This is a genomic window from Vibrio sp. Isolate34, assembly GCF_022397915.1.
In the GTDB taxonomy this organism is placed as follows: Bacteria; Pseudomonadota; Gammaproteobacteria; order Enterobacterales; family Vibrionaceae; genus Vibrio.
Map to the genome: position 1 here is coordinate 1 of NZ_JAKEUO010000020.1, position 82,418 is coordinate 82,418.

77 protein-coding genes and 1 pseudogene are annotated in these 82,418 nt (G+C 45.9%); 29 read left to right on the forward strand and 49 right to left on the reverse strand.

The genetic code is table 11. From position 1 onward, the window contains the following. Nucleotides 1–44: 44 nt before the first annotated feature. The 9 genes and pseudogenes from tuf to fkpA all read right to left on the reverse strand — a co-directional run. Nucleotides 45–893: pseudogene (tuf, locus tag L1D22_RS18125) on the reverse strand (elongation factor Tu); the annotation flags it as partial. 146 nt (nt 894–1,039) lie between these two features. Then, nucleotides 1,040–3,136, reverse strand: coding sequence for an elongation factor G (gene fusA, locus L1D22_RS18130; RefSeq protein WP_239830764.1), 2,097 nt, complete (start codon nt 3,134–3,136; stop codon nt 1,040–1,042). Between the two features lie 166 nt (nt 3,137–3,302). Further along, entirely contained in the window at nt 3,303–3,773 is a 471-nt protein-coding gene (gene rpsG / locus L1D22_RS18135) for a 30S ribosomal protein S7 (RefSeq protein ID WP_004737195.1), read from the reverse strand. 107 nt (nt 3,774–3,880) lie between these two features. Further along, the gene (rpsL, locus tag L1D22_RS18140) at nt 3,881–4,255 is read right to left on the reverse strand and encodes a 30S ribosomal protein S12 (RefSeq protein WP_004737194.1); all 375 of its coding nucleotides are present in this window, start codon (nt 4,253–4,255) and stop codon (nt 3,881–3,883) included. A gap of 182 nt (nt 4,256–4,437) precedes the next feature. Next, entirely contained in the window at nt 4,438–4,713 is a 276-nt protein-coding gene (gene tusB / locus L1D22_RS18145; protein ID WP_239830765.1) for a sulfurtransferase complex subunit TusB, read from the reverse strand. 8 nt (nt 4,714–4,721) lie between these two features. Further along, nucleotides 4,722–5,078 (reverse strand): sulfurtransferase complex subunit TusC, encoded by a 357-nt coding sequence (tusC, locus tag L1D22_RS18150; RefSeq protein ID WP_239830766.1) that lies wholly within the window; start codon nt 5,076–5,078, stop codon nt 4,722–4,724. Continuing rightward, nucleotides 5,075–5,464: a sulfurtransferase complex subunit TusD gene (gene tusD / locus L1D22_RS18155; protein WP_239830767.1), complete on the reverse strand. Its 390-nt coding sequence runs from the start codon at nt 5,462–5,464 to the stop codon at nt 5,075–5,077. The genes tusC and tusD overlap by 4 nt, the downstream gene beginning before the upstream one ends. After that, on the reverse strand, nt 5,458–6,183 hold the full coding sequence (locus L1D22_RS18160; protein WP_004729851.1) for a transcriptional regulator: 726 nt from the start codon (nt 6,181–6,183) through the stop codon (nt 5,458–5,460). Before L1D22_RS18160 ends, tusD begins: the two co-directional genes overlap by 7 nt. A gap of 205 nt (nt 6,184–6,388) precedes the next feature. Further along, complete coding sequence (gene fkpA / locus L1D22_RS18165; protein ID WP_239830768.1) at nt 6,389–7,165, reverse strand: FKBP-type peptidyl-prolyl cis-trans isomerase; 777 nt, start codon at nt 7,163–7,165, stop codon at nt 6,389–6,391. 131 nt (nt 7,166–7,296) lie between these two features. On the opposite strand from fkpA, the gene L1D22_RS18170 reads away from it, so the two are divergent. After that, nucleotides 7,297–8,274, forward strand: coding sequence for a hypothetical protein (locus L1D22_RS18170; RefSeq protein ID WP_239830809.1), 978 nt, complete (start codon nt 7,297–7,299; stop codon nt 8,272–8,274). 5 nt (nt 8,275–8,279) lie between these two features. After that, entirely contained in the window at nt 8,280–8,507 is a 228-nt protein-coding gene (locus L1D22_RS18175; RefSeq protein ID WP_017632115.1) for a SlyX family protein, read from the forward strand. A gap of 166 nt (nt 8,508–8,673) precedes the next feature. Here the strand turns inward: L1D22_RS18175 and L1D22_RS18180 are convergent, their stop codons facing one another. The 5 genes from L1D22_RS18180 to kefG form a co-directional block, all read right to left on the reverse strand. Beyond that, the gene (locus tag L1D22_RS18180; RefSeq protein ID WP_239830769.1) at nt 8,674–9,639 is read right to left on the reverse strand and encodes an isoaspartyl peptidase/L-asparaginase; all 966 of its coding nucleotides are present in this window, start codon (nt 9,637–9,639) and stop codon (nt 8,674–8,676) included. A gap of 235 nt (nt 9,640–9,874) precedes the next feature. Further along, on the reverse strand, nt 9,875–10,465 hold the full coding sequence (gene slyD, locus L1D22_RS18185) for a peptidylprolyl isomerase (RefSeq protein ID WP_076656805.1): 591 nt from the start codon (nt 10,463–10,465) through the stop codon (nt 9,875–9,877). 94 nt (nt 10,466–10,559) lie between these two features. Next, the gene (locus L1D22_RS18190) at nt 10,560–10,760 is read right to left on the reverse strand and encodes a YheV family putative zinc ribbon protein (RefSeq protein ID WP_017632113.1); all 201 of its coding nucleotides are present in this window, start codon (nt 10,758–10,760) and stop codon (nt 10,560–10,562) included. 137 nt (nt 10,761–10,897) lie between these two features. After that, nucleotides 10,898–12,694, reverse strand: a complete 1,797-nt coding sequence (gene kefB / locus L1D22_RS18195) for a glutathione-regulated potassium-efflux system protein KefB (protein ID WP_239830770.1) — start codon at nt 12,692–12,694, stop codon at nt 10,898–10,900. Next, on the reverse strand, nt 12,681–13,265 hold the full coding sequence (gene kefG / locus L1D22_RS18200) for a glutathione-regulated potassium-efflux system ancillary protein KefG (RefSeq protein ID WP_239830771.1): 585 nt from the start codon (nt 13,263–13,265) through the stop codon (nt 12,681–12,683). The genes kefB and kefG overlap by 14 nt, the downstream gene beginning before the upstream one ends. Before the next feature lie 173 nt (nt 13,266–13,438). Here kefG and L1D22_RS18205 point away from each other — a divergent pair, with 173 nt between their 5' ends. From L1D22_RS18205 to crp, 6 genes are all read left to right on the forward strand, one after another. Continuing rightward, nucleotides 13,439–15,361 carry an ABC transporter ATP-binding protein gene (locus L1D22_RS18205; RefSeq protein WP_017632111.1) on the forward strand — a complete coding sequence of 641 codons (1,923 nt, stop codon included), beginning with the start codon at nt 13,439–13,441 and terminating at the stop codon, nt 15,359–15,361. After that, nucleotides 15,358–15,828, forward strand: a complete 471-nt coding sequence (locus tag L1D22_RS18210; protein ID WP_239830772.1) for a TIGR02444 family protein — start codon at nt 15,358–15,360, stop codon at nt 15,826–15,828. Before L1D22_RS18205 ends, L1D22_RS18210 begins: the two co-directional genes overlap by 4 nt. Before the next feature lie 295 nt (nt 15,829–16,123). Then, nucleotides 16,124–17,116 (forward strand): hydrolase, encoded by a 993-nt coding sequence (locus L1D22_RS18215; protein WP_239830773.1) that lies wholly within the window; start codon nt 16,124–16,126, stop codon nt 17,114–17,116. A 129-nt stretch (nt 17,117–17,245) separates the two neighbouring features. After that, nucleotides 17,246–17,458, forward strand: a complete 213-nt coding sequence (locus tag L1D22_RS18220) for a YheU family protein (RefSeq protein ID WP_136974327.1) — start codon at nt 17,246–17,248, stop codon at nt 17,456–17,458. 77 nt (nt 17,459–17,535) lie between these two features. Next, nucleotides 17,536–18,405 (forward strand): phosphoribulokinase, encoded by an 870-nt coding sequence (locus L1D22_RS18225; protein ID WP_239830774.1) that lies wholly within the window; start codon nt 17,536–17,538, stop codon nt 18,403–18,405. A gap of 239 nt (nt 18,406–18,644) precedes the next feature. Continuing rightward, a complete protein-coding gene (gene crp / locus L1D22_RS18230; RefSeq protein WP_004410522.1) occupies nt 18,645–19,277 on the forward strand; it encodes a cAMP-activated global transcriptional regulator CRP in 633 nt (210 codons plus the stop codon). A 143-nt stretch (nt 19,278–19,420) separates the two neighbouring features. On the opposite strand, the gene L1D22_RS18235 is transcribed toward crp, so the two are convergent. The 18 genes from L1D22_RS18235 to pilM all read right to left on the reverse strand — a co-directional run bounded on the left by L1D22_RS18235 (nt 19,421) and on the right by pilM (nt 40,130). Then, nucleotides 19,421–20,212, reverse strand: a complete 792-nt coding sequence (locus L1D22_RS18235) for a DUF1338 domain-containing protein (RefSeq protein ID WP_239830775.1) — start codon at nt 20,210–20,212, stop codon at nt 19,421–19,423. Between the two features lie 214 nt (nt 20,213–20,426). Next, complete coding sequence (astD, locus tag L1D22_RS18240) at nt 20,427–21,884, reverse strand: succinylglutamate-semialdehyde dehydrogenase (RefSeq protein WP_239830776.1); 1,458 nt, start codon at nt 21,882–21,884, stop codon at nt 20,427–20,429. A 39-nt stretch (nt 21,885–21,923) separates the two neighbouring features. Next, complete coding sequence (gene astA / locus L1D22_RS18245; protein ID WP_239830777.1) at nt 21,924–22,943, reverse strand: arginine N-succinyltransferase; 1,020 nt, start codon at nt 22,941–22,943, stop codon at nt 21,924–21,926. Between the two features lie 107 nt (nt 22,944–23,050). Then, on the reverse strand, nt 23,051–24,262 hold the full coding sequence (locus L1D22_RS18250; protein WP_017632103.1) for an aspartate aminotransferase family protein: 1,212 nt from the start codon (nt 24,260–24,262) through the stop codon (nt 23,051–23,053). A 464-nt stretch (nt 24,263–24,726) separates the two neighbouring features. Then, entirely contained in the window at nt 24,727–25,305 is a 579-nt protein-coding gene (locus L1D22_RS18255) for an aminodeoxychorismate/anthranilate synthase component II (protein WP_239830778.1), read from the reverse strand. A 200-nt stretch (nt 25,306–25,505) separates the two neighbouring features. Beyond that, entirely contained in the window at nt 25,506–28,100 is a 2,595-nt protein-coding gene (locus tag L1D22_RS18260; RefSeq protein ID WP_239830779.1) for an ExeM/NucH family extracellular endonuclease, read from the reverse strand. Nucleotides 28,101–28,486: 386 nt separating this feature from the next. Next, complete coding sequence (trpS, locus tag L1D22_RS18265) at nt 28,487–29,503, reverse strand: tryptophan--tRNA ligase (RefSeq protein ID WP_016796005.1); 1,017 nt, start codon at nt 29,501–29,503, stop codon at nt 28,487–28,489. A 151-nt stretch (nt 29,504–29,654) separates the two neighbouring features. Beyond that, complete coding sequence (locus L1D22_RS18270) at nt 29,655–30,341, reverse strand: phosphoglycolate phosphatase (protein ID WP_239830780.1); 687 nt, start codon at nt 30,339–30,341, stop codon at nt 29,655–29,657. A gap of 118 nt (nt 30,342–30,459) precedes the next feature. Further along, nucleotides 30,460–31,134 carry a ribulose-phosphate 3-epimerase gene (gene rpe / locus L1D22_RS18275; RefSeq protein WP_239830781.1) on the reverse strand — a complete coding sequence of 225 codons (675 nt, stop codon included), beginning with the start codon at nt 31,132–31,134 and terminating at the stop codon, nt 30,460–30,462. A gap of 204 nt (nt 31,135–31,338) precedes the next feature. Beyond that, nucleotides 31,339–32,184 carry a Dam family site-specific DNA-(adenine-N6)-methyltransferase gene (locus tag L1D22_RS18280; protein ID WP_239830782.1) on the reverse strand — a complete coding sequence of 282 codons (846 nt, stop codon included), beginning with the start codon at nt 32,182–32,184 and terminating at the stop codon, nt 31,339–31,341. A 69-nt stretch (nt 32,185–32,253) separates the two neighbouring features. After that, a complete protein-coding gene (locus L1D22_RS18285; protein ID WP_239830783.1) occupies nt 32,254–33,771 on the reverse strand; it encodes an AAA family ATPase in 1,518 nt (505 codons plus the stop codon). Between the two features lie 78 nt (nt 33,772–33,849). Further along, nucleotides 33,850–34,938: a 3-dehydroquinate synthase gene (gene aroB, locus L1D22_RS18290; protein WP_239830784.1), complete on the reverse strand. Its 1,089-nt coding sequence runs from the start codon at nt 34,936–34,938 to the stop codon at nt 33,850–33,852. A gap of 25 nt (nt 34,939–34,963) precedes the next feature. After that, nucleotides 34,964–35,482, reverse strand: a complete 519-nt coding sequence (gene aroK / locus L1D22_RS18295; protein ID WP_009848907.1) for a shikimate kinase AroK — start codon at nt 35,480–35,482, stop codon at nt 34,964–34,966. Between the two features lie 176 nt (nt 35,483–35,658). Next, on the reverse strand, nt 35,659–37,377 hold the full coding sequence (locus tag L1D22_RS18300) for a type IV pilus secretin PilQ family protein (protein ID WP_239830785.1): 1,719 nt from the start codon (nt 37,375–37,377) through the stop codon (nt 35,659–35,661). Between the two features lie 35 nt (nt 37,378–37,412). Continuing rightward, nucleotides 37,413–37,931 (reverse strand): pilus assembly protein PilP, encoded by a 519-nt coding sequence (locus L1D22_RS18305; protein WP_239830810.1) that lies wholly within the window; start codon nt 37,929–37,931, stop codon nt 37,413–37,415. Beyond that, nucleotides 37,918–38,529, reverse strand: a complete 612-nt coding sequence (pilO, locus tag L1D22_RS18310) for a type 4a pilus biogenesis protein PilO (protein ID WP_239830786.1) — start codon at nt 38,527–38,529, stop codon at nt 37,918–37,920. Before pilO ends, L1D22_RS18305 begins: the two co-directional genes overlap by 14 nt. Further along, the gene (locus tag L1D22_RS18315; protein ID WP_239830787.1) at nt 38,522–39,121 is read right to left on the reverse strand and encodes a PilN domain-containing protein; all 600 of its coding nucleotides are present in this window, start codon (nt 39,119–39,121) and stop codon (nt 38,522–38,524) included. The genes pilO and L1D22_RS18315 overlap by 8 nt, the downstream gene beginning before the upstream one ends. After that, nucleotides 39,105–40,130 carry a type IV pilus assembly protein PilM gene (pilM, locus tag L1D22_RS18320; RefSeq protein ID WP_239830788.1) on the reverse strand — a complete coding sequence of 342 codons (1,026 nt, stop codon included), beginning with the start codon at nt 40,128–40,130 and terminating at the stop codon, nt 39,105–39,107. Before pilM ends, L1D22_RS18315 begins: the two co-directional genes overlap by 17 nt. A gap of 151 nt (nt 40,131–40,281) precedes the next feature. On the opposite strand from pilM, the gene L1D22_RS18325 reads away from it, so the two are divergent. Then, nucleotides 40,282–42,843 carry a PBP1A family penicillin-binding protein gene (locus L1D22_RS18325; RefSeq protein WP_239830789.1) on the forward strand — a complete coding sequence of 854 codons (2,562 nt, stop codon included), beginning with the start codon at nt 40,282–40,284 and terminating at the stop codon, nt 42,841–42,843. Nucleotides 42,844–42,955: 112 nt separating this feature from the next. On the opposite strand, the gene oxyR is transcribed toward L1D22_RS18325, so the two are convergent. Next, the gene (gene oxyR / locus L1D22_RS18330) at nt 42,956–43,849 is read right to left on the reverse strand and encodes a DNA-binding transcriptional regulator OxyR (RefSeq protein ID WP_176680533.1); all 894 of its coding nucleotides are present in this window, start codon (nt 43,847–43,849) and stop codon (nt 42,956–42,958) included. Here oxyR and L1D22_RS18335 point away from each other — a divergent pair. The 3 genes from L1D22_RS18335 to L1D22_RS18345 all read left to right on the forward strand — a co-directional run bounded on the left by L1D22_RS18335 (nt 43,848) and on the right by L1D22_RS18345 (nt 46,474). Beyond that, entirely contained in the window at nt 43,848–44,027 is a 180-nt protein-coding gene (locus tag L1D22_RS18335; protein WP_128644403.1) for a hypothetical protein, read from the forward strand. The genes oxyR and L1D22_RS18335 overlap by 2 nt on opposite strands. A 44-nt stretch (nt 44,028–44,071) precedes the next feature. After that, a complete protein-coding gene (locus tag L1D22_RS18340) occupies nt 44,072–44,800 on the forward strand; it encodes a glutathione peroxidase (protein ID WP_239830790.1) in 729 nt (242 codons plus the stop codon). Between the two features lie 207 nt (nt 44,801–45,007). After that, on the forward strand, nt 45,008–46,474 hold the full coding sequence (locus L1D22_RS18345) for a dihydrolipoyl dehydrogenase (protein WP_239830791.1): 1,467 nt from the start codon (nt 45,008–45,010) through the stop codon (nt 46,472–46,474). A gap of 255 nt (nt 46,475–46,729) precedes the next feature. On the opposite strand, the gene L1D22_RS18350 is transcribed toward L1D22_RS18345, so the two are convergent. Then, complete coding sequence (locus L1D22_RS18350) at nt 46,730–47,077, reverse strand: RidA family protein (RefSeq protein WP_004729674.1); 348 nt, start codon at nt 47,075–47,077, stop codon at nt 46,730–46,732. 87 nt (nt 47,078–47,164) lie between these two features. Between L1D22_RS18350 and L1D22_RS18355 the strand changes: the two genes are divergently transcribed. After that, nucleotides 47,165–47,413 (forward strand): DUF3624 domain-containing protein, encoded by a 249-nt coding sequence (locus L1D22_RS18355; RefSeq protein WP_176680535.1) that lies wholly within the window; start codon nt 47,165–47,167, stop codon nt 47,411–47,413. A 255-nt stretch (nt 47,414–47,668) separates the two neighbouring features. Here L1D22_RS18355 and argH read toward each other — a convergent pair whose 3' ends face one another. The 4 genes from argH to argC all read right to left on the reverse strand — a co-directional run bounded on the left by argH (nt 47,669) and on the right by argC (nt 53,021). After that, a complete protein-coding gene (gene argH / locus L1D22_RS18360; protein WP_048659175.1) occupies nt 47,669–49,543 on the reverse strand; it encodes an argininosuccinate lyase in 1,875 nt (624 codons plus the stop codon). Between the two features lie 347 nt (nt 49,544–49,890). Continuing rightward, nucleotides 49,891–51,102 (reverse strand): argininosuccinate synthase, encoded by a 1,212-nt coding sequence (locus tag L1D22_RS18365; RefSeq protein WP_017632086.1) that lies wholly within the window; start codon nt 51,100–51,102, stop codon nt 49,891–49,893. Between the two features lie 113 nt (nt 51,103–51,215). After that, nucleotides 51,216–52,004, reverse strand: a complete 789-nt coding sequence (gene argB, locus L1D22_RS18370) for an acetylglutamate kinase (protein WP_017063686.1) — start codon at nt 52,002–52,004, stop codon at nt 51,216–51,218. A 12-nt stretch (nt 52,005–52,016) separates the two neighbouring features. Further along, the gene (argC, locus tag L1D22_RS18375; protein WP_239830792.1) at nt 52,017–53,021 is read right to left on the reverse strand and encodes an N-acetyl-gamma-glutamyl-phosphate reductase; all 1,005 of its coding nucleotides are present in this window, start codon (nt 53,019–53,021) and stop codon (nt 52,017–52,019) included. 154 nt (nt 53,022–53,175) lie between these two features. Between argC and argE the strand changes: the two genes are divergently transcribed. From argE to L1D22_RS18390, 3 genes are all read left to right on the forward strand, one after another. Beyond that, nucleotides 53,176–54,312, forward strand: a complete 1,137-nt coding sequence (argE, locus tag L1D22_RS18380) for an acetylornithine deacetylase (RefSeq protein ID WP_239830793.1) — start codon at nt 53,176–53,178, stop codon at nt 54,310–54,312. Nucleotides 54,313–54,563: 251 nt separating this feature from the next. After that, nucleotides 54,564–57,200 (forward strand): phosphoenolpyruvate carboxylase, encoded by a 2,637-nt coding sequence (gene ppc / locus L1D22_RS18385; protein WP_239830794.1) that lies wholly within the window; start codon nt 54,564–54,566, stop codon nt 57,198–57,200. A 348-nt stretch (nt 57,201–57,548) separates the two neighbouring features. Continuing rightward, the gene (locus L1D22_RS18390) at nt 57,549–58,088 is read left to right on the forward strand and encodes a PadR family transcriptional regulator (protein ID WP_017061141.1); all 540 of its coding nucleotides are present in this window, start codon (nt 57,549–57,551) and stop codon (nt 58,086–58,088) included. A gap of 189 nt (nt 58,089–58,277) precedes the next feature. Here the strand turns inward: L1D22_RS18390 and metF are convergent, their stop codons facing one another. The 3 genes from metF to L1D22_RS18405 all read right to left on the reverse strand — a co-directional run bounded on the left by metF (nt 58,278) and on the right by L1D22_RS18405 (nt 63,049). Next, entirely contained in the window at nt 58,278–59,177 is a 900-nt protein-coding gene (gene metF / locus L1D22_RS18395) for a methylenetetrahydrofolate reductase (RefSeq protein WP_004729683.1), read from the reverse strand. A 276-nt stretch (nt 59,178–59,453) separates the two neighbouring features. Then, nucleotides 59,454–61,865: a bifunctional aspartate kinase/homoserine dehydrogenase II gene (locus L1D22_RS18400; RefSeq protein ID WP_239830795.1), complete on the reverse strand. Its 2,412-nt coding sequence runs from the start codon at nt 61,863–61,865 to the stop codon at nt 59,454–59,456. Between the two features lie 2 nt (nt 61,866–61,867). Next, on the reverse strand, nt 61,868–63,049 hold the full coding sequence (locus L1D22_RS18405) for an O-succinylhomoserine (thiol)-lyase (protein WP_017632080.1): 1,182 nt from the start codon (nt 63,047–63,049) through the stop codon (nt 61,868–61,870). Nucleotides 63,050–63,257: 208 nt separating this feature from the next. Here L1D22_RS18405 and metJ point away from each other — a divergent pair, with 208 nt between their 5' ends. Further along, nucleotides 63,258–63,578: a met regulon transcriptional regulator MetJ gene (gene metJ / locus L1D22_RS18410; RefSeq protein WP_004415993.1), complete on the forward strand. Its 321-nt coding sequence runs from the start codon at nt 63,258–63,260 to the stop codon at nt 63,576–63,578. Nucleotides 63,579–63,751: 173 nt separating this feature from the next. Here metJ and L1D22_RS18415 read toward each other — a convergent pair whose 3' ends face one another. After that, nucleotides 63,752–65,044 (reverse strand): malic enzyme-like NAD(P)-binding protein, encoded by a 1,293-nt coding sequence (locus L1D22_RS18415; protein ID WP_239830796.1) that lies wholly within the window; start codon nt 65,042–65,044, stop codon nt 63,752–63,754. Nucleotides 65,045–65,377: 333 nt separating this feature from the next. Beyond that, nucleotides 65,378–65,596, reverse strand: coding sequence for a 50S ribosomal protein L31 (rpmE, locus tag L1D22_RS18420; protein WP_004737142.1), 219 nt, complete (start codon nt 65,594–65,596; stop codon nt 65,378–65,380). A gap of 330 nt (nt 65,597–65,926) precedes the next feature. On the opposite strand from rpmE, the gene priA reads away from it, so the two are divergent. From priA to rraA, 7 genes are all read left to right on the forward strand, one after another. After that, nucleotides 65,927–68,128, forward strand: coding sequence for a primosomal protein N' (gene priA, locus L1D22_RS18425; RefSeq protein WP_239830797.1), 2,202 nt, complete (start codon nt 65,927–65,929; stop codon nt 68,126–68,128). 240 nt (nt 68,129–68,368) lie between these two features. Beyond that, a complete protein-coding gene (cytR, locus tag L1D22_RS18430; RefSeq protein WP_239830798.1) occupies nt 68,369–69,373 on the forward strand; it encodes a DNA-binding transcriptional regulator CytR in 1,005 nt (334 codons plus the stop codon). 122 nt (nt 69,374–69,495) lie between these two features. After that, nucleotides 69,496–70,029: a cell division protein FtsN gene (gene ftsN, locus L1D22_RS18435; RefSeq protein ID WP_239830799.1), complete on the forward strand. Its 534-nt coding sequence runs from the start codon at nt 69,496–69,498 to the stop codon at nt 70,027–70,029. A 218-nt stretch (nt 70,030–70,247) separates the two neighbouring features. Next, entirely contained in the window at nt 70,248–70,796 is a 549-nt protein-coding gene (gene hslV, locus L1D22_RS18440) for an ATP-dependent protease subunit HslV (protein ID WP_004729692.1), read from the forward strand. A gap of 58 nt (nt 70,797–70,854) precedes the next feature. Next, nucleotides 70,855–72,195: an HslU--HslV peptidase ATPase subunit gene (gene hslU / locus L1D22_RS18445; RefSeq protein ID WP_239830800.1), complete on the forward strand. Its 1,341-nt coding sequence runs from the start codon at nt 70,855–70,857 to the stop codon at nt 72,193–72,195. A gap of 189 nt (nt 72,196–72,384) precedes the next feature. Then, on the forward strand, nt 72,385–73,302 hold the full coding sequence (locus tag L1D22_RS18450) for a 1,4-dihydroxy-2-naphthoate polyprenyltransferase (RefSeq protein WP_239830801.1): 918 nt from the start codon (nt 72,385–72,387) through the stop codon (nt 73,300–73,302). Nucleotides 73,303–73,375: 73 nt separating this feature from the next. After that, entirely contained in the window at nt 73,376–73,891 is a 516-nt protein-coding gene (gene rraA / locus L1D22_RS18455; RefSeq protein ID WP_176680544.1) for a ribonuclease E activity regulator RraA, read from the forward strand. A 92-nt stretch (nt 73,892–73,983) separates the two neighbouring features. On the opposite strand, the gene zapB is transcribed toward rraA, so the two are convergent. Next, a complete protein-coding gene (zapB, locus tag L1D22_RS18460) occupies nt 73,984–74,226 on the reverse strand; it encodes a cell division protein ZapB (RefSeq protein ID WP_239830802.1) in 243 nt (80 codons plus the stop codon). A 325-nt stretch (nt 74,227–74,551) separates the two neighbouring features. Between zapB and glpX the strand changes: the two genes are divergently transcribed. The 3 genes from glpX to L1D22_RS18475 all read left to right on the forward strand — a co-directional run bounded on the left by glpX (nt 74,552) and on the right by L1D22_RS18475 (nt 76,853). Continuing rightward, nucleotides 74,552–75,559, forward strand: a complete 1,008-nt coding sequence (gene glpX, locus L1D22_RS18465; RefSeq protein WP_017630917.1) for a class II fructose-bisphosphatase — start codon at nt 74,552–74,554, stop codon at nt 75,557–75,559. A gap of 182 nt (nt 75,560–75,741) precedes the next feature. Further along, nucleotides 75,742–76,368, forward strand: coding sequence for a metalloregulator ArsR/SmtB family transcription factor (locus tag L1D22_RS18470; RefSeq protein WP_239830803.1), 627 nt, complete (start codon nt 75,742–75,744; stop codon nt 76,366–76,368). A 137-nt stretch (nt 76,369–76,505) separates the two neighbouring features. Continuing rightward, nucleotides 76,506–76,853, forward strand: a complete 348-nt coding sequence (locus L1D22_RS18475) for a DUF3135 domain-containing protein (protein ID WP_239830804.1) — start codon at nt 76,506–76,508, stop codon at nt 76,851–76,853. Nucleotides 76,854–76,952: 99 nt separating this feature from the next. Here L1D22_RS18475 and L1D22_RS18480 read toward each other — a convergent pair whose 3' ends face one another. Together L1D22_RS18480 and L1D22_RS18485 are read right to left on the reverse strand one after the other, a co-directional pair. Next, nucleotides 76,953–77,375 carry a DUF805 domain-containing protein gene (locus L1D22_RS18480; RefSeq protein ID WP_239830805.1) on the reverse strand — a complete coding sequence of 141 codons (423 nt, stop codon included), beginning with the start codon at nt 77,373–77,375 and terminating at the stop codon, nt 76,953–76,955. Between the two features lie 77 nt (nt 77,376–77,452). Further along, a complete protein-coding gene (locus tag L1D22_RS18485; RefSeq protein ID WP_176680545.1) occupies nt 77,453–77,800 on the reverse strand; it encodes a 5-carboxymethyl-2-hydroxymuconate isomerase in 348 nt (115 codons plus the stop codon). Nucleotides 77,801–78,049: 249 nt separating this feature from the next. Between L1D22_RS18485 and tpiA the strand changes: the two genes are divergently transcribed. Together tpiA and L1D22_RS18495 are read left to right on the forward strand one after the other, a co-directional pair. Then, entirely contained in the window at nt 78,050–78,820 is a 771-nt protein-coding gene (gene tpiA / locus L1D22_RS18490; RefSeq protein ID WP_086715832.1) for a triose-phosphate isomerase, read from the forward strand. A gap of 142 nt (nt 78,821–78,962) precedes the next feature. Next, nucleotides 78,963–79,316, forward strand: a complete 354-nt coding sequence (locus tag L1D22_RS18495; RefSeq protein WP_239830806.1) for an endonuclease domain-containing protein — start codon at nt 78,963–78,965, stop codon at nt 79,314–79,316. A 370-nt stretch (nt 79,317–79,686) separates the two neighbouring features. Here the strand turns inward: L1D22_RS18495 and pfkA are convergent, their stop codons facing one another. The 3 genes from pfkA to L1D22_RS18510 form a co-directional block, all read right to left on the reverse strand. Further along, the gene (pfkA, locus tag L1D22_RS18500) at nt 79,687–80,649 is read right to left on the reverse strand and encodes a 6-phosphofructokinase (protein WP_017630912.1); all 963 of its coding nucleotides are present in this window, start codon (nt 80,647–80,649) and stop codon (nt 79,687–79,689) included. A 317-nt stretch (nt 80,650–80,966) separates the two neighbouring features. Further along, nucleotides 80,967–81,875, reverse strand: a complete 909-nt coding sequence (fieF, locus tag L1D22_RS18505) for a CDF family cation-efflux transporter FieF (protein WP_239830807.1) — start codon at nt 81,873–81,875, stop codon at nt 80,967–80,969. Nucleotides 81,876–82,034: 159 nt separating this feature from the next. After that, nucleotides 82,035–82,418 (reverse strand): transposase (locus tag L1D22_RS18510; RefSeq protein ID WP_239830808.1); only part of this gene is annotated, 384 nt, incomplete at its 5' end.

The window sequence follows — 82,418 nt, forward strand, 5'->3', positions numbered from 1 at the left end:
CAACGTCATCACGCTTAGTACCACGTAGAAGTGCACCAACGTTGCTTAGTACCACGTAGAAGTGCACCAACGTTCTCACCTGCACGACCTTCGTCAAGCAGTTTACGGAACATTTCAACACCAGTACAAGTAGTAAGAGTAGTCTCTTTGATACCAACGATTTCTACTTCGTCACCTACACGTAGGATACCGCGCTCGATACGACCAGTTACAACAGTACCACGACCTTGAATTGAGAATACGTCTTCAATTGGTAGTAGGAACGGTTGGTCTACTGCACGCTCTGGCTCAGGGATGTAAGAATCTAGTGCTTCTGCAAGCTCAACGATCTTGTCTTCCCACTGCTTCTCGCCGTTTAGTGCGCCAAGTGCAGAACCTTGGATAACTGGTAGGTCATCACCTGGGAAGTCGTACTCAGAAAGAAGTTCACGAACTTCCATTTCTACTAGCTCAAGTAGCTCTTCGTCATCAACCATGTCACATTTGTTCATGAATACGATGATGTAAGGGATACCAACTTGACGACCAAGTAGGATGTGCTCACGAGTTTGAGGCATAGGGCCGTCAGTCGCAGCAACAACTAGGATACCGCCGTCCATTTGTGCAGCACCAGTGATCATGTTTTTAACATAATCCGCGTGTCCTGGACAGTCTACGTGTGCGTAGTGACGTGCTGGAGTGTCGTACTCAACGTGAGAAGTTGCGATTGTGATACCGCGCTCACGCTCTTCTGGAGCGTTATCGATAGATGCGAAATCTTTAGCAACACCGCCGTATACTTTTGCAAGAGTAGTACAGATAGCAGCAGTTAGAGTTGTTTTACCGTGGTCAACGTGGCCGATAGTACCAACGTTTACGTGCGGTTTCGTACGTTCAAATTTTTCTTTAGACACAATCGTGTTCCTTCCTAGTTATGATTCGCCACGTTCATTATTGAGCGAGACGCGCCAGAAATTGCTATTTTATGCGCCAACTCTCGTTAGCGCAATATTTGGACGCATTGTTCTTTCAAAAAATGAAAAAAAATGCCTTCCTTTTTTTAACCACGCTCTGCAATGATTGCTTTTGCAACATTGTTAGGCACTTCAGCGTACTCACTAAACTCCATAGAGTAAGAAGCACGACCTTGTGTCGCAGAACGTAAATCAGTTGCGTAACCGAACATGACAGACAACGGAACTTGTGCACGAATTATCTTCAGGCCAGCTGTCCCCTCGTCCATACCTTCGATGATGCCACGACGACGGTTAATATCGCCAACAACGTCACCCATCCAGTCTTCTGGAGTAGTTACTTCAACTTTCATCATAGGCTCAAGCAGAACTGGTTGCGCTTCAAGTGCACCCGCTCTGAAAGCCATAGAGGCAGCGATTGTAAACGCCATCTCACTTGAATCTGTTTCATGGTAAGAACCATCATATAGTGTAGCTTTGATATCCAGAACTGGATAGCCAGCAAGTACACCATTGTTCATCTGCTCTTCAACGCCTTTAGCAACTGAAGCGATAAACTCTTTAGGTACGATACCATTGGCAATTTCATCCACGAAGACAAAGCCTTCGCCAGCTTCTGATGGTTCTAGTTTCAGCCATACGTGACCGTACTGACCTTTACCACCATGTTCACGGATAAATTTACCTTCCGCTTTCGCTGTACCACGAATCGTTTCACGGTAAGCCACTTGCGGGTTACCAACGTTGCAGTTCACGCTAAATTCGCGCTTCATACGGTCAACGATGATATCTAAGTGTAGTTCACCCATACCAGAAATCAGTGTCTGGCCTGTTTCCGCATCCATATCAACGCGGAACGATGGGTCTTCCGCTGCTAGTTTACCTAGAGCGATAGTCATTTTATCTTGATCAGCTTGAGAGCTTGGCTCTACAACGATCTGAATAACTGGGTCTGGGAACTCCATGCGCTCAAGAACAATCTTATGGTTCTGGTCACATAGCGTTTCACCAGTGGTTACATCTTTCAGGCCAATGATGGCTGCGATGTCACCTGCTCGTACTTCTTTTACTTCTTCACGTTTGTTTGAGTGCATTTGAACAATGCGACCTAAGCGCTCACGTTGTTTCTTCACAGAGTTGTAAGCCGTTTTACCGCTTTCTACAACACCAGAGTAAACACGGATGAAGGTTAGAGTACCAACAAATGGGTCTGTTGCGATCTTAAATGCTAGCGCTGAGAACGGTTCTTTGTCGTCCGCGTGACGCTCTGCTTCGTTCTCGTCTTCATCGATACCTTTAATTGCAGGTACATCGACTGGAGAAGGAAGGAAATCAACTACTGCATCTAGAACAGCTTGTACACCTTTGTTTTTGAATGCACTACCACAAGTTGCTAGTACGATTTCATTGTTAAGGGTACGAGTACGAAGACCTTGTTTGATTTCAGCTTCTGTTAGTTCACCTTCTTCAAGGTACTTATCCATCAGCTCTTCATTTGCTTCTGCAGCAGCTTCAACAAGTTCTGTACGATATTCTTCAGCCATTTCTTGCATGTCTGCAGGAATATCTTCGTACGTGAAAGTCATGCCTTGGTCAGCTTCGTTCCAGTTGATTGCCTTCATCTTGATAAGATCGACAACACCCTGGAAGTTTTCTTCAGCACCAATGTTCAGTTGAATTGGAACAGGAGTTGCGCCTAGGCGATCCTTGATTTGTTCAACTACGCGCAAGAAGTCTGCGCCTGTACGGTCCATTTTGTTAACGAAAACCATACGTGGAACTTGGTACTTATCAGCTTGACGCCATACTGTCTCTGACTGAGGTTCAACACCAGATGAGCCACAGAACACAACAACTGCACCATCAAGTACACGTAGAGAACGTTCTACTTCGATAGTGAAGTCAACGTGTCCAGGAGTGTCGATGATGTTGATACGGTGGTCTGAGTACTGAGCTTCCATACCACGCCAAAACGTAGTAGTTGCTGCTGAAGTGATCGTAATACCGCGCTCTTGCTCTTGCTCCATCCAGTCCATGGTTGCTGCACCATCGTGAACTTCGCCGATTTTGTGAGAAAGACCGGTATAGAACAGAATACGTTCACTTGTGGTTGTTTTACCTGCATCTACGTGAGCAACGATACCGATATTACGGTATTGCTCTATAGGAGTTTTACGAGCCACGGTTGAATCCTCTTATTAGAGACTTAGGGACTATTGCTATACCTAGATTATGCGTTAAAAGCGATGCTTCGCTAAAAAGTGCATGCCCTAGAAATAGCAATAGTTCCTAGCATAAGCATAGGAACTAAAGAAGTGCTGCAAGGAACCCTGCAGCACTAAAAAGGTATTACCAACGGTAATGTGCGAACGCTTTGTTTGCGTCAGCCATGCGGTGAACGTCTTCACGTTTCTTAACCGCAGTACCTTTGTTCTCAGACGCGTCTAGCATTTCAGCAGCTAGGCGTTGAGCCATAGATTTTTCACCACGCTTACGCGCAGCTTCAACTACCCAACGCATAGCAAGAGCGTTACGGCGAACCGGACGAACTTCTACAGGTACTTGGTAAGTTGAACCACCTACACGGCGAGATTTAACTTCTACCGCTGGGCGAACATTTTCAAGAGCTTCTTCAAATACAGCTAAGTGGTCTTTACCAGACTTCTCAGCCATTGCATCTAGTGCAGTGTAAACAATTTTTTCTGCAGTAGATTTCTTTCCGTCAACCATAAGGATGTTAACGAATTTTGCCAGCAATTCAGATTTGAACTTAGGATCTGGAAGGATCTTACGCTGACCTATTACGCGACGACGTGGCATGGATATTCTCCGTTGTCTTCTTCAGGTTTTTTCCAAAACTTTTCAGAATAATAAATAAAATAGTGTTTGGCCTTACTTAACGCTTTCTTTAAAAAAAAGAAAATGCATTAAGACTTAGGACGTTTCACACCGTACTTAGAACGACCTTGTTTACGGTCGTTAACGCCAGCACAGTCAAGTGCGCCGCGAACAGTGTGGTAACGAACACCCGGAAGGTCTTTTACACGACCGCCACGGATTAGTACAACACTGTGCTCTTGTAGGTTGTGGCCTTCACCGCCGATGTACGAAGTTACTTCGAAACCGTTAGTTAGACGTACACGACATACTTTACGTAGTGCCGAGTTAGGTTTTTTAGGTGTAGTAGTGTAAACACGAGTACATACACCACGTTTTTGTGGGCACGCTTCTAGTGCAGGCACGTTGCTTTTAACAACTTGCTTTACACGAGGCTTGCGAACCAACTGGTTAATAGTTGCCATTAACTAGCTCCTGAAATTTACTTGAAAGTAAGCTTTGTGAAAAATCTATCCCTAATCACAAGTCGTAATTAGGGACGCAAAATTCTATTCAGCAGTGGGAGGTGTGTCAAGAAATATACAGATCTTTTTTAGCCGTCTAGAGCTCAGGATGGTCTAATTTTAACCAAACTGATAAAACACAGCTACCAAGTGACTGATTTGTCGCTTAAAACCGTCAGTTTAACGAACCCGTCGAAGTCCACTTGCGGAACGACATCGGAGGCTAGTTCTTGGAGACCTCGAGCAACAAGATCCGGTTTTAATACCGACACTCGCTCAACTGCGCTGATTTGAGTGAATAACTCATGATTTGGAAGGCAAACGTACACTGCATCTTCAACTAACAAGAACTGATCCTGCGGTTGAGAATAGGTTAATGCGAGTTTAAGTTTGTCGACTGATTTTACGATATGAAGCATAGCGTCCCCTAGAAAGTCAGTATCTGTTGGCACTGGGCTAACTTCTGAGTTAACTCATCGGCTTCAACGGCGGTTGCATCAATCAACAGGTTATCTGTCGAAAGACCAAACTGACTCAGGCTGCGCTGACACACATACACCTGTTCGATATCGTACAGGTCCATAAGCTTGAATGCTGAGATGTAGTCGCGAGATAGGACTTCGTCGGGTTGCTGAGCTTTGAGAAGCTGTGTCACACCATCGCCAACAAAGAACACAGCAATGTCTTCACTGTAAGCAGAAGCGGCAAGTAATGCGTCTAACCCTTCTCTACCTGCAGCGGTAGTATGAGGAAAACTATTAAATATAAAGGCTAACTTTCTCAAAACTGTACCACCCTATCTTGCGTGAGTAGCGCTTCCGATAAGCTCCCTAACCCGGCCTGAGTAAACCCTGACGCTAAGTTAGATGCGCTTAGTTGGTGTTGCTCTGCTTCGTCTGAGCTAACCACACCACGTCTTAACGCGGCGGCTACACACGTTTCCAAGCTAACATCGTGCTCATCCGCTAGCTTTTGCCAAGCAGAAGCTAAATCGAATTCATCGTTAGCAGGTACAGTGAGATCGGAGCCATTACTGACGCCATCTTGATAGAAGAATACACTGTGAAGTTTGTGGCCCTGTTTAATCAGAGCCACTGCAAACTGGTAAGCACTTCTTGCTGACTGTGAACCATAGACAGGTCCATTGACTAAGAGTGTATAGCTTAACAACCCTCTTCATCCTCTGTTTTACGTTGGCGGATGTATAGGTACACGGTGTGCTTAGAGATATTCAAGCGTTCAGCAACACGGTTGATCGCGTCTTTGATATCGAAAATACCTTTGTCGTATAGCTCCATCACGATCTGACGGTTCTTAGTATTGTTCGATACTGACTTATCAGCATTGATCTCTTCAATGGTGCGCTCAACCGTTTGGTCGACAAGCTCTTCAACGTCGCTTGCGAAGTTAACCGATGATGCGGCTTCGTCTGCGTCTTGCGTAGGCATGAAAGATTGCAGCACTTGTGAGAATGGCGCGTCTAGGTTGACGTTAATACACAGCAGGCCAATCACTCGGTCTTCACCATTGCGGATAGCAACCGTGATCGACTTCATCAACACCCCACCTTTCGCGCGAGTGAAGTATGAACGTGAGAAATTACGCTTAGAACCTTCAATATCTTTCAGCATCTTCAATGCAAGATCGGTGATCGGCGAACCAACCTGACGACCTGTATTCTCGCCGTTGGCAATTTTAATCGCAGAAGTATTGAGGTCTTCTAATGAGTGCAAAACGATTTCACAAAACGGACCAATAAGACTCGCAATACCGTCAACAACGGCCTCATAAGATCTTAGAATGATTTTATCGTGTTCACTGAATGGCATAACGTGGACTGATTCCATTTCAAGTAACACATCTGCATTGACTGTTTCTGTAGTAGTCACTTATTCCTTACCTTCGTGTGAAAAATCAACAAATTTATGTAAGTTTATCAGAAAATTTTAATTGCACACCTAGCTAACATTGCAACTAGTGATTTAGAACAAGTTTAAAATTCAAATACTCAGCCTCAAATCATAAAAAAAGCCTAACTCAAAGTTAGGCTTTTTATTCAATCAACGTATTTTAGTACGAAGTTTTTAATCGATATTACTGTGCAGGAGCTGCTTCAGCGTTATCAATTTTTAGTAGTTCAACTTCGAATACTAGCGTTGAGTTAGCTGGGATAGTCGGTGTGTCTTGCTCACCGTATGCTAGCTCTGGCGGGATTACGAATTTGTACTTAGAACCAACTTTCATCAGTTGTACGCCTTCAGTCCAGCCTGGGATTACGCGGTTAAGTGGGAATGTTGCAGGTTCGCCACGGTCGTAAGAGCTGTCGAACTGAGTACCGTCTGTTAGCGTACCTTTGTAGTGTACTTGAACAGTATCAGTGTCTTTTGGAGAAGCGCCTTCGCCAGCTGTGATTACTTGGTAAAGTAGGCCAGATTCAGTTTGCTCTACGCCTTCAGTCTTTGCGAACTCAGCGCGGAAGTCATCACCGGCTTTCTTAGTTTCCGCTGATTTCTCTGCTGCTTGTGCTTGCATAGTTTCAGCAACACGCTTGTCTAGAGCTTCAAGAGCTGCGCGAGTTTCTTCTTCGTTCAGTGCAGTTTTCTCTGCAAATACGTCTTCGATACCTTGAAGAACCATATCTTTGTCTAGGTTAATGCCTAGCTCGCTTGGCTTATCAATGCTTGTGCTTAGGTAGTTAGCGAAAGATACGCCGATTGCGTATGCCGCTTTGTCGTCTTCTGTTTTAAAGTTTACTGCTTCAACTTTAACTTCTTCAACCTGTGGAGCTTCTGCCTTTGGTTCTTCTTTCTGACAACCAACTGCTAGCATAACCGTTGCGGCAAGCAGTGATACTTTTAAAACTGATTTCATTGAATTCTCCAATTAATGGCCAAGCCATTGGTTATTGTGCACAAATCTAATGATTAGATTGGTGTGAATACGTTAGTTATAACAATATACTAGTCATATGTCTTTCGACACAAACCGGATTATTAGATGTGATGCGAATATTTTTCCACTCTTTGCTATGTACAATTGTCATCACCTTGTTAAATGGATGTTTTTTCTTCCAAAATGATGAGCAGCGTTGGGAAATCGAGCCCAATGGTGCCACCAGCTTTGCCCTTAGCAGAGATGGACGCTTCGCCCTGCTCTACTCTCAACAAAAACAGCTGCTGCTTTGGGACCTTGCCGAAAACAAAGAGTTAGCTCAACTCGGCCCACAAGATCAATTAGAAAACCAAGTATCGCGTATTCGTATCTCGGACAATGGCCGCTTTGCCATTACCGCAAGCCAGATGAACTTCGCCGTTTGGGACCTATCTTGGACACAAGCTGAAGGGCTATGGTCTATCTCCGATGGCTTAATTCGCGATGTCGATATCTCTAGCAATGGTGAAAAAGTATTGCTCGGCCTATCTAACGGCAAAGCGATCTATGTGGACTTAGTCACCGGACGCCGTCTTGAGTTCCTTGCTCACCGAGAAAAAGTTAATTCTGTTTCCCTTTCTTCCAATGGTCGCTACGCGTTATCAGGTGGCAACGACTATAAAGCCTACCTGTGGGATACCGAGTCAGGCTTGGTATTACGTACCTTTGAGCATGAACAAAGAGTAGTACGAGTTGCGCTACAGCGCGATGGTGAACTGGCTTTTACCTCTGATGGCGGCAACCAAGCGATAATCTGGGATCTTGAAACTGGCGAACCTCAAGCACAGCTGCAGAGTTGGTCGCGACAACTGATCTTCTCTAGCGCACGTTTTTCTGATGATGGCAGTATGTTAGTGACGGGTACACCATCAAGCCAAGTTAGCGTGTGGAATACTCAAGACGGAAAACGAATTTCTCGTCACGATGCTGAGCCACTAAAAGATGCTCGCCCTCCCCGTGCGGTAGTGTATGATGCAGCCTTTGATGATAAGAACCGTGTGATATCGGGCACCTCTGCGGGCATAGCCCAAGCTTGGAATGTGGATTAAGAACGATGACAGAAAAGCGAGTTGAACAACTAGAAAGCCGCGTGAATGACTTAGAATGTCAGCTAGCTTTCCAAGAACAGACCATTGAAGAACTCAATGAAGCGCTTAGCCAGCAACAGATGTTGATCACTAAGATGAAAGACCAAATGAAGTATGTCGTGGGTAAAGTGAAGAACATTGATGGTTCAAACTTGGCTGACGCATCAGAAGAAACGCCACCACCGCACTATTAAGCACGTTTCAAATCAACCAAAGCTCGCTAACCATTGAATGTGTTAGCTATCGAAATGCTTGTTGATGACGAATAAAAAGAAGGGGCGACAGAGAATATCTGTCGCCCCTTCTTTATGTCTGCTATTTAAAACCAAGCCACCAAATTAGAGCCAAACCACCAAAACTTTAGTCATCGGCGTAAATCTTCACTTCTACACGCCCGTCTGTATCAACACTTGCACGATACATCCCTGAACTGTTCATGCCGAAGTGGATATCACCTTGGCCATCAATCGCTATCAAGCCACCTTCGCCACCCATGGTTTTAAGCTCACCTTGGATGATGTGTTCACAAGCGGTATGCACATCCTCTTTGAGATAACGCATTCGTGCTGCTACATCACTGGCAACCATCTTTCTTAGGAAGAACTCACCCATTCCGGTAGTGGAAACCGCAACGTTACCATTCTCGGCAATGGTACCAGCGCCAATGATTGGTGAGTCACCAACACGACCATACTTCTTGTTAGTCACGCCGCCAGTGCTTGTCGCAGCTGCTAGGTTGCCCGCTTGGTCTAACGCCACCGCACCAACTGTGCCGTACTTGTTGTCGTCTGGATATTTCTCAGCATGTTGCTCGTCGTATTTTGCTTCCGACAAGGCAAAGATACCTTTCTCTTTCATTGATTGAAGCTGGTCGTAGCGACGCTCAGTAAAGAAGTAATCTTGCTCAGTGAAGGTGTACTCATGTTCAAAGGCAAACTTCTCAGCACCTTCGCCAATCAGCAGTACGTGGTCGCTTTTCAGCATCACATCACGCGCAAGTTCAATTGGGTTTTTGATATGACGGACACCAGCAATCGCACCTGCATCCATTTCACGGCCGTGCATCACAGACGCATCCATCTCAACAAACTCGTCATGAGTCAGAACCGAGCCTTTACCGGCATTGAAATGAGGACTGTCTTCCATCACCTTAACGGATGCCACTACCGCATCCAGAGCATCACCGCCCGATTGCAGCACTTGATAACCAGCCAGAACCGATTTCTCTAAAGCTTCAGTAATACCCGTTTTTAATTCATCGCTCATTTGCTCTCGCAAGATGGTTCCCGCACCACCATGAATGGCAATTGAAAAAGGTTGTGACATGCGAACTCTCCACTGATGTCGTCTTATAATGTTGTGCCTATCAATATCACATCCACGGTTCGATGTCTGATAGCGAAAACCAAACTTTTTACGAATGCTTAGATTTACGGACACTTAGATTTTCAGACACTTAGTTCGGTAGATTAAAAGCCAGAGCAAAAAGCCGCCGCTAATACGAAAAAAGCCTCCACAAGGGAGACTTTCAAGATTCTTAATCTAAACCGCTAATTCGGTATTAGTGAGAACCACAGCTACCGCCGCCGCAGCAGCCGTCTTTTTTCTCTTCACCGTGGTCGTGGCCTTCGCCACCACAGCAACCGCCTTCGTGGTCATGATCGTGACCGTGGCCGCCGCAGCCGCCTTCTTGGTGTACGTGACCGTGTTGAACTTCTTCTTCAGTCGCTTCACGAACCGCTACCACTTCAACGTCAAACGTTAGAGTTTGGCCAGCAAGCATGTGGTTACCGTCAACAACAACTTCGTCGCCGTCTACTTCAGTTACTTCTACTGGGATTGGACCTTGGTCAGTATCCGCTAGGAAACGCATGCCAACTTCGATTTGCTCAACACCTTGGAATACGTCAGCAGGAACACGTTGAACTAGAGCGTCGTTGTGTTCGCCGTAAGCGTCTTCAGGAGTAACAGTTGCAGAGAACTTGTCACCAGCAACTTTGCCTTCAAGCTCTTTTTCAAGACCTGTAATTAGGTTGTTGTGACCGTGAAGGTAATCTAGTGGAGCTTCTGCAGTTGATTGGTCAACTACTACGCCATCTTCAAGTTTCACTTGATATGCAACACTAACTACTACGTTCTTTTCAATTTTCATGAGAGCTCCAAGGAGGTTTGGACTAAGCTCGAACAGTTGAGCTTAGGAAAAATTCTGTACCGGGATATTATGGGGATCAATTAACGAAACTCAATCATTCTGGCTTAAAAATACCGATCATTTCTTGATTCGCGTGTTCAGATTTCTCTACAGTTTTCGGTTTACGTTGCTCTGTGAAGTCACAATCGACACATTCCACCAGCTCGATATTATTCTCAACCCACCAGCGAAGCGTGTCTTGAGTGTTGCAGCTTGGGCAGCTCGCCCCTGCGATAAAGCGTTTTTTCTGTTTCACGTTGATATCCTTTACTACTCTAGATTCGCGGTTCTTCCGTTCTAGCTTTATTAAAGACGAAACAGAGACCGCGTTTATTATTAGATTGGTTCTATAGACTGTTATTTCTATGCTCAGCTATTAGCTATTTAATCTAACTATTGCCAATAGTTTCGAGATTGGTGATCGTTTTCCATCTCGTGTCCAAAGATCTCTTCAAGCTCTTTACGAGCCTCTTTCGCTCTTTGGGCTAACTCGGCATCCTCGTTATGCTGAGGAAGCAACTCTTTCAGCATACCATTATCCAACTTCCTAAAGTGTGCCTCTGCTCGCTTCGCTTTATATGGGTGCATGCCAAGCTCGGTCAATGTTTGACGACCTAAATCGAGAGCCCCAAGGAAGGTTTCACGCGAGTAGTTACTCACACCATGGTTAAGTAATTGATACGCTTCAACACGGCTTCGAGCGCGCGCTAAGATTTTTAAGCGTGGGAAGTGCTGCTTACACAAATCGACGGTTTTCATGATTTCGTCTGGAGAGTCAGTACACAACACGATGGCTTCCGCTTTGTCCGCACCTGCGGCACGTAACAGCTCTAGGTGTGTTGAATCACCGTAAAATACCTTGTAGCCGAACTTTCTCAGGATGTGTATTTGGCTGGCATCGCTTTCAAGAACGGTAATTCGAATCTTGTTGGCATACATCAATCGACCAATGATCTGACCAAAGCGACCAAAACCAGCAATGATCACTCTAGGGCTGCGATCGACAACATCTGAAGACATCGCGTTTTCGCTGATTTGATTCAGTTGACGAGCAAAGAATCGGTCTTGCAGCTTGAGCATTAATGGCGTGGTCACCATAGACAAACTCACCACCACCAGTAAGAACGACACTTGTTCGCCACTTAAGATGCCTTGAGTACTCGCCGCGGTAAAAATAACGAAAGCAAACTCACCGCCTTGGCTGAGAATCATCGCCATTCGGCTACGCGCTTTTGCTTGAGTACCAAAGATACGAGCCAGCGCATACAGCACTATACCTTTCAATACGACCAATGCAGAAACAGCAATCAATATCGCGAATGGACTTTCAGCGAGTAAACCCAAGTTCACCGCCATACCCACAGAGATAAAGAACAGACCAAGCAATAACCCTTTGAATGGGTCAATCGCGATTTCAAGCTCATGTCGGTATTCACTTTCCGCCAGAAGTACGCCCGCTAGGAAGGTACCTAATGCCATCGATAAACCGATCTGCTGCATGATCACAGCAATGCCGATCACCAGTAACAGCGCTGCAACCGTGAACAATTCACGCACACCACTCATTACTACGTATCGGAATAGCGGTCTCAACAAGAAGTGACCACCGACCAGCAAACCAATCACACCACCCAGCATCCATAACATATCCGCCCAACTGCCACCGGTATTACCCGCAAGCAGAGGCAACATCGCCAACATTGGAATAACGGCAATATCTTGGAAAAGTAACACTGCGAAACCAGACTGCCCCGCTTCTTTACCACCGAGCTCTCGCTCTTCAATAACACGCAAGGCAATCGCGGTCGAAGATAGGGCTAAACCCATACCTATGACCAAGCTCGTTTGCCACGTTAAACCGAACATGCAGGCGATGGCGGTAATAATCAGAGTCGTGATCAGCACTTGCGCGCCACCTAATCCGAGAATAGGCGCCCGCATCTGCCACAGTTTTTTAGGGTTAAGCTCTAAGCCAATCAGGAAGAGCAGCAGTACCACCCCGAATTCGGAGAAGTGCAGAATCGCCTCTACATCGCTGATTAAGCCAAGCCCCCATGGGCCAATAGCAACACCTGCCAGTAGATAACCCAATACTGATCCCAAGCCAGCTCGCTGCGCGATAGGAACCGCGACTACCGCAGCTGCTAGAAATATAACGCTACTTTGCAAAAAATCATTAGTCAGAGCCATCATTCGCTCCTATCTCTTGTAGCGGGTCTCGCAACCAGTTTCGATACGCTTCAGCATGTTGGTAACGCGTCATATCTGAGACATTTCGTGCCCAGTGTAAAACCAAAGGTGATATCCAATGCATCTGACACAAGGCTGCGGTGAGTTCGAATGGTTGCAAGATCTCTTGTAATGGATATTTATTATAGCCTGCGGCACCAAACGCCTCTTCTTTACCACCGGTTGTGATAACGCTACGCCAGTGTTTACCCTTAAGCGCGCTTTGTTCACCAAACGCAAAACCTTTGCCCAATACGCGGTCAAACCACTCTTTTAATAATGAGGGACAGGAATACATAAACAGAGGATGCTGAAACACAATCACATCGTACTCGAGAAGTAATTCATGCTCATAAGGCACATCGATGAAGAAGTCTGGGTAGATGGCGTAGAGATCATGAATTTTGACATGACCGAGCGACTCTATCTTTTTAATCATCATCTGATTGGCAATAGAAGTTTGCGGCTCTGGGTGCGCGTAGATGATCAACACCTTTGGCACGACTTTGTCTGTCGAGGGAGTATTACTCATTCCTTTGAAACATTCCTTTGAGGGCTAAACGGTGGCAAGGCCACAAGAATTTAAGCAAAAGTTATTAATATGTTATTGGCATCATAACGCAAATTGCATTGTGATCGACTTTTATCTGGTTTCAGCCTACTATGCAGGCGTCTGTTCACCTCTAATTTCTATGCTATCTCTATATGATTACTTTCTCTGATATTCAATTGCTACGCGGCGGTAAGCCACTCCTCGACCAAGCATCTGCGACTCTTCACCCTGGCGACAAGATCGGTTTGGTTGGTAAAAACGGCTGTGGTAAATCTACGTTGTTCGCCTTAATCAAGGACGAACTGTCTATTGATGCCGGCTCATTCAGCAAACCAGCCCATTGGGAAATGGCTTGGGTTGCTCAAGAAACGCCGGCATTAGAAAGAACAGCAATTGAATACGTGATTGATGGCGACCGTGAATACCGCGGCCTTGAAGATCAACTAGAGAAAGCGGAACAAGCCGACAACGGCACATTGGTCGCGGAGATCCACGGCAAGATCGAAACCATTGGTGGTTACAGCATCAAGGCACGTGCTGCAGAGTTGTTGGACGGCCTAGGCTTTAGCCAAGAACAAATGACATGGAACCTGACTCAGTTCTCAGGTGGTTGGCGTATGCGTTTGAACCTAGCGCAAGCCCTACTGTGTCGCAGTGACTTATTGCTGCTCGATGAGCCGACCAACCACTTGGATTTAGACGCAGTAATGTGGCTAGAGCGTTGGTTACAAACCTACCCGGGCACGCTAGTGCTTATCTCGCACGATAGAGACTTCCTAGACCCTATCGTCAACCGTATCGTCCATGTTGAAAACCAACAGCTTAACGAATACACGGGTAACTACTCATCGTTTGAAACTCAACGAGCGCAAAAACTGATCCTGCAACAAGCCATGTTCCAGAAACAGCAGAAACAAATGGCGCACATGCAGAGCTACATTGACCGTTTCCGCTACAAAGCTTCAAAGGCTCGCCAAGCGCAAAGCCGTATTAAAGCGCTAGAGAAAATGGAACAAGTGTTACCTGCTCAGTTTGATAACCCATTCAGCTTTGAGTTCAGAGAGCCAGACGCCCTACCAAACCCAATCATGATGATGGACGAGGTATCAGCAGGCTACGACGACAATCTGATTCTAGAAAAGATTCGCTTAAACCTAGTACCGGGCAGCCGCATTGGTCTGCTTGGTCGAAATGGCGCAGGTAAATCAACGCTGATTAAACTGCTTTCAGGTGAGCTGAAACAGCAAGGTGGTGAACTTAGCTATTCGCAAGGCGTCAAGATTGGCTACTTCGCACAGCACCAATTAGAAACGCTGCACCCAGAAGAAACACCGCTGCAACACATGATGCAGATTGCGCCTAAGCACACCGAACAACAGCTGCGTGATTACCTAGGTAGCTTTGGCTTCCAAGGTGAAAAAGCACTCGATAAAGTAGCGCCATTCTCAGGTGGTGAAAAAGCGCGTTTGGTATTGGCACTGCTGGTATGGCAAAAACCTAACCTATTGCTACTCGATGAACCGACCAACCACTTGGATCTCGACATGCGTCAGGCACTGACTTTTGCATTGCAGACGTTTGAAGGTGCAATGGTTATCGTATCGCACGACCGTTACCTACTGCGTGCAACCACAGATGACTTGTACCTAGTACACGATCGCCAAGTAGCACCGTTTGATGGTGACCTAAGCGATTACTACAAGTGGCTAACTGAACAACAAAAAGTTGAGCGCAAAGAAGCACAAGCATTGGCACCAGCGAAAGATGGCGCTAACAGTGCAGCTGCGAAAAAAGAGCAGAAACGCAAAGAAGCCGAGTTCCGTAAACTGACTGCACCACTGCGCAAAAAGCTGACTCAATTTGAAAAGCAGATGGATAAGCTGACGCAGGCTCTTGAAGAAGCCGAGCAAGAATTATCCGACACTTCACTGTATGAAGCTGAAAATAAGGCTAAACTGAATAAAGTACTCGCTCTCCAAGCGAGCAGTAAGTCACAGCTAGAAGAAGTTGAAATGGATTGGATGTCCACTCAAGAAGAGCTTGAGCAGATGGAACAGGATATGGATAGCTTATGAGCCCAGAGCACGCCCCAATATCACTAACACTGGAACGACTATGGCAATTTAGCCTTCAGTATTACAGTGTGCGCGGTGTAAAGGATGCGTGCTTAGCTTTGCAAAACCAGTTCCACGGCAACGTCAATCTACTGCTGCTTCTCAAATGGCTTGATGAGCAGCAACTCTCCTTTGCTCAAGAAGAGTGGCACAAAATACAACAATGCTTAAGCCGCTCTGAAACCTTGCTCCATAGTTATCGAGAACTGCGCAAACACCTCAAGGCACACGTTGTTGATTCACTCTACCGTGAAGCCTTACAGTTCGAGTTGCAGCTTGAGAAACAACAGCAGTCCGATCTCGTCGATTGTATTAACGGCCTAGAGTTGTACACCAATCAGCAATCGCCTCTCGCATTTCAATACTGTCGTTTATTAGGGGCTGAAAACCTCTACGACGCATTTTCTGAACCAGCACCTCAGCCCTAACCCGTTTCCTTTCCCTTTTATTCAATCAAGATCCAAGCTTGTCTGAGCGGTATCGCTATCGATGTTTACGGCATAGCGGTGACATACTATCGGTAAAACACGCCACTCATACGCCCGTTAACAAGCCTAACTCCGATATTATTCAATCAGTTATCCATGCCATATTTTTGTTGCCCGTATCAGTGAAACCCTTGCGCTTATGCCGAGAATCAACCAAGCTCAAATAAAAGCGTGGGCGTTTCACCAAAAGTTCAACACCTTACCAAAGCCCATAAAAGAAGCATGGACTGTTTTTATGACAATATTTACTGCAGCAGCTGGCCTATCTAATCCGCACTTACAAACCTTAGTGCCACGATTTATTAGAAAGCAGGCGTTGTTCAAACCTCAATGGCAAACCTTAGAAACACCCGACGGTGATTTTCTCGATCTTGCTTGGAGCGAATCGCCAGATGGCGACAATCCAAATAGTGACGATATAAAGAATAAACCAATATTCGTTCTGTTCCACGGTTTAGAAGGCAGCTTTGAGAGCCCTTATGCCAATGGACTAATGAATGCGTTTGCTAAAGATGGTTGGCTGTCGGTGATGATGCACTTTAGAGGCTGTAGCGGAAAGCCGAATCGCTTGGCTCGCGCATATCACTCTGGTGAAGTTGAAGATGCTCGCTTCTTCCTAAGACATCTACACGCTCAGTTTCCTAATAACCCAAAGGTGGCGGTTGGTATCTCCTTAGGCGGAAACATGTTGGCGAACTATTTGGCGGAATACGCAGATGATCCACTGTTGTCTGCAGCAACGATAGTCTCTGCACCCTTTGACTTGGCCTGTTGTTCAAGTCGCATAGAGCGCGGTTTCTCGAAACTCTATAAGAAGTACCTGCTTAACTCACTCAAATCGAATGCGTTGAAAAAGGTGAAGCTGCTGCAAGAAAAACTCGACATCACAGCGGAATCCATCAAGAAAATAGACAAGCTGTATGAGTTTGATGAGCGAATTACTGCCCCCCTGCACGGCTTCAAAAACGCGCAAGACTACTACGCACAGTGCTCCGCTCTTCCTAAACTCAATAAAATCAAACTACCGACACAGATCATTCACGCCAAAGACGATCCTTTCATGACCGATGATGTAATTCCAAAATTCGTCCTACCGGATAACATCGATTATCGCCTGTTTCAGAAAGGCGGCCATGTTGGGTTCATCACTGGTAGCACTCTCAAACCACGATTTTGGTTAGAGGAAGCCTTACCTGCGTATTATGAAAGTATCCAAGGCTCAGCATAACGACGAAGCCTTGCTAAATATAAACACGAAACCTTGGTAAGATAGCGCAGCCTCAAATTGGGGTTGTACTAACGACATCACTAAACACACTCATCAACATATCAATGAACATAAAAGAGAGAAGTATTTATGATCATCCCATGGCAAGACATCGCGCCAGAAACACTGGAAAACCTCATCAAAGAATTCGTGCTACGTGAAGGCACAGACTATGGCGACGTTGAGATCTCACTGCAAAACAAGATTGATCAGGTGAAACATCAATTAGCTTCTGGTGACGTGAGCATCGTGTTTTCAGAACTGCACGAGACCGTTGATATCCAGGTGACCAAACGCTTCTAGGCTGCGCTTAGAAAGGAGCCGTGTTATAGTGGAAAACGATTGCTAACAAGTAAGTTACTCAAACGACAAGGGTTGTCATGTCCGCTAAACATCCAATTATTGCGGTGACGGGTTCATCTGGAGCCGGCACCACCACTACCTCAGAAGCCTTCCGCAAAATGTTCAATATGATGGACGTGAAGGCTGCTTGGGTTGAAGGGGATAGTTTCCACCGATTCACTCGACCAGAAATGGATGTCGAGATCCGCAAGGCGCGCGAGCAAGGTAAGCACATTAGCTACTTTGGTCCACAAGCCAACGACTTTGGTGCATTGGCAGAGTTCTTCCGTCAATACGGGAACGAAGGCACCGGTAAAGTACGTAGTTACCTACACACCTTCGATGAAGCTGTTCCTTATAATCAAATGCCGGGCACCTTCACGCCATGGCAAGATATCCCTGAAAATTCCGATGTGATGTTTTACGAAGGCCTGCACGGCGGTGTGGTTGATGGCGATATCAATGTCTCTCAACACGTCGACCTACTGATTGGCATGGTACCTATCGTAAACCTAGAGTGGATTCAAAAATTCGTTCGTGACACACGCGATCGTGGCCACTCTCGTGAAGCGGTAATGGACTCCATTGTGCGTTCAATGGATGATTACCTTAACTACATTACCCCGCAGTTTTCACGCACACACATCAACTTTCAGCGTGTTCCAACCGTAGATACATCGAACCCACTCAACGCCAAAGGGATTCCAAGTTTAGACGAAAGCTTCGTAGTTATACGTTTGCGTGGCATCAAAAACGTCGATTTCCCTTACCTTTTGGCAATGATTGACGGCTCATTTATGTCTCGTCATAACACGCTAGTGGTGCCTGGGGGCAAGATGAGTTTTGCTATGGAGCTCATTGTAAGGCCAATCCTACAACAACTCATCGAAACCGGAAAAATAGGTTAACAAAACGACATTCTGGTTGATTACTTTTCATACCGTGATCATGTGCACAATTTTGCGTAAAAAATCGTAGCTTGGTCACGATTAAAATCAAGAAATAGTACCTGAAAAAGGATACTATTCTTAAACGAAACACAAGATAGCTTGCAGCGCTCAACGAGTGCTCTTATCCTACAAGCCAATCCAGGCTTAGCTAAAATACGGAAAGCGGCAAGCATACCCTGCAGAGGAAGTGAGATATTATGGTTCTAGGTAAACCTCAAACCGATCCAACATTAGAGTGGTTCCTTTCACACTGTCATATTCATAAGTACCCTTCAAAAAGTACTTTGATTCATGCTGGTGAAAAGGCAGAAACCTTGTACTACATCGTTAAAGGTTCTGTGGCAGTTCTTATCAAAGACGAAGAAGGTAAGGAAATGATTCTTTCTTACCTAAACCAAGGCGACTTCATCGGTGAGCTAGGCTTGTTCGAAGAAGACCAAGAGCGTACAGCTTGGGTTCGTGCTAAATCTCCTTGTGAAGTAGCTGAAATTTCTTTCAAGAAATTCCGTCAACTTATCCAAGTGAACCCAGACATCCTGATGCGCCTTTCAGCTCAAATGGCAAGCCGCCTACAAGTAACTAGCCAAAAGGTTGGTGACTTAGCGTTCCTTGACGTAACAGGTCGTATCGCTCAAACGCTACTAAACCTAGCGAAACAGCCAGATGCAATGACTCACCCTGACGGCATGCAAATCAAGATCACACGTCAAGAGATTGGCCAGATCGTTGGTTGTTCTCGTGAGACAGTAGGTCGTATCTTGAAGATGCTAGAAGAGCAGAACCTCATTTCTGCACACGGTAAAACTATCGTGGTATACGGCACTCGTTAATCTAGATTAACCGAGCCAAAAATTTGAAAGCCACCAAATGCAAATTTGGTGGCTTTTTTATTATCTGTTCATCATTCCTCTAGATCAGAACGAGTAAAGACATGACATTAACGCCGAGTCAGTAAAACTCAGCCGTTAACAGTTTAACCATTGGTGCTTTCGAAGATCTTGTCCGCCGATGCTGCGACAAAACCGGTGTAAAGCTCACCATTCGCCATCGCATAACGCTTAGCGAACTCATAGAAGCCTCCAGGAATCATCTCATTGCCTTCAACAAATGAAACTGGGACTTTGTCTGCCATTGTTGATGATTGCTCTAATAAGACCTCTGGAGAGCCTTTAACCTCACCACCAGATGCATTGATAGTGAAACCCGATTCGCTCAGATGGTCATTCACAGCCTGAACTTCATCAAAGGCATTGAGTTGGTTTACGCTTACCGTAAAGTGGTTGGCACCATAGCCATGAGCCGCTAACCAAGACGCGTATTCACTCTCTTTTGCAAGCACTTGGAAATCTGCGAAGCTTAAATCCCAAAGGCGTCCGCCAAACAGGAATTCATGACCTTGTAGTTTGCTTGCATCAACTTGCTCAACGAGCTTAGCAACGATCTGTTGTAACTCATTTGAACACTCTTCTACCTTCAATTCACTAATGAACACTTTTGGCTGTTTTGGATCTGGGTGCTCGTAATGTTTCGCGACTAGCTTCTTGCTCTCAAACAGGTAATCGCCACACGCTTTATAACCTAGCTCAAGGAAAGGCTTAGCCAATGTTTCAATTCCTAGCGGAGCAACATTAAAAGTACGCAGCGCAATGTGATCGTTAATCAGCGCTTCGTCTTCTTTCAGCAAGTGATGTACTTTCTCAGCCGATGGACAAAGCCTATGAATGTAATCATCCCATAGTGATTTAAAGAGTAGATCGGGCGTCATGGTGACTCCTTGTCAGAGGTTCTAGCAAGCTAGTGATTTGGATTAGAAAGGGAGAGGCTGGACATAGAGTCAGCAGCCATCAGCCTGTGACATACTTGTTCTATTATTATTTACCGCCCAATCTTGATGCTGAGCGTGGTTAAAATAAGGAAGCGATACGCCGCTTCCTTATCTCATAACTAATGAATGAGCTTTAGCTCAATATCAATCTAAACTACAGCTCGATACCTGGGCTAAACGTAGCTGGCAGTTGAGTTTCACCGCCTTCCATTGAAGCCATTGGGTAAGCACAGTAGTCCGCCGCGTAGTAAGCACTTGGGCGTAGGTTGCCTGAAGCACCCGGACCACCAAATGGTGCATCACCACTTGCGCCTGTGAGTTGGCGGTTACGGTTAACAATACCCGCACGGATATGGTCAACGAAGTATTCCCACTCAGAATCGTCTGTCGATACTAAACCAGCAGACAAACCAAAGCGTGTGTCGTTAGCTAACTCAACCGCTTGCTCTAGCGATTGGTAACGAACCACTTGTAGCAATGGACCGAAGTACTCTTCATCTGGTAGTTCAGCAATGTTGGTTGCATCGATAATACCCGGAGAAACAAACGCCGCTTCACCCGCTTTTGCTTCGACTAGGCTTACACCACCTAGCGATTGCAGATTCGCTTGTGCATCTAAAATAAACTTAGCAGCTGCTTCTGAGATCTGTGGGCCCATGAAAGGTGCAGGTTCAGCGAAAGGCTGATCAACACGAATCTTTTGCGTAGCCGCGACCAACTTATCGATCAGTAGGTCGCCCTTCTCACCAACAGGAACATACAGGCGACGAGCACATGTACAACGTTGACCTGCACTGATGAACGCCGATTGGATAATGGTGTATACCGTTGCATCCGCATCACCGTATTGGTCACTGATCACCATAGGGTTGTTGCCACCCATCTCTAGTGCCAGCATCTTGCCCGGTTGACCCGCAAATTGACGATGCAGGATATGACCCGTATTCGCACTCCCCGTAAATAGCACGCCATCAAGACCTTTAGCATCAGCCAGTGCGATACCTGTCTCTTTAGCGCCTTGCACTAGGTTTATTACGCCAGCAGGAAGACCTGCTTCTTGCCATAGCTTCATTGCGAACTCACCCGTCCAAGGTGTCTGCTCTGAAGGTTTGAATACGACAGTGTTGCCCGATAGCAAAGCTGGAACAATATGACCGTTAGGTAGGTGACCTGGGAAGTTATAAGGACCAAATACCGCCATCACGCCCAATGGACGGTGACGAAGTACGATTTGGTTGCCAGCCGCTTCGCGTGAAGCTTCACCAGTACGCTCGTGGTAAGCACGGATAGAGATAGCGATCTTGCCCGCCATCGCGCCCGCTTCAGTGCGAGTTTCCCAAATAGGCTTACCCGTCTCTTTTGCGATAATTTGCGCGATCTCTTCGCTGTTCTCTTTCACTTTTTCCGCGAACTTCAACACGATCGCTTCGCGCTCAGCAAAGCTCAGCTTTTTCCAAACTAGAAACGCTTCACGAGCTGCTGCTACTGCAGATTCAACCTGTGCTGGTGTTGCACTATCACCTTGCCACACTACTTCGTTGTTGTATGGGCTTACTGATGTCATGGCGTCACCTTGACCAGCCACCCATTGTCCTGCTATCCACTGAGTCATACTTCTATCCTTAAAATCTTCGACAGATAATCGCCGCTCTTATTGAGCCAACATGCGAACGTATTCGCCTTCTTTTACTTCAAGAGCGCTTGCTACTTCAGATGATAAAATCACTGTGTCGCTTGCTTGGTCATACGCACCTTTCGCGGCTACTGCGCGAAAATTCTCAAACGAGGTATTACCAATTAGGAAGTCTTTAGAGCTAGAGTGCTCTGCAATTTGAACCTGTGCTCGAATTGAGTGACGCACCGATTCAATGTTTCTTAGATCACACTCAACCGTTGGGCCCGCATCAAAGATGTCGACATAGCCACGGTTAGTGAAACCTTCGCGTTCTAGCAACTTCAGTGCAGGACGCGTATTGTCATGAACCTCTCCAATCACTGCCTGAGCTTCTTTGCTCAATAGGTTCACGTAGATAGGTAGCTTAGGCATGAGATCTGCAATGAAACCTTTTTTGCCAATACCGGTTAGGTAATCGGCAACCGTGAAATCAATCGAGAAGAAGTGCTCTTGCAGCCATTGCCAGAAAGGAGAATTGCCTTCTGCATCCGATACACCACGCATCTCAGCAAAAATCGTTTTCGAGAAACGCTCAGGGTGCTCAGACATGATCAAGAAGCGACATTTCGACATCAAACGACCATTCAATCCACCACGGAAAGCCGGACGTAAGAACAGCGTACAAATCTCGCTGCATCCCGTGTAGTTGTTACCGAAAGTCAGCAGCTTCACGACGTTATTCACGCCAAGCTTTTGCGATGAGTGAACCACTTTACTGATGTGGTAAGAGTAAAACGGAACGTCCCAACCAATTGAAGCTTCAATGCCTGTGGTACCAGCAACTTCACCGGTTTCTGTATCGAAGCCAACCATTAGGTAGCCTTCGTCACCAGGTTCAGTCACGTCTTGCTTGGCAAAGCTGTATTCAGAGTGAGTAATACGGTTGGTTAACAGTTCTTCGTTAACCGGAAGAGATGTGAATCCATGTCCTGACTCAACGGCGCAGGTATGCAGCGCATCGTAATCAGATAGTTTTATTGGGCGAACAACTAGCATCAATATTCCCTCCAGATGCAAAATAGGCCCAAAACCAGAAGCTTGGGCCTTTAGCAGAACGTCATGGGGTCGCTCTAGTGGCGATCATTCCTATGACGCCGCTCAGGCTAAACTAGCGTAGCGATTGCTTTGTCTAGTTTTGATAAGCCTTCTTCAATTTCTTGTGTAGTGATAACCAGTGATGGAGTAAAACGAACCACGTTTGTACCCGCAACCAGTACCATCAAGCCTTGTTCGCCTGCTGCTACTAATACGTCACGTGCACGTCCTTGCCATTCGTCGTTGAGTGCAGCACCTAACAATAGGCCTTTACCACGAACTTCACTGAAAATTTGGTACTTGTCGTTAATCTTAGCTAGGCCATCGCGGAACAGAGCTTCGCGCTCTTTCACGCCAGCCAGAGTTTCAGGTTGGCTAACTACATCAACCACCGCTTCTGCTACTGCACACGCCAGTGGGTTACCACCGTAAGTAGAGCCGTGTGTGCCAACTTTTAGGTGTGTCGCAAGTTCAGAGGTTGTGAGCATTGCGCCGATAGGGAAACCACCACCTAGAGATTTTGCTGTGCTCAAGATGTCTGGTGTTACACCTAGACCTTGGTAAGCATAGAAATTACCAGTACGGCCATTACCTGTTTGCACTTCATCAAAGATAAGCAGTGCATTGTGTTTGTCACACAGTTCACGAACTGTGTTCACGAATTCAGACGTTGGAGAAATGATACCGCCCTCGCCTTGCAGAGGTTCCATCATGATGGCACAAGTGCGATCAGAGATGTGTGCTTCTAGCGCTGCAATATCATTGTAAGGCAGGTGAGTTACATCGCCCGGTTTAGGACCGAAGCCATCAGAGTAAGCTTCTTGACCACCCACAGTTACAGTAAAGAAAGTACGACCGTGGAAACCTTGTTTGAATGCAATGATTTCAGATTTCTCAGGACCATGAACATCCGCCGCCCAACGACGAGCTAGCTTTAGAGCTGCTTCATTCGCTTCCGCACCAGAGTTTGCAAAGAATACTTTTTCTGCAAAACATACGTCTGTTAGCTTTTTCGCTAGACGGAGTGCAGGTTCGTTGGTCATCACGTTACTTAGGTGCCAAATCTTGTTTGCTTGCTCAGTAACGGCGTTAACCATTGCCGGGTGACAGTGACCCAAACAGCTCACAGCGATACCACCAGCAAAGTCGATATACTCTCGGCCTTGTTGGTCCCAAACGCGTGCGCCTTCCCCTTTTACCGGGATCATTTCCATTGGGTTATAACAAGGCACCATCACCTCATTAAACAGACTACGTTCTACTTTATTTTCCACTGTCATCGTACATTCCTTCTCGATACCGCAAGCTTCGCAAATAAGCGTAATGGTTCATAAGTGAGACAAAGATATTTTGTCTCGCCATAATCCCGGTGCAGCATTATATTTACATTTAATTAACCTTTTCAATAGTAGATTATTCTTTAGCCATCCCTAACAACCAGCTAAACGTCACTACCTATGACTATTTATGCATCAATTAATCTGTTTTATGAAGCTTTTTTTACCTAAACGTATAACCAGCAATAGCAAAGCCTTACTGGCAAAGCGGTATATAAGGTTCGAGAGGAAATAAGGCGAATAATTTTGCATAGGCTAAAAACTTAGCGAAGCGAGAGAGAAATGTTATAAAAAGTGATCGGCGTCAGAGGGAGAGAGACGCGTAAAGCCCGAATTTAAACGCTTAACGAATGGACTGACAGGTTTAACTGGCTTATTTAGACGGAGAAAGGGTCAAATTTAAACACTCAGCGTGCTAGGAAGTTAGCGAGAAGCTGGTGTCCTTGCTCTGTTTTAATCGATTCAGGGTGAAATTGCACCGCATCAATCGGCAAGGTTTTGTGTTGATAACCCATGATCTCATCCATGCTGCCATCTTCAAATTCCGTCCAAGACGTCAGTTCAAAGCAGTCTGGTAGCGTGCCATTTTTCACCACGAGTGAGTGGTAGCGTGTCACGGTCAACGGGTTATTCAATCCGTGAAAAACACTCTTGTCATTGTGGCGTATCGGAGAGGTTTTACCGTGCATCACTTGTCTGGCTCTCACCACTTCACCACCAAACACTTGAGCAATGGCTTGATGACCAAGACACACACCTAAGATCGGCAACTTACCAACGAAGTGTTCAATGACTTGTAGAGAGATTCCCGCATCATCCGGTGTACAAGGACCCGGCGAAATAACAAGGTGACTAGGATTCAGCGCTTCGATACCAGCAATATCAATCTCATCGTTGCGTACAACTTTTACAGTTACCCCTAACTCACAGAAATACTGATACAAGTTATAGGTAAAGGAGTCGTAGTTATCGATGATAAGTAACATGGGTCGAAATCGTTTGCTAAATACTAAAGGATTGGGAGATATAGGGGCGGTATTGTGCAATACCCATAGCGAAAGGCAAGTGGAAACTGCATTTCGCCAATAATTAAGGTCAACCTAGGTTGACCTTAATTGTTTACAGATAGCCTTCAGTTATCTGAATTGGCTTACTTGTATGGCTTGCCAATCTACTGACGATTTAGCTACTTGCGACGACGCCACATTACTAGGCCAAACAATGACATCAATGCACCCAAGCCGAATGAACCGCCGACTCTTAACTCAAGAACCGCAGGATCATGATCCGATGAACGGAAGTGATCTTGGTACTTAGGCAGATCGCCTTTGTACTCTTCGTTGTAGTCAAACAACGTCGATTCACCACCATTAATGTGCCAGTCCGTTGCATCCACCACCATGTCTTTCAGGCTGTCGCTGATCAACAGGTGATCCAGTGCACCCACTTCGTCATTGTATGAGTAGCTCCAGCTGTCTGGGTGTTTTTGAGCGCCAGCATTAATGTAGCCGTAGTTCTTAGTAATCACCGCACCGCTATCACCAAACTGTTCAACACCATCAATGTAAGTGTTACGAGCCGCTTTGATTTGTTTGCCGTATTTCTCTTCAGAGTAATCCGTTAGCACCAGCATTGGATCTTCCATGCCGTACGAGTTCATATCACCCAGAATCACTTTGTGACCTTTGATGCCATCAAGCGCTTCACCCAGTGCCACCGCCGCAGCCACACGGAAGTTCTCACATGAGCCTTGCTTGTCGGCATCAACACCACCTTGACCGCCCTGCTCAACTGGTGCTGCATCTTCCCAACACTTAGAGCCTTTCGATTTAAAGTGGTTAATCGCTACAGTCAGTTTCTCTTTGGTGCCTTTGACCTTGAAGGTTGGCGCTAATGAGTCACGCTGGTAGTTCTTACCGTCCTCAATCACCTTACCTGAATCGTCTAACACCTCTGGTGCTTGTTGGCTTGGCATCGCGATAACGCGGCTGTCTTTTAGCTTAACTACCTTCTTACGGTAAATAACACCCGTTGTGATTACGTCAGTACCAATCGAGTCCATCTCGTCGGTTACGCCATCTTCATTTGAATCGACAGCGACAAACGTATAACGGTCTTTCTTACGCTCAATGCGGTCATTCAACTGATTAACAAGCTGTTGAATAGCAGAACCTTCACCAAAGCCGTTGTTCTCAATTTCCATCAAACCAATGATGTCAGCATCTAAACGAAGAATCGCGTTCACAATCTTCTCTTGCTGCATTTCAAACTCAGTGATGGTGTTCGCGCCACGGTTGTTGCCGTGCTGGTTCGCATCACCGCCAAATGGAGAGTTGAAGTAGTTCAGTACATTGAAGGTCGCGATACGTAGATCACCTTCATCCATATCTGGTTTGTCAGTACGTGGGTCGTTACGAACGAAATTTTCAGCCGAGATCTGGTTAGTCGCAATTAAACGGTATTCACCGTAGCTGTATGTCAACACACCTTCTAGTCCGACAATAGTGTCATCGATACGGATGTAGTCTTCGGTCGACCCATCTTGGTCGATGTCGGTACGACCAAAATCTGGGTAGAAAGGAACTAGACCATCACCCGCTTTTTGATCGGTTTCAACGAAAAGACGACGATCAGCGTTGTCTTCTGTCTGCTGTTTCGCGTCATTAGAACCTGCTGCGAAAAGCTGGTTCGGTTGCATGTTGATACGCTCATGCGCCAATACCATGTTGTTGCGACGACCTGCGTAGTCATAACCAAAGGTACGCGTCACACGCATATCAAGCGCTTCGGTTGTTTTTACCAACATGCCTTCGTAACGTTCAAGCGTTGCAGCGAAGTTCTCATCACTGTCCAGCGCTTCAATCGCTGTCGCTTCAGGGGCTTGTTGTTCGCCCTGCTTTAGCCATTGGTTGTTTTCAACTTTAAGCTGAGTGTGGCTGTAGTATTCTTGAACCTTGCCTTTCACACACACCACATCGCCTGCTGCTAAGTCTGAGCTTGACTGGTTAGTGTGAATAAATAGACCTTCAGAGGTGCTTGAGTTGAAGTCATCCTCAAGTGCTTGCAGGTAGAAGCCTTTGGTTAAGCCGGTTGTTACTGCGCTAACCACACCTTTGACGAAGTACTCATCGTCGGTGATGTACGGGTAGCCATCGATGAATGGCGATGTAGCGCCCTCACCTTGGATTTCTTGAATGGTTGTGAATACTGGGTCAGAGCCATCTAGCGTACAAGCGAAGGCTTCTGGCAGCTCAACACTGTCTAGTGAACCTAGTCCTTCAATGCTGTCTTTTGGTAGTGATACCCACTGTGAAGCGTCAAACGTCGCCGAAGGTGTTTGCTCAGCTCGAACCAAGGTAACGTCTTTGCCCCAGTCCACATCACCCATAACACCGATCATATCCAGCACGCTTGAGTCGGAATTCAGGATAGCCAGTGGATCGTCGCCATTATGATTAGCCAATGAAGCATTTAGAATGTCAGCGACTGCTTTAATCTCATCACTGGCACTGGTATGAGCAACAACAAGCACCTCACCGGGCGCTAAAACGTGGCCATCTAAAGGTAAAGTGGCGCCCCATGATCCGTTGCCATTGGCTGACTTAGCCAATGAGTAACCATCTAAGTTAATGCTGCTATCGCCGTTATTGGCGATCTCAACCGCTTTGTTGTAGCTGCCGCCTTCCACATATTGTGAAATAAACAAATCAGCGTGTGCGCTTGTGGTTAACAAGCTACCAATTGCCACTGCTAGCAATGAAGGTTTGTGTAAAAGAGCCATCCGTTTCACCTGAGTTCATTGATTTATAGTCACTGCCATCTATGGGCAGTCATTGTATTTTGTGGTAACTATCAGGTTTATTTATGAAAGGAATAAGTCAGTTGGCAAGAAAATGAGGAACTTATCACTTTGGAATCATCAATTGTTTGGCACGTTATATATTTCCAACATATATAGAAACGAGTGTGAATTTATAAAACCTAAAAGTGCTGAATAAGATCATCGGCACTGCATTAATATGATGGATATGCTAGCCAGATACTGCGTAAATCATCAATTCAAACAAGGGGTTTTCGAGGAAGGCAAATGGAATGGGCACTAAAAAGCCCAAAGTAAACAAAAGTTACCTTGGGCTCAAACTTTCAAGCGAGTCGTGTTAGTTCAACCTATGGGCGAGTAACAAAACCTACTGCTTCGTATGCTTTCTTCAATGTTACTGCAGCACGCTCAGACGCTTTTTCAGCACCCGCTTTCATTACTGCGTCCATGTAAGCGCGGTCAGCACGGATACGGTGATATTCAGCTTGAATCGGCTCAAGCATCTCAACCAATGCTGCGCCTACATCCTTCTTGAATGGACCGTACATCTCAACACCTTGGTACTGCGCTTCGATCTCTTCAAACGTTTTACCCGTCGCTGCTGAGTAAAGACCCATCAGGTTAGAGATACCCGCTTTGTTTTCCCAATCGTGAGCAATACGTGGTGGGGTTTCTGCATCAGTTTGCGCTTTGTTGATCTTCTTAATGATCGACTTAGGCTCTTCTAGCAGAGTAATCACGTTCTTACGGTTATCATCCGACTTAGACATCTTCTTAGTCGCGTCTTGCAGGCTCATTACACGTGCATTCACTGTTGGAATGTAAGGTTCTGGCACTTGGAAGATTGGCGTTTCAGGGCCGTAGATGTTGTTAAAACGAGTTGCGATATCACGCGCTAGCTCTAGGTGTTGTTTCTGGTCGCTACCTACTGGCACTTGGTGAGCACCGTAAAGCAGGATGTCTGCAGCCATCAACACTGGGTAGTCGTATAGGCCTACGTTTACGTCGTTTGAATGACGTGCAGACTTATCTTTAAACTGAGTCATACGGCTCAGTTCACCCATTTGTGTGTAACAGTTAAGAAGCCAACCAAGTTGAGCATGCTCTGGTACGTGTGACTGAACAAATAGCGTGCTCTTCTTTGGATCAACACCGACAGCAAGACAGATTGCTAATGCGTCTAGAGTCGCTTCATGCAGTGCTTTCGGGTCTTGACGAACCGTAATTGCGTGAAGGTCTACAACACAGTATTGGCAATCGTAATCATCTTGCATCTGTTGCCATTGACGTAGAGCACCCAAGTAGTTACCGATACTTAGTTCACCAGATGGTTGAACACCACTCAATACGATGGGCTTGCTCATGGTTTTAATTCCTTTGCTTATTCGCTAAGTTTATTGAACGCTTAGCTTCTTAACTTAAATATAGAAAAGCCGCACAGCTCTTTCTGCGCGGCTCATCCAGTGTACTCATTGATAAGTATTTTGCTAGTGGGTTAGCTAACTTTTGTACGCTTTATGCTGAAACTAGAACGACATCTAGTAATTGAGCAACGTTATCCGCCACATAGTCAGGGTTTGATGCTGAAATTAGCTCACCGTGATTGTAACCGTATGTCAGACCAAACGAGTGACAACCCGCATTCTTCGCCGCTTTGATGTCGTTGCTTGAATCACCAACCATCAACATCTCTTCCGCTTTAACGTTGTGCTTTTCTAGCAACCAGTTCAGCGCGACTGGGTTCGGTTTTTTCTCTGGGAAAGAGTCGCCGCCCAAGACATCAACAAAGTACTTATCGATACAGTGTTGCGCCAGAACGTCGGGTACAAACTTCGATGGCTTGTTAGTCACAAGCGCCATAGTAAAGCCCGCTTTATGTAGCTCAGCCAGCGTCTCTTTTACTGATGGGTAAAGGTGGCTCAGCTTGTGGCCACCCTGTTCGTAAAAATCATCAAACAGGATGCGCGCTTTCTTCAGCAGCTCAGGCTCTAGGCTTGGGTCAACGGTTAGGTTGCGGCTTAATGAACGACCGATAAGCACGTCAGCACCATTGCCAACATAGTCGCGAACTTGTTCTTCACTCACTGAAGGGAAGCCTAGCTCCTGACAAGCTTGGTCAGCTGCGACAGCCAAGTCAGGCACGCTGTCTAACAAGGTTCCGTCCAAATCAAAGGCAATCAGTTTTATTGAGCTTAATGACATCTTACTTTCCTATTAATTATATTCGTCTTATGTGTTGAGCAATAAGACGTAAAAAAGGGGCCAATCAGCCCCTTTATCTAAATTTTTGATTTTAGGTCAACTGACCCTAGTTCTACTTTTATGCGTTAACTTTTGCAAGCTCTGCACGCATCTCATCAATCACTTCTTTGTAATCTGGTTGATTGAAAATAGCAGAACCCGCAACGAACATATCCGCACCCGCTTCTGCGATTTCACGGATGTTATCAACCTTCACGCCGCCATCAATCTCTAGGCGAATGTCACGGCCTGACTCATCAATTAGCTCACGAACTGCACATAGCTTATCTAGCGTGTGAGGAATGAAAGATTGACCGCCGAAGCCAGGGTTCACCGACATCAGTAGAATCATGTCGACTTTGTCCATGATGTAATCTAGGCAAGATAGTGGTGTTGCAGGGTTAAGAACCACACCCGCTTTACAGCCGTGTTCTTTGATGAGCTGTAGAGTACGATCGATGTGCTCTGATGCTTCAACGTGGAAGGTAATCATTGATGCACCCGCTTTCGCAAACTCAGGCACAATGCTGTCGACTGGCTTAACCATTAGGTGAACATCGATAGGAGCAGTAATGCCGTAGTCACGCAGAGCTTTACAGATAGGCGCGCCAAAAGTCAGGTTAGGTACGTAGTGGTTGTCCATCACATCGAAGTGCACAACATCAGCACCAGCTGCCAACACTTTTTCTACGTCTTCACCAAGACGAGCAAAATCTGCAGACAAAATCGATGGAGCGATTAGAAAATCTTTCATACCAAACCTCTTAAGAGTGAGTAAATTGCGAATGTCACCGCCTTGGTGATATCTCATACACAAATACAAGACTCAAGCCCAAGACTATTTGGTGTGCAATTCTACCTAAGCACCTAAGCAGATCCTAGCAGTTCGAAAGATTAGTTTAAGAAAGTATCCGTTGGTCACTCAATTTAATGAGTTTGGAGGCGATTCTGACCAGACCTATTCCGTTGATACTTGTTGCTGGTTTTTCTCTTTATGGAAAAGCGCCAGTAACTCATCAACTTTATTACGCCCAGCGCCGTTACGGCTGATGGTGCGCTTCACCTTCACCACGTTCAGTTCCGCACCATGATATAAGCGACGCGTTAGTGTCGTATCGTGGTTTGAAATCAAAACTGGAATACCACGTTCCATTGCAGCTTTTTCAGCGACATCAGCCAAGGCTGCCTGATCATCTAAGCTGAAGCCATTACCTGCATAAGAGGTAAAGTTAGCGGTATTCGATAGCGGTGCGTATGGAGGATCACAGTAAACCACACAGCCTTTGCGAGCACGGCTGAAAGTTTCATGGTATCCCTCACAAACGAAGGTGGCCTTTTTCGCTTTCTCAGCAAAAAACTCCAGTTCGGCTTCTGGGAAGTAAGGTTTTTTGTAAGAACCAAACGGAACGTTAAAACCGCCCTTCTTGTTGTAACGACATAGGCCATTAAAGCCAAAGCGGTTCATATACAAGAAGGCAAGCGAACGATACATGACGTTGTCGGTATCGTTGAACTGAGCGCGAATATCTAGAAAGGCTTCTTTGCGATTGTTCTCAGGACAGAACCAACGCTTCGCTTCCGTGATATAGGTTTCAGGATCGGTTTTAAGTAGATTGTACAGGTTGATAAGATCGGGATTGATATCAGCTAGTAGGTACTGTTCAAAGTCAGTATTCAGGAATACTGAGCCGGCACCGACAAACGGTTCTACCAATTTACGAGCAGGTGGCAGGTGACGTTGGATGTCTTCAACTAGGCCATATTTACCACCAGCCCATTTTAGAAAGGCACGCTGCTTTTTCATTTACTGCTCTATCTATCAACACAAAAATAAGGCTGCGGAATGTAACATATTTTGAGGCTAAGCTCAGGGTTATTTCGCACGTTCTATCTCTCGATGCACTTGATTCATCGATTTTGCCCAAGGTTCCAACTGTTGAAGGGGTTTTGATAACGCACTTACCGCGTCTCTCGCCACTTGAATCGTTGGGTAATCTTGATAAGTGATGATAAACCACTTGGTGTCGTTACGAAGTGTTGGGTAGATACGAACCTTGTTCTCAAGGTCATACTCTTCAATGAAGGATTGCACATCTTCCAGTGAGGTCATCGCACTCAACTGCAAGGTATACGCGCGTGGCGAGATAGCTTGTAACTCTTCACGAGCAAATGAGAAGGTGATCTTTTTGGTCGGTGGCGTTGAATCAGTTAGGTCTGACTCTTCATCGACTGTTGGTTGTGGCTCGGCTTGTGCTGCATCAGGTTGTGCGCTAAACGCTTCCCCTGTGTTTTCCTCAACTGCCGCATCAATCGCGCTAGTATCGGCACTCTCAGGTTTATCATCAAGCAGAGCATCAACCACATCAGAGGTGATCACAACGCGTTGCTGATCTTGCTCGACTTCTCCAACACTCGCGGTATCTTCAACGACAGTCGGCGGCAGAGACGAACTATCATCATCCGCACCTTGGTAACTCATATCGGTTTCAGCTGCAGAGTCCACAGCTCCATCGACGCCAGTTTGTTTCGTGCCACTTTCCACTTCAAAGGTTGGGATAGCCGTCTGTTCAATCGGTGCAATAAGCGACTGCGCTTTATCGTCTGGTGTAGGTTGACTGAACATCCACCAATAACCACCACCAATTAACAACAGCAACAAGGCTACCACAATCGCGATATTGATTGGTGAGCCAATAATTGAGCGAATAATAATCCTTTTTTCCACTTTCAATTCTCCTAAAGCCATTAACTCTCCGGGCAGAGGTTGCGCTTTACTAAACGCACGTCGCACGCGAGTTTCAGACTCATCATCAACATATCGAATCACCAGTGATTCAAAGAAATGTTCAGCTTCTGGTTGCGAAAGGTCATCGATTTCAAGATCGATAGGCTTGTGTTGTTGGCCGTAACTCAGACGTGTTAATAACGTGTCTAAGTGACCCGTATCCGAGAAGAGAACGATATTGATCGTCCATTGAGGGTTTGATTGAGCTTCCAGTACCAACATCCATAATTCGGATACCAATAGCTCAGAGAGTCGGTGGGCATCATCAACAACGATAACCACATTACACGAATCCCCATCCAGTAACCGAGTGAGGCTATCAGATAAAGAGTCATGCTGATTAAAGAGTGGATCTGAAACAATTTGGCTAAGAATAAGCGCGCGGCGTTGTTGATCGTCTTGGCTTGGGTGACAAAGCAGTAAGCACTGATTTTTTTCTGTCGACCACGCTTCAAGATAACGCTGAGCTAACCAAGAACGGCCTGAGCCAGTTTTACCAGCAACCGTTACTAGGTTTGAACCAAAGTTAGTCAAAAGCTGTAAGCGCTCTAGCAGCTCAACTTGAGATTCTAACTCTAATACTCTTAATTCATGAGCCAAACTCATTGGGGATCCCTACTGATAAGATCGATCAGTAAAACACTCAGTTACCTAGAGTTTAACTAAGCAACCTCACAACCAAATTTAAAGAGTACGGCAGAAATCGATCGCTTGTTTAATGATGTCTTGAGGCACATCAGCGACCACTTCAGCAGTACCAATACTTGTTGGTAATACCAAACGTAACTGACCAGACAGCACTTTTTTATCGCGCATCATGTGCTTCATAAAGTCTTCAAAAGACATGCTTTCTGGCGTATGGATTGGCAGTTTCGCATTCTTGAGTATAGAAATAATTCGCTCAAGTTGCTGCTGAGAGATCAGTCCCTGTAATTGCGCAGTTTTCGCTGCCATTACAGTGCCTGACGACACAGCTTCACCATGTAGCCAATTACCATAGCCTAGTTCTGCTTCGATCGCATGACCAAATGTATGACCTAGGTTCAATAACGCTCTGATTCCTGACTCTTTTTCATCTAGAGCCACCACTTCCGCCTTAATTGCACAACAACGAGCAATTGCGGTAATCAGTGCCTCTTCATCAAGTTGATAAAGTTTCTCTAGATTTTGTTCCAACCAATTAAAGAAGGCTTCATCGTAAATGATGCCGTATTTGATCACCTCAGCAATACCCGCTGCAAACTCACGTTCTGGAAGCGTTGATAAACAGTTAGTATCGATGATGACAGATTTCGGTTGGTAAAAAGCGCCGATCATATTCTTGCCAAGGGGATGGTTTACTGCGGTTTTACCACCGACAGAAGAGTCCACTTGAGAAAGAAGTGTCGTTGGGATTTGAATGAAATCAATACCGCGCTGGTAACAAGAAGCAGCAAAACCGACCAAGTCACCGATAACACCACCACCTAAAGCAATCACCACCACATCGCGGCTGTAATTTCCTTCAAGCATGTAGCTCATCACTGAATTGAACGTTTCAAGGGTTTTGTACTGTTCACCGTCTGGCAACTCTAAAAGAGAAGTCTGACAGCCGACTTGATCCAATAGCGATATAATTTTATCAGCATAAAGAGGCGCTACTGTCACATTACTGATAACAACAACTTTCTGTTTGCCTGATAAAAAAGAAAGGTACGCCGGGTCTTCAAATAACCCGGCGCCAATAGAGATTGGGTAGCTACGCTCAGCTAGATTGACCGTAATCCGTTCCATGGGTTTGCTCTCCGAAAAAATGAACTTAACGTTCTTCTAGCATTTTTACGATCTGGTTGGCTACCACTTTTGCACTTTGGTCGTCAGTACGAACTGTGTAGTCCGCCACTTCTTCGTATAGTGCGTTGCGAGATACAGCTAGATCTTCTAGCACATCACGCGGGTTGTCTGTTTGAAGTAGAGGGCGTTTCTTGTCGCGGTTAGTGCGAGCAAGTTGCTTTTCAATTGTTGTCTCTAGGTATACAACAATGCCTCGTGCAGATAGACGGTTACGGTTTTCTTTGCTCAGCACTGAGCCACCGCCTGTCGCAAGAACAATACCTTGTTCTTCTGTCAGATCGTTGATTACAGATTCTTCGCGCTTACGGAAACCATCTTCGCCCTCAACATCAAAAACCCATGCGATGTCTGCGCCAGTGCGCTCTTCGATCACAGTGTCAGAGTCTAAAAACTCCATATGAAGTTGGGAAGCTAGGTGTCTACCAATTGTACTTTTGCCGGCGCCCATTGGGCCAACAAGAAAAATATTGCGTTTCTCAGCCATGTTTTTAGCAGTAATTTACAACGTTAATTCAATGACATCGCCACAAGGTAGGTCAGTACAAGTACTGAAATTAAAAGGCCCGTGGCACCGATTCCTCACAGATAATTCGTGATAAGACCCGAAATTATCAAGGTTAGGTGCCACTAATGCAACTTTATTTTTAATCTAATTGTTCATTACTGAATCACAACTTTAGGCGTGACAAAAATAAGCAGTTCACTTTTACCCACATTTTCGTAGCTTCGACGGAACAATGCACCTAACAAAGGTAGGTCTCCTAACACAGGAACTTTATCGACTGTGCTGCTCACGCTGTGTTGAAATATTCCACCAAGAACGACCGTTTCACCATTATTAACAAGCACTTGCGTACCTATTCTTTGGGTGTCTATCGCGACCGCTTCCCCAGTTCCGGTTTTTACCACTTGGCCGGGTCTATCTTGAGTCACACTCAAATCCAACACCAAGCGATTGTCGGGCGTTATCTGCGGCGTCACTTTAAGACTCAATACCGCTTTCTTAAATGCGACCGATGTAGCACCACTTGAAGAGGACTCTAAGTAAGGAATTTCAGTACCTTGCTCAATATAAGCGGGCTTTTTATTGGTGGTGATTAAGCGTGGGCTAGAAATGATCTCAGCTTTCGACTCTTGTTGCAGTGCCGACAGTTCAAGGTCGAGCAAAGTATCCGAACCAAGCTTGGCCACCTGAAAGGCAATGCTTGATGCATTCGGCGATGTCGCCCCCAAGTTAACGTTGAGGTAGTCATCAATCACACTGTTGCCGCCATCATCGTCATACGGCGTGATTTGTGATGGATAGTTGCCTTCTATTGAACCGCCAACGGTGAAGCTTCCGTTGGTCGAGGAAGCTCCCCAGCGCACACCAAGCTCATCAAGATTACCCTCAGTAACGGTTACGATACGCGCCTCTATTTGCACTTGCTTTACTGGGATATCCAAGGATTCAATGATGCCTCGTATCACGGCAATGTTCTCTTCCAACTCACGAATCAACAGAGAGTTGGTACGCTCATCAATAGTAATAGAGCCCCGATCAGACAACATACTCACCGCACCCTCACCGCCAATCATGTCAGCGATGTCGGTGGCTTTAGCAAAGTTGATCTTGATGATTTCTGATTTGAGCTCTCCCAACTCCTCTTCCAAACGAGATTTCTCTAGTGCTTGCTGCTCTCGAAGGTCTAATTCCGCTTTTGGCGCAACCAAGATGACATTACCATCCACGCGCTTATCCAAGCCTTTAACTTGCAAGATAATATCGAGAACTTGCTGCCAAGGTACGCCATCTAAACGTAAAGTCAGGTTACCCGCGACCGAATCCGACACGACAAGGTTGAAGTCGTTGTAGTCAGCGATCAACTGAAGGACGTTTCGTACTGGGATATCTTGGAAGTTAATTGAGATCAGCTTGCCCTCTTTCTCTAGGATGCCTTTCTCAGCTGTCGTTTCATCGATAGCTGGCTTACTGATCACCACCTCAATGAAGCGACCTTTTAGATTGTATTCATACTGGTAGTCATTATTGATGGTCGCGAGAAGCCGAGTGCTCGGTGTCTCTTTGTAGACTTCAATCCCTTCAACTAAGGTGGCGAAATCTTTCACATCCAGAAGGTAGAGTTTATCGTCATCAACTTGAGTATTGAGTAACTCTATGCTCAAGCCTTCCTGAGCTCGCTGCACATCGACCACCGCAGTGGTGGTGGCTAGCTCAATAATGATGACGGCGTCTTTATCCTTATTAACCCTAAAATCAATATTCTCTAATTTATTAGGCAAGCTCTCTGCGTGGCTGAGCACGCTAAAAACCAACATCACAGACACAGCAAAACCTTGTAGAGCCTTGCTCACTAATCCACTTATTCCTTTATTCATATTTACATCTCATATCCACATCATGTGACATTGGTTTACTTCAGAGCCAGCCTAACGTTGCGCTTATTCCAACAACCTAAGCCATCTGGAAGAGTTTCATTAATCTGAACGTACTGGCTCGTCACCTTAGTAACTCGGCCATTGTTTAGGCCGATAAACTGGCCTTTCTTGACGTTTACCACGTTGCCTTTCGGTGTTTGCACTAACCCAAATACACTTGACCCACTGCCCATCACGCCTCTTAAACGCAACTTACTCAGCGGGTACTTCTCTAACTTTCCGTTACGAGAGCGAGCGCTAGGTTGCCAGCAGTCTTTCTTAACCAAAGGTTGGTTTTGCACAATGGCTTCTTTAGGGAGTTCAAAGGGAGGACGAAAGGCTCGGCGCTGATAAGTCGCGGCCAAGAACTCAGTTGCGGGGACAAGTTGCTCGACGTCTTTTCTCGCCTTGGCTTCAACCTGCACCACAAAGTCTTCAAGTGAATCTTGATTGGCTTTACAACCTGACAACGCAAGCAGCAACACGATTGAGTAAAACGCGCTATTGGGTTTCATCATTGACCTCCGATTTAAACTGGTAGGTATAAGCTCTAACCCTAAAGTGCAGCGTGCTGCTTTCTTGGCTGACTCGCTGCCAGTTCACATCATCAAAGCTAATGATGCGCGGCAGCTTGGCGATAGCCGCTGAGAAATCACCAATCTCATGGTAGTCACCCGTCAGTTCGATATTGAGCGGTAAACGATAGAGGAACTCCTTGTTCTGCTTTTGTCCCCAATCGATTCGAGTGAAGGTCAGCGAATTATCCAATCCGAGTTCATTCACAGACGCCAACATACTGGCCAGTTCTTTTTGAACCGGCAGCTGCTCTAACAGATAATCGTAGCGACTGGTTAGCTCATCCAACTGGCTCTGCAATTTAGGTAAGGCCGCAACCTTGTTGGCCTTGATTCGTAAGGTCGTCTTTAAGGTTTGTTCTTGTTGCTTCATCTGCTGCAGTTCATCATCGAGTGGCAACACATAAAGCCAAGTGCCGACACCTTGGATTAACACCATTAATACCAGAATGACTAAGAGCTGGGGCAGCAACGGCCACTCGGTGATCTCATCAACATCAAGATCCTGAAAACTCGTCAAATTTTGAAGGTTAGCCATGACTCGCCTCCTTCCCTTTACGGTTCGCCGTGGTGCTTTCTAAAGAAATAGGACTGAACACAAAAGAGACCTTGAAGGTCTGGAACTCTTTATTGAAGCGCTTGCGGTTATGAACGATAGAGTGCATCTCAACACCTTCCAGAGAATCAGAACGTTCTAGGTTGTCCAACATGGTGGCGAGACGGGCCGTACTGTCGCTGATGCCCGACATTTCAATCTCCTGACCATTCATCTTTATCTTGTCAACATACACGCCTTCAGGAATCAGCTCCGGCATCAGGTTCATGAAGTCGGTGGTCTTATTGCGGCCAAGCTGCAAAGACTCCACCACATCCAGTCGAGTGAGAATGGCTTTATGCTCTTGTTCCGCGACTTTCAGTGACTGAATTTGTCGGTCGAGCTGAGCGATGTATTGATTGAGATAGTTGAGACGCGCTTGCTGCTTGGCTTGTTGGTCGTGAAAGTAGTTACCGACCGCCCATTGCCCACCAAGCGCGATGATGACGCCAAGAATAACCAAATGAACGAAACGCTTCTTATGCTGAGCACGAATCTCATCGCGCCAAGGCAGCAGGTTAATTTGATGCAACATGCTTCTCTCCCTGCCACTTGAGCCCACTCATCGCCATACCCGCGGCAATGCCAAAGTTTTGCCAGTCCATGGGCAGTCGACGTCGCTTCGCTACTTTGTTCTCAAACAGAGACAAAGGATTCAGCGACTCACAGCTCAACTGAAAATGGCGCTCTAGCTCTTCAGTAACCATCGGGATGCTGGCTCCCTCGCCCATTAACCAGATCCCTGAAATAGGCTGAAGTGCATTAACTGAAGAATAGAGCTGCAACTGACGCTTAAGCTTTTCGATCAAATTGACAATAAATCGGTGGGTATCTTCAGCCGTGCCGAACACGCCTTCTATATCACTCGGGTTATCTGAACTGCGAAGATCTAGAGTACCAAAGGCGATGTCTTTATAGAAAGGTGCTGAATTCTGCGGAATAATCCCTAGCGAGGTTTGGTCGATTCCAACATCCACCAACAACCAGTTCTTCTTATCGGGATACAAGCGCGAAGCCAATTGCCAGATATTAAACAGCCCGTGCGCCTGCGTATCAACAACCACAGGTTTAAAACCCGCTTTAGTTAGCGCATCAGCTCGGCTATCGACCACTTCCTTACGAGTGGCATACACCTGATAACTGCTCGTCGAACCTTTACCAAATCGTTTGTCTTCCAGCTTTATAAAATCTAAACTCAGCTCCTCGATAGGAAAGGGAGACTGGTGAGCAAAGGTTTGATAGATCGAAAACTCTTTTTCTCTGTCTTCTAACTCACTCTCTATTTGCAGTACTTTGCTGATCACTGTGTTATCAGGTACCGAAATGGCGACGTTGCGGCAGCCAAAAGGCAGTCCTTTCCTAAGTTCTTTGAGTTTCTTAACAGTTTTCTGATACTCCAAAGTATGGTTAGCTGTAAAAATGTCGTCCGAAATCGGCAGCTCTTTGTATCCCACTAGGGCATACAACTCCCCCACGGGTTTTAGTACCACGGCTTTAATGCTGTGATGATTTATATCTATACCTGTAATTAATGATGAACCCATGTGACCTAGCTCCTGAAGTGCCAAGCATTTCGTTGATTATCTAGGGGTTGTGATTATTAGTTAAATAAGCGTTAATAAACGAAAGCTAAGTTTTTAGCCTAGAGTACAAGGGTTTGCTGCTTATCAGCCTTAACTAATCAGGGATTATCCGGTGAAGTTCATAAAGCGATTATTCATATTTACATTGATTTGCATGATTCTTGGAGTCAGTACAATTTTCGGGTTTTATTATTACGTAAAACCAGAGTTGCCTGATGTTGCCACTTTGCGCGACGTAGAACTCCAAACGCCGATGCAAGTCTTCAGTCAAGACGGTAAGTTGATCTCTCAATTTGGTGAAAAGCGTCGCAACCCAGTGACTTATGACGAGATTCCTCGCCACCTGGTTGAAGCATTAATTGCTACCGAAGACAGTCGTTTCTACGAACACCCAGGTATTGACCCAATCGGTATTACTCGTGCAGCGATCGTGGTTGCTATGTCGGGTTCTGCAAAACAAGGGGCGAGTACTATTACTCAGCAGCTTGCGCGTAACTTCTTCTTATCTAATGAGAAAAAGATCATGCGCAAGATTAAAGAGATCTTCATTGCGATCCACATTGAGCAATTGCTTAGCAAAGAAGAGATCATGGAGCTGTACGTAAACAAGATCTTCCTAGGCCACCGTTCATATGGCTTTGGCGCTGCTGCACGCGTTTACTTTGGTAAAGACCTCCCTGAACTGACTCTGAGTGAAATCGCTACGCTTGCGGGTATGCCAAAAGCACCGTCTACAATGAACCCTATCTACTCTGTTGAGCGTGCAACCAACCGTCGTAACGTTGTATTACGTCGTATGTTGGATGAGCAATACATCACCCAAGAAGAATACGATGAAGCTCGCAACGAAGAACTTATCTCGAAGTACCACGGTGCAGAGATTGAACTGAGCGCACCATATGTTGCAGAAGTTGCACGTGCTTGGATGGTGGAACGCTATGGCGAAGCCGCTTATACATCAGGCATGAAGGTCTACACGACCGTTGATTCAAAACTACAGAAAGCAGCGAACCAAGCCGCGATTAAGAACCTGCTTGGCTACGATGAGCGTCACGGCTACCGTGGAGCAGAAAAAGTATTATGGCAAACTGAGCAATCGGCTTGGGACCACGACAAAATCGTTAAACACCTAAAATCGCAACCAACCTACGGTGACCTAGTTCCTGCGGTTGTAACTGCTGTTGATTCGAAAAGCGCTCAGGTTTGGGTTAAAAACCAAGGCGAAGGCACAATTGAATGGCAAGGCATGAACTGGGCACGTAAGTTCCTAACAGACGACCGTCAAGGCCCTGCTCCCTCGCAAGCAAAAGAGATTCTTGCTGTTGGTGAGCAAGTTTGGGTTCGTCATGAAGCCGTAACAGGCGACGAAGTCTCTGAAGAGCCGACAGAAGAGTCAGCGACAGCAGAATCGGAAATACCTGTTGTTTGGCGTCTAAGCCAAGTGCCAAATGCAAACACTGCATTTGTGGCAATGAACCCGAACAACGGCGCAGTATTGTCGATGGTCGGTGGCTTTAACTTCGTACACAACAAGTTCAACCGTGCGACGCAATCTATTCGTCAAGTTGGTTCTGGTATCAAACCATTTATCTATTCAGCAGCGATTGAGAAAGGCTTAACACTGGCTTCACTGATCAATGATGCGCCAATCAACCAATGGGATAAGAGCCAAGGTACAGCATGGCGACCAAAGAACTCACCACCAACCTACGTTGGCCCTACTCGTTTACGTATTGGCTTAGCTCAATCGAAAAACGTAATGGCGGTACGTGTACTGCGTGAAGTTGGCTTGGATGATACTCGTAACTACCTAACTCGTTTCGGCTTTGATATTGATGAAGTACCTCGTTCAGAGACTATTGCTCTGGGTGCAGGCAGCTTAACGCCTATGAAAGTAGCGCAAGGTTACTCAGTATTCGCTAACGGTGGTTACTACGTTGAACCTTTCTATATCAGCCGCGTTGAGACACCATTTGGTGAGACTGAGTTTGAAGCAACACCGAAGGTCGTGTGTAAAGAAGATTGCAAACAGACAATTACCGCAGATCCAATGGCGGATGAGTTTGCCGAGCAAGACGTAGATGCGAAAGTGCAATACGCACCTCAAGTTATCTCTGAGCAGAACGCATTCCTTGTTCGTGAAATGATGTACAGCAACATCTGGGGCGGCGGTGACTGGAGCCAAGGTACGGGTTGGAATGGTACAGGCTGGCGTGCTCAACCATTGAAGCGTCGTGACATTGGTGGCAAAACCGGTACGACCAACGACTCGAAAGATACTTGGTACAGCGGTTACGGCCCTGGCATGGTTGCAACGGTATGGGTTGGCTTTGATAACCACAACCGCAACCTAGGTCGCACTAAAGCGAACTCGAACCTTGGTAAGAACCAAATTACTGGTGCAGAAGCTGGTGCGAAAACAGCAGAACCTGCATGGGTTGATTTCATGGGTACAGCACTCGCAGGCGTTCCGGCTCAACGTAAAGAGATTCCGGAAAACATCGTCCGCGTTCGTATTGACCGTGATACAGGCTTACTGACTAACAAGTTCGATAGCTCATCAATGTTCGAGTACTTCGAAAAAGGCACAGAGCCTACCGAGTACATCACCGAACGTTTCAATGATGACATCTACTCAACCTCATCAGGTGAAGCAGTAGAAGAGCTGTTCTAACTAGGGTCTGTTGAACCCAGTAACATGAACCAACAAAAAGGGTTGATATGAATTCATATCAACCCTTTTTTTATTTCGACAACTTGAGCTGTCTAGGCTCTGAGTTTGAACATTAGAGCGCTTTTTCTAATTGCGTTCGGATAGTCTCAGCCAGTTGCTCGAAACGTCCTTTCAATGGAGAGCCCGGTCGGTAAGCAACAACAATGCGACGTGAAGGTGTTGGGTTCACCGCAGGCACGTAACACACACCGTCTTTCTGCTTCTCTTTCGGTACTGATAACTGCGGAAGCAAAGTAATACCCGCCCCAGCTGCCACCATGTTGCGTAGAGTTTCTAAGCTGGTCGCTTTAAAGCGCTCGTCATCTTTTGCACCTGCAGCAAAACAGAAGCCTAAGGCTTGGTCTCGTAAGCAGTGACCATCACCCAGCGCCAGTACTGTCTGCCCATTTAACTGCAGCATATCGACGCTGTCTTGTTGAGCCCACTCATGGTCACACGGTACAGCGACACTTAATGGCTCGTCATATACATCAATCTCTTTGAACACCGCCGTTTCATCAACCGCAGCCAGTACCAAGCAATCGAGCTTGCCATCTTCTAGTTGGCTCACCAATTGATGAGTCTGTGCTTCATGCAAGTAGAGCTCTAGCTCAGGAAAGCTCTCTTTCAGATGAGGAACAATCTTAGGCAAGATGTAAGGGCCAACCGTCGGAATAAAACCAATGTGCATAGGCCCCGTCATTGCTTCGCCGTGTCCACTCGCCATATCTTTAAAGGTCTTCACCTCGTTGAGAATACGCTTGGCTTGCTCAACAAGTTGTAACCCTGATTCTGTAAATATCACCTTCCTTGGGCTACGCTCGGTTAACTGAAGTCCAATTTCATCTTCGAGTTTGCGTATTTGACCGCTCAGTGTGGGCTGACTTACAAAGCACGCTTCTGCCGCTTTTCGGAAGTGTTTGTGCTCTGCGAGCGCCACCAAGTATTCAAAGTCACGAATGTTCATGATCAGTCTCTTACCTCAGGTTTTAATAAGAACAAGGGTTTTCATAGCAACATTTAAAAGAAAAATGCTCTTGATAGAATTTACCTATCAAAACCATAACATCAAACGATTAGAGCTATCAAAGAATTTATCTAATAATGGGCTCAACAAAACGAAACAGAGCAACGAAAAACGTTAAGCTCTAATAGAACAAAATTAAAAATACTATTTAAGGAAATCAATATGTTTGCATCTAAAGAAGGTCAATCAATCCCTCAAGTAACATTCCCAACTCGCCAAGGCGATGCATGGGTTAACGTAACGACAGACGAGCTTTTCAAAGACAAGACAGTGATCGTATTCAGCCTACCAGGTGCGTTTACGCCAACATGTTCTTCAAGCCACCTACCTCGTTACAACGAACTACACTCAGTGTTCAAAGAAAACGGCGTTGATGACATCCTTTGTGTTTCTGTAAACGACACGTTCGTAATGAACGCATGGAAAGCAGACCAAGAAGCGGAAAACATCACATTCATCCCTGATGGTAACGGTGATTTCACAGACGGCATGGGAATGCTAGTTGAGAAAAACGACATCGGCTTCGGCAAACGTTCATGGCGCTACAGCATGCTGGTTAAAAACGGCGTGGTAGAAAAAATGTTCATCGAAGAAGACGTACCAGGCGACCCGTTCAAGGTTTCTGATGCAGACACTATGCTGAACTACATTGCTCCTGAGCATAAAGAGCAAGAGTCAATCACAGTATTCACTAAGCCTGGCTGTCCTTTCTGTATGAAAGCGAAACAGAACCTAATCGACAAAGGTCTAAACTACGAAGAAGTAGTACTAGGTAAAGACGCTACAACAGTAAGCCTACGTGCAATATCTGGTCGCACAACGGTTCCTCAAGTATTCATCGGTGGTAAACACATCGGTGGTAGCGAAGAACTAGAAGCTTTCCTAGGCTAATCACTGCCAAAAGGCTAACCCACTCACTTGTGGGTTGGCTAACCCTATCGGGTTGAATCAAGCTTGTGGCTCGCATTAACCATAGTCACAAGCTAAACCTAATAAAACAGAACCACAAAACTGACCCGCTATCCTGACTCACAAAAAACATCACATGAGTTGGAGGGGTTCGTTCACACTAAATTTAGCCATTGCGAGAAAATTATTATGAAACAAGTCAATGTAGATGTAGCAGTTATCGGGGGCGGTACGGCAGGTCTAGGATCATACCGCGCTGCAAAAGCACACACTGACAGTGTCGTGATGATTGAAGGCGGCCCTTACGGTACTACCTGTGCTCGCGTTGGTTGTATGCCATCTAAACTGCTTATTGCTGCTGCGGAAAGCGTACACCAAATCGAGAAAGCTCCGGCTTTTGGCGTTCACCCACAAGGCGATATCGTGATTAACGGCCGTGAAGTGATGGATCGAGTGAAGTTTGAACGTGACCGTTTTGTTGGTTTTGTTTTAGAAGGCGTTGATGAAATCCCAGATCAAGACAAGATCTCTGGTTACGCAAAATTCTTAGACGACAACACGCTACAAATTGATGACCACACGATTGTGACAGCTAAGCGTATTGTTATCGCGACAGGTTCGCGTCCTGCATACCCTGCAGTTTGGAATGAACTAGGCGACCGCCTAATCATTAACGATGATGTGTTCAGTTGGGATGATTTACCAGAATCAGTTGCTGTATTTGGCCCTGGCGTTATTGGCCTTGAGCTTGGTCAATCGCTGCACCGCTTAGGTGTGAAGACCAAACTGTTCGGTTTGGGTGGTCAAGTTGGCCCAGTAACCGACCCAGAGATCATGGCTTACGCAGACAAAGCCTTCAATGAAGAGTTCTACCTAGATGCCGACGTAAAAATCGAAAGCATGAAGCGTATTACCACTGAATCGGGTGAGCCACGTGTCGAAATCCAGTTCATCAATAAGCAAGGTGAGCTAGAAACTAACATCGTTGAGTACGTACTGGCAGCAACAGGTCGTCGTCCTAATACAGATAAACTTGGCCTAGAGAATACCTCTCTTGAGCTTGATGAGCGTGGTGTTCCAGTCGCAGACCACTACACGCTACAAACATCATTGCCATCAGTATTTATTGCGGGTGATGCAAGCAACCAACTACCTCTGTTACATGAAGCAGCAGACCAAGCGCGCATTGCCGGCGACAACGCAGGTCGCTTCCCTGAGATTCGTGCAAGCCTACGCCGCTCTAAAATCTCAGCGGTTTTCTCTGACCCGCAAATCGCGATGGTTGGTGAAACGTACAAAGAAATCACCACCCGCTTAGGCACATGTGGTTGTTTCGCAACGGGTGAAGTGTCTTTTGAAAACCAAGGTCGTTCACGAGTGATGCTACGCAACAAAGGTATTCTGCACGTATACGGCGAGCAAGGTACTGGTCGCTTCCTTGGTGCTGAGATGATGGGACCAAACGCAGAACATTTGGCGCACTTGTTAGCATGGGCACACCAGAACAAAATGACAGTTTCTGAAATGCTAGACATGCCGTTCTACCACCCAGTAATCGAAGAGGGTGTACGAACTGCCCTACGTGACCTGAATGCGAAACTGCACCTAGGTCCAGAGATGGTGAAACACTGCCTAGACTGTGGTCCAGGTTGTTAATCTCAGTTGATTGAGACAGGTAACCATTTGCTCTATTAACATAGATTAGATACTAAAAAGGAAAGCCAATGGCTTTCCTTTTTGTTTTTGGCAACGAGCAAATAATAGATTCCCGATTACGCTCCTTCGTCGCTTTCGGGAATGACGTTGATTTATTTTAGCAACTAAACCAAAACTTAATCCGTCATTCCAGAACTGAGGGACGAGGTATCTGGAATCTCTTGAAGCCGTTGCTTACCGCTAAAACTCAGAGAATTATTTCTCAGCAGCAATCACAGAGATTTCAACTAATAACGCTTCGCGAGCCATGTCGCCAGTCACACATGCGCGAGCTGGAGCGTGACCTTCTGGTACCCATGCATCCCAAACAGCGTTCATTTCTTGGAAGTCTTTCATGTCTTTCAAGTAAATAGTTGCTGACAGCATGTGCTCTTTGTCGCTGCCAGCTTGCTCAAGTAGCGCTTCCACTTTGTCTAGCATGGTTTGTGTTTGTTCAGTAATGTCTTTGGTTGCATCAGCACAAACTTGGCCACATAGGTAGATAGTACCGTTGTGTTTAACAATACGGCTCATGCGTTGCTTGGTTTCTTGGCGCTCAATCATCGATCTTCTCTCTCTATGTCACCGTGATCCAATATCTTGTGACGTGGTATTATCAGGGCAACAAGCATAACGCGAATCAAGCCCAAGATGACATGTCTTCATTGCAATAAAAATGAAAAAATCTTCAATAAACTCGGTCGCTGCCAACGTTGTATGAATCAGCTCATGGTGCTGTCGATCTTGAGTTGGGGAACATGGTGGTTATTTTTCAGGGAAGACCCTAAAACCATCAATGCCATCGCTTTGATGATGGCGGCTTTCGCGTTCAGTGGCTTGCTATCGCTACATTGGATAATGAAGTTTGTGGTGCTGCCTTTAAGGAACAAAAAGCGTTAGCTGAGGTGTTTGTTGGATTGGCAATAATGGTTAGATGATAGGTTCAATACTCCGACAATTTGGTCACAACCATCGAACGAGTATAATTTCCCAAACAGCAGATAGAAAAAAGCCCCAGAACCAATCGATTCTAGGGCTTTCTTAGAAAATTCTAAGAAAAAGCAGTGGTACTTTAATAGACCGGGCTTTTCTTAATTTGTTCCCAAAAAAGATCAGATTTTTGATCTTTTTTTTAGGGACTATAAAATCAATGCCTTATGCAACATTCACCTTAGCGATAATCTGTTCGACCAAATTCACTTCCAAAGCCACTTCATCACACGCATGTTGACGAGGACACTGGTCACAATCTTTCAGTACCTTCTCAGGTAGCAGAGATTTCGATGTTGGTAAGAAGTCGTGCTTCATAAAGAACTCAGGCGTACGAGTCAGCACAAACACCTTCTTGATGGCCATTTGACGTGCTTTCTCAACCAAGTGCTGAACAATCGCGGTTCCCTGCCCTTGACCTTGCCAACCGGCTTCAACGCCCAGTGAACGTATTTCCGCTAACCCAGAGTCATACACATAGAGCGATGCACAACCTGTCACCTCACCATGATGTTCTGCGACCGCAAACGAACCAATATCACGCACCAGTTCATTACGAGAACGAGGTAGGTTTTCACCCATATTCGCCCAGTAAGCCACCATGCCTTCCAATGCTTCGATGTCAGTCAAACGAGCAGGACGAACCTTCACGATAGAAGTATCACGCTGCGCCAAACGTTTCTCAGCTTGGTCTACTGCGTAAGCCACTTGTTGTGGTGATACACCACCTAGCGCGCTACGTTTTTCAAGACACGATTCAATGGTCAGGATGTCATACACATCCTCTTCAATCACCTCAGAGAACTCTTTCATCTCTGCGATGGTTAATTCTTCCAGTGCACAACCTTTAGCAATCGCCGCCACTACTGTTACACCCACAATATGGTGAGCTTCACGGAAAGGAATGCCTTTCGCTACTAGGTAATCAGCCAGTTCAGTAGAGTTTGCATAACCTTGCTTCGCTGCTTCCAGTGTACGTTCGCCGTTCACTTTAATGCCGTCAAAACAGAGCGCAGCCATTTCCATACAGTCATTCCAAGTGTCTAAAGCGTCGAACAGACCTTCTTTATCTTCTTGCATGTCTTTGTTGTACGCCAAAGGCAGAGCTTTTACTGTCATCATCATTGCGGCTAATGAACCATATACACGGCCAGTTTTGCCACGGATAAGTTCTAACGCATCCGGGTTTTTCTTTTGTGGCATCAGAGATGAACCTGACGTCACGGTATCCGCTAACTCGATGAAGTTTGATTCACCAGAGTTGTAGAAAATCATATCTTCAGCAAGGCGCGAAAGGTGAAGCATAGAGATAGAAGCGATCGACATCAGCTCCATCACATGGTCTCGGTCAGATACTGAATCGAGAGAGTTACGCGTTGCACGACGGAAACCTAAGTTGTGAGCTAACTCTTCACGGTCCATCGGGTAAGCGGTTCCTGCAAGGGCACCAGAACCCAGCGGACATGTATCTAGACGCTTAATCGCATCATTCAAACGAGAATAATCACGCTCAAGCATTTCAACGTAAGCCAAGCACCAGTGAGCAAAAGTTACCGGCTGAGCACGTTGTAAGTGAGTGTAGCCAGGAAGCACGGTTTCTTGATGCTGAGAAGCAACATTCACCATTTGGCTCTGTAGGCGATCCAATGCCAATAGAAGTTGGTTACCTTGCTGACGACACCATAATTTCAGGTCGGTCGCCACTTGGTCATTACGAGAACGGCCAGTGTGAAGCTTTTTACCCAAGTCACCAACTTTGCCGATAAGTTGTTGCTCAACCCAGCTGTGAATATCTTCTGCATCAGAACGTAGAATCTGTTCAGGATCTTCCATCACCTCAAGTTTTAGCTCATTCAGCGCTAACTCAAGCTTCTGTTGCTCTTCTTCTGTTAATACGTTGACCGACAGTAGAGCTTTAGACCAGGCAATTGAGCCCACAATGTCTTGCTCAGCCAATCGGTAATCAAAACGAAGAGAATCGTTAAAATCTTTGAACCGGGTGTCTGCTGCTTGGGTAAATCTACCGCCCCATAATGCCATTGTGTATCTCCTAATTGCACAGTGCTCACTGTTTTTGCAAATGATAATTCTGATTAAGATTCAGTATTTTTCTGATGGTTTAAACTTACGGCAATTCAAAATGAAAATAAAGTATTAATTCATTATTTTTACATATTTATTCACAGAAAGTTGAATCCATTGATTATTTTCAGCGTGGAGCGCGAATTATATGCCATTCGATAGTAAAAACCGAAGCTGATTTATTAGGCGGATAGAAACTAAAAAGCCCACTCACTAATCAATAGTGAATGGGCTTTGCATAATAATGTCTGTTTACTGACCTTTAATCTTTCATCAAAGGCTAGTTCACTAACTCATTGTTAGGATTACTTTTGGCTATTCAGAGCACGGATACGGCTTGATAGCGAGTAAAGGCGGATGAAGCCTTCAGCGTGGCTTTGGTCGTAAACTTCATCTTCACCAAAGGTTGCAAACTCTTCAGAGTATAGGCTGTTGTCAGAACGCTTCTGAGTTACCGTTGCATGGCCTTTGTAAAGCTTGATAACCACTTCACCATTCACGTCTTGTGCTAGCTCTTCTGTCGCTGCAAGGATTGACTTACATAGTGGAGTGAACCAACGACCGTCGTATACAAGGTGAGAAGCTTTAACACCTAGCTCTTCACGGAATTCGAATGCCGCTTTATCAAGAACCAGTTGCTCAACTGCGCGCAGTGCTTCCATCATGATTGTGCCACCCGGAGTTTCGTAACAACCACGAGACTTCATACCTACAAGACGGTTTTCTACGATATCGATACGACCAACACCGTGCTTAGCACCCTTCTCGTTTAGGTAAACCAGTGCGTTGTATGGCGTCATTGTTTCGCCATCAACCGCTACCACTTCGCCTTTTTCAACTTTCAGCGTTACTGTTTCAGATTCGTTTGGCGCTTGCTCTGGGTCTACAGTCCAAGCCCAGCAATCTTCGTTTGGCGCATTCCATGTATCTTCTAGAACGCCACCTTCTGTAGAGATGTGCCATGCGTTTGCATCACGCGAGTAAATCTTAGTAAGAGAAGCAGTACAAGGGATGTTACGTTCTGCTAGGTAATCTAGACACTCTTCACGGCTCACTAGATCCCACTCACGCCATGGTGCAATTACGTGTAGGTCTGGTGCTAGTGCTGCGAATGCACCTTCAAAACGAACTTGGTCATTACCTTTACCAGTACAACCGTGACACAGTGCGTCAGCACCGACTTTACGTGCGACTTCAACCTGCGCTTTCGCGATGATTGGACGAGCCATAGAAGTACCTAGTAGGTATTTGCCTTCGTAGTAAGCGCCTGTTTTTAGTGTTGGGTAGATGTAATCTGCCACCATCTCTTCTTTAAGGTCAGCGATGTAACACTCTGAAGCACCAGAAGCTTTTGCTTTCTCTTCGATACCAATCAACTCTTCGTCGCCTTGACCAACATCCGCGACAAACGCAACCACTTCACAGTCATAGTTCTCTTTCAACCATGGAATGATTACTGATGTGTCTAGACCGCCAGAGTAGGCTACTACAACTTTCTTTACGTTAACTTTGCTCATTTTCTTTCTCCTAGTTTCCATACTGCACATGGCGGTCAGCGTTGGAAATGACTTCATAATTATATGTTTATTTAGTTTGTCTAAATTCTTTAAGTAGTGACTCGTTGTGAGAACTACTGAGGTAAAAACTGTGTTCCTATGCTTTTACCTGAAAACAGTTGTGTTAGCTTTTCTGGGTATCGCCAAGTAGCGACTTCGATTGGTCGTCCGAGGTCGTTGGCGGCTTCTAGTGCGGCTTGAACCTTAACGATCATGCCGTCAGTAATCACTTTGCCTGCAATAAGGTCATCGGCTTGTTGTTGATTAAGGCTTGGAATGAGGTGGCCTTTGCCATCCAGCACACCACTTACATCAGAAAGAAGAACCAGTTCAGCATCAAGTGCGCCAGCAACGGCAACCGCGGCTTGGTCGGCATTGACGTTCATCAGTTGACCTTGCTCAGTTAGACCAATTGAGCTGATGATTGGCAGTGCGCCAGCATTAAGAATCGCTTGCAGGACGGTTGAGTCGCCCGGCTCCGCTTTTCCTACCGCACCCAGTTCAGGGTTCAGTTCGCTAACTTTGCATAAACCACCATCCGCTAGGCTCAAACCAACAGCATTGATACCGTCTTTAATCGCCTGACCTTGCAGTAATTTATTCGCCGTACCCGCTAGTGCACCCGCAATCACAGGGATCTGATCATAAGGAGTAACACGTAACCCTTCTTTCTTAACAGTTTCGAGGTTCAACTTATTCATCAAATCATCAACAAGGTAACCACCACCGTGAACAATCACGATTGGTCGTTGTGCTTGTTGTTGGTAAGCAGAGATAGCACCAAATAACTTGCTAAGTGTTTCACCACAAGATAGCGCAGCGCCACCTAACTTTATGATTAATGGTTGATTATTAAGGCTCATATCTAGATTTCCTTACACTAACGCAGTTAATGGCGCAAAACCATAACGTAAATTTAAACACTGCATCGCTTGGCTAGATGCACCTTTTAATAAGTTATCAATCGCTGAAACAACGATGATGTGTTGACCTTGAACCTTCCAACCTAAATCGCAGAAAGGCGTTTGTTCTACATCTTGAATTCTTGGCAATGTCTCTTCGAGTAATCTCACCGCAGGTTTACCTTGGTAAGCTTGCTCAAAGGCATCTTGTATCTGTTGTTCTGTCACGCCTTCAGCCAATTTCATGGTGACGGTCGCTAAAATACCGCGCTTAAAGTTGCCGAGGTGCGGAGTAAAAATCACATCACATCCTAAGTGTGCAGCCATTTCAGGTTGATGACGGTGATTGAAGACGCCGTAAGCTTGCAGACTCACTTCGCAGAAGCTGTTAACCATGGTCGCCTTACGACCTGCTCCTGTAACACCACTGGTTGCGTTAATCACAGGCCATTGGTTCTCATCCAGCAACTTCGCTTCAACCAAAGGCTTAATCGCCAATTGTGATGCGGTTGGGTAACAACCTGCGACTGCGACAAGTTGAGCTTCTTTAATCGCTTGCTCATTCCATTCCGCTAAACCGTAAGCGGCTTTATCTAGCCATTGTTCGTGTTGGTGTTCAAAACCGTAGAACTCTTGGTAGAAGTTCTCGCCTTTAACTCTGAAGGCACCCGATAGGTCGAACACTTGGCAATCGTTCTCTAGAAAGATTGGCGCTAGGTCGTGACTTACTTCGTGTGCAGTGGCTAAGAAAATCACATCAGACTGCTTTGCCACTTCTTCTGGATTCGTTAATGGTTGTACTGGCATATCAATCAAGCCAGCTAACTTACCGTGCAGTGCCGCAATAGGTTTACCTGCGTCTACACTATTGGCTGAGACATATAAACCTGATAGCGTGAGCTCTGGGTGTCTGTTTATCATTAGAGCCAGTTCTGCTCCTGTGTAGCCGCTTGCGCCAATGATCGTGGTTTTCAACATCTCAACACATCCATTTCTGAGGTAAGTTACATTTCAAAATTTGACTATTCATACTTAATTTTTAGCTTTATTTGATTTCTTATGCATTAAATATGATTTAATATGTGTTTTACCGACTTATAGTTTTCCTGTCAATAGTAGAAGTGAAGATATTATGCAATTACCGAGTTTTCTTGAGGTCTACAAAGGCCTAATTTCCACCGACTCTATTAGTTCTACCGATCCAAGCTGGGATCATGGCAACGAAAAAGTGATCGAAAAAATAGCTCAATGGTTTAAAGACTTGGGCTTTAGCGTAGAGGTCGTGGAAGTCGAGCCCGGCAAACATAATATGGTCGCAAAGATGGGTTCTGGTGAAGGTGGCTTACTATTAGCGGGACACAGCGACACCGTTCCATTTGATGAAGGGCGTTGGAACTTCAACCCCCACGCACTGACAGAGCACAATAATCGCTTCTACGGATTGGGCACGGCCGACATGAAAGGCTTCTTCGCTTTCGTTTATGAGGCAGCAAAGAAGATGGATTGGAGTAAACAGGCAAAGCCACTTTATGTATTGGCAACCTGTGATGAAGAGACCACCATGCTAGGTGCACGTCACTTCACGGAGAATGCACCATTTAAACCGGACTACTGCATCATTGGAGAGCCGACTAGCCTAGTGCCGATTCGCGGACACAAAGGCCACGTAGCAAATGCAGTGCGAGTAACCGGTAAATCAGGTCACTCTTCTGATCCTGCATTAGGCGTCAACGCCATCGAGATCATGCATGAAGTGTTATTTGCATTAATGCAACTGCGTGACAAGTTAGTCAAAGAGTACCATCACCCAGGTTTTGCGATTCCAAGCCCCACTCTTAACCTTGGCCATATTCATGGTGGCGACAGCGCTAACCGTATCTGTGGTTGTTGTGAGTTGCATTACGATGTGCGTCCTTTACCGGGTATCAGCTTAGATGGCTTGGATAACATGCTGCGCAGCGCGCTGAAAGAAGTGGAAGCAAAATGGCCGGGCAGAATTGAAATTACGCCACTGCACGAACCTATCCCGGGCTACGAGTGCCAACACGACCATCCATTTATCGGTGGCATGGAATCCGTTTGCGAAACTGAATCGCAAACCGTGAACTACTGTACCGAGGCGCCTTTCCTTCAAGAACTTTGCCCAACCTTAGTTCTGGGACCGGGCTCAATCGACCAAGCTCACCAACCGGATGAGTTCTTAAGCTTCGATTTTATCGATCCAACGATTGATGTTCTGAGTAAATCCATCCGTAAATATTGTTTCTAGTTATTGCTACCCTTTCGATATTTTTTTATAAAAGCCGCCCCAAAAGGTGGCTTTTATTCTTCTATCCCTGCCAAAGCCTGATCTTGTAATTAAATTTCACTTTATTCCGAAGTCTTAGAAAATTTACTTATCCCGCATTTCGAAAACTAATAATTGCAAACTTAGAATGCTTTATTTGACTAGATACAGCAGTTTTCGCTAGATTGTGTACTTAACAAGGAACAATGGATGTAATTTTTTTACGAGGCAGGATGACAATGAACGAGAAATACGCCGCTCTCAAGAGTAACGTAAGCATGCTGGGACGCTTGCTAGGTAACACAATCCAAGATGCACATGGTGACGTTATCTTAGAGAAAGTGGAAACTATCCGTAAACTTTCCAAATCCGCCCGCGCAGGCAACAAAGCTGACCGTGACAGCCTAGTTGAAGAAATCAAAAACCTGCCGAACGAACAACTCACTCCTGTTGCTCGTGCATTTAACCAATTTCTCAACCTCACCAACATGGCAGAGCAGTACCACACCATCTCTCGCCACTGTGAGGAGCATGTTTGCGAACCAGACGTGCTGCAATCTCTATTTTCCAAATTAAACCAGAATGACATCAGCAAGCTAGATGCGGCTCAAGCCGTTCGCGACCTGAACATTGAACTCGTTCTGACTGCACACCCAACAGAAATCACTCGTCGCACCATGATCAACAAGCTAGTTAAGATCAACGAGTGTCTGTCTAAATTAGAATTAAGCGACCTATCGCACAAAGAGCGCGTGAAAACCGAACGTCGCCTAGAGCAACTTATCGCTCAAGGTTGGCACTCTGACGTGATTCGTCAGCAACGCCCAACGCCACTTGATGAAGCTAAGTGGGGCTTTGCGGTTGTAGAAAACTCGCTTTGGGAAGCCGTTCCTGATTTCCTACGTGAAATGGATGGCCGACTAAAAGGCTATCTTGGTGAAGGCCTGCCGATTGATGCACGCCCGGTACACTTCTCATCTTGGATGGGCGGTGACCGCGATGGTAACCCATTCGTAACGCACACCATCACTAAAGAAGTGCTACGCCTATCTCGCTGGAAAGCTGCAGACCTTTACCTAGGTGACGTTAACGAGCTAATTACCGAACTGTCGATGACTAAGTGTAATGATGCGGTTCGTGAGTTAGCAGGTGATGAGCATGAAGCTTACCGTGCAATCTTGAAGAACCTACGCACTCTGCTGAACAACACGCTAGAAGTGCTGGATGCAAAACTGCATGACACTGAGGTTCCTAAGAAAGAAACACTACAGAACATCGAGCAACTTTGGACACCGCTTTACGCGTGTTACCAATCGCTGCACGAATGTGGCATGGGCGTAATCGCAGACGGTTCTCTGCTTGATACTCTGCGCCGCCTAAAAGCGTTCGGTGTACACCTAGTTCGTCTCGATGTTCGTCAAGAAAGTACCCGTCACTCAGATGTGCTGTCTGAACTGACTCGCTACCTAGGCATTGGCGATTACGACCAATGGAGCGAGCAAGACAAGATTGCTTTCTTAACCAATGAATTAAGCTCTAAGCGCCCATTACTTCCTCGCGATTGGGAGCCATCTGAACAGGTTAAAGAGGTTTTAGACACCTGTAAGGTCATAGCTGCTCAACCTCGTGAAGCCTTCGGTGCTTACGTAATTTCTATGGCACGTACTGCATCAGATGTACTGGCTGTTCACTTGCTACTTCAAGAATGTGGCTGCCCATACCGCATGGACGTATGTCCACTGTTCGAAACGCTAGACGACTTGAACAACTCAGAAGCAGTAATGAAACAGCTAATGAGCATCGACTTGTACCGTGGTTTTATTCAGAACCACCAAATGGTAATGATCGGATACTCTGACTCAGCGAAAGATGCGGGCGTAATGTCTGCAGGTTGGGCTCAATACGATGCAATGGACAAGCTGGTTAAGGTTTGTGATGAAGAAGGCATTGAACTGACTCTATTCCACGGTCGTGGCGGTACGGTTGGTCGTGGTGGTGCGCCAGCGCACGCTGCTCTTCTTTCTCAGCCACCTAAGAGCTTGAAAGGCGGTTTACGTGTAACTGAGCAAGGCGAAATGATCCGCTTTAAGCTTGGCTTGCCAGATGTTGCTGTGAACAGCTTCAACCTTTACGCAAGTGCGATTCTAGAAGCGAACCTTCTGCCACCACCAGAGCCAAAACAAGAGTGGCGCGACCTAATGGAAGTGCTGTCTCAAGTGTCTTGTGAGGCCTACCGTAACGTGGTTCGTGGCGAAGAGAAATTCGTACCTTACTTCCGTCAAGCGACACCTGAACTAGAGCTAGGCAAACTGCCTCTTGGTTCTCGCCCTGCGAAACGTAACCCGAACGGCGGCGTAGAAAGCCTACGTGCGATCCCGTGGATCTTCTCTTGGAGTCAAAACCGTTTGGTACTGCCTGCATGGTTAGGCGCTGGTGAAGCGATTCAGTACTCAGTAGACCAAGGCCATCAAGCCCTACTAGAAGAGATGTGTCGCGAGTGGCCATTCTTCTCTACCCGTCTAGGTATGTTGGAAATGGTGTACTCGAAGTGCAACATGGAAATCGCTAAGTACTACGACCAACGTCTTGTTGACGAAGAGCTATTACCGTTAGGTGAGTTGCTGCGTGAACAGCTGCAAAAAGACATCAAAGCGGTACTGAATGTTGAGAACAACGAGAACCTAATGCAGAGCGACCCTTGGGGACTTGAGTCAATCCGCCTACGTAACATCTACGTTGAGCCACTAAACATGCTTCAAGCTGAGCTGCTTTACCGTACTCGTAAGTGTGAAACACCACCAGCAGAGCTTGAAGAAGCGCTAATGGTGACGATTGCAGGCATAGCAGCAGGCATGCGAAACACTGGTTAATTAGTGATTCCTGCTATAAAATAGACAAAAGGTCGCCCAGTGTGACCTTTTTATTTCATAAAATAAGCAATGCTGAGTTTTTTGTCAGTTTTTTGGGTTATTTTGTCCATGTATTCTACTTTATGCTTATTATTTAGATATACTACTGCTCCGCTGCGGAAGCACTCCAAAAAATAATCTGCAGCATCTTGACCAATAAACTGGTCAACCTAGGTGATAAACGGCTTTGTAAGGTGACATAACCAACCGATGAGTTGGTGCTACTTAGACATAACCAATATAACGTGCCATTAGAAGCACACTTGTTGTTTAAGTATTTATTTACTGTTTACCATTTGGATTTCAGACATGTCATTACCACACGTAATTCTAACCGTTTTAAGTACACGCGATGCTACTGGTTACGATATCACAAAAGAATTCTCCGCAAGCATTGGTTACTTCTGGAAAGCTAGCCACCAACAAGTTTACCGCGAGCTAAATAAAATGGCTCAGAACGACCAGGTAACTTGCGTGCTTGAGCCTCAAGAAGGCAAACCTGATCGTAAAGTTTACTCTATCACTGATGCTGGCCGTGGCGCGCTAGGTGAATGGTTTGAACAACCAACTGCACACCCAACCGTTCGTGACGAGTTCTCAGCTAAGCTAATGGCTTGCGCTGTACAACCTTCTGACGCTTACCGTGTACAACTTGCTGAGCTAGTAGAAGAGTCTCGCAAACTGGTTTCTCACTACCGTGAAATCGAAGCGGCTTACTACGCAACGCCATCAACACTAGACAAGCAAGCACGCCTTGAGCGTCTTACTCTTCGTCGTAACCTACTTATCCGTGAAGCATGGATTGTATGGGCTGAAGAAGTACTGCTTGAACTTGGCGCTCTTGCTTAAGCTAGAAGCTAGAAGCTAGAAGCTAGAAGCTAGAAGCTAGAAGCTAGAAGCTAGAAGCTAGAAGCTAGAAGCTAGAAAAGCAAAAGGCTTGAACTCTTAGAGTCCAAGCCTTTTTTGTATCTATAGGATTTGAAATTTTACAGCCAGAGGCTTTTTACAAGCGCTTAGGCTTTACTTCTTAGACTTTACTTAAAGCGCAGCGACTTGCGGACGAACACCTAATGTGTGGCAAAGTGCGTAAGTCATTTCTGCACGGTTTAGCGTGTAGAAGTGGAAGTCTTTCACACCTTCGCGGCTCAGTGTACGAACCATATCAATCGCTTGGCTAGCACCAACAAGCTGGCGAGTCGTTGGATCATCATCCAAACCTTCAAACTGCTTCGCCATCCAGCCTGGTACTTTTACGTTGTTCATCGCAGCAAAGCGAGACGCTTGCTTGAAGTTAGAAACCGGTAGGATGCCCGGTACAATCTCAACATCCACACCTGCCGCCACACAGCGGTCACGAAAGCGTAGGTAGCTCTCTACATCAAAGAAGAACTGAGTGATGGCACGGTTAGCACCGGCATCCACTTTACGTTTTAGGTTAATAAGATCCGATTGAGCGCTTTTTGCTTCAGGGTGAACCTCTGGGAATGCCGCCACTGAGATATCAAAGTCGTGACGAGATTTTAGTAGCTCAACTAGGTCAGATGCGTACATCTCTGGCGCGCCGCCGCCTGCTGGAATATCACCACGCAGCGCAACAATGCTCTCGATACCATTCGCCCAGTAATCGTCGGCGATCTGAATCAGCTCTTCACGGCTCGCATCAATACACGTTAGGTGTGGCGCTGCGACTAGACCTGTTTGGTTTTTGATTTCTTTAATGATTGAGTGGGTACGATCACGTTCACCCGAGTTTGCACCGTAGGTTACTGATACAAATTTTGGCTGAAGTGTTTTAAGACGGTGAACAGAATTCCACAGGGTCTCTTCCATCTTCTCACTGCTTGGTGGAAAAAACTCAAATGACACATTGATGTTGTCAGAAAGCTCAGCGATATTCTGATTTAAAGCGTCGATATGACTAGCGTGTGTGTATCCCATCTTACTCTCCCTGTGGCAAAAGCGACCACTAAAATCTCAAATCCTTAAACGACGTTTAGACGTCTATATGTCTGTAGGATGTATTGAATACGATTTAATGTCAACAGATCCATTGTGAATTTTTCTCAAGTAGATCGTGAGTAAAACTCAAGTAGTTAGATGACTCGCAAAGCAGAAATAATGTAGAAAAAAGGCTGAAAAACACATCGTGCTTTCAGCCTTATTTATCTTAGTGAATAGTATGCCATTTAGACGCTAAACCAACCGATCTGAGTATCAGAACAAACTAGACATTCTGTTTAGGTCTGATTGAATTGCACCTGCCGTTACTTCACGACCTGCACCCGGGCCACGAATAACCAATGGATTATCTTTGTACCACTTGCTCTCAATCGCAAAGATATTATCGCAAGGCAGCAAGTTCGCTAGGGCGTGTTCTTTAGATAGGGCTTCAACGCCTACGGTTGCCTTACCATTCTTCTCTAAACGCGCAACGTAACGCAGAACCTTTTGTTGAGAGTGCGCTTTCTCTAAACGTTCAGCTAACTCTTCACTCAGTACAGAAGCCTTATCAAAGAAGTCATCTACCGACAGGTCTTGCAACTCTTCAGGTACCAATGATTCCACTTTTACGTTTTCAGGCTCGATGTCCAAGCCCGATTCACGCGCCAGAATCACCAGCTTACGCATCACGTCTGAACCATCTAGGTCAGCACGAGGGTCAGGTTCAGTCAGGCCTTGTTGCCATGCTAAGTCGACCAACTCACTGAACGGCACGGTGCCATCAAACTGTTGGAACAACCAAGACAACGTGCCCGAAAAAATACCAGACAACGCAATGATGTCATCGCCACTTTCACGCAAGTCACGTACCGTGTGGTTAATCGGCAAACCTGCACCAACGGTCGCGTTGTACAACCAATGACGGCTGATCTTCGCGAAGGCATCTTGTACCTGATGGTAATACTCGCTTGATGCAGAGCCTGCCACCTTGTTCGCCGAAATCAGGTGAATACCTTGTTGGGCGATTTGCAGATATTTTGCTGCAAGTACCGGGCTCGCAGTCACATCCAGAACCACGGCTTCATCGTAACCCTGAATAGAGCCCAAACGCTCTAACCAGTCGTTACCATTGTTGGCAATCGCTTCGTCGTCAAAGCGCTTACCTACCGAAGTCGCATCAATACCTTGGTCATCGAACCAATAGGTTTGGCTATCAACCACGGCAACCAATTCAAAGTTCATTCCACGACGTTTTTCGAGTTCCGCTTTTTGCTCAGCAAACAGGCTCAACCAGCTTGAACCAATGTTGCCCTTACCACATAAAGCAATCGCAACACGCTTCTGCGCTTGGAATAGTTGAGAGTGAATGCCTTTCACTAGGCTTGATGTTTCACTCTTGCGAATCACTGCCACTAAGCTCAAGCCAGAGTTAGCTTCTGAGATGAATTCAACCGGCGAGCTCTTAAGCTGTTGGTAGAAACCGTAACAGTGGTTCGGATTCTTAGTCACGCCAGCACCCACGGCAGCAATCAAAGAGAAACCCTCTTTAAGCTTAATCTCAGCTTCAATCGCGTGGTCTTGTAGATATTCTAAAGCGCCACCAGCGATCTCTTCTGTATAAGCAAGACGCAGGCAGTGTTGATCCGGTTCAAGCTCATAAGCAAGCGGCTCAAGTTGAGCACGCTTAAGCCCTTCAAGCACTTCACTCTCTAGACGGTCAAAATCATGGCCGTGACCAAACGTCAGCTGTACGATAAGCACTTCATCTAAAGAGGTAATGATTTTCGCGCCACGACCCGATGCCAGTACACGTTCTATCTGTGTAGAGCCCGCCTCTGGCTGATAGCTACAGCGTAAGCTTAAGTCCATAGCACTTTGAGCTACAGGCTGTAGCGTTCGGCTGTGAAGCACTGGAGCCGCTAAACGAGCTAACTCACTCGCTTCATCAAGGCGAAGCAGAGGTAGTAAGCATGCATCCGAAACCAAACGAGGGTCAGCGCTGTATACACCAGCTACATCACTCCAAATTGTTACGCGTTCAACCTCAGCCAAAGCACCAATCACAGTTGCAGAGTAATCCGAACCGTTACGGCCAAGTAGTACCGTTTCACCTTCAGTGTTTTGAGCCATAAAGCCAGTAATCACGACGCGGCAATGTGCATGCTGCGCCAAGGCTTCTTTAATCAGAGGATAAGAACGTGCGCGGTCAACTTCAGGTTGAGCACCTACTTCTGCACGCAAAAAGGCCCGTGCATCTTGAGCTACCGCTTGTAAATCATGTTGGCACAACAAAGCGGCTAATAGACGTGAAGACCAAACCTCACCATGTCCTAGTACTTGTGCTTTTTGCGCTTCGCTTAAAGGAGCCATTAGCTCACCCAAAGCGGTAAATTCTTGTTGAATGGTGGCCGTTAGCTGAGCCGCAGACTCACCTTCAAGCAGCGCTTCAATCAGCTCAAGTTGGAACTGACGAAGTGCTTGCAAACATTCATGGGCGATACGACCATCTTTGTCGAGCGCTTCAACAAACTCAATCAAGCGGTTAGTTGTTTTACCCGCTGCCGATACCACGACCAAGTCAGTGGCTGATGAGTATTCTCTAAGAATGTTGACCACGCGCTGGTAACACTCAGGATTCGCTAAGCTGCTGCCACCAAATTTATGTAGCTGGCGAAAGGTTGCCATTATTAACCCTCCCCTTCAGCGATAAAGCCTTGTGTCTTTTCAAACGCTTGCTTGAGGTCATCAATCAAGTCTTCAGCATCTTCAAGGCCAACAGAAAGACGCAATAACTGTTGAGAAACGCCCGCTTCTGCCAGTGCTTCTTCACCCATCGCACGGTGCGTCATCGACGCAGGGTGACAAATCAAGCTTTCAACACCGCCCAGCGACTCCGCCAAAGAGAACAGCTCTAACTTATCGACAAAGTACTTAAGCGCCTCGAATGAGCCTGCAAACTCGAAGCTCAGCATTGAGCCAAAGCCAGACTGCTGCTTCTTCGCGATATCATGACCCGGATGTTCAGGAAGGCTTGGGTGGTAAATAGTACCAACGAGATCTTGCTGCTGCAGAGACGCAAGAATTTCACGTGAACTCTCTTCGTGAACTCGCATACGCGCACCTAGCGTACGAATACCACGTAGAGTCATGTAGCTATCAAATGGTGTGCCGGTCGCACCAATACAGTTACCCCACCACGCTAGCTCTTCAGCGTGCTCTTCAGTTTTGGTGACCACAACGCCACCAATAACGTCCGAGTGTCCGTTGATGTACTTAGTGGTTGAGTGGATAACAAAATCCGCACCCAGCTCTAAAGGCTTTTGGAACACTGGAGTCAAAAACGTGTTGTCGACAGCAACCAGAGCACCAACCTCTTTCGCTTTACGACAAGTTTCTGCAATATCAACCACACGAACCAAAGGATTCGATGGTGTTTCAATTAAGATCAACTTTGGCTTAAGCGCGATCGCCGCATCCAGCGCGGCTTGATCCGATTGATCAACAAACAGAACTTTGAAGTCACCTTTAAGTGAGCGTGTGTTAAACAGACGGTAAGTACCACCGTAGCAGTCGTGTGGCGCGATAATAAGATCATCGCCACCTAGAAAAGCAGAAACCCATAAGTTTAGCGCCGAGGTACCACAGTTAGTGACAACCGCGCCTTTGCCCGATTCAAGCTCAAACAGTGCCGTTTCTAATAAACCGCGATTTGGGTTACCAGAACGGGTGTAATCGTACTTTGGCACTTCACCAAAAGCGGGAAACCCATAGTTAGTCGAAAGATAAATAGGTGGGACAACGGCATGGTGTTGCGTGTCTGACTCGATACCAGTACGTACTGCGATTGTTGCTGGCTTCCGGCTGCTCATAGGTGCTTCCTTACAAGTTTTTCGTCTGAGAATCACAGCTGCTTGTCGGCATTTTGCGGCTGTGTTAGATATATGTTATTCACTTTACTTTCATAAACGTGAGACGTCAACACTTCTAGACGTCTATATGTCTTTGCTTATGGCGGTAAATCCCGCTAAAATCACCACTATTAATTTATTCTAACAACTAAAGTGATGAAGGTACGCAATGGCCGACTGGAATGGTGAATACATAAGCCCATATGCTGAGCATGGAAAGAAAAGCGAACAAGTAAAGAAAATTACAGTTTCTATCCCTCTAAAAGTGTTAAAGGTTCTAACTGACGAGCGTACTCGCCGCCAGATTAACAACCTACGCCATGCAACAAACAGTGAGCTACTGTGCGAAGCCTTTCTACATGCGTACACAGGCCAACCACTACCAACGGATGAAGACCTTCGTAAAGACCGCCCAGACGATATTCCTGCTGAAGTGAAAAAACTGATGACAGAGATGGGTATCGAGTTCGAAGCATTTGACGAAGAATAAAAACAACTCAGTCACTGCCTTCATTATTGATTCGCTCTAGCTGAACCTTATTGATCACATCGTGCATTGTTTTTATGACTGCGCTATGAATGATAGACATAAAAAACCGACTCCAGATGAGTCGGTTTTTTATTATTCTTTTCGCTCAATAGAGCAGTAGCTATAACGAGCTATTAAGCCATATAGTTAGCAGGCATCTCGATACGAGCAACGCCAGACTCAACAGCCGCTTCCGCTACTGCTTTTGCTACGCGAGGAAGTAAACGTGGGTCCATTGGCTTAGGAATAATGTAATCTTTACCAAACTCCAGCGCAGACTCACCCGCTGCAGCCAATACTTCGGCCGGAACTGCTTCTTTCGCCAGTTCACGAATCGCTTTCACCGCCGCTAGCTTCATTTCGTCATTGATTTCGCTTGCACGCACATCTAGCGCACCACGGAAAATGAATGGGAAACAAAGTACGTTGTTTACTTGGTTAGGGTAATCACTGCGGCCTGTACCCATGATAAGGTCAGAACGAACTTCGTGAGCAAGTTCTGGCTTGATCTCTGGATCTGGGTTTGAACATGCAAACACAACTGGCTTATCTGCCATTAGCGTTAGTGCTTCAGCTGGAAGCAGGTTAGGACCCGATACACCCAAGAACAGGTCAGCGCCTTCGATAACATCTTCAAGCGTGCGCTTATCAGTGTTGTTTGCGAACAACTCTTTATATTCATTCAGGTCGTCACGACGAGTGTGGATCACACCTTTACGGTCAAGCATGTAGATCTTCTCACGCTGAGCGCCACACTTAATCAGTAGTTCCATACATGCAACCGCTGCTGCGCCAGCACCTAAACAAACGATCTTACACTCTTCTAGCTTCTTGCCTTGAAGCTCGATCGCGTTCAACATACCTGCTGCTGTTACAATCGCAGTACCGTGTTGGTCATCGTGGAATACTGGTACATCACAACGCTCAATCAGACGACGTTCAATCTCAAAACAGTCTGGTGCTTTGATGTCTTCTAGGTTAATACCGCCGAATGTATCTGCAATGTTCGCAACTGTATCAACGAACTCATCGATTGTGCGGTGTTTTACTTCAATATCGATAGAATCTAAACCAGCAAAACGCTTAAACAGTAGCGCTTTACCTTCCATAACTGGTTTAGAGGCAATAGGACCAAGGTTACCTAGGCCAAGAATCGCTGTACCGTTAGAGATAACAGCAACCATGTTGCCCTTACCTGTGTACTTATAGACGTTATCAACGTTCTGTGCGATCTCGCGAACAGGCTCAGCCACGCCTGGGCTGTATGCAAGTGCTAGGTCTTCTGCAGAGTTTGCAGGCTTCGTCAGTTCTACGGCAATTTTGCCTGGAATCGGGAACTCATGATAATCAAGAGCTTGCTGACGGAATTGTTCTTGAGGCGATAAAGATTCTTGAGAGGATTGAGCTTGGCTGCTGTCTTCAGACATAGGTGTAGGTTCCTAGGATATTATTATTTGGGGGATCTTGTTCATGTTAATGGATGTACTTCAAAGTTCCTAGGTGGTTGAAGCCTCTGTCTCATTAAAAAACGAGATTTCACTACTAATAAGACCAGTGAGCAGTTGAAATTACTATCGCTTGTTGAACTTTCACGCGGATTTACAGTGGTGAGCGATAAGCCAAGAATGACCCGATAATATTCAGTTAAGCAGCTTATTGTTGAAGAGAGTGAAAGCTTGAGGTGAAAGTCTGTGTTTTATCGGATTTCAGACAACAAAAAAGGACACCGAAGTGTCCTTTTTATGTCTAAATAGCGAGAATTACTTCTTGCTAGAAAGAGCACCGAAACGCTTGTTGAAGCGATCAACACGGCCGCCTGTATCTACGATACGTTGCTTACCAGTGTAGAACGGGTGACATTTGTCACATACGTCTAGGTGGATTGATTCTTTTGCTAGCGTTGAGTTGAACTCAAAAGTGTTGCCGCAAGAACAAGTAGCAGTAACTGCTTTGTATTCTGGGTGGATTCCAGCTTTCATGGGATAACCTCAAGTAGGCCGTGTCGCTATACGATTCTAAGCCGCACACCACACGTAGTTTAAAAAAGAAATAAAGACACCGCTCATCACTAAAGCGCGACGAAGCCATACCTTTAAGGCGCAGTATAGTAATGAATCTGTGAAGTAGGATCAACTGATTTGATACATTTTTCGCCAATATCGGCATTATTTCCTTTGCTGACTGTGATTCTTGGCTTGCCCCAACCTCACCCGCTTCTCTGCCACATCACATTCAAACTGCTTCTCGAATTTAACCGCCTTATCCTTTAGACTGTTCGCTCTCGTCAACTCAGATAAAGCCGTCCCTTTATGCGTCCAATGATTGCCCGTGTGGCACTGCCTGTTCCACTCGACAAGCAGTTCGATTACAAGATTCCAAACCACCTATTTCCGATTATTGGTGGACGAGTCTCTGTGCCTTTTGGACGACAAACCTTAACTGGAATAGTTACGGCTCTGGTTAACGAATCCGAATTCGAGCTAGACAAGCTCAAGCCAATTAAAGCGCTATTGGATAACCAACCTGTTTGGCCTGAATCTGTCTACTCACTGTTAACGTGGTGCAGTCAGTTCTATCAATACCCATTAGGTGAAACCTTTGCCAATGCCCTACCGAGTGCGTTACGCAAAGGCAAAGCGGCCGACTTCGCGACACTGGTCGAATGGCAACTGACACCATCAGGTCGAGACCAACTGATGCAAGGCTTTGGTCGTGCTGTTAAGCAAGCCAAAGTGATGCACATGCTTGAGCACGGCCCCGTTCCTCATCAAGAGTTCATTGATGAAGAGGTTGGCAGCGCAGTACTCAAGACGCTAGAAGAAAAAGGCTGGATTGAATCGGTTGAGAAAAAGCCGAAGCGCCAGCCGTGGCCTACCGACCTAGAAAACGACCTAGACAAACCTAAGCTCAATGCAGAACAAGCTATCGCGATCGCGACAGTCAATAGCCAGACTGACTTTGGCTGCTTCTTATTAGAGGGCGTTACCGGCTCAGGTAAGACAGAGGTCTATCTGAATATGATCAAGCCAATACTCGATAAGGGTAAACAGGCTTTGGTCTTGGTACCTGAAATAGGCCTCACTCCACAGACCATCAATCGCTTTAAACGACGCTTTAATGTGCCTGTTGAGGTTATCCACTCTGGGTTAAACGATTCTGAGCGACTGAATGCGTGGTTATCGGCGCGCGATAAAATAGCGGGCATTGTAATTGGTACCCGTTCCGCCCTGTTCACACCGTTTTCGGATTTGGGCATTATCATTGTCGATGAAGAGCACGATGCCTCTTATAAACAACAAGACAGTCTGCGCTACCACGCTCGTGATGTCGCGATCATGCGTGCTCACAAAGCACAGATTCCAGTTGTGTTAGGTTCAGCAACACCCGCTTTTGAAACGCTGCATAATGCTCAGATAGGCAAATACAGCTACCTCACCCTTACTTCACGTGCGGGGGTCGCACTGCCGACCACCAACAAAGTGTTAGATGTAAAAGGCGAATATCTGGAAAGTGGTTTATCGGCATCACTCATTGCCGAGATGCAACGACACCTGAAAGCCGGCAACCAAGTGATGTTGTTCCTAAATCGTCGTGGGTTTTCTCCGGCATTGATGTGTCACGACTGTGGGTGGACAGCTGAGTGTAAACGCTGCGATGCCTACTACACCTATCACCAATACAGCAATGAAATGCGTTGCCACCACTGTGGCTCACAGCAGCATATCGTGCACAACTGCCAAGGTTGTGGTTCTGCTAACTTGGTGACGGTAGGTGTGGGTACTGAACAGCTTGAAGCGCAGCTTGGTCAGCTATTCCCTGAATACAAAACCATACGTATTGACCGCGACAGCACCCGCCGTAAAGGCAGCTTAGAAAGCGCATTAGAGTCGATTCGTAAGGGCGAATACCAAATCCTGATTGGTACACAGATGCTGGCCAAGGGTCATCACTTCCCTGACGTGACACTTGTGGCGTTATTGGATGTCGATGGCTCTTTATATAGCAGTGATTTCCGAGCGTCTGAACGCCTTGCTCAGTTGTTTATACAAGTCGCTGGACGTGCAGGCCGTGCAAGCAAACCCGGTGAAGTGATATTACAAACGCATCATCCAGAACATGGGTTACTGCAGGCGCTGCTACACAAAGACTACAACCACTTTGCTCAGACTGCTTTAGCAGAACGCAAACAAGCGATGTTGCCTCCTTATACGTTCATGACGCTATTTAGAGCTGAAGCAAATGACACGCGCTTGGTGGAAGAGTTCTTACGTCAAGTGCGCCATACATTGGAATCACATCCACTGTTCGACCAATATTGCATAGTGTTGGGGCCAACTCCTGCGCCATTAGCCAAACGAGCGGGCAAATCTCGTTGGCAGTTAATCTTACAAACTCAGACGCGCTCGTTAATGCAGAAGCTATTAATGAGTGCCAAGCCGGCCATCAATATGTTACCCGCTGCGAAAAAAGTGCGCTGGTCACTCGATATTGAGCCGCAAGATTTGAGCTAAACCCACTTGGGTTAAAACTAATGATAAGTTTGTTCACAAATATTTCATGTTTCTCGTGAGCAACTTCACACTAGTCATGTAATTTTTGTTAATCTAGCCGTAACTTTACACAGATTAAACGAATAAAATATTGCAATAAAAAAAGTGTTAGCAACACTTTCACAATATCTATTCGATTACATTTATCATTCACGCCTTAGATACTTAGGCAGCAAAGGAACTTAAAAGAGGGTTTAATTTATGGCGACAATGAAGGATGTTGCCCAGCTAGCAGGCGTCTCAACAGCCACGGTATCACGTGCATTGATGAACCCTGAGAAAGTCTCAGTTTCGACTCGTAAACGAGTGGAAGCAGCAGTACTTGAAGCTGGATACTCACCCAATACATTAGCTAGAAATTTACGTCGCAACGAATCAAAAACCATCATCACTATCGTTCCTGATATCTGTGACCCTTATTTCGCTGAGATCATTCGTGGTATCGAAGATGCCGCAGTAGAAAATGACTACCTTGTCTTACTGGGTGATAGCGGCCAACAAAAGAAGCGTGAGTCTTCGTTTGTTAACTTAGTTTTCACTAAACAAGCTGACGGCATGCTACTGCTTGGCACTGACCACCCATTTGATGTCAGTAAGTCTGAACAAAAGAACTTACCACCGATGGTGATGGCGTGTGAGTTTGCCCCTGAGCTTGAACTGCCTACGGTACACATTGATAACCTGACCTCTGCCTTTGAAGCGGTTAACTACTTAGCGCAGTTAGGTCATAAACGTATCGCTCAAATCTCAGGCCCAGTATCAGCAACTCTGTGTAAGTTCCGCCAACAAGGTTACCAACAAGCACTGCGTCGTGCAGGTGTAGCAATGAACCCAGCCTACAGCACAGTTGGCGACTTCACTTTTGAAGCCGGTGCTCAAGCGGTTCGTCAATTATTGGCACTGCCTGAACAACCAACCGCTATCTTCTGTCACAACGATGCGATGGCTATAGGTGCGATTCAAGAAGCGAAGAAATTAGGTTTACGTGTTCCTCAAGACTTATCAATTGTTGGCTTCGATGACATTCAATTCGCCCAATACTGCGATCCACCGCTAACCACCATTTCTCAACCTCGTTACGAGATTGGACGCCAAGCGATGTTGATGATGCTGGATCTACTGAAAGGCAACGATGTGCAAGCAGGTTCTCGTCTGCTTGAAGCCAAGTTAGTGGTTCGAGGCAGTACTGCGCCACCTCGAATGTAAGCCTTAGAAATACCGATATAAATCTGCGGCACATTTTGATGTGCCGCTTCCATTTCTGCACTATTATCCTCGCGCAATCTGGATTACCATGAGAGCAGAATTACCAACTACTGAATTGTCTTGTGGCTAATAGAGATTATGTAAAGCGCGGTCGTGGCACGAAGAGACCGACCAAAAAGCAAGCCCCTCGCCGTAAACCGTGGCGTAGTGGTCTTTTGGCGATCCTCCTTGTTGGTGGATTTGGTTACGGACTTTACTTATTGAGTAATGATCCTGAGCCACCAGCGCCGGCTCCAGTAGTGAGCAAACCGAAGCCAAAACCAGCGAAAGTGATTCCGCCACCTCCAGAAGAGAAGTGGGACTACGTTGAAACGTTGCCGAGCCGCGAGATTGAAGTAAAAGCCAAAGAGCAAGAGATCTCTAAGATCCCTTACATCATGCAGTGTGGCGCTTACAAAACCTCAGCACAGGCAGAAGCACGTAAACTGGATATTGCCTTCCAAGGTATCTCGAGTGAAATCCGCAAGAAAGACGGCAGTAGCTGGTACCGCGTGGTTCTAGGACCATACAAGCTAAAGCGTGATGCCGAGCGAGATCGCCACAAGCTACAGCGCGCGAAAATCGAACCTTGTGCTATTTGGAAAGATACCGAGTAGTGATAAGCGATAGTGCAGTTGTGTAACCGCTAGAGTCGCAGCAAACACCGAAAGCCTCCCATTGTGGAGGTTTTCTTTTATTTAGTCCCTTTCGCTAGATTTCCTTACAACTTCCACCGATAAGTTGCGCGACATCACTCGCCCTTCCTTGAATTATCCGAGTGCCATCCTCATATACTTTTTATACCCAAAGATAAGAATATTAAGAGGCCCTACTCGTGACTACCATAGTATCTGTACGTCGTAATAATAAAGTCGTCATCGCGGGTGATGGACAAGTATCTCTAGGCAATACTGTAATGAAGGGCAATGCCCGCAAAGTACGTCGCCTATACAACAACAAAGTACTGGCAGGTTTCGCTGGCGGTACCGCTGATGCTTTCACGCTATTCGAAAAATTTGAAAGCAAGCTACAAATGCACCAAGGCCACCTAACCAAAGCTGCCGTTGAGCTGGCGAAGGATTGGCGTAGCGACCGTGCTCTACGTAAATTAGAAGCACTGCTTGCGGTAGCGGATGAAACCGCTTCACTGATCATTACGGGTAACGGTGACGTCGTTCAACCTGAGAACGACCTGATTGCGATCGGTTCGGGCGGTAACTTCGCTCAAGCAGCAGCTACTGCACTATTAGAAAATACTGATTTAGATGCGCGTGAAATCGCAGAAAAGTCGCTGAACATTGCGGGCGACATCTGTGTCTTCACCAACCATCACCACACTATTGAAGAACTAGAAAGCACCGTTGAGCTGCCAAAGCCAGAGTAACGATCGCTTCCATCAATAACGTTGTATTCAACAGTGATTAAAGAATTAAGGAAAAACCATGTCTGAGATGACTCCTCGCGAAATTGTTCACGAACTCAATCGCCACATTATCGGCCAAGACAACGCTAAGCGTTCAGTGGCTATCGCACTGCGTAACCGCTGGCGTCGTATGCAGCTTGAAGAAAGCCTGCGTGTTGAGGTATCACCAAAAAACATCCTGATGATCGGCCCAACTGGTGTTGGTAAGACAGAAATTGCTCGTCGCTTAGCGAAACTAGCAAACGCGCCGTTCATCAAGGTAGAAGCGACTAAGTTCACCGAAGTGGGCTACGTGGGCAAAGAAGTTGAAACCATCATCCGTGACCTAACGGACGTTGCGATCAAGATGACGCACCAACAAGCGATGGAAAAAGTACAGTACCGCGCTGAAGAACAGGCTGAAGAACGTATTCTTGATGCCCTACTGCCACCAGCACGCGATGCTTGGGGTCAGAACGAGCAATCAAACGAAGATGCTACCTCTTCAAACACTCGTCAGATTTTCCGCAAGAAACTGCGCGAAGGTAAGCTAGACGACAAAGAGATCGAAGTTGATGTAGCCGCACCGCAAATGGGCGTTGAAATCATGTCACCTCCTGGCATGGAAGAGATGACCAACCAGCTGCAAGGCATGTTCCAAAACCTAGCGGGCGACACCAAGAAAAAGCGTAAGATGAAAATCAAAGACGCATTCAAAGCACTGACTGAAGAAGAAGCTTCGAAGCTTGTGAACCAGGAAGAGCTAAAAGAGAACGCGATCTTCAACGCTGAAAACAATGGCATCGTATTCATCGATGAGATCGACAAAATCTGTAAGCGTGGCGACAGTTCAGGCCCAGACGTATCTCGTGAAGGTGTTCAACGTGACCTACTGCCTCTTATCGAAGGCAGCACTGTATCAACTAAGCACGGCATGGTGAAAACGGACCACATCTTGTTTATCACATCAGGTGCATTCCAAGTGGCTAAGCCATCTGACCTGATCCCTGAGCTACAAGGTCGTCTGCCAATTCGTGTAGAACTTGAAGCGCTTTCAGCGAATGACTTCAAACGTATCCTGACTGAACCAAAAGCATCTCTGACTGAGCAATACATTGCCCTGATGAAAACAGAAGATGTGAGCATTGAGTTTACTGAAGACGGCATCAACCAGATCGCTGATGCAGCATGGCGTGTCAACGAAACCACTGAGAACATCGGTGCACGTCGTCTACACACTGTGATGGAACGTTTGATGGATGAGATTTCATTCGATGCAACAGACAAAGCTGGTAGCACGCTAATGATCGATGAAGCTTACGTAAACTCGAAGCTTGGTGAATTCGTTGAAGACGAAGACCTAAGCCGCTTCATCCTGTAGCACACGAAACTCCAACTTATTGCTCTATCTCAAAGAAATAGCAGCTAATAAGCGAATTCAAGGCCCACTTTCGAGTGGGCTTTTTATTACCTGAAAAATGGGCGTATACTCAAATCACTGCATGAAACCAATACTTACAATATAGGCGCCCAGCTAATCAAGGTGTCCTTACAACGAAATAGACCTACGATGAAACAATCTCTACTGATTTGGCTTGATGCCGCACGACCGAAAACTCTGCCTCTCGCACTCGTCTCTATTCTTACAGGAAGTAGTTTAGCGTTCGCCAGCGATCAGTTTTCTTTATCGATAGCACTACTGGCTTTTTTAACCGCCACCCTATTACAGATTCTGTCGAACCTAGCCAACGACTACGGGGATGCAGTAAAAGGCACCGACAACGAAAGCCGTCTGGGTCCAACACGTGCAATGCAGTCTGGCGCGGTCACCGCTAAAACCATGAAGCAAGCCATTATCCTCAACATCGTGTTTACCATGATTGCTGGGCTGATTCTGATTTTTCATGCGCTGACCTCAATTGAAAGTATCTTATCTTTCATCGCATTAGGCGTATTAGCGATTGTGGCAGCCATTGCTTACACCGTGGGTAATAAGCCTTATGGTTACATTGGTCTTGGCGACTTATCGGTATTTATCTTCTTTGGTTTGTTAGGTGTATCGGGGACTTACTTCCTACACACAGGTCATGTTGAACCAAGCCTGTTCCTTCCGGCATTAGGCTGTGGCTTGATGGCGGTTGCGGTACTTAATATCAACAACATGCGCGACATTGAAAACGACAGTGAATGTGGCAAACGCACCATGGCGGTTCGCCTTGGCCAACGTAAAGCCAAACACTACCACTTTGCGCTGCTTGGATTAGCCCTAGTCTCTTTTGCTATTTACCTACTGATTCAAGAAAAGCCAGTCTGGATCAGCCTGCCGTTTTTACTGAGCATTGTTATTGTCTACAAGCATGGCAAGGCGGTTTGGGAAACAGAGAAACCCGCACAGATCGCGCCAATGATGCCTGTGATTGTGAAATGCTCATTGGTCACTAACCTATTGTTTGCAGGGGTTGTCGTAGCTCAAACTCTATTGAGTTAATTGAGACTAATCATTGCAAAGGGATCAAGCACCGATATACTCAAAGTAAGCTCATTGTTCAAAAGGTATACTAATGGAATACAACACTTCAGCACTGTGCGACATATATTTGGATCAAGTTGATGTCGTGGAGCCAATGTTCAGCAACTTCGGTGGACGTGCATCCTTCGCAGGACAGATCACGACATTAAAGTGCTTTGAAGACAACGCCTTGATTCGCTCGGTATTAGAGCAAGATGGTCTAGGACGTGTGTTGTTAATCGATGGCGGCGGCTCACTGCGTAAAGCGCTGATCGACGCTGAGATGGCCTTACTTGCCGAAGACAATGAGTGGGAAGGGATTGTGGTTTACGGCTGCGTTCGCGAAGTCGATGAACTTGAAGACATGAACCTAGGCATCCAAGCCCTAGCTTCAATTCCGGTTGGTGCAAGCCAAGAAGGTGTCGGTGAGATAGACGTACCAGTGAATTTTGGCAGCGTAACCTTCTTACCGGAAGATTACCTCTACGCCGATAACACGGGCATTATTCTTTCTGCCGAACCTCTAGATGTAGAACTGGATCTGGATGTTGAAGAAGAGGTCGAGTAACTCACTCGGCTTTGAATACTAAAAAAGCTTATGAATACAAACAAAAACGCCCGCTACTGAGTAGCGGGCGTTTTTTAAATCTGAAGAGTCAATTACTCTACTTCATCCATTTTACCTAGAAGGTTACGGATGCGATCTTGCCATGCTGAATGCTCTTCTTGCATCTGCTGAGTTTTTTGCTCTAGCTCATGGCGGCTTGCTTTAAGCTCACTAGCTTCTGTTGCTAGTGCTTGTTTCTCTTCTTTAAGCTCTTCCACTTCCATTTGAAGAAGTGCAATTGTATCTACTGCTGTTTGAATTTTTGCTTCTAGCTGCTCTAGTACTTCAAAAGACATTCTGGCCTACCTTTAGTTTATCCGTTTGATGGTGAAGGTTCACTCCACTTATTTCCCCATTCTACTCAGCAGAGCAAGGATAAACACTCAATATATTCGATATTTTGCGCCATTCGATGAAAAAAACAGCGCTTTTTACCGAATATTGACGTGAATGATTACTGCCACAACGGCAAACCAATTATTTTGATGAATATTAGCGGTTTTCCACTGCAAATTGATCGAGAGCAATCCCGAAAAAACAAAAAGGCAAACGTTTCCTTTTGGATATGGTAAAATTCGCCGCGAAATTTCTATTCCCCCCTTTGAAAATTTTGGAGTCCGCATGAAACGCGATTTAGCAATGTCATTCTCTCGTGTCACAGAAGGTGCAGCATTAGCTGGTTACAAGTGGCTTGGCCGTGGCGATAAAAACGCTGCAGATGGCGCTGCTGTAGAAGTCATGCGTAGCCTACTTAACAAAACCGAAATTAGCGGTGAGATTGTTATTGGCGAAGGTGAAATCGATGATGCACCTATGCTATACATCGGCGAAAACGTAGGTGTGGGCGGCGACGCTGTCGACATCGCCGTAGACCCAATTGAAGGGACACGCATGACAGCAATGGGCCAATCAAATGCATTGGCTGTATTGGCTGCAGGCGAAAAAGGCAGCTTCCTTAAAGCGCCTGATATGTACATGGAAAAGCTAGTTGTAGGCCCTGGCGCTAAAGGCGTTATTGACCTAGAACTGCCACTGAAAGAAAACCTAGAAAACATTGCTAAGGCTCTGGGCAAAACACTGGATACACTGGTTGTAACAACACTGGCTAAACCACGTCATGATCAAGTTATCGCCGACATGCAAGCAATGGGCGTTCGTGTATTCGCAGTGCCAGATGGTGATGTTGCGGCTTCTATCCTAACCTGTATGCCAGACAGCGAAGTAGACGTCATGTACTGCATCGGCGGCGCACCTGAAGGTGTGGTTTCTGCTGCTGTTATTCGTGCACTTGACGGTGACATGCACGGTCGTCTTCTTCCTCGTCACGAAGTAAAAGGCGACACAGAAGAGAACCGCAAACACGGTGAACTTGAACTAGAGCGTTGTGCTGAAATGGGCGTAACCGCTGGTATCGTGTTGAAGATGGAAGACATGGCTCGCAGCGACAACGTTGTATTCTCAGCAACAGGCATCACTAAGGGTGACCTGCTAGAAGGCATTTCTCGTCAAGGCAATATCGCGACAACAGAAACGCTACTTATCCGTGGCCGCTGCCGCACGATTCGCCGCATCAAATCAATCCACTACCTAGAGCGTAAAGATCCTGAAGTAGTGGGTCACATCCTGTAAACCTAAACTAGGTTAAACAGAACAGACAAAGGCTGATACTTGGTATCGGCCTTTTGTTTTATTGGCTCAAGACAATCGCGCCCTGCTTTCTGTCCAAAGCGTAAATTACGGTCAATATAGTAAATGGTTTGCTTTATAAACACCTTGCCTCATAATAGTAAGGTTCATGAGGTAGGGATAGTATGAAAACAAGCGACAAAATCTTACAGACCATTAAGCGTCAAGGCGCGGTAACCGCGAAACAACTGTCAGAAGAATTTGGCATGACGACAATGGGTGCAAGGCAGCATCTGCAAAGTCTGGAAGATGATGGCATTCTTGCGTTTCATGACGTGAAAGTAAAAGTGGGTCGCCCGACTCGTCATTGGTCCCTTACTCAACACGGCCACGGTCAGTTTTCAGACCGACATGGTGAACTGACGATTCAAGTCATTGATGCGGTCGAGAACCTGTTTGGTAAAGAAGGGCTCGCAAAGGTCGCAGCCGAACGTGAACAGCACACCCTCAAGCAATATCAATCTGCCCTATCTGGCTGCAATGACCTGATCAGTAAACTTGAAAAGCTCACTCAACTTCGTGAAGAAGAGGGGTACATGGCAGAACTTCAAGAGCATGACGATCATTACATTTTTATCGAAAACCACTGCCCTATCTGCAAGGCGGCGACTCGCTGCCCTAGCCTATGCCAGTCAGAGCTCAATGTTTTCACAGAGCTGCTCAAAGACGAGTGCCACGTAAGCCGCACTGAGCACATTATTGCTGGCGAGCGACGTTGCACTTACACGTTAACACCCACGCCTTCATCGTAATTCCAAGCAGCTAAAGCTTCGCGCTAAGCCACTGATCTCGTCTCAATATTGAGAAAACCCCAATAGAACAAAATTTGTACAGAATTCTTTCTTAAGCTTAAAGCATATGAAACATGCTTAATGCTAAGGAAGGAATGATGGCACATCCACAACCTGATCAAAAACTGCCACCCTTTGATGAACTTGTCCAACTCGCGAAAAGCGATCCTAAAGCATTCAATCAATTCAAACACGAGATGTGCGAACAGATGATTTGTTCGGCTTCTGAAACCATGCAAGACAGACTCCGCGCTCAGCAAAGCCACATCGACTTAGTGGTTAGCCGTTGTAAGAATCCGCACCATGCCAATGTCGTACTTATGCAGGAGTTGCGCTGTCAGGTCTGTAAGTTCCAAGACGCACTCGAAGGCCGCTGCGGTTTTGAAGATACTCTACCAGAAAATGTGGTGCCTTTTAGACCCAATACAGAGCCGAAAATGTATTAAAGCGGATACAAGTTAACAGCAGACACACGTGATAAACAGACTGTTATAAAACAAAAAAGGGAGCGCAATGCTCCCTTTTGTTCATTCATCATTCCGCGATTACACCGGATCTTCGCCGTAATCATTGCGACCTTCAGTGCCTTTCATCAAGCCACATTCAATCAGAATCCATAAGCCACACACTAATGCTGCAACGGTTGCCACCATATGAACTGGCGATACCGACTCTGTTGTCGTCGCAGCCATTGGTGAAGCCAAACGACCTAACACCAGCGGCACATTCAACAGTAACCAGTAGTTCGATTTGTTACGGTCGTGCCAGCGCTTGGCGGTTACCGCAAGATCTGGGATAACTAGCATCAGTAGGAAGATTGGTAATAGAATGTAAGAGTACGCTGGGAACAAAGCCGAAATGCCAGAAGCAAAACCAGTAATCGCAATGTAGTAGAAAATGTTCCACGCCCAGTAAGTCTTACGACCAATTCTCCCTTTGAAAGAGAGCAGTAAATCTTTCATCGACATCTAAAAATACTCAAAAAATTAATACGCTACCAAAAAGTTAGCAGCAAATTGCTCGTTAATCACTTTTATTAAGCTAATCAGTTAATCACTTTCTGAAAGCAGCTTTTGTCCATATCTCTTATGTTCACCGTTAGGCTGCGGATATGGCTCGCCTGTTCTTGTAAGGTTTGCATTAACGAACGCGACAGTTCTCTTTTCTGTTCTTCGGTACGTCCTGAAAGTAACTCGAAGCTAATGTGAATAAAATCCACACTGTCTTCTTCATCACCGACTAGCCAGTTATGACAACGCAGTGAACGCGACTTCACAGAAGGCACATCAAACAAGCCACAGTTTAATGCAACTTTATGAAGATCTTCTAGTAAACCTTGGATATTCACTCGCTCGTCCACTGAATTTGAGTACTCTAGAACTAGATTCGGCATTATTACTTCCTATTGTTAACGCAATCGTTTGTCCCTTAATACCAACTAACGATGAAAAATCCGAGAAGTTAGCTATTATTCTGTCTGCCGGATCACTGATATATGCTCAAAATCTACTCTGACCATTGAGTAAGATCCAAGAAAGTCATGACCACAGTCATGATCTGTTGATATTAATCTGTTATATTATTTCGTAATAAAGTTTACTTTTTTACATTCGATTTATTTAAATACTTTGGAGATATTCCTATGCGTCATCCTGTAGTTATGGGTAACTGGAAACTAAACGGCAGCAAAGAAATGGTTGTTGATCTACTAAACGGTCTTAACGCTGAACTTGAAGGCGTAACAGGCGTAGACGTAGCAGTTGCTCCACCAGCACTTTTCGTTGATCTAGCAGAGCGTACGCTTACTGAAGCGGGCAGCGCGATCATCCTAGGTGCTCAAAACTCTGACCTAAACAACAGCGGTGCATTCACTGGCGACATGTCTCCAGCAATGCTTAAAGAGTTCGGCGCATCTCACATCATCATCGGTCACTCTGAGCGTCGTGAATATCACAACGAATCAGACGAGTTCGTAGCTAAGAAATTCGCATTCCTAAAAGAGAACGGCCTAACTCCAGTTCTTTGTATCGGTGAATCTGAAGCACAAAACGAAGCAGGCGAAACTGTTGCAGTATGTGCACGTCAACTTGACGCTGTTATCAACACTCAAGGTGTTGAAGCTCTTGAAGGCGCTATCATCGCTTACGAACCAATCTGGGCAATCGGTACTGGTAAAGCAGCTACAGCTGAAGATGCGCAACGCATCCACGCTCAAATCCGTGCACACATCGCAGAGAAATCTGAAGAAGTTGCTAAGAAAGTTGTTATCCAATACGGCGGTTCTGTTAAGCCAGACAACGCAGCAGCTTACTTTGCACAACCAGACATCGACGGTGCTCTAGTTGGCGGCGCAGCTCTTGACGCGAAAAGTTTCGCAGCTATCGCTAAAGCAGCAGCTGAAGCAAAAGCTTAATTTAAACTTCACCGTTTAAATTGAATGAAAGGTCAACTTAGGTTGGCCTTTTTTGATCTCGCTCGAACACCACCCTCTTCTGCCTCTCTTTTGTCACCAGCTCTTCGTAACTTAATAACACTTCTATTCATTGGACTGCGTTATGAAGACTTATACACGACCTCAGCTCAACACATTTCGCAAAACACTCCGAAACAACATGCCTCAACCAGAACGCAAACTATGGTTTTATATAAGAAGAAAGCAGCTTGGCGTAAAATTTAGAAGACAACATAGCATTGAAAAATACATCGTAGATTTCTTCTGCTGCGAACTAAAGCTCTCCATTGAAATAGATGGTAATAGCCACTTCTCAGAACAAGCACAAGCTTACGATCATCAGCGCACACGAGACTTAAACAAACTTGGAATCAAGATGCTTCGCTTTACCAATAATGAGGTTAATCAGAACCTTGAGGAAGTTTTGGTGAAAATCATGAATTCAATCCCCAAATAAAATTCCATATACACATCCCCCTCTAACTCCCCCTTATTTTAACATTCCCGATTACCCTACCGATCTAGGATAAAGGGGGAGAACTTTCTTTGTTCACTGAGATTTCTTGGCTAACTGAGACCATAAAATGTTCCATGAATCGCGAATTGGAAAGCTTACCCTGATAGATAGAATTTGTTGTAGGCGGTATATGTTCCAACAACTACGGAACTGTTCCTCCCCTTTCCAAATAAAGCTAAAGGGATCTGTAAACCTGACTAAAGGGAAGGCTAGGAGGGGATTTTAGAATTAATCAAAAGAACGGTAGGTATAAAAAAACCGCTGATAAATCAGCGGTTTTTAAATTCTTTAAGCTAACGCTAAGCGTAGCTTAGAACAACTCTTCTGCAACGCGGAACAGCTCAGAACGGTCTGGGTTCTGCATGTTCTCGATACAATCGATGATGTCGTGATGAACAAGTTCTTCTTTCTCGATACCAACACAACGACCACCGTGACCTTCTTGAAGAAGGTGAACAGCGTAGTTACCCATACGAGAAGCCAGTACACGGTCAAATGCAGTAGGACGACCACCACGTTGAATGTGACCAAGAACCGTAGCACGAGTCTCACGACCTGTTGCTGTTTCGATCTCTTTAGCAAGCTCGTTCGCGTCCATCATAAGCTCAGTTAGAGCGATGATTGCGTGCTTCTTACCTTTAGCAATTCCATCTTGGATGTTGCCGATAAGCTGTTCTTTATCTAGGCCAGTCTCTGGAGTAATGATGTACTCACAACCACCCGCGATTGCTGACATAAGCGTAAGGTCACCACAGTGACGGCCCATGATTTCAACAATAGAAATACGTTGGTGAGAAGAAGACGTGTCACGTAGGCGGTCAATTGAATCGATAACTGTGTTAAGCGCAGTTAGGTAACCGATTGTGTAGTCAGTACCTGCAATATCGTTATCGATTGTGCCTGGAAGACCGATACATGGGTAACCCATCTCAGTTAGCTTCTTAGCACCCATGTAAGAACCGTCACCACCGATAACAACAAGTGCTTCGATGCCGTGTTTCTTAAGATTCTCGATGCCTTTCTCACGAACAGCAACGTCTTTGAATTCAGGGAAACGTGCAGAACCTAAGAAGGTACCACCACGGTTGATTACGTCAGATACGCTTGAACGGTCAAGCTTTTCGATACGGTCTTCAACAAGGCCTTGGTAGCCATCGTAAATACCGTAAACTTCAATGCCAACTGATAACGCAGTACGAACAACGCCGCGAACTGCTGCGTTCATACCTGGAGCGTCACCACCACTGGTCAAAACACCGATCTTCTTAATCATGCTCACCCTCGATTTTTGGGAATCTATTATTCAATTCTTGTTCTTGCTGATTGTATATCAACAAGATTTTAAATCTATATTTGTGCGTTATGTTACATTTCCTCAACAGGAATAGCACTTAAATCGCGTAAAATTATGTAACATTTCTACTTCTGTAAGAGTATTACAGTTTTACTCAATAACTTTGTTGATTCACATCAGAATCAACATTAATTGTTACTAAGGTGGTTTTTGAATCACCAAAGAACTAGTAATTTTTACTCACTCTAGTTCAAAAGCCGCCCACTTACCATTTGCCAGCTAATTTTTAGCACGCATTACCACGAGTGGAATTTCTGCTGCTTCTCTGGTCCAAATACGACCGAATACGGATCCTGGTGAATTAATACATCAGCATCAGGGAATACGGAGATAAGCTTGGCCTCAACTTCGTCAGAAATGCGATGCGCTTCAATAAGTGGCATCTCATCTTCAAGTTCTAAGTGCAATTGAATGAAGCGAATTGGCCCCGAACGACGCGTTCGTAATTGATGCACACCCAACACGCCTTCGATGCTCAACGATGCCTCTTTAATCTGTTTTAGCTCTTCATCCGGTAGCTTATGATCAAGCAGAGATTGAATCGCTTCCATCGCCATTTGATAAGCGCTGTAAAGAATGTAGATACCGATACCCACCGCAAATACAGAGTCCGCTTGGCCAATACCAAACCAGCTTAACGCCAGTGCCAGCATGATAGCGGCATTCATATAAAGGTCAGATTGATAGTGCAGTGAATCAGCGGCAATCGCTTGGCTACCGGTTTTCTTCACCACATGTTTTTGGAATCGAACCAAGCCGAAGGTCATGGCTATCGCGAATAAGCTGACGTAGATACCAATCTCTGGAGAGTTCAGTTCATGGGGTCTGAAGAAGCGCTCAATACCATTAAGAATGAGGAAACAAGCCGAGCCTGAGATAAACATCGCTTGTGCTAATGCGGCAAGAGATTCGGCCTTACCATGACCAAAGGTGTGTTCTTTGTCGGCAGGCTGCAGAGAGTAACGAACGACGATGAGGTTAACGACAGACGCTGCGATATCCAACATTGAATCGACCACGGAAGCCAACAGACTCACAGAACCTGTCACCCACCATGCTGCGACTTTCACTATCAATAAAATAGTGGCGATGGTGGTGGCTGCCCAAGCAGCGAGCGTAACTAAACGTGCGTATTCTTGTTTCATAACTTGGCTATAAAGTGACTGATAGCACAAAGTATAACCTGCAAACAACCAATTGAATATGACAGCTAGGGTGTAAGACATTCATTTTTAGGGATCAAAAAAAGCGGCACACGGCCGCTTCTTTCTAGGGTGTGTTGATCTTTGCTGTACATTTTACGTTCAACAATACATCGGTAGCCACATTAACATGAATGCCAGCGATAACATGCTGGCATAATTCCTTTCTAGCTTGTCATATCTACTTGAAATAGCTCGATAATGCTTAATTCTCCCAAAGGCATTTTCGACCAAGTGACGATACTTGTATAGACACCAATCCATACTGCCTTTGTCTATATCTTGTCCATAATTGCGTTTGGCAATTACCGTTTCTCCGCCACACTCCTTAACAAAAGTACGGAAAGGTTCGCTGTCATATCCTTTATCACAAACGATGGTATTAACTTCATCGAGTTGCTCAACTAAGCTTTCGGCATGCACTATATCGTGGCGTTGTCCCTCTGATAAATCAAAGCAAATCGGCAGGCCACCACTATCCACGGC

What these genes read in the sequence shown, in the direction of transcription:
- rpsG (WP_004737195.1), bottom strand. Translation starts at nt 3,773, where the DNA reads ATGCCACGTCGTCGCGTAATAGGTCAGCGTAAGATCCTTCCAGATCCT.
- rpsL (WP_004737194.1), bottom strand. Translation starts at nt 4,255, where the DNA reads ATGGCAACTATTAACCAGTTGGTTCGCAAGCCTCGTGTAAAGCAAGTT.
- tusB (WP_239830765.1), bottom strand. Translation starts at nt 4,713, where the DNA reads ATGCTTCATATCGTAAAATCAGTCGACAAACTTAAACTCGCATTAACC.
- fkpA (WP_239830768.1), bottom strand. Translation starts at nt 7,165, where the DNA reads ATGAAATCAGTTTTAAAAGTATCACTGCTTGCCGCAACGGTTATGCTA.
- L1D22_RS18170 (WP_239830809.1), top strand. Translation starts at nt 7,297, where the DNA reads ATGCGAATATTTTTCCACTCTTTGCTATGTACAATTGTCATCACCTTG.
- L1D22_RS18175 (WP_017632115.1), top strand. Translation starts at nt 8,280, where the DNA reads ATGACAGAAAAGCGAGTTGAACAACTAGAAAGCCGCGTGAATGACTTA.
- L1D22_RS18180 (WP_239830769.1), bottom strand. Translation starts at nt 9,639, where the DNA reads ATGTCACAACCTTTTTCAATTGCCATTCATGGTGGTGCGGGAACCATC.
- slyD (WP_076656805.1), bottom strand. Translation starts at nt 10,465, where the DNA reads ATGAAAATTGAAAAGAACGTAGTAGTTAGTGTTGCATATCAAGTGAAA.
- kefB (WP_239830770.1), bottom strand. Translation starts at nt 12,694, where the DNA reads ATGGCTCTGACTAATGATTTTTTGCAAAGTAGCGTTATATTTCTAGCA.
- kefG (WP_239830771.1), bottom strand. Translation starts at nt 13,265, where the DNA reads ATGAGTAATACTCCCTCGACAGACAAAGTCGTGCCAAAGGTGTTGATC.
- L1D22_RS18205 (WP_017632111.1), top strand. Translation starts at nt 13,439, where the DNA reads ATGATTACTTTCTCTGATATTCAATTGCTACGCGGCGGTAAGCCACTC.
- L1D22_RS18210 (WP_239830772.1), top strand. Translation starts at nt 15,358, where the DNA reads ATGAGCCCAGAGCACGCCCCAATATCACTAACACTGGAACGACTATGG.
- L1D22_RS18215 (WP_239830773.1), top strand. Translation starts at nt 16,124, where the DNA reads ATGACAATATTTACTGCAGCAGCTGGCCTATCTAATCCGCACTTACAA.
- L1D22_RS18220 (WP_136974327.1), top strand. Translation starts at nt 17,246, where the DNA reads ATGATCATCCCATGGCAAGACATCGCGCCAGAAACACTGGAAAACCTC.
- L1D22_RS18225 (WP_239830774.1), top strand. Translation starts at nt 17,536, where the DNA reads ATGTCCGCTAAACATCCAATTATTGCGGTGACGGGTTCATCTGGAGCC.
- crp (WP_004410522.1), top strand. Translation starts at nt 18,645, where the DNA reads ATGGTTCTAGGTAAACCTCAAACCGATCCAACATTAGAGTGGTTCCTT.
- L1D22_RS18235 (WP_239830775.1), bottom strand. Translation starts at nt 20,212, where the DNA reads ATGACGCCCGATCTACTCTTTAAATCACTATGGGATGATTACATTCAT.
- astD (WP_239830776.1), bottom strand. Translation starts at nt 21,884, where the DNA reads ATGACTCAGTGGATAGCAGGACAATGGGTGGCTGGTCAAGGTGACGCC.
- astA (WP_239830777.1), bottom strand. Translation starts at nt 22,943, where the DNA reads ATGCTAGTTGTTCGCCCAATAAAACTATCTGATTACGATGCGCTGCAT.
- L1D22_RS18250 (WP_017632103.1), bottom strand. Translation starts at nt 24,262, where the DNA reads ATGACAGTGGAAAATAAAGTAGAACGTAGTCTGTTTAATGAGGTGATG.
- L1D22_RS18255 (WP_239830778.1), bottom strand. Translation starts at nt 25,305, where the DNA reads ATGTTACTTATCATCGATAACTACGACTCCTTTACCTATAACTTGTAT.
- L1D22_RS18260 (WP_239830779.1), bottom strand. Translation starts at nt 28,100, where the DNA reads ATGGCTCTTTTACACAAACCTTCATTGCTAGCAGTGGCAATTGGTAGC.
- trpS (WP_016796005.1), bottom strand. Translation starts at nt 29,503, where the DNA reads ATGAGCAAGCCCATCGTATTGAGTGGTGTTCAACCATCTGGTGAACTA.
- L1D22_RS18270 (WP_239830780.1), bottom strand. Translation starts at nt 30,341, where the DNA reads ATGTCATTAAGCTCAATAAAACTGATTGCCTTTGATTTGGACGGAACC.
- rpe (WP_239830781.1), bottom strand. Translation starts at nt 31,134, where the DNA reads ATGAAAGATTTTCTAATCGCTCCATCGATTTTGTCTGCAGATTTTGCT.
- L1D22_RS18280 (WP_239830782.1), bottom strand. Translation starts at nt 32,184, where the DNA reads ATGAAAAAGCAGCGTGCCTTTCTAAAATGGGCTGGTGGTAAATATGGC.
- L1D22_RS18285 (WP_239830783.1), bottom strand. Translation starts at nt 33,771, where the DNA reads ATGAGTTTGGCTCATGAATTAAGAGTATTAGAGTTAGAATCTCAAGTT.
- aroB (WP_239830784.1), bottom strand. Translation starts at nt 34,938, where the DNA reads ATGGAACGGATTACGGTCAATCTAGCTGAGCGTAGCTACCCAATCTCT.
- aroK (WP_009848907.1), bottom strand. Translation starts at nt 35,482, where the DNA reads ATGGCTGAGAAACGCAATATTTTTCTTGTTGGCCCAATGGGCGCCGGC.
- L1D22_RS18300 (WP_239830785.1), bottom strand. Translation starts at nt 37,377, where the DNA reads ATGAATAAAGGAATAAGTGGATTAGTGAGCAAGGCTCTACAAGGTTTT.
- L1D22_RS18305 (WP_239830810.1), bottom strand. Translation starts at nt 37,931, where the DNA reads ATGAAACCCAATAGCGCGTTTTACTCAATCGTGTTGCTGCTTGCGTTG.
- pilO (WP_239830786.1), bottom strand. Translation starts at nt 38,529, where the DNA reads ATGGCTAACCTTCAAAATTTGACGAGTTTTCAGGATCTTGATGTTGAT.
- L1D22_RS18315 (WP_239830787.1), bottom strand. Translation starts at nt 39,121, where the DNA reads ATGTTGCATCAAATTAACCTGCTGCCTTGGCGCGATGAGATTCGTGCT.
- pilM (WP_239830788.1), bottom strand. Translation starts at nt 40,130, where the DNA reads ATGGGTTCATCATTAATTACAGGTATAGATATAAATCATCACAGCATT.
- L1D22_RS18335 (WP_128644403.1), top strand. Translation starts at nt 43,848, where the DNA reads ATGATCAGTCTCTTACCTCAGGTTTTAATAAGAACAAGGGTTTTCATA.
- oxyR (WP_176680533.1), bottom strand. Translation starts at nt 43,849, where the DNA reads ATGAACATTCGTGACTTTGAATACTTGGTGGCGCTCGCAGAGCACAAA.
- L1D22_RS18340 (WP_239830790.1), top strand. Translation starts at nt 44,072, where the DNA reads ATGTTTGCATCTAAAGAAGGTCAATCAATCCCTCAAGTAACATTCCCA.
- L1D22_RS18345 (WP_239830791.1), top strand. Translation starts at nt 45,008, where the DNA reads ATGAAACAAGTCAATGTAGATGTAGCAGTTATCGGGGGCGGTACGGCA.
- L1D22_RS18350 (WP_004729674.1), bottom strand. Translation starts at nt 47,077, where the DNA reads ATGATTGAGCGCCAAGAAACCAAGCAACGCATGAGCCGTATTGTTAAA.
- L1D22_RS18355 (WP_176680535.1), top strand. Translation starts at nt 47,165, where the DNA reads ATGACATGTCTTCATTGCAATAAAAATGAAAAAATCTTCAATAAACTC.
- argH (WP_048659175.1), bottom strand. Translation starts at nt 49,543, where the DNA reads ATGGCATTATGGGGCGGTAGATTTACCCAAGCAGCAGACACCCGGTTC.
- L1D22_RS18365 (WP_017632086.1), bottom strand. Translation starts at nt 51,102, where the DNA reads ATGAGCAAAGTTAACGTAAAGAAAGTTGTAGTAGCCTACTCTGGCGGT.
- argB (WP_017063686.1), bottom strand. Translation starts at nt 52,004, where the DNA reads ATGAGCCTTAATAATCAACCATTAATCATAAAGTTAGGTGGCGCTGCG.
- argC (WP_239830792.1), bottom strand. Translation starts at nt 53,021, where the DNA reads ATGTTGAAAACCACGATCATTGGCGCAAGCGGCTACACAGGAGCAGAA.
- argE (WP_239830793.1), top strand. Translation starts at nt 53,176, where the DNA reads ATGCAATTACCGAGTTTTCTTGAGGTCTACAAAGGCCTAATTTCCACC.
- ppc (WP_239830794.1), top strand. Translation starts at nt 54,564, where the DNA reads ATGACAATGAACGAGAAATACGCCGCTCTCAAGAGTAACGTAAGCATG.
- L1D22_RS18390 (WP_017061141.1), top strand. Translation starts at nt 57,549, where the DNA reads ATGTCATTACCACACGTAATTCTAACCGTTTTAAGTACACGCGATGCT.
- metF (WP_004729683.1), bottom strand. Translation starts at nt 59,177, where the DNA reads ATGGGATACACACACGCTAGTCATATCGACGCTTTAAATCAGAATATC.
- L1D22_RS18400 (WP_239830795.1), bottom strand. Translation starts at nt 61,865, where the DNA reads ATGGCAACCTTTCGCCAGCTACATAAATTTGGTGGCAGCAGCTTAGCG.
- L1D22_RS18405 (WP_017632080.1), bottom strand. Translation starts at nt 63,049, where the DNA reads ATGAGCAGCCGGAAGCCAGCAACAATCGCAGTACGTACTGGTATCGAG.
- metJ (WP_004415993.1), top strand. Translation starts at nt 63,258, where the DNA reads ATGGCCGACTGGAATGGTGAATACATAAGCCCATATGCTGAGCATGGA.
- L1D22_RS18415 (WP_239830796.1), bottom strand. Translation starts at nt 65,044, where the DNA reads ATGTCTGAAGACAGCAGCCAAGCTCAATCCTCTCAAGAATCTTTATCG.
- rpmE (WP_004737142.1), bottom strand. Translation starts at nt 65,596, where the DNA reads ATGAAAGCTGGAATCCACCCAGAATACAAAGCAGTTACTGCTACTTGT.
- priA (WP_239830797.1), top strand. Translation starts at nt 65,927, where the DNA reads ATGCGTCCAATGATTGCCCGTGTGGCACTGCCTGTTCCACTCGACAAG.
- cytR (WP_239830798.1), top strand. Translation starts at nt 68,369, where the DNA reads ATGGCGACAATGAAGGATGTTGCCCAGCTAGCAGGCGTCTCAACAGCC.
- hslU (WP_239830800.1), top strand. Translation starts at nt 70,855, where the DNA reads ATGTCTGAGATGACTCCTCGCGAAATTGTTCACGAACTCAATCGCCAC.
- L1D22_RS18450 (WP_239830801.1), top strand. Translation starts at nt 72,385, where the DNA reads ATGAAACAATCTCTACTGATTTGGCTTGATGCCGCACGACCGAAAACT.
- rraA (WP_176680544.1), top strand. Translation starts at nt 73,376, where the DNA reads ATGGAATACAACACTTCAGCACTGTGCGACATATATTTGGATCAAGTT.
- zapB (WP_239830802.1), bottom strand. Translation starts at nt 74,226, where the DNA reads ATGTCTTTTGAAGTACTAGAGCAGCTAGAAGCAAAAATTCAAACAGCA.
- glpX (WP_017630917.1), top strand. Translation starts at nt 74,552, where the DNA reads ATGAAACGCGATTTAGCAATGTCATTCTCTCGTGTCACAGAAGGTGCA.
- L1D22_RS18470 (WP_239830803.1), top strand. Translation starts at nt 75,742, where the DNA reads ATGAAAACAAGCGACAAAATCTTACAGACCATTAAGCGTCAAGGCGCG.
- L1D22_RS18475 (WP_239830804.1), top strand. Translation starts at nt 76,506, where the DNA reads ATGGCACATCCACAACCTGATCAAAAACTGCCACCCTTTGATGAACTT.
- L1D22_RS18480 (WP_239830805.1), bottom strand. Translation starts at nt 77,375, where the DNA reads ATGTCGATGAAAGATTTACTGCTCTCTTTCAAAGGGAGAATTGGTCGT.
- L1D22_RS18485 (WP_176680545.1), bottom strand. Translation starts at nt 77,800, where the DNA reads ATGCCGAATCTAGTTCTAGAGTACTCAAATTCAGTGGACGAGCGAGTG.
- tpiA (WP_086715832.1), top strand. Translation starts at nt 78,050, where the DNA reads ATGCGTCATCCTGTAGTTATGGGTAACTGGAAACTAAACGGCAGCAAA.
- L1D22_RS18495 (WP_239830806.1), top strand. Translation starts at nt 78,963, where the DNA reads ATGAAGACTTATACACGACCTCAGCTCAACACATTTCGCAAAACACTC.
- pfkA (WP_017630912.1), bottom strand. Translation starts at nt 80,649, where the DNA reads ATGATTAAGAAGATCGGTGTTTTGACCAGTGGTGGTGACGCTCCAGGT.
- fieF (WP_239830807.1), bottom strand. Translation starts at nt 81,875, where the DNA reads ATGAAACAAGAATACGCACGTTTAGTTACGCTCGCTGCTTGGGCAGCC.